Annotated in this window: 114 protein-coding genes and 2 other annotated features (2 of these 116 only partly in view); of the genes, 104 read left to right on the plus strand and 10 right to left on the minus strand. The window is 47.1% G+C overall.

Features of this window, described 5'->3' with window-relative positions; all coding sequences use genetic code 11:
* From feoB to Q4G98_RS03085, 81 genes are all read left to right on the plus strand, one after another.
* Window positions 1-1,321 carry the 3' portion of a ferrous iron transport protein B gene (gene feoB / locus Q4G98_RS02685; RefSeq protein ID WP_298563723.1) on the plus strand. The gene continues 689 nt to the left of window position 1, outside the view, so the window shows 1,321 of its 2,010 coding nt (coding positions 690-2,010); the start codon falls outside the window, past its left edge; its stop codon occupies window positions 1,319-1,321.
* A gap of 251 nt (window positions 1,322-1,572) precedes the next feature.
* Window positions 1,573-2,508: a M23 family metallopeptidase gene (locus Q4G98_RS02690; RefSeq protein ID WP_298563725.1), complete on the plus strand. Its 936-nt coding sequence runs from the start codon at window positions 1,573-1,575 to the stop codon at window positions 2,506-2,508.
* Window positions 2,509-2,523: 15 nt separating this feature from the next.
* Complete coding sequence (locus Q4G98_RS02695) at window positions 2,524-2,940, plus strand: polymer-forming cytoskeletal protein (RefSeq protein WP_177561879.1); 417 nt, start codon at window positions 2,524-2,526, stop codon at window positions 2,938-2,940.
* A 92-nt stretch (window positions 2,941-3,032) separates the two neighbouring features.
* Window positions 3,033-3,255: a binding site (T-box leader), on the plus strand.
* Between the two features lie 43 nt (window positions 3,256-3,298).
* Window positions 3,299-5,953 carry a valine--tRNA ligase gene (locus Q4G98_RS02700; RefSeq protein WP_177561877.1) on the plus strand — a complete coding sequence of 885 codons (2,655 nt, stop codon included), beginning with the start codon at window positions 3,299-3,301 and terminating at the stop codon, window positions 5,951-5,953.
* A gap of 60 nt (window positions 5,954-6,013) precedes the next feature.
* The gene (locus Q4G98_RS02705; RefSeq protein ID WP_298563729.1) at window positions 6,014-7,318 is read left to right on the plus strand and encodes a folylpolyglutamate synthase/dihydrofolate synthase family protein; all 1,305 of its coding nucleotides are present in this window, start codon (window positions 6,014-6,016) and stop codon (window positions 7,316-7,318) included.
* A complete protein-coding gene (locus Q4G98_RS02710; RefSeq protein ID WP_298563730.1) occupies window positions 7,318-8,604 on the plus strand; it encodes an O-antigen ligase in 1,287 nt (428 codons plus the stop codon). The genes Q4G98_RS02705 and Q4G98_RS02710 overlap by 1 nt, the downstream gene beginning before the upstream one ends.
* 91 nt (window positions 8,605-8,695) lie before the next feature.
* A complete protein-coding gene (locus Q4G98_RS02715; RefSeq protein WP_177561871.1) occupies window positions 8,696-9,061 on the plus strand; it encodes a DRTGG domain-containing protein in 366 nt (121 codons plus the stop codon).
* The gene (locus Q4G98_RS02720; RefSeq protein ID WP_177561869.1) at window positions 9,054-9,497 is read left to right on the plus strand and encodes an anti-sigma regulatory factor; all 444 of its coding nucleotides are present in this window, start codon (window positions 9,054-9,056) and stop codon (window positions 9,495-9,497) included. Before Q4G98_RS02715 ends, Q4G98_RS02720 begins: the two co-directional genes overlap by 8 nt.
* Before the next feature lie 13 nt (window positions 9,498-9,510).
* Window positions 9,511-10,890 carry a [Fe-Fe] hydrogenase large subunit C-terminal domain-containing protein gene (locus Q4G98_RS02725; protein WP_177561867.1) on the plus strand — a complete coding sequence of 460 codons (1,380 nt, stop codon included), beginning with the start codon at window positions 9,511-9,513 and terminating at the stop codon, window positions 10,888-10,890.
* A complete protein-coding gene (locus Q4G98_RS02730; protein WP_293719672.1) occupies window positions 10,877-11,221 on the plus strand; it encodes a serine kinase in 345 nt (114 codons plus the stop codon). Before Q4G98_RS02725 ends, Q4G98_RS02730 begins: the two co-directional genes overlap by 14 nt.
* Window positions 11,218-11,988, plus strand: coding sequence for a PHP domain-containing protein (locus Q4G98_RS02735; protein WP_177561863.1), 771 nt, complete (start codon window positions 11,218-11,220; stop codon window positions 11,986-11,988). Before Q4G98_RS02730 ends, Q4G98_RS02735 begins: the two co-directional genes overlap by 4 nt.
* Window positions 11,989-12,112: 124 nt before the next feature.
* Complete coding sequence (gene nuoE, locus Q4G98_RS02740) at window positions 12,113-12,610, plus strand: NADH-quinone oxidoreductase subunit NuoE (RefSeq protein ID WP_293546093.1); 498 nt, start codon at window positions 12,113-12,115, stop codon at window positions 12,608-12,610.
* Window positions 12,611-12,615: 5 nt separating this feature from the next.
* Entirely contained in the window at window positions 12,616-13,170 is a 555-nt protein-coding gene (locus Q4G98_RS02745; RefSeq protein WP_177561861.1) for an ATP-binding protein, read from the plus strand.
* 1 nt (window position 13,171) lies between these two features.
* Window positions 13,172-13,540: a ferredoxin gene (locus Q4G98_RS02750; RefSeq protein ID WP_177561859.1), complete on the plus strand. Its 369-nt coding sequence runs from the start codon at window positions 13,172-13,174 to the stop codon at window positions 13,538-13,540.
* Between the two features lie 26 nt (window positions 13,541-13,566).
* Window positions 13,567-15,357 carry an NADH-quinone oxidoreductase subunit NuoF gene (gene nuoF / locus Q4G98_RS02755; RefSeq protein ID WP_177561857.1) on the plus strand — a complete coding sequence of 597 codons (1,791 nt, stop codon included), beginning with the start codon at window positions 13,567-13,569 and terminating at the stop codon, window positions 15,355-15,357.
* Window positions 15,358-15,375: 18 nt separating this feature from the next.
* Complete coding sequence (locus Q4G98_RS02760; protein WP_298563740.1) at window positions 15,376-17,100, plus strand: NADH-dependent [FeFe] hydrogenase, group A6; 1,725 nt, start codon at window positions 15,376-15,378, stop codon at window positions 17,098-17,100.
* Window positions 17,101-17,712: 612 nt separating this feature from the next.
* Window positions 17,713-19,233: an acetyl-CoA hydrolase/transferase family protein gene (locus Q4G98_RS02765; protein ID WP_298563743.1), complete on the plus strand. Its 1,521-nt coding sequence runs from the start codon at window positions 17,713-17,715 to the stop codon at window positions 19,231-19,233.
* 216 nt (window positions 19,234-19,449) lie between these two features.
* Window positions 19,450-21,096: a methylmalonyl-CoA mutase gene (locus Q4G98_RS02770; RefSeq protein WP_177561851.1), complete on the plus strand. Its 1,647-nt coding sequence runs from the start codon at window positions 19,450-19,452 to the stop codon at window positions 21,094-21,096.
* 34 nt (window positions 21,097-21,130) lie between these two features.
* Entirely contained in the window at window positions 21,131-21,520 is a 390-nt protein-coding gene (locus Q4G98_RS02775) for a cobalamin B12-binding domain-containing protein (RefSeq protein WP_177561849.1), read from the plus strand.
* A gap of 87 nt (window positions 21,521-21,607) precedes the next feature.
* Window positions 21,608-22,546, plus strand: a complete 939-nt coding sequence (gene meaB / locus Q4G98_RS02780; RefSeq protein ID WP_177561847.1) for a methylmalonyl Co-A mutase-associated GTPase MeaB — start codon at window positions 21,608-21,610, stop codon at window positions 22,544-22,546.
* Window positions 22,547-22,581: 35 nt separating this feature from the next.
* Entirely contained in the window at window positions 22,582-22,998 is a 417-nt protein-coding gene (gene mce / locus Q4G98_RS02785; RefSeq protein ID WP_177561845.1) for a methylmalonyl-CoA epimerase, read from the plus strand.
* 173 nt (window positions 22,999-23,171) lie between these two features.
* Complete coding sequence (locus Q4G98_RS02790; protein ID WP_177561908.1) at window positions 23,172-24,671, plus strand: carboxyl transferase domain-containing protein; 1,500 nt, start codon at window positions 23,172-23,174, stop codon at window positions 24,669-24,671.
* Window positions 24,672-24,723: 52 nt separating this feature from the next.
* A complete protein-coding gene (locus Q4G98_RS02795; RefSeq protein ID WP_298563750.1) occupies window positions 24,724-25,071 on the plus strand; it encodes an OadG family protein in 348 nt (115 codons plus the stop codon).
* 57 nt (window positions 25,072-25,128) lie between these two features.
* Window positions 25,129-25,521 (plus strand): biotin/lipoyl-containing protein, encoded by a 393-nt coding sequence (locus tag Q4G98_RS02800; RefSeq protein WP_293720679.1) that lies wholly within the window; start codon window positions 25,129-25,131, stop codon window positions 25,519-25,521.
* Window positions 25,522-25,622: 101 nt separating this feature from the next.
* Window positions 25,623-26,753, plus strand: coding sequence for a sodium ion-translocating decarboxylase subunit beta (locus Q4G98_RS02805; protein WP_301961828.1), 1,131 nt, complete (start codon window positions 25,623-25,625; stop codon window positions 26,751-26,753).
* Window positions 26,754-27,208: 455 nt separating this feature from the next.
* Window positions 27,209-28,486: an SLC13 family permease gene (locus tag Q4G98_RS02810; protein WP_293663301.1), complete on the plus strand. Its 1,278-nt coding sequence runs from the start codon at window positions 27,209-27,211 to the stop codon at window positions 28,484-28,486.
* 396 nt (window positions 28,487-28,882) lie between these two features.
* Window positions 28,883-30,160, plus strand: coding sequence for an SLC13 family permease (locus Q4G98_RS02815; RefSeq protein ID WP_293663300.1), 1,278 nt, complete (start codon window positions 28,883-28,885; stop codon window positions 30,158-30,160).
* Window positions 30,161-30,368: 208 nt separating this feature from the next.
* Window positions 30,369-30,875 carry a hypothetical protein gene (locus Q4G98_RS02820; protein WP_298563585.1) on the plus strand — a complete coding sequence of 169 codons (507 nt, stop codon included), beginning with the start codon at window positions 30,369-30,371 and terminating at the stop codon, window positions 30,873-30,875.
* A 23-nt stretch (window positions 30,876-30,898) separates the two neighbouring features.
* Window positions 30,899-31,189, plus strand: a complete 291-nt coding sequence (locus tag Q4G98_RS02825; protein WP_293546120.1) for a hypothetical protein — start codon at window positions 30,899-30,901, stop codon at window positions 31,187-31,189.
* A gap of 15 nt (window positions 31,190-31,204) precedes the next feature.
* Window positions 31,205-31,669, plus strand: a complete 465-nt coding sequence (locus Q4G98_RS02830) for a SoxR reducing system RseC family protein (RefSeq protein ID WP_298563583.1) — start codon at window positions 31,205-31,207, stop codon at window positions 31,667-31,669.
* Window positions 31,666-32,232, plus strand: a complete 567-nt coding sequence (locus tag Q4G98_RS02835; protein WP_366916962.1) for a Maf family protein — start codon at window positions 31,666-31,668, stop codon at window positions 32,230-32,232. The genes Q4G98_RS02830 and Q4G98_RS02835 overlap by 4 nt, the downstream gene beginning before the upstream one ends.
* Window positions 32,229-32,918, plus strand: a complete 690-nt coding sequence (gene radC / locus Q4G98_RS02840) for a DNA repair protein RadC (protein ID WP_177561924.1) — start codon at window positions 32,229-32,231, stop codon at window positions 32,916-32,918. Before Q4G98_RS02835 ends, radC begins: the two co-directional genes overlap by 4 nt.
* Before the next feature lie 11 nt (window positions 32,919-32,929).
* Entirely contained in the window at window positions 32,930-33,961 is a 1,032-nt protein-coding gene (locus Q4G98_RS02845) for a rod shape-determining protein (RefSeq protein ID WP_177561926.1), read from the plus strand.
* A gap of 16 nt (window positions 33,962-33,977) precedes the next feature.
* Window positions 33,978-34,847, plus strand: a complete 870-nt coding sequence (gene mreC, locus Q4G98_RS02850) for a rod shape-determining protein MreC (RefSeq protein WP_177561928.1) — start codon at window positions 33,978-33,980, stop codon at window positions 34,845-34,847.
* On the plus strand, window positions 34,844-35,341 hold the full coding sequence (mreD, locus tag Q4G98_RS02855; RefSeq protein WP_177561930.1) for a rod shape-determining protein MreD: 498 nt from the start codon (window positions 34,844-34,846) through the stop codon (window positions 35,339-35,341). Before mreC ends, mreD begins: the two co-directional genes overlap by 4 nt.
* A 17-nt stretch (window positions 35,342-35,358) precedes the next feature.
* Complete coding sequence (gene mrdA, locus Q4G98_RS02860; protein WP_298563576.1) at window positions 35,359-37,170, plus strand: penicillin-binding protein 2; 1,812 nt, start codon at window positions 35,359-35,361, stop codon at window positions 37,168-37,170.
* Window positions 37,171-37,195: 25 nt separating this feature from the next.
* Window positions 37,196-38,302 carry a rod shape-determining protein RodA gene (gene rodA, locus Q4G98_RS02865; RefSeq protein WP_298563574.1) on the plus strand — a complete coding sequence of 369 codons (1,107 nt, stop codon included), beginning with the start codon at window positions 37,196-37,198 and terminating at the stop codon, window positions 38,300-38,302.
* A gap of 12 nt (window positions 38,303-38,314) precedes the next feature.
* Window positions 38,315-40,177, plus strand: a complete 1,863-nt coding sequence (locus tag Q4G98_RS02870; protein WP_298563572.1) for a TIGR03960 family B12-binding radical SAM protein — start codon at window positions 38,315-38,317, stop codon at window positions 40,175-40,177.
* Window positions 40,174-40,872 (plus strand): TIGR03936 family radical SAM-associated protein, encoded by a 699-nt coding sequence (locus Q4G98_RS02875; RefSeq protein WP_177561936.1) that lies wholly within the window; start codon window positions 40,174-40,176, stop codon window positions 40,870-40,872. Before Q4G98_RS02870 ends, Q4G98_RS02875 begins: the two co-directional genes overlap by 4 nt.
* A gap of 28 nt (window positions 40,873-40,900) precedes the next feature.
* Window positions 40,901-42,316, plus strand: a complete 1,416-nt coding sequence (locus Q4G98_RS02880; protein WP_298563569.1) for an Rne/Rng family ribonuclease — start codon at window positions 40,901-40,903, stop codon at window positions 42,314-42,316.
* A gap of 125 nt (window positions 42,317-42,441) precedes the next feature.
* Entirely contained in the window at window positions 42,442-42,753 is a 312-nt protein-coding gene (rplU, locus tag Q4G98_RS02885; RefSeq protein ID WP_021717270.1) for a 50S ribosomal protein L21, read from the plus strand.
* A 5-nt stretch (window positions 42,754-42,758) separates the two neighbouring features.
* Window positions 42,759-43,085 (plus strand): ribosomal-processing cysteine protease Prp, encoded by a 327-nt coding sequence (locus tag Q4G98_RS02890; protein WP_298563566.1) that lies wholly within the window; start codon window positions 42,759-42,761, stop codon window positions 43,083-43,085.
* 6 nt (window positions 43,086-43,091) lie between these two features.
* Window positions 43,092-43,385, plus strand: a complete 294-nt coding sequence (rpmA, locus tag Q4G98_RS02895; protein ID WP_021717272.1) for a 50S ribosomal protein L27 — start codon at window positions 43,092-43,094, stop codon at window positions 43,383-43,385.
* A gap of 521 nt (window positions 43,386-43,906) precedes the next feature.
* On the plus strand, window positions 43,907-44,632 hold the full coding sequence (locus Q4G98_RS02900; protein WP_298563564.1) for a LuxR family transcriptional regulator: 726 nt from the start codon (window positions 43,907-43,909) through the stop codon (window positions 44,630-44,632).
* A 22-nt stretch (window positions 44,633-44,654) separates the two neighbouring features.
* Entirely contained in the window at window positions 44,655-46,685 is a 2,031-nt protein-coding gene (locus tag Q4G98_RS02905) for an ATP-binding protein (RefSeq protein WP_298563562.1), read from the plus strand.
* Window positions 46,686-46,701: 16 nt separating this feature from the next.
* Window positions 46,702-47,622, plus strand: coding sequence for a response regulator (locus tag Q4G98_RS02910; RefSeq protein ID WP_298563560.1), 921 nt, complete (start codon window positions 46,702-46,704; stop codon window positions 47,620-47,622).
* A gap of 152 nt (window positions 47,623-47,774) precedes the next feature.
* Window positions 47,775-48,755, plus strand: a complete 981-nt coding sequence (hpdA, locus tag Q4G98_RS02915; RefSeq protein ID WP_298563558.1) for a 4-hydroxyphenylacetate decarboxylase activase — start codon at window positions 47,775-47,777, stop codon at window positions 48,753-48,755.
* Between the two features lie 275 nt (window positions 48,756-49,030).
* Complete coding sequence (hpdB, locus tag Q4G98_RS02920; protein WP_293663285.1) at window positions 49,031-51,745, plus strand: 4-hydroxyphenylacetate decarboxylase large subunit; 2,715 nt, start codon at window positions 49,031-49,033, stop codon at window positions 51,743-51,745.
* A 6-nt stretch (window positions 51,746-51,751) separates the two neighbouring features.
* Window positions 51,752-52,015 carry a 4-hydroxyphenylacetate decarboxylase small subunit gene (gene hpdC, locus Q4G98_RS02925; RefSeq protein ID WP_177561950.1) on the plus strand — a complete coding sequence of 88 codons (264 nt, stop codon included), beginning with the start codon at window positions 51,752-51,754 and terminating at the stop codon, window positions 52,013-52,015.
* 145 nt (window positions 52,016-52,160) lie between these two features.
* The gene (locus Q4G98_RS02930; RefSeq protein ID WP_177561952.1) at window positions 52,161-53,468 is read left to right on the plus strand and encodes a nitrate/nitrite transporter; all 1,308 of its coding nucleotides are present in this window, start codon (window positions 52,161-52,163) and stop codon (window positions 53,466-53,468) included.
* Between the two features lie 55 nt (window positions 53,469-53,523).
* Window positions 53,524-54,189 carry an SGNH/GDSL hydrolase family protein gene (locus Q4G98_RS02935; protein ID WP_177561954.1) on the plus strand — a complete coding sequence of 222 codons (666 nt, stop codon included), beginning with the start codon at window positions 53,524-53,526 and terminating at the stop codon, window positions 54,187-54,189.
* Window positions 54,182-54,733: a DUF4125 family protein gene (locus tag Q4G98_RS02940; protein WP_177561956.1), complete on the plus strand. Its 552-nt coding sequence runs from the start codon at window positions 54,182-54,184 to the stop codon at window positions 54,731-54,733. The genes Q4G98_RS02935 and Q4G98_RS02940 overlap by 8 nt, the downstream gene beginning before the upstream one ends.
* Before the next feature lie 5 nt (window positions 54,734-54,738).
* Complete coding sequence (locus Q4G98_RS02945; protein ID WP_177561958.1) at window positions 54,739-55,278, plus strand: DUF4125 family protein; 540 nt, start codon at window positions 54,739-54,741, stop codon at window positions 55,276-55,278.
* A gap of 84 nt (window positions 55,279-55,362) precedes the next feature.
* Window positions 55,363-55,965: a hypothetical protein gene (locus tag Q4G98_RS02950; protein ID WP_298563552.1), complete on the plus strand. Its 603-nt coding sequence runs from the start codon at window positions 55,363-55,365 to the stop codon at window positions 55,963-55,965.
* A gap of 350 nt (window positions 55,966-56,315) precedes the next feature.
* Window positions 56,316-56,870: a GDSL-type esterase/lipase family protein gene (locus tag Q4G98_RS02955; protein ID WP_177561961.1), complete on the plus strand. Its 555-nt coding sequence runs from the start codon at window positions 56,316-56,318 to the stop codon at window positions 56,868-56,870.
* A 122-nt stretch (window positions 56,871-56,992) separates the two neighbouring features.
* Window positions 56,993-58,264 (plus strand): GTPase ObgE, encoded by a 1,272-nt coding sequence (obgE, locus tag Q4G98_RS02960; RefSeq protein WP_293663248.1) that lies wholly within the window; start codon window positions 56,993-56,995, stop codon window positions 58,262-58,264.
* A gap of 25 nt (window positions 58,265-58,289) precedes the next feature.
* Window positions 58,290-59,423: a glutamate 5-kinase gene (gene proB, locus Q4G98_RS02965; protein ID WP_298563549.1), complete on the plus strand. Its 1,134-nt coding sequence runs from the start codon at window positions 58,290-58,292 to the stop codon at window positions 59,421-59,423.
* 12 nt (window positions 59,424-59,435) lie between these two features.
* On the plus strand, window positions 59,436-60,692 hold the full coding sequence (locus Q4G98_RS02970; protein ID WP_298563547.1) for a glutamate-5-semialdehyde dehydrogenase: 1,257 nt from the start codon (window positions 59,436-59,438) through the stop codon (window positions 60,690-60,692).
* Window positions 60,693-60,908: 216 nt separating this feature from the next.
* Window positions 60,909-61,985, plus strand: coding sequence for an efflux RND transporter periplasmic adaptor subunit (locus tag Q4G98_RS02975; protein ID WP_298563546.1), 1,077 nt, complete (start codon window positions 60,909-60,911; stop codon window positions 61,983-61,985).
* A gap of 22 nt (window positions 61,986-62,007) precedes the next feature.
* A complete protein-coding gene (locus tag Q4G98_RS02980; RefSeq protein WP_293663240.1) occupies window positions 62,008-62,703 on the plus strand; it encodes an ABC transporter ATP-binding protein in 696 nt (231 codons plus the stop codon).
* On the plus strand, window positions 62,696-63,910 hold the full coding sequence (locus Q4G98_RS02985) for an ABC transporter permease (protein ID WP_177561969.1): 1,215 nt from the start codon (window positions 62,696-62,698) through the stop codon (window positions 63,908-63,910). Before Q4G98_RS02980 ends, Q4G98_RS02985 begins: the two co-directional genes overlap by 8 nt.
* Entirely contained in the window at window positions 63,903-64,106 is a 204-nt protein-coding gene (locus Q4G98_RS02990; RefSeq protein WP_298563545.1) for a hypothetical protein, read from the plus strand. Before Q4G98_RS02985 ends, Q4G98_RS02990 begins: the two co-directional genes overlap by 8 nt.
* Before the next feature lie 133 nt (window positions 64,107-64,239).
* The gene (locus tag Q4G98_RS02995; RefSeq protein ID WP_177561973.1) at window positions 64,240-64,938 is read left to right on the plus strand and encodes a Bax inhibitor-1/YccA family protein; all 699 of its coding nucleotides are present in this window, start codon (window positions 64,240-64,242) and stop codon (window positions 64,936-64,938) included.
* 227 nt (window positions 64,939-65,165) lie between these two features.
* The gene (nadD, locus tag Q4G98_RS03000) at window positions 65,166-65,774 is read left to right on the plus strand and encodes a nicotinate-nucleotide adenylyltransferase (RefSeq protein WP_298563544.1); all 609 of its coding nucleotides are present in this window, start codon (window positions 65,166-65,168) and stop codon (window positions 65,772-65,774) included.
* A 23-nt stretch (window positions 65,775-65,797) separates the two neighbouring features.
* On the plus strand, window positions 65,798-66,385 hold the full coding sequence (gene yqeK / locus Q4G98_RS03005) for a bis(5'-nucleosyl)-tetraphosphatase (symmetrical) YqeK (RefSeq protein ID WP_298563543.1): 588 nt from the start codon (window positions 65,798-65,800) through the stop codon (window positions 66,383-66,385).
* 8 nt (window positions 66,386-66,393) lie between these two features.
* Window positions 66,394-67,386: an LCP family protein gene (locus Q4G98_RS03010; protein ID WP_177561977.1), complete on the plus strand. Its 993-nt coding sequence runs from the start codon at window positions 66,394-66,396 to the stop codon at window positions 67,384-67,386.
* Window positions 67,387-67,399: 13 nt separating this feature from the next.
* On the plus strand, window positions 67,400-67,762 hold the full coding sequence (gene rsfS / locus Q4G98_RS03015; RefSeq protein WP_293663000.1) for a ribosome silencing factor: 363 nt from the start codon (window positions 67,400-67,402) through the stop codon (window positions 67,760-67,762).
* A complete protein-coding gene (locus tag Q4G98_RS03020) occupies window positions 67,755-68,660 on the plus strand; it encodes a S1 RNA-binding domain-containing protein (protein ID WP_298563542.1) in 906 nt (301 codons plus the stop codon). Before rsfS ends, Q4G98_RS03020 begins: the two co-directional genes overlap by 8 nt.
* A gap of 151 nt (window positions 68,661-68,811) precedes the next feature.
* On the plus strand, window positions 68,812-71,649 hold the full coding sequence (locus Q4G98_RS03025; protein WP_298563540.1) for a hybrid sensor histidine kinase/response regulator: 2,838 nt from the start codon (window positions 68,812-68,814) through the stop codon (window positions 71,647-71,649).
* Between the two features lie 89 nt (window positions 71,650-71,738).
* Window positions 71,739-72,485, plus strand: coding sequence for a sulfite exporter TauE/SafE family protein (locus Q4G98_RS03030; protein ID WP_298563538.1), 747 nt, complete (start codon window positions 71,739-71,741; stop codon window positions 72,483-72,485).
* 399 nt (window positions 72,486-72,884) lie between these two features.
* On the plus strand, window positions 72,885-73,898 hold the full coding sequence (aroF, locus tag Q4G98_RS03035) for a 3-deoxy-7-phosphoheptulonate synthase (RefSeq protein ID WP_301961829.1): 1,014 nt from the start codon (window positions 72,885-72,887) through the stop codon (window positions 73,896-73,898).
* Between the two features lie 64 nt (window positions 73,899-73,962).
* Window positions 73,963-74,976 (plus strand): 3-deoxy-7-phosphoheptulonate synthase, encoded by a 1,014-nt coding sequence (gene aroF, locus Q4G98_RS03040; protein ID WP_177561989.1) that lies wholly within the window; start codon window positions 73,963-73,965, stop codon window positions 74,974-74,976.
* 108 nt (window positions 74,977-75,084) lie between these two features.
* On the plus strand, window positions 75,085-75,957 hold the full coding sequence (locus Q4G98_RS03045; RefSeq protein WP_298563531.1) for a prephenate dehydrogenase: 873 nt from the start codon (window positions 75,085-75,087) through the stop codon (window positions 75,955-75,957).
* Window positions 75,957-77,030 carry a 3-dehydroquinate synthase gene (gene aroB, locus Q4G98_RS03050; protein ID WP_298563529.1) on the plus strand — a complete coding sequence of 358 codons (1,074 nt, stop codon included), beginning with the start codon at window positions 75,957-75,959 and terminating at the stop codon, window positions 77,028-77,030. The genes Q4G98_RS03045 and aroB overlap by 1 nt, the downstream gene beginning before the upstream one ends.
* Entirely contained in the window at window positions 77,027-78,340 is a 1,314-nt protein-coding gene (gene aroA / locus Q4G98_RS03055; RefSeq protein ID WP_298563527.1) for a 3-phosphoshikimate 1-carboxyvinyltransferase, read from the plus strand. Before aroB ends, aroA begins: the two co-directional genes overlap by 4 nt.
* The gene (gene aroC, locus Q4G98_RS03060) at window positions 78,337-79,434 is read left to right on the plus strand and encodes a chorismate synthase (RefSeq protein WP_293663013.1); all 1,098 of its coding nucleotides are present in this window, start codon (window positions 78,337-78,339) and stop codon (window positions 79,432-79,434) included. Before aroA ends, aroC begins: the two co-directional genes overlap by 4 nt.
* Window positions 79,435-79,436: 2 nt before the next feature.
* Complete coding sequence (pheA, locus tag Q4G98_RS03065; protein ID WP_298563524.1) at window positions 79,437-80,561, plus strand: prephenate dehydratase; 1,125 nt, start codon at window positions 79,437-79,439, stop codon at window positions 80,559-80,561.
* A 12-nt stretch (window positions 80,562-80,573) separates the two neighbouring features.
* A complete protein-coding gene (locus tag Q4G98_RS03070; RefSeq protein ID WP_298563522.1) occupies window positions 80,574-81,395 on the plus strand; it encodes a shikimate dehydrogenase in 822 nt (273 codons plus the stop codon).
* Window positions 81,392-81,889 carry a shikimate kinase gene (locus tag Q4G98_RS03075; protein ID WP_177562001.1) on the plus strand — a complete coding sequence of 166 codons (498 nt, stop codon included), beginning with the start codon at window positions 81,392-81,394 and terminating at the stop codon, window positions 81,887-81,889. Before Q4G98_RS03070 ends, Q4G98_RS03075 begins: the two co-directional genes overlap by 4 nt.
* Window positions 81,889-82,320, plus strand: a complete 432-nt coding sequence (aroQ, locus tag Q4G98_RS03080; RefSeq protein WP_293719599.1) for a type II 3-dehydroquinate dehydratase — start codon at window positions 81,889-81,891, stop codon at window positions 82,318-82,320. The genes Q4G98_RS03075 and aroQ overlap by 1 nt, the downstream gene beginning before the upstream one ends.
* A 236-nt stretch (window positions 82,321-82,556) precedes the next feature.
* Window positions 82,557-82,883 carry a helix-turn-helix domain-containing protein gene (locus Q4G98_RS03085; protein WP_177560978.1) on the plus strand — a complete coding sequence of 109 codons (327 nt, stop codon included), beginning with the start codon at window positions 82,557-82,559 and terminating at the stop codon, window positions 82,881-82,883.
* 59 nt (window positions 82,884-82,942) lie between these two features.
* Here Q4G98_RS03085 and Q4G98_RS03090 read toward each other — a convergent pair whose 3' ends face one another.
* The 3 genes from Q4G98_RS03090 to Q4G98_RS03100 are packed head-to-tail and all read right to left on the minus strand — an operon-like array spanning window position 82,943 to window position 87,719.
* The gene (locus tag Q4G98_RS03090) at window positions 82,943-85,978 is read right to left on the minus strand and encodes an efflux RND transporter permease subunit (RefSeq protein ID WP_298563519.1); all 3,036 of its coding nucleotides are present in this window, start codon (window positions 85,976-85,978) and stop codon (window positions 82,943-82,945) included.
* Window positions 85,975-87,096, minus strand: coding sequence for an efflux RND transporter periplasmic adaptor subunit (locus tag Q4G98_RS03095; RefSeq protein WP_298563518.1), 1,122 nt, complete (start codon window positions 87,094-87,096; stop codon window positions 85,975-85,977). The genes Q4G98_RS03090 and Q4G98_RS03095 overlap by 4 nt, the downstream gene beginning before the upstream one ends.
* Before the next feature lie 17 nt (window positions 87,097-87,113).
* On the minus strand, window positions 87,114-87,719 hold the full coding sequence (locus tag Q4G98_RS03100) for a TetR/AcrR family transcriptional regulator (protein ID WP_177560975.1): 606 nt from the start codon (window positions 87,717-87,719) through the stop codon (window positions 87,114-87,116).
* Between the two features lie 160 nt (window positions 87,720-87,879).
* Between Q4G98_RS03100 and Q4G98_RS03105 the strand changes: the two genes are divergently transcribed.
* The 4 genes from Q4G98_RS03105 (at window position 87,880) to Q4G98_RS03120 (ending at window position 91,351) form a co-directional block, all read left to right on the plus strand.
* Complete coding sequence (locus tag Q4G98_RS03105) at window positions 87,880-89,067, plus strand: DNA recombination protein RmuC (RefSeq protein WP_298563516.1); 1,188 nt, start codon at window positions 87,880-87,882, stop codon at window positions 89,065-89,067.
* A complete protein-coding gene (locus Q4G98_RS03110) occupies window positions 89,054-89,275 on the plus strand; it encodes a hypothetical protein (RefSeq protein WP_298563514.1) in 222 nt (73 codons plus the stop codon). The genes Q4G98_RS03105 and Q4G98_RS03110 overlap by 14 nt, the downstream gene beginning before the upstream one ends.
* 348 nt (window positions 89,276-89,623) lie before the next feature.
* Window positions 89,624-91,198 (plus strand): phosphoglycerate dehydrogenase, encoded by a 1,575-nt coding sequence (serA, locus tag Q4G98_RS03115; protein WP_298563512.1) that lies wholly within the window; start codon window positions 89,624-89,626, stop codon window positions 91,196-91,198.
* Window positions 91,199-91,201: 3 nt separating this feature from the next.
* Window positions 91,202-91,351: a hypothetical protein gene (locus Q4G98_RS03120; RefSeq protein ID WP_177560971.1), complete on the plus strand. Its 150-nt coding sequence runs from the start codon at window positions 91,202-91,204 to the stop codon at window positions 91,349-91,351.
* 52 nt (window positions 91,352-91,403) lie between these two features.
* On the opposite strand, the gene Q4G98_RS03125 is transcribed toward Q4G98_RS03120, so the two are convergent.
* On the minus strand, window positions 91,404-91,976 hold the full coding sequence (locus Q4G98_RS03125; protein ID WP_298563510.1) for a xanthine phosphoribosyltransferase: 573 nt from the start codon (window positions 91,974-91,976) through the stop codon (window positions 91,404-91,406).
* Window positions 91,977-92,181: 205 nt separating this feature from the next.
* Window positions 92,182-92,401 (plus strand) — a binding site (T-box leader).
* Between the two features lie 53 nt (window positions 92,402-92,454).
* Here Q4G98_RS03125 and ilvN point away from each other — a divergent pair.
* From ilvN to ilvB, 6 genes are all read left to right on the plus strand, one after another.
* Window positions 92,455-92,994 (plus strand): acetolactate synthase small subunit, encoded by a 540-nt coding sequence (ilvN, locus tag Q4G98_RS03130; protein ID WP_177560969.1) that lies wholly within the window; start codon window positions 92,455-92,457, stop codon window positions 92,992-92,994.
* A 57-nt stretch (window positions 92,995-93,051) separates the two neighbouring features.
* Entirely contained in the window at window positions 93,052-94,044 is a 993-nt protein-coding gene (gene ilvC / locus Q4G98_RS03135) for a ketol-acid reductoisomerase (protein WP_177560968.1), read from the plus strand.
* A gap of 73 nt (window positions 94,045-94,117) precedes the next feature.
* Window positions 94,118-95,380 (plus strand): 3-isopropylmalate dehydratase large subunit, encoded by a 1,263-nt coding sequence (gene leuC / locus Q4G98_RS03140; protein WP_177560967.1) that lies wholly within the window; start codon window positions 94,118-94,120, stop codon window positions 95,378-95,380.
* A complete protein-coding gene (locus Q4G98_RS03145) occupies window positions 95,377-95,859 on the plus strand; it encodes a 3-isopropylmalate dehydratase small subunit (RefSeq protein WP_293663032.1) in 483 nt (160 codons plus the stop codon). The genes leuC and Q4G98_RS03145 overlap by 4 nt, the downstream gene beginning before the upstream one ends.
* Window positions 95,859-96,929 (plus strand): 3-isopropylmalate dehydrogenase, encoded by a 1,071-nt coding sequence (gene leuB, locus Q4G98_RS03150; RefSeq protein WP_293663034.1) that lies wholly within the window; start codon window positions 95,859-95,861, stop codon window positions 96,927-96,929. The genes Q4G98_RS03145 and leuB overlap by 1 nt, the downstream gene beginning before the upstream one ends.
* Before the next feature lie 32 nt (window positions 96,930-96,961).
* Entirely contained in the window at window positions 96,962-98,617 is a 1,656-nt protein-coding gene (gene ilvB / locus Q4G98_RS03155; RefSeq protein WP_298563506.1) for a biosynthetic-type acetolactate synthase large subunit, read from the plus strand.
* Window positions 98,618-98,681: 64 nt separating this feature from the next.
* Here the strand turns inward: ilvB and rsgA are convergent, their stop codons facing one another.
* Both rsgA and Q4G98_RS03165 read right to left on the minus strand, forming a co-directional pair.
* Window positions 98,682-99,761 carry a ribosome small subunit-dependent GTPase A gene (rsgA, locus tag Q4G98_RS03160; RefSeq protein ID WP_298563505.1) on the minus strand — a complete coding sequence of 360 codons (1,080 nt, stop codon included), beginning with the start codon at window positions 99,759-99,761 and terminating at the stop codon, window positions 98,682-98,684.
* A 160-nt stretch (window positions 99,762-99,921) separates the two neighbouring features.
* On the minus strand, window positions 99,922-100,425 hold the full coding sequence (locus Q4G98_RS03165; protein WP_298563503.1) for a GNAT family N-acetyltransferase: 504 nt from the start codon (window positions 100,423-100,425) through the stop codon (window positions 99,922-99,924).
* Window positions 100,426-100,635: 210 nt separating this feature from the next.
* Between Q4G98_RS03165 and Q4G98_RS03170 the strand changes: the two genes are divergently transcribed.
* Complete coding sequence (locus Q4G98_RS03170) at window positions 100,636-101,451, plus strand: methyltransferase domain-containing protein (RefSeq protein ID WP_298563501.1); 816 nt, start codon at window positions 100,636-100,638, stop codon at window positions 101,449-101,451.
* Between the two features lie 60 nt (window positions 101,452-101,511).
* Here the strand turns inward: Q4G98_RS03170 and Q4G98_RS03175 are convergent, their stop codons facing one another.
* The gene (locus tag Q4G98_RS03175; protein WP_301961830.1) at window positions 101,512-102,087 is read right to left on the minus strand and encodes a 4Fe-4S binding protein; all 576 of its coding nucleotides are present in this window, start codon (window positions 102,085-102,087) and stop codon (window positions 101,512-101,514) included.
* A complete protein-coding gene (locus Q4G98_RS03180; protein ID WP_293663075.1) occupies window positions 102,080-102,280 on the minus strand; it encodes a 4Fe-4S binding protein in 201 nt (66 codons plus the stop codon). Before Q4G98_RS03180 ends, Q4G98_RS03175 begins: the two co-directional genes overlap by 8 nt.
* Before the next feature lie 172 nt (window positions 102,281-102,452).
* Here Q4G98_RS03180 and Q4G98_RS03185 point away from each other — a divergent pair, with 172 nt between their 5' ends.
* The 6 genes from Q4G98_RS03185 to Q4G98_RS03210 all read left to right on the plus strand — a co-directional run bounded on the left by Q4G98_RS03185 (window position 102,453) and on the right by Q4G98_RS03210 (window position 111,130).
* Entirely contained in the window at window positions 102,453-103,283 is an 831-nt protein-coding gene (locus Q4G98_RS03185; protein WP_298563496.1) for an arylamine N-acetyltransferase, read from the plus strand.
* Window positions 103,284-103,355: 72 nt separating this feature from the next.
* Window positions 103,356-104,858, plus strand: a complete 1,503-nt coding sequence (locus Q4G98_RS03190; RefSeq protein WP_298563495.1) for a CCA tRNA nucleotidyltransferase — start codon at window positions 103,356-103,358, stop codon at window positions 104,856-104,858.
* Between the two features lie 16 nt (window positions 104,859-104,874).
* Window positions 104,875-105,672, plus strand: coding sequence for a C39 family peptidase (locus Q4G98_RS03195; RefSeq protein WP_301961831.1), 798 nt, complete (start codon window positions 104,875-104,877; stop codon window positions 105,670-105,672).
* A gap of 1,151 nt (window positions 105,673-106,823) precedes the next feature.
* Complete coding sequence (locus Q4G98_RS03200) at window positions 106,824-107,153, plus strand: helix-turn-helix domain-containing protein (protein ID WP_298563492.1); 330 nt, start codon at window positions 106,824-106,826, stop codon at window positions 107,151-107,153.
* Window positions 107,154-107,274: 121 nt separating this feature from the next.
* The gene (locus Q4G98_RS03205; protein ID WP_301961832.1) at window positions 107,275-108,210 is read left to right on the plus strand and encodes a glycosyltransferase family 8 protein; all 936 of its coding nucleotides are present in this window, start codon (window positions 107,275-107,277) and stop codon (window positions 108,208-108,210) included.
* Between the two features lie 31 nt (window positions 108,211-108,241).
* Window positions 108,242-111,130: an autotransporter outer membrane beta-barrel domain-containing protein gene (locus tag Q4G98_RS03210; RefSeq protein ID WP_301961833.1), complete on the plus strand. Its 2,889-nt coding sequence runs from the start codon at window positions 108,242-108,244 to the stop codon at window positions 111,128-111,130.
* Between the two features lie 534 nt (window positions 111,131-111,664).
* Here Q4G98_RS03210 and Q4G98_RS03215 read toward each other — a convergent pair.
* Window positions 111,665-112,066 carry a helix-turn-helix domain-containing protein gene (locus Q4G98_RS03215; protein WP_298563487.1) on the minus strand — a complete coding sequence of 134 codons (402 nt, stop codon included), beginning with the start codon at window positions 112,064-112,066 and terminating at the stop codon, window positions 111,665-111,667.
* Window positions 112,067-112,400: 334 nt separating this feature from the next.
* Here Q4G98_RS03215 and Q4G98_RS03220 point away from each other — a divergent pair, with 334 nt between their 5' ends.
* Window positions 112,401-112,715, plus strand: coding sequence for a hypothetical protein (locus tag Q4G98_RS03220; RefSeq protein ID WP_298563485.1), 315 nt, complete (start codon window positions 112,401-112,403; stop codon window positions 112,713-112,715).
* On the opposite strand, the gene Q4G98_RS03225 is transcribed toward Q4G98_RS03220, so the two are convergent.
* On the minus strand, window positions 112,702-113,277 hold the full coding sequence (locus Q4G98_RS03225; protein WP_298563484.1) for a DUF2441 domain-containing protein: 576 nt from the start codon (window positions 113,275-113,277) through the stop codon (window positions 112,702-112,704). The genes Q4G98_RS03220 and Q4G98_RS03225 overlap by 14 nt on opposite strands.
* A 327-nt stretch (window positions 113,278-113,604) precedes the next feature.
* Here Q4G98_RS03225 and Q4G98_RS03230 point away from each other — a divergent pair, with 327 nt between their 5' ends.
* The 5 genes from Q4G98_RS03230 to Q4G98_RS03250 all read left to right on the plus strand — a co-directional run.
* Window positions 113,605-113,883 carry a hypothetical protein gene (locus Q4G98_RS03230; RefSeq protein ID WP_298563483.1) on the plus strand — a complete coding sequence of 93 codons (279 nt, stop codon included), beginning with the start codon at window positions 113,605-113,607 and terminating at the stop codon, window positions 113,881-113,883.
* A 17-nt stretch (window positions 113,884-113,900) separates the two neighbouring features.
* Window positions 113,901-114,095 carry a hypothetical protein gene (locus tag Q4G98_RS03235; protein ID WP_298563482.1) on the plus strand — a complete coding sequence of 65 codons (195 nt, stop codon included), beginning with the start codon at window positions 113,901-113,903 and terminating at the stop codon, window positions 114,093-114,095.
* A gap of 198 nt (window positions 114,096-114,293) precedes the next feature.
* A complete protein-coding gene (locus tag Q4G98_RS03240) occupies window positions 114,294-114,785 on the plus strand; it encodes a phage regulatory CII family protein (RefSeq protein ID WP_298563480.1) in 492 nt (163 codons plus the stop codon).
* Window positions 114,782-114,913: a hypothetical protein gene (locus tag Q4G98_RS03245; protein ID WP_298563478.1), complete on the plus strand. Its 132-nt coding sequence runs from the start codon at window positions 114,782-114,784 to the stop codon at window positions 114,911-114,913. The genes Q4G98_RS03240 and Q4G98_RS03245 overlap by 4 nt, the downstream gene beginning before the upstream one ends.
* A protein-coding gene (locus tag Q4G98_RS03250) for a DNA-binding domain-containing protein (RefSeq protein ID WP_298563477.1) crosses the window boundary here: on the plus strand, window positions 114,891-115,343 show its 5' portion. The gene runs 1,431 nt beyond the window's last position; 453 of the gene's 1,884 nt are visible here — the first part of the coding sequence; its start codon is at window positions 114,891-114,893; the stop codon falls past the right edge of the window. Before Q4G98_RS03245 ends, Q4G98_RS03250 begins: the two co-directional genes overlap by 23 nt.

Consider the following 115,343-nt stretch of genomic DNA (forward strand, 5'->3'; position numbering starts at 1 on the left):
TTTTGAGCAGCAGGCTGATGACGACGCGGCAAGTATCATTGCTGCCGGACGGTATCAGAAGATCGATGCTATGCTGCGCAGCTGCTATAAAAGCGCGAATGTTGATTATTCAAAGACTGTTTCAGAAAAAATCGACCGGGTCGTAACTAATCGCATTTTGGGACTGCCGATCTTTTTGGGGATCATGTGGGCTGTCTATTATATTTGCATCCAGACCCTGGGTGATGAAACTATTGGCTGGATGGAAGGCCTGTTTGAAGGCATCAGCGAATATGTTGGAACTTTGCTGGAGGCGGCAGGTGCGTCCGAAGTCATGTCGGGTCTTGTGCTTGACGGCATTATCGGCGGTGTTGGTGCGGTACTTGGCTTTGTCCCGCAGATCTGTTTGCTGTTCTTGTTCCTGTCGTTTTTGGAAGACTGCGGCTATATGGCGCGCGTAGCTTTTATTATGGACCGTATTTTCAGGCAGTTCGGGTTGTCCGGCAAGTCATTCATTCCGATGCTGATCGGTACCGGCTGCAGTGTTCCCGGTATCATGGCTGCCCGTACTATTGAAAATGAGCGTGACCGCAAGCTGACGATCATGCTGACGCCTTTTATTCCCTGTAATGCCAAGCTGCCTGTATTTGCTTTATTTGCAGCGGCCTTTTTCCCCGAACAGTCCTGGGTCGGCCCTTCGATGTATCTCTGGGGTATAGTGATGGTAGTTGTTTCTGGTATTTTTTTGAAAAAGACTAAGGCCTTTGCTGGTGAACCGGCAAATTTTGTCATGGAATTACCTGCTTATCACTGGCCGCGTGTCAAAGATATTCTTATTCATACCTGGGAACGTGCCCGCGGCTTTATTGTTAAGGCCGGTACGATAATTTTCCTGGCCTCAGGCCTGGTATGGGTCCTGCAGTCGTTTGATTTTTCTTTTGAAATGGTAGAAGCGCAGGATAGTATGATGGCTGTGATCGGTCATTATCTGGCCCCGGTGTTTGCGCCGCTTGGTTTTGACAGCTGGCAGACAGCTTTTGCGGCTATTACTGGTTTCCTGGCTAAAGAGGTGGTTGTTTCCACTTTTGGTGTTTTGGCTGGTGTTGCTGAAGCAACTGAAGAAGATCCGACCTTGATCACTACTATTCAGAGCATGTTTACGCCTGCCAGCGCGTATGCCTTTATGATTTTCACTTTGCTGGCATCTCCGTGTTTTGCTGCTATTGGTGCTATCAGGCGCGAAATGGGCAGCTGGCACTGGACTTTCTTTGCCCTCCTATATCAAACAGGCCTGGCATATTGCATGGCATTGCTGATATACCAGATCGGCAGCAGGATGTAATAACTGTGCTGTAGTTTGATGTTTACTTTAAAAAACGCAGGCGATGCTGCCTGCGTTTTTTATTTTTTGCAGATATTTCACAATCGCCGCAGCCGCAGCAGGCATGGGGAGTTCGGGCCTAAGAGCGCTTTGTTTTTATACAAAAATCTTTGTAGTGGATTGTATTTTTACGTTTATTGTGGGAAAATATTAACTATTGATTGAGAAAAAGGTTTTGATACAGGGAATAGTTTTGTAAGGGGAGTAGGCTTGTGGAACCGATAAAACGACAAAAGAAAGAGACCGATCCAATATACACAGTCATGCTGATTCCGCACAAAGGGCGTGAACCCAGAAGTATTCATTTTCGCGTCAGTTTCTTAAAGAAACTGGGCGTTGTCTGCGGTATCGTTTGTCTGATTGGCGCCGGGGTTGTGCTGAAATCGTCGCACACTGTTTACAAAGCGCAGCAGAATGAACAGGAATTGCTGTCCTACAGAAGCGAAAAAGCTGTTCAGGAAGAGAAAATAGGTAAGCTGCTGCAGGAAAATGAAGCTATCGAAAAAGAAATGGCTGAGATTTCCAAGCTGGAAGAAGCAGTGCGGTGGGAGTTGGGAGAAAGCGGCGTCCAGCCGTCCCGTTCCGGTATCGACCGCAGCCAGTATCTGGGGCAGGGCGGACCGCAGTCGGCTAAGGTAGAGGCTGTTGATGTTTATGCTGCACAGAACAAAGTGCTGCAGGAAAAGGTCAAAGACAGAAAAGCGACCCTCAGTGATCTGCTGGGCAGATTACGCGAGCTGAATCAGCGTAAGGCGGCGATGCCGACGCTTTGGCCTACGAGTGGTGGTACGATCACTTCGTATTTTGGCGGCCGCAGCGATCCTTTTGGGAACAGGTCTTATGATTGGCATCCCGGTCTTGATATTGCCAACGATTATGGCGCTCCGGTCTATGCCAGCGCGTCCGGGACTATCGAAGAGGCCGGTTGGGTCTCAGGCTATGGCCGTTATGTAAGGATACAGCATGGCTATGGCTATGAAACTGCTTATGGGCATATGAGTGAGATCGCTGTCCGGTCAGGACAAAGCGTTACTAAAGGCGAAATCATCGGTTATGTTGGCAGTACTGGGTACAGTACTGGTCCGCATGTGCATTTTGAGGTACTGGTGAACGGACAGGTGACTGATCCGCTGGAATTAGTAAGATAATAAAAGGAGAAGGCCATGTTTGGAAAAAATAAAAAAGATGTAGTTGCAGTCAGTACTTTACCTTTGGAAGAGTTTGAATTTCTGCTCGGGAAGAATTCCATTTTATGCGGTAATTTGCAGACGAAGGGCGCGTCCCGTATCGATGGTAACTTTAAAGGGATTATCGTTTCGGAAAACGATGTCCTGATAGGTACGAGCGGCATGATAGAAGCAAATATTTTTGGGGAAAATGTTACGGTGGCCGGGCACGTCAACGGCAATATCGTGGCGCGCGGGACTTTAGAGATCCTGGCCTCCGGTGTTCTGAACGGAGATGTCAAAGCGGGTAATCTGGTGGTAGAGACCGGCGCCGTTCTGCGTGGCAATATTGGCGGTATTGAAGGCATCGAGAATCCGGAGCTGCCGCAGGCCCCTGTTACTGAAGAAAAATAAAATGCTGCCCCTGATATCTGCTGTAGATTTAGAAGAAATACTTGACACTGTAAGCTGCAATTGATAATATTGTAGTTGTCTAAATTTATATTTTAATGACGATGAACGGAAGTAGTAAAAGTACGGAGTTTACAGAGAGGATATGCCCGGCTGCAACATATCCAGCTTTATGGCTTTGAAGTCGTCCGCGAGTCGGTGAACTGAACAGAAGTAGGTTCATCCGTAGGCGCACGTTACGCGTTTCAAGTGTCCGGATCGGTTTTTGGCTTTAGATCTGGGAAAATAGGTGGTACCGCGGAATTTTTCGTCCTGTTCTTAATATGGAACAGGACGTTATTTATTTTTAGGAGGCTGTAAAATGGCAGAAGAACACAATATACCAAAGGTTTATGATCCGGCGTCAGTCGAGAAAAAATGGTATAAATATTGGGAAGAGCATCGTTATTTCCATGCTGAAGTAGAAGCTGACAAAAAGCCGTTCAGCATCGTGATCCCGCCGCCGAATATTACCGGTCAGCTGCATATGGGCCATGCGCTGGATAATACGCTGCAGGATATTTTGATCCGCTGGCATAGAATGATGGGCGATAATACTTTGTGGATGCCCGGTTATGACCATGCTGGTCTGGCTACGCAGATCAAGGTAGAGGAAGTTTTGAAAAAAGAAGAAGGCAAGACCAGGTATGATCTGGGCCGTGAGGAATTTATCAAACGCGTCTGGGAATGGAAGGACAAGTACGGCGACCGTATCATTGAGCAGCTGAAAAGCCTGGGTGTTTCCTGTGATTGGGAGCGCAAACGCTTTACGATGGACGAAGGCTGTTCACAGGCAGTGCGCGAGGTTTTTGTTTCTTTGTATGAAAAAGGACTGATCTACCAGGGCAGCCGTATCACTAACTGGTGTGTCAACTGCAATACCGCTTTAAGTGATATTGAGGTGGAACATGAAGATGATGCCGGCAATCTGTGGTATGTCCGTTATCCTGTTGTGGGTGAAGCTGATACCTATCTGACTATTGCCACTACCCGTCCTGAGACGATGCTGGGCGATACTGCCGTCGCGGTAAATCCTGAAGATCCGCGTTATGGGCATCTGGTCGGCAAAATGCTGCAGCTGCCGCTGACTGACCGTCAGATCCCTATCATTGCTGACAGCTATGTTGACCTGGAATTTGGTACCGGTGCTGTTAAGATCACGCCTGCTCATGACCCTAACGATTTTGAAATGGGGATGCGCCATAATCTGGAGAGCATCGTCGTTATCGGCATGGATGGGAATATGACTGAAGAAGCCGGGAAGTTTGCAGGACAGGAGCGGTATGAATGCCGCCGCAATCTGGTCAGCGAGCTGCAGGAAAAAGGCTATTTGGTAAAGATCGAAGAGCATAATCATGCTGTTGGGCATTGCCAGCGCTGCCGCAGCGTCATAGAGCCGTTGGTTTCCAAACAGTGGTTTGTGAAGATGGAGCCTTTGGTAAAGGCTGCTGTGGATTGCGTTGAGGATGGCAGGACGCAGTTTGTGCCTGAGCGTTTTACGAAAACCTATACCGGTTGGATGGAAAATATCCGTGATTGGTGTATTTCCCGCCAGATCTGGTGGGGACATCGGATCCCTGTATGGTATTGTGATGATTGCGGCGAGGTTATTGCGTCGCGTGTCGATATCGATAAATGTCCGAAATGCGGCGGCGCCGTGCATCAGGATGAAGATGCGCTGGACACGTGGTTCAGTTCGGCTTTATGGCCGTTTTCCACGATGGGCTGGCCTGAAAAAACGCCGCTGCTGAAGCAGTTTTATCCCACCAGTGTTTTGGTGACCGGTTATGACATCATCTTCTTCTGGGTAGCGCGGATGCTGATCATGGGCATGGAATTTATGAAGGATATTCCTTTTGATAAGGTCTTTATTCATGGTCTGGTGCGTGACAGTCAGGGACGTAAGATGAGTAAATCGCTGGGCAATGGTATCGATCCGCTGGAAGTTATCGAAAAGTATGGTGCTGACACTTTGCGCTTTATGCTGATCACAGGCAATACACCCGGTAATGATATGCGTTTTTACTGGGAACGTGTGGAAGCGACACGTAATTTCGCCAATAAGATCTGGAATGCGTCGCGCTTTGCGCTGATGAATATGGAAGGCTATGATGCCGGTGCCAAACAGGCTCCCTATACGCTTGCTGATCAGTGGATACTTTCACGGCTGCAGCATACGGCTAAGGATGTTACCGAACTTTTGGGACGGTTTGAACTGGGCGAAGCAGGCCGCCTTATTTATGATTTTATCTGGAGCGAGGTTTGTGACTGGTATATTGAACTGGCGAAACCGCGTCTTTATAATAAAGAGGACGCAGAGGCCAGAGCTACGGCGCAGCATGTGCTGGCAGAGGTGCTGACTTCGGCCATGAAATTACTGCATCCGTATATGCCGTTTATTACCGAAGAGATCTATCAGTGCCTGCCGCATGAAGGCGACAGCATCATGATCGCGCCCTGGCCTGTTGCTGACGAGTCTTTGATCGATGATAAGGCGGAAGCAGGGATGACGGCCATTATGGAAAGCATCAAGGCTATCCGGAATATGCGGGCAGAGGTCAACGCGGCGCCCGGTAAAAAGGTGCCGGCGATTTTGCTGGTAAATGCCGAGCTGCGCGAGGTCGTAGAGGCTAATAAGAGTTATATCAGGCTGATGGGCAGTATCGATGAGCTCACGATCGCTGATATTGGTGCTGATAAGCCTGAAAACGCCATGGCTGCCGTTATTGTCGGTATCGAGGTATATTTACCTCTGGCCGGGTTGATCGATGTAGAAAAAGAGACTCAGCGTCTTAATAAAGAACTGGAAAATATGGATAAGGAAATCAAACGTGTTACCGGGAAGCTGAATAATGCAGGCTTTTTAGCGAAGGCTCCGGCTGACGTAGTTGAAAAGGAAAAAGCTAAAGCAGAGGAACTGAGCGGCAAAATGGAAGCTGTAAAAGAACGTCTGGCTTATTTGGCGACTTTAAAGTAACAGCCGAAGCGGCGCGGATACTCCGCGCCGCTTTTTGTGTGTTGATCATTGGAGGTTAATATGAATTATCAGGAAAGTCTGGCCTATCTGGACAGCTTGGGCAAATTTGGTATTCGTTTGGGTATGGAGCGTATTGAAGGATTACTGCGGGAGTTAGGCAATCCGGAACAGCAGATAAAAACGATCCATGTAACAGGAACAAATGGCAAAGGGTCCGTCAGCAGTATGATCACTAATATTTTACTGGCGGCCAATTTAAAAACAGGTAAGTTCACTTCGCCGCATTTGGTCAAATATAACGAACGGATCACTATTAACGGGCAGGACATCGACGATGACAGCTTTGCAGATTTGCTGACTATTGTTAAAACGGCGGCAGACAGCGTAGTAGCAAAGGGAGTTTGTGAGCAGCCAACACAGTTTGAGGTTTTGACTGCTGCTGCTTTTTTATATTTTGCTTTGGAAAATGTTGATTACGCAGTAATTGAAGTGGGGATGGGCGGACTTTGGGATTCGACAAATGTTATCACTCCGATAGTTTCGGTTATTACCAACGTCAGCCTGGACCATACTGACCGCTGCGGAAAAACTGTGGAGCGTATCGCGATGCAGAAAGCCGGCATTATTAAGGAAAACGTGCCGGTAGTGACTGCGGCAGAAGGTGACGACGCGCTGGGACCGATCAAAGCCGTTACGATGTTCAAGCAGGCCAAGCTGTATATTTATGGCCGTGCTTTTTGGGGTACGGAAGTGGAAAGCTCGATGGAGGGACAGACTTTTACCCTGCATGCCGGCGAGTATTACAGCTCTGATTACAGCATCAGACTGCCGGGAGAACATCAAATCGCGAATACGTCCGTAGCTATAGTAGCGGCTAAACTGGTCTCCAAGCAGGATGACAGGATCAACGAGCTGGCTTTGCATATAGGCGTTGCCAACACTGTCTGGCCGGGAAGATTGGAGCGGATCGCTCAAGCGCCTGATGTGATTTTAGACGGCGCGCATAATCCGGCCGGAGCGGAGGCCCTGAGAAAGGCCCTGGATAAGTATTATCCTGAGGCCAAAAGGATCTTTGTTTTGGGAATGATGGGTGACAAAGATATGACAGGAGTTATAAGCAGACTGATCAGACCTATGGACATCGTCTATACAGTAAAAGCTGACGACGGAGCCAGGGCTGCTGCTGCTGAAGAGCTGGCAGGACTTGTGGGAGTGCAGGCTTTAGCTATGAGCAGGCTGGCGGATGCGTATGAAGCGGCCGTAAGCAGGGCTGATTCCGACAGCGTCGTGTGTATCTGTGGTTCTCTTTATTTAGTAGGTAATTTTAAGAATCTGCTCCTGAACGTGAAAGCAGGGTGTCATTGATGGCTGCTGCGGCTGAAAAATATGCCCATCTGGAAAAATATGTGTATTGGCTGTTATTGTTTACGATAGCGGTCATTCCTTTGCAGCAGGAGGTGACGGCGGCGCTGGTTGCGGTTACAGGTGTCTGTGGCCTGGCTGTTGCGTTTTTGCGGCGTCATGTTCCGAGGCAGCCTGTTTTGCCGCGGGCAGTGCAGCTTTTGCTGTGGCTGCTGTTACTGCTTGGCTATTGGTCGCTGCACAATTCGGCTGATGAGGCGTTGTCTACCTACAATTTTATTTATGTTGTGGGACAGTATACTGTGCTGGTGTGGCTGCTGCTGCACTATGGTTCGGGACCCGACCGGGACGGTGCGTCGGTGCTGGATTGGCGGCAGTGGCAGAGCTGGCCCCGGCCTCTGCAGATACTAAGCGTTTTTTTAGGGATGTCGCTGTTGGTTTCCGGTTATGGTATTGTGCAGCATTTTACCGGCGTTGTGCCGACTGAGGCCTGGGTCGATAATGACGCTTTTCCTGAATTGAAAACACGGGTTATTTCTACTTTGGTCAATCCTAATATTTTAGGCGGATATTTGGTACTGGTCATTTCTGTGGCGACAGGGCTGCTGAGCACCAGCCGGGAAAAATCGTGGCGGCTGGTGCTGGGCGTCTGCGTTTTGGCAGCTGGTCTGTGTTTGCTTTATACATATTCCAGAGGTAATTGGGTCGCTTTAGCTGCGGCGCTGGTGTTGTTTTGCCTATGCTTCTGCCGGCGGGCGTTGTTACCGCTGTTGGGCGTCGGTATGCTGGGGATCTGGTTTGCCGGCGGCGCTGTCTGGCACAGGCTGATTTCTATTTTTGGTACCGAGGATACTTCTGTTGCTTTAAGGTTTGCCTATCTTGAAAGTACTTTATTTATTATCGAAGAACACCCGTGGGGCGTTGGCTGGTACGGATATCAGTTTATTTATCCGGAATATGATTTTTATCTTAATAATCCCAATGTGATCATGTACCATTGCCATAATTTGTTGCTGAATATCACAGCAGAGCTTGGCTGGCAGGGATTGATAGTATTTTTGCTTTTGTGGGGCTGCGTTATCTGGAAAGCTGTTGAACTGGCGCGCTCTGGCAAACGTGAGTGGCTGCAGGGGTTCGGCCGGGGATATTTGATGGCGGCAGCAGGTATTTTGGTAGGCGGGCTTACCGATCACGTTTATTTTAATATGCAGATGGGCCTGTTGTTTTGGCTCTTTGCAATTTTAATAATGGTATGTTCAGAATTTAACAAAAAATTAACAGAAACATAACCATAAGGAGAAGAATTAGATTTAGCTTTACAGGAAAAACTTGGCAAGTTAAAATAAAATCAGAGAAATATGGAATCGTAGGGGGAGCAGTATGGATTTAAGGGATGTGCAAAAACTTTTGGATGCTAAAATCTGCGCGGGCGGAGAATATCTGGACCGGCAGGTTGAAACCTGCTGCGGGTCGGATCTTATGAGCGATGTTTTAGCCTTTACAAAATGTAAAACTTTGCTTTGTACGGGGCTTTCTAATATGCAGGTGATACGAACTGCTGATATGACCGATTTGTGCGGTGTTATTCTGGTGCGGGGAAAACTGCCGGGAGAAGATATGCTGCGCGAAGCGGCAAAAAATAAACTCCCGATCATGTCGACCGACTATACGTTGTTTGAGGCCTGCGGCATTCTTTACAGCAACGGCTTAAGAGGCTGTTCAAGAAAGGCGGAGAGCAATGAGTGATTCTAAATCGGTAAAAATACATTATGATGTTGCCGGTGATGATTTTGACAGAGCAGGGGAAGCTTCCGCCGGTTTGAAGCGGCTGCTGCAGAAAATAGGCGTTCCTGCTGATATTATCAGGCGTATTGCCATTGGAACCTATGAAGCGGAAATGAATGTGATCATTCATGCCGGCGGCGGGCAGGTAGATGCTGAGATTTTCCCGGAAGAAACTGTTGTCTGCATTGCGGATCAGGGGCCTGGGATTCCTGACATCAAACTGGCGATGCAGGAAGGTTGGTCCACAGCTCCCGATCATGTAAGGCAAATGGGCTTTGGCGCCGGGATGGGCCTGCCGAATATGATAAAATGTTCGGATGATTTTGATATCCAGTCAACAGTTGGTTCCGGTACTAATATCAAGATGAAATTCAGACATATCAGTGAAGACTTATAAGAGAGGTGATACGATGGCTGGGGGATATTTTCATTCCATACGCTTTTTGCGGCCGCAATGCCAGGGCTGCGTAACGTGCGTTAAAGCTTGTCCGACTGAAGCCATTCGTGTCCGCAACGGTAAAGCCGAACTTATTGAAGCGCGTTGTATTGATTGCGGTGAGTGCTTACGGCGTTGTGGTTATCATGCTATTGTAGCAGAGACGGATAAACTGGAAGAAATTGAACAGTTCAAATATAATATTGCATTGCCTCCGCCGTCTTTATACGCGCAGTTTCCGCCGGAAATAAGTGCGGCGGCAATTTGGGAGGGCTTGCATCGGCTGGGGTTTGATGAAATTTTTGATGTAGCAGTAGCTTCAGAATATATTTCTTTGGAAATTGCTGCTTACCTGAAAAATTATAACGGCGGCAGAAAACCTTTGATTTCCTGCACCTGTCCGGCAGTCTTAAGACTGATCCAGGTCAAATTTCCGGAACTCATCAAACAAGTCGTGCCTGTACTGCCGCCGACAGAGGCTGCTGCTATTTATGTAAAAAATGAAGTCATGCAGCGTACCGGTTTGCAGGCAGAAGAAATAGGCGTCTGGTTTATTGCTCCGTGTCCTTCCAAAAATGCTAATATCAGACAATCCGTTGATGTCCTGCATACGCAGATCAACGGCAGCTTAAGCATTTCGGAGATTTACGGAAAATTGCTGAAAATCATGGGCGGCGAAATTCAGCCGGAGCAAAAAGTTACCGCCGGCTCTTCTTATGGCCTGGGCTGGGGCAGCTATGGCGGGGAACTGGCAGCTGCCGGGATCGAGAACGGTCTGGCGGTGAACGGCATCAATGATGTCTATGACGTGCTGGAACAGATTTCACTGAATAAGATGCGCGATGTTGATTATGTAGAATGCTCTGCCTGCAGCGGTGGCTGTATTGGCGGCCCGCTGACTGCTGAAAATAAATTCGTGGCTGAGAAAAATCTGAAATTAAGACTGAGCGCGATGCGCCTGAACGAACCGGAGGAACGTCTGGCAACTATGGCTCAGAGTATGGTCTGCAAGGATTTCCCCCAATCGGCTTCTTATGTAAAAAAATTGATTCCGCGTCCGATGATGCAGCTGGATGACGATATTTTGGAAGCTATGAAGAAATTTGAAAAGATGGAAGAGGTCCTCAGAGCTTTGCCGGGTCTTGACTGTGGCGCCTGTGGGGCGCCAAGCTGTCAATGTCTGGCGGAAGATATCGTGCAGGGCAAAGCTAATGAAATCGATTGCATTTTTAAACTGAGAAGCAGTGTAAAGCGTTTAGCGCATGGAATGCTGGAGCTGGCAAAACAGATACCCATTGCCAGTGAGCCGGATGAAGAGCTGCGGGAGGATGGTGAAAGCGATGCAAGTACGTGAAGTTATGGAAAGCCTGGGGTTGAAGCTGGTGACTAAGGAAGTTCCTGTAGAGGCGGACGTTGTTGGCGGCTATGCTTCTGATCTTTTGAGCAATGTTATGGGACAGGCAGCACCGGGTATGGTCTGGGTGACAATGCAGGGACATCAGAATATAGCGGCAGTTGCGTCTTTGATCGGACTGTCTGCAGTTATAGTGGCTGGCGATGCGCCCATAGAAGAGGATACTTTGAAAAAAGCAGAGCAAAATGATGTTGTGATCTTGGCTACGCCTTTGCCTGCTTACGATGTTATTGGTAAGCTTTACGAGCTTGGTATCAGGAATGTGCAATGAAAACCCTTATCGGAGATTTTCATATCCATACCCTGCTTTCACCCTGTGCCGAGATTGAAATGACGCCGCATCATATAGTGATGCAGGCTGCTGAATATGGCGTGCAGCTGCTGGCGGTCACCGATCATAATGCATCCGCTAATGCTGTGGCCGCAGTTCAGGCCGGGGAACGGTATGGTGTTAAGGTTTTTCCGGGCATGGAGGTTGAATGCAGGGAAGAAGCGCATATAGTGGCGCTGTTTGATAATCTGAAGCAGCTGCGGCGCTGGCAGAAAATAGTTGATTTTTCGATGCGTGGTCTTAAGAATATTCCTGAACGTTTTGGGGCGCAGTTTGTCGTTGATGATGACGATAATTTTGTTGCGGAAGAAGAGCGGATGCTTTTAGGACCGTTGCAGCTTTCCGCTCAGGAAGTAGTGCGGAAAGTAAATGAGATCGGCGGGCTGTGCCTGGCTGCCCACATAGACCGGCCTGCATACAGTTTGCTGATGCAGCTGGGCTTTATTCCTCCTGATATGGGCTTGTTTGGCGTAGAGATAAGCCGCAACAGTTTAGCTGAACTGACGCAGCTTAAGCTGAAAAGACTAGCTAGTGATTTGCCCTATGTTACTAATTCTGACGCGCACAGGATGCTTGAATTTTTAGAAGGGCCTAAAAACCGGATCACGATCGAAGAGGCAACTGTGGCAGAATTAAAACTGGCCCTTGCGGGAAAAGCTGGCCGCAGTTGGCTTCCAGGTTATTTTATTAGTGATCTTAAATATTAGTTACACTAAAAACATAAAGTGTACACTATTTGGTGCTAAATTTGATAAATAGTGTTGATTATATATGTTTTTTTTGCTATAGTAGTATTCGTACATTAAAGTTTAGGGAAATGGAGAGTGTACTATGAATATGGTTGACAAAAGATGCAGTTGCTGCGGCGGAGAAAATCCTGAGAAGGTGCAGATCGATGCTATTCTGGCGAAATATCAGGGAAAAAAAGGATCTTTGATCCCGATTTTGCAGGAAGTACAGGCTCTGTACAATTATTTGCCTAAGGACGCTTTAGAGTACATTGCTTCAAGTACGGGAACGCCTATTGCGCAAATTTACGGTGTTGTTACTTTTTATTCCCAGTTCCATCTTAATCCGCGCGGACGCAATATTATCCGTGTTTGTCAGGGGACTGCCTGCCATGTGCGCGGCGGTAAAGTTATTTTGCAGACTATTGAAAAAGAACTTGGCATCAAGGCCGGACATACTACGGAAGATCTGCGCTTTACCCTGGAAACTGTTGCCTGTATCGGCGCCTGTGGTTTGGCTCCGGTTATGCAGGTCAACGAAGATACTCACGGACGTCTGACTCCGGATAAGCTGGCACCTATTTTGGCTAAATATCAATAATAATCATGCGTGAATTGTCTTTACATATTCTTGATTTAGCGCAGAATTCCATAGAAGCCGGAGCCCGTAACGTAATAATTGAAATAAATGAAAATGAAAATGGTTTTTTTGTTTTTCGTATCAGTGATGATGGACATGGCATGAGCGAAGAATTGCTGCAGAAGATCCGTGATCCTTTTGTGACCACACGTACTACGCGTAAAGTGGGTATGGGTATACCGTTCATGGACATGGTCACGAAACAATGCGGAGGGCATTTGCGGATCCAATCACGTAAAGGTGAAGGCACAGTCGTAGAAGCTGCTTTTGCGAAGGATAATATCGACCGGCCGCCTTTAGGCGATATCGTGTCAAGTATCAAAGTGCTGCTGGTAGGCACTCCGGAGCTGGAATTGCAGTTCATCTATAAAATAGGTGCCGCCGGATTTGAAGTTGATACAAAAACTATCAGGTCGTTCCTTGGAGATGAAGCAGATTTCACAAGACCTGAGGTTTATACGTGGCTTGAGGAATATTTAAAACAGGAAATATCGCGGTTGCGGTGTGAGCAGGAGGTATAAAATGAAAACGTTGGAAGATTTGAAGGCTTTGCGCGAAAAATTGAAAGCGGATATGAAAGTGCGCCAAAACGACGGTACCAAAATAATCATTGGGATGGGCACCTGTGGTATTGCAGCTGGTGCGCGCGAGGTGATGACTGCTATTTTGAATGAACTTGCAGTGCGTAAACTCACTGATGTTCAGGTACAACAGACAGGCTGCATCGGTATGTGTGAAAAAGAAGTCCTGGTAGATGTTGTTCGCCCGGGCGAGCCGCGGATTACTTATGGCAAAGTAAAACCTGAGGACGTGAAAAAGATCATTGCAGAACATGTTGTCAATGGCCGTATTGTCGAAGAGATGGTCGTAGGCAAAATTATGCAGGACTGATTTGATAAGATTTGGAGGGAAAGCATATGCAGCACATTAGAGCACACGTCCTTATTTGCGGAGGTACAGGATGTAAATCTGCCGGTTCCAAGGAAGTACAGCTTGCTTTTAGCCGTGCTATTGAAGCCAAAGGTCTGAGCGATGAAGTAATGGTAGTGGAAACGGGCTGTCATGGATTTTGTGAACATGGCCCGCTGGTTATAGTGTACCCTGAAGGCACATTTTACTGCCGGGTCAAGGCTGAGGATGCGGAAGAAATCGTTGAAAGCCATTTGTTTAAAGGACGCATTGTTGAACGGCTGCTTTACCATGAGCCGCTGACTCATGAAAGTATACCTAATTATTCGGAAATCAATTTTTATAAAAAACAGCACCGGCTGGTTTTAGCAAACTGCGGCGCTATCAACCCTGAACAAATCGAAGAATATATTGCTGTCGGCGGTTATGAAGCTTTGGCTAAAGCCGTAACTACTATGAGTCCGGAAGATGTTATTGAAGAAATCAAAAAGTCCGGACTGCGTGGCCGCGGCGGCGGTGGTTTTCCTACAGGAATGAAATGGCAGTTTGCCAAAGCGTCTGTCAGTGATAAAAAATATGTTATCTGTAACGCTGATGAAGGCGATCCGGGAGCGTTTATGGATAGAAGCGTTTTGGAAGGCGATCCGCATAAGATTTTGGAAGGTATGGCTATCTGCGGTTATGCTATAGGCGCTGATGAAGGCTATATTTATGTACGTGCTGAATATCCGCTGGCTATCAAACGTCTGCGCATAGCGATTGAACAGGCTGAAGCGATGGGCTTGCTGGGCGATAACATTTTTGGTTCCGGCTTCAGCTTTAAACTGCATATTAAAGAAGGCGCCGGCGCTTTCGTCTGTGGTGAGGAAACTGCGTTGATGGCTTCAATAGAAGGCAAACGCGGCATGCCGCGTCCGCGCCCGCCGTTCCCGGCCGTTGCCGGGCTTTGGGGAAAGCCTACCAACATCAATAACGTAGAAACTTTTGGTAATGTAACTTCTATTATTACTAACGGAGCTGACTGGTATGCCGGCTTCGGTACTGAAAAGTCCAAGGGCACCAAAGTATTTGCTCTGACAGGCAAAATAAATAATACCGGTCTGGCTGAAGTTCCTATGGGTATTACGATGCGCGAGATCATTTATGATATCGGCGGCGGGATTACCGGGGGCAAGAAATTTAAAGCGGTGCAGATCGGCGGACCGTCCGGCGGCTGCCTGCCGGAATCGATGCTTGATCTTTCGATTGACTATGATTCTTTGACAGCTGCTGGTGCCATGATGGGGTCCGGCGGTCTGGTAGTTATGGATGAAGATACCTGTATGGTTGACGTAGCGAAATTTTTCCTCAATTTTACTCAGTCGGAATCCTGCGGTAAATGTACTCCCTGCCGCGAAGGTACTAAACGTATGCTGGAAATCCTGACTCGTATCACTGAAGGTCAGGGCAGGGAAGGCGATATAGAGCTTTTGGAAGAGCTGGCCAGAAATATTAAAGAGACGGCTTTATGCGGGCTTGGCCAAACTGCGCCTAATCCTGTGTTGAGCACTTTGAAATATTTCCGACACGAATATGAAGCGCATATCAAAGAGAAGCGCTGTCCTGCCGGTGCCTGTGAGAAACTTGCCAATTACGAGATCACAGATGCATGCAGAGGCTGCGGTTTATGCGCACGCCAGTGCCCAGTTAATGCGATTTCCGGGGAAATTAAAAAGAAACATGTTATTGACGTAACTAAATGTATAAAATGCGGTGCCTGCATGGCGGCTTGTCCGTTCAAGGCCATTACTAAGGGTTAAGGGAGGATTATAATAGATATGGAAATGATTACCTTAACGATCAATGGGCAGACTGTACAGGCCCCTAAAAATGCTACGATTCTTGAAGCGGCACGTTCTGCCGGCATTCATATCCCTACGCTTTGCCATCATCCGGAACTTGCCCCGGAAGGCGCCTGCAGACTGTGTGTCGTAGAAGCGACCGGCGCTCGTACGCTTGTTGCTTCCTGCGTTTATCCGGTTGCGGAAGGCATGGTTGTGAAAACCAATACTGATAAAGTTCGTGCGGCCAGAAGGATGGTTGTGGAGCTGCTGCTGGCCAATCATCCGAAAGACTGCCTGGCCTGTCAGAAGAGCGGCGACTGTGAACTGCAGAAAATAGCTGCCGATCTGGGCCTGCGCAAGATCAGGTTTGAGGGCGGTGCCAGGAAGGCGCATACTATTGATGCCAGCAATCCCTGTCTGGTGCGTGATCAGGAAAAATGTATTTTGTGCGGACGCTGCATACGTGTTTGCCGTGATGTGCAGGGCATGAGCGTTTACAGCTTTGCTGAACGTGGATTTGATACTATCGTCTCGACTGCATTTGAGCAGGATCTCGGCAAAGTAGAGTGTTCTTACTGCGGACAATGCGCGAGTGTTTGTCCGACTGGTGCCATAGTGGAAAAAGACGATACTGAAAAAGTCTGGTCTGCTATCAATGATCCTGATAAGATCGTCATCGTGCAAACTGCACCGGCGGTGCGCGTAGCTTTAGGCGAAGAACTGGATATGGAACCTGGTTCTATCGTTACTGGAAAAATGGTTGCGGCCTTGCGTAATCTTGGCTTCGACAAGATATTTGATACTAATTTCTCGGCCGATCTGACGATTATGGAAGAAGGGCATGAATTCCTTCACCGCCTGACTAATGGCGGCGTCTTGCCGATGATCACTTCCTGCAGTCCGGGCTGGGTCAATATGATCGAGCTTAAATATCCTGACTTATTGCCGCATCTTTCTTCTGCAAAATCTCCTCAGCAGATGTTTGGCGCTATTGCCAAGACTTATTATGCTGAAAAAGCAGGTATCGATCCGGCGAAGATCGTCAGTGTTTCGGTAATGCCCTGTACAGCTAAAAAGGCGGAAGCTGCACGTCCTGAAATGAACGCTTCCGGCTATCGTGATATCGATATTGTGATCACTACCAGAGAACTGGGGCGGATGATCCGCGAAGCCGGACTTGATTTTAAACACTTACCGGAAGACAGCTATGATTCTCCTTTGGGGACAGGCACCGGCGCCGCTGTTATATTTGGCACTACCGGCGGGGTAATGGAAGCCGCTCTGCGTACGGTTGCTGATGTTCTGACAGGTGAGGATCTAAAGGCTGTTGATTATAATGATGTGCGGGGAATGGAACAGACCCGTGAAGCGGAACTTACTATTGCAGGAAACACTGTAAAAATAGCTGTTGTCCATACTCTGGCTTCGGCGCGTAAGATGCTGGAGCGGATCAGAGCTGGAGAGGCAGATTACCAGTTTATTGAGGTAATGGCCTGCCCTGGCGGCTGCATTGGCGGCGGCGGGCAGCCGATCCCTGTTAATGCGGAAATCAGAAAAGCACGCAGGGAAGGGTTGTTTGATTGTGATAGTGCTAATGAGTTACGAAAATCACATGAAAACCCGGAAATTAAAGAGCTTTATGATACTTGGTTAGGTAAACCTCTCGGAGAAAAAGCTCATAGTCTACTGCATACGCACTATTGCCAACAAGTGCGCTGAAAGTGCTAATTTGATACCACAAAACACCCCTTGAGTAGTCTATCTCAAGGGGTGTTTCTTTGTAAATTGTAAAGAAAATGCTTGCCATGTTACAGTTTTACTGGTATCATATGAGATATAGCATTTAAATCCAAAATTGTTAAAAAAGTAAAAAAAGTAGCAATTTTGTCTAAAATTTACTGCTTTTTTTGTGGTATAATGTATTTGGACACAAAAAGTTCAAAAAGAAATCACAATTGAAGTTTTTTTTTGAAGGATTTTTTGTGAGGGCGTCGAAGTAAATTAAAGCAGAACTAAATATCAGGATATGTTTTAGCAGTTGGTAGACAGGAGAACATGGATGTTCGACTGAAAGCTTTGCCTGCTTGACAGTTTGCGATTCAGAGCGTAGCCACTTTGGATGGAAGTAAGCTGGCACTTGGCTATGTTTTGTTTTCGTAAATCAAAACTTCTGAGTGCTCCTTTTTTATGGGTAAAATCTTATTCGGTAAAGAGTAGTTTATGGTTTTATATTTGTTTTTTTACCGACTAAGTGTATTTTTTACTAGTGAGGTTAATAGACCTCATTGGCATTAGCCACAATTTGTTTTATTTACAAGGAGGAAGGTAAACATGATCGACATTAAAGATCGCGTATGCGAAGCAGTAGCCGGCAAAATTATGAGCGCCGAAGCAGCTGCAGAATTTGTAAAGGATGGCGACAACGTAGGTACCAGTGGTTTTACCCCGTCTGGTTATCCTAAAGCTGTGCCGCTTGCTCTGGCAGAAAAAGGCAAAAAAACTCCTTTCAAAATCAATGTTTGGACCGGCGCTTCTGTAGGCCCTGAAATGGATACCGCAATGACTGAAGCTGGTATCGTTGACCGTCGTATGCCTTATCAAACTAATAACGACATGCGTAAAGCAATCAATAACGGTTCTGTAAAATACACTGACATGCATCTGAGCCATGTTGCACAAATGACTCGTTATGGTTTTATGGAAAACCGCAGATGCGTTGACGTTGCTATTGTCGAAGCTTGCAAAATCATTGACCTTGGCAATGGTCAGGTTGGTTTGATTCCTACAACTTCCATGGGTAACTCCTCTTCTTATGTTCAATGTGCACCGAAAGTTATCGTTGAAGTAAATACTTCCCAACCGGTAGAACTTGAAGGCATGCATGACTCCTATGTTCCTTTGGATCCTCCGAATCGTAAAGCTATTCCCATCGAAAAACCGGAAGATATTATCGGCACTCCGTATATCCCCTGCGAATTAGACAGAATCGTTGCTGTCGTTCCCTGTGATATCACTGATAAAGTTCGTCCTTTGGGCGCTATTGATGAAGATGCTCAAAAAATGGGCAAAAATCTGGTTGAATTCTTTAAAGCAGAAGTTGCCGCTGGCCGTCTGCCGAAAAACCTGCTGCCGTTGCAATCCGGCGTAGGCTCTGTTGCTAACGCAGTTATCAATGGCTTAGTTAACTCTGATTTTGAAGATCTGACTGTATATACCGAAGTTGTTCAGGACGGCATGTTTGATCTGATCGACGCCGGCAAACTGCGTGTTTGCTCCGGTACTGCTTTGAGCCCGTCTCCTGACTGCCTCAAAAAATTCTATGATAACGTAGAAAAATATAAAAAATACATCATCCTGCGTCCGCAGGAAGTTGCCAACAGCCCTGAAATCGCACGTCGCATCGGCGTTATTGCCATGAACACTGCAATCGAAGTAGATATCTATGGCAACATCAACTCCACTCATATCTGCGGCACTAAGATCATGAATGGTATCGGCGGTTCCGGCGACTATGCCCGTAACGGCTTCCTGACCGTATTCTTCACTACTTCTCTTGCAAAAGGCGGCGCTATCAGCTCCGTAGTTCCTTTCTGCTCTCATGTTGACCATACTGAACATGATGTTGACGTTATCGTTTCCGAACGCGGTGTAGCTGACCTTCGTGGTTTGTCTCCGAAAGAACGCGCTTTGGTTATCATTGACAAAGTTGCTAATCCGAAATACCAACCGCTCCTGCTTGATTATTTCAAGAGAGCCTGCGAAGCTTGCGGCAACAGCCAAACTCCGCATCTTATGGATGAAGCTTTCGCCTTCCATGATCGTTTCGTAAAAACCGGCACCATGGAAAAATAATTCTTAGTCAATGTTCTTGACTGAGATTGTTACCAGAAATATTTTGCCGGCAGGTAGCTAGTTCTGCCGGCAAACTTTACAGTTTATCTGTATCCAATCTGTTGACGAGGCCTTTGGGCTTTGCCATATACACCGTCTATGACGGACACTCTCACCATAATTCGGTCAGTCCAAACCGGATTGTGCAAAAACAATATTCTTAAGGAGGATTTGAGAATGGCAAATGAAACTCTGAAAGCTGGATTTGACAAGTACATGGCTGGCGTAGAAGCTAAACTTGCTAAAAATCCCGAACGTGCAAACCTTGAGCCTAACAGGCTCTACACCCCTCTCGACATCGAAGGCTTCGACTATGAGAAGGACCTTGGCTTCCCTGGTGAATATCCTTTCACTCGTGGTGTACAACCCACTATGTATCGTGGCCGTTTCTGGACCATGCGTATGTATGCTGGTTTCTCCACTGCAGAAGAATCCAACAAACGTTATCGTTACCTCTTGGCTAACGGTGGCAGCGGCTTGTCCTGCGCATTCGACCTTCCGACCCAAATCGGTTATGATTCCACCGATCCGATGGCTGAAGGCGAAGTTGGTAAAGTTGGCGTAGCTATCGACTCCTTGGCTGATATGGAAATCCTGTTCGACGGTATCTCCCTTGACCAAGTTTCCACTTCTATGACCATCAATGCTCCTGCATCCGTACTGCTTTGCATGTACATCGCAGTTGCTGAGAAACAAGGCGTTTCCGCTGACAAACTGCGCGGCACTATTCAAAATGATATTTTGAAAGAGTATGCTGCTCGCGGCACTTACATTTTCCCGCCGAAACCCTCCATGCGTTTGATCACCAATATTTTCGAATATTGCTCTAAAAACGTACCGTTGTGGAACACTATCTCCATTTCCGGTTATCATATCCGTGAAGCTGGTTCCACCGCTTCTCAGGAAATCGCTTTCACCATCGCTGATGGTATCGCTTATGTTGAAGCAGCTATCAAAGCTGGCATGGACGTTGACGCTTTTGCTGGTCGTTTGTCCTTCTTCTGGAATGCTCATAACAACGTACTCGAAGAAGTTGCTAAATTCCGCGCTTCCCGTCGTGTATGGGCTAAAGTAATGAAAGAAAGATTCAACGCTCAAAAACCGAAATCCATGATGCTTCGCGTACACACTCAAACTGCAGGTTCCATGCTGACTGCACAACAACCGAACAACAACATCGTTCGTGTTGCTCTGCAAACTGCTGCTGCTGTAATGGGTGGTACTCAATCCCTGCACACTAACTCCAAAGACGAAGCTTTGGCATTGCCGACTACTGAGTCTGTAACCATCGCTCTCCGTACTCAACAAATCGTTGCTTACGAATCCGGCTTGGCTGACACCGTTGATCCGTTGGGCGGTTCCTACTATGTTGAAGCTTTGACTAACAAAATCGAAGCTGAAGCTTGGGAATACATCAAAAAGATCGACGAAATCGGTGGCGCTCCTGAAGCTATCGCTAAAGGTTATATCCAAAAAGAAATCCAAGACTCCGCTTACAAATGGCAAATGGACATTGAAAAAGGCGACCGTATTATTGTTGGCGTAAACAAATTCCAACAAGAAGAAGAACCGCCGAAAAACTTGCTGCGTGTTGACGGCTCCGTTGGCAAATTGCAAGCTGATAAGATTGCTGCCCTTAAAGCTCGTCGTGACAATGCTAAAGTTGAAGAAACCTTGGCTGCTCTGGAAAAAGGCTGCGCTGACGAATCTGTCAACCTGATGCCTTTGATCCTTGACGCTGTACGTGCTTATGCAACTGAAGGCGAAATCTGCGGCGTAATGAGAAAAGTATTCGGCGAATATCAATCTCATACTGCTCTGTAATTTAGAGCCAACAATAATAGGGAGGTAAGAAATAATGTCTAATATTAGAGTTTTAGTAGCAAAACCGGGTCTGGACGGCCATGACCGCGGTGCTAAAGTTGTAGCTCGTGCTCTGCGCGACGCTGGTTTTGAAGTTATTTACACCGGTATCCGTTTGACTCCGGAACAAATCGCTGAAGCTGCTCTGCAGGACGACGTTAAAGTTGTTGCTTTGAGCTTGCTTTCCGGCGCTCACAATACCCTTTTCCCGAAAGTAGTTGAACTGCTGAAAGAAAAAGGTTTGACCGACGTTCTGGTTATCGGCGGCGGCGTTATTCCTGACGCTGACATTCCTGGTCTGAAAGCTGCAGGCGTTGCCGAAGTATTCACTCCTGGCACCCCTACTGGCAACATTGTTGACTTCATCAACGCTAACGTAAAATAATTAAGGTTCTCAAAAATTTTGCAGGCCGGGCTTGTCCCGGCTTGCATCATACAATTTTTATTGGACCTCAACAAGGCGGTGTGATCATTGAATATTGTTGAAGGCGTATTAAATAATTCTCGTTTGGCATTGTCCAAAGCTATAACTGCTGTAGAAAACGAGTATGATAATGCTGTTGAAATAATGACAGCTATTTATCCCCACACCGGTAATGCTTATGTCGTCGGAATCACCGGACCTCCGGGCGCCGGCAAAAGTACTTTGACCGATAAACTTGCTAAAGAATACCGTAAACGCGGTAAAACAGTTGGTATTATTGCAATTGATCCTACCAGCCCGTTTTCTGGCGGCGCTATTTTAGGTGACCGCATCAGAATGCTGGATCTTACTGCAGATGAAGGTATCTTCGTTCGTTCTATGGCTACACGCGGAAGTTTAGGCGGATTGTCACAAAAAGCGGGCGATGCTGTTAAATTGATGGATGCATATGGTTTTGATGTTATCATCGTTGAAACTGTTGGCGTCGGTCAGTCTGAAGTAGATATTGTTAAAACTGCTGATACCACAATGGTTGTCGTTATTCCTGGTATGGGTGATGATATCCAGGCTATCAAAGCAGGCATACTTGAGATCGGTGACCTTTTCACGATCAATAAAGCTGACCGTGAAGGTACAGATAAGCTGAACATTGAAATAGAAATGATGTTGGAATTAAACCCCGAGCATGTTGGCTGGCGTCCTCCTATCAATCGGACTGTCGCCAGTAAGGGTGAAGGTATAGAGGCCGTTGTTGACTCTATTGAAGAGCACAGGGCATATTTGATTGAATCTGGTGAATTGAGTAAAATCCGTAAAGCCCGTATTAAAAACGAGGTTACGGCAATGCTTAATGACAGAGTCAATCGTTACATCGACAAAAATGTGGTAGCAACTTCTGAATTTGATGTTTTGGTTGAAAAACTGCAAGTTCGTGAAATTGAGCCGTATTCCGTTGTCGCTGACATTGTTGGTAAAGTTTTAAGATAAAACAGCCAAAAATTACTTTTTAGGAGGAATTAGAAATGTTTAAAACAATTTGTGTTGACCATGTAGGCATTGCTTGCAAAGATTTGGACGTATCCAAAAAATTCTACACTGAAGTTCTTGGTTTAACTTGCACTGGTGAAGAAGCAGTTCCTGAACAAGGCGTAAAAACTGTATTCATTCCCTGCGGCGAAACTTTGCTTGAGCTCCTCGTTGATATCACTGAAAATAACGATGGCCCTATCGGCAAATACATCGCTAAAAACGGCCAAGGTATTCAACATATCGCTGTTCGCGTTGACGACATCCAAGCTGCTATCGATGGCTGCATCGAAAAAGGCGCTGCTATGATCGACAAAGCTCCTCGCGGTGGTGCTGGCGGAATGGATATTGCTTTCGTTCATCCTAAATCCGTAGGCATTTTGCTTGAGCTCTGCGCTCCGGCAAAAAAATAATTCCGTAAAATACGGAATTAAAGAAATCTTTGTAAAAGATTTTATTTTTAAGTTGTTACATACTGCACGGATGCGGATCAAGGTGTCTGCATCCGCGTAGATGTATATAAAATAAGGTTCTCCCAATAATGATGGAGGTGTAAGATTTGTCTACTCAAGCAAAAATTGAGAAAATGCTCAAAAAGTCCGAAGTAATTCTGGCTGCAGGCGGCGAAAAACGTGTTGCTAAACAACACGAATCCGGTAAAATGACTGCACGCGAAAGAATTGCTGCACTCCTCGACGAAGGGTCCTTTGTTGAATTGGATCGTTTCGTAAAACATCGTTGCACAAACTTCGGCCAAGAGAAGAAAGAACTTCCTGGCGAAGGTGTAACCACCGGTTACGGCACTATTGACGGCCGTCTGGTTTATGTATTTGCACAGGACTTCACTGTAGAAGGTGGTTCCCTGGGCGAAATGCATGCTGCTAAAATCGTAAAAGTACAACGTCTGTCCCTGAAAATGGGTGCTCCGCTTGTTGGCCTCAACGATTCCGGCGGTGCTCGTATCCAAGAAGCAATCGATGCTTTGGCTGGTTACGGCAAAATCTTCTTTGAAAACACTATTGCATCCGGCGTAGTTCCTCAGATCTCCGCTATCATGGGTCCTTCCGCTGGCGGCGCTGTATACAGCCCGGCACTGACTGACTTCATCTACATGGTAAAGAACACTTCTAAAATGTTCATTACCGGCCCTGCAGTAGTAAAATCTGTTACCGGTGAAGACGTAACCCAAGAACAACTGGGTGGCGCTATGACCCACAACAGCACTTCCGGCGTTGCACATTTTGCTGCAGAAAACGACGAAGACTGCCTGCAACAGATCCGCTACCTTCTGAGCTTCCTGCCTTCCAACAACATGGAATGTGCACCTATCGTAGAAACCGGTGACGATCCGATGCGTATCGATGAGTCTCTGAATACATTGCTTCCGGATAACTCCAACCAGGCATATGATATGAAAGACGTTATCAAATCCATCGTAGACAACGGTGAATTCTATGAATCCCAACAATATTGGGCAACCAATATCATCACTTGCTTTGCACGTATGGATGGTCAAACCGTAGGTATCATTGCAAACCAACCGAAAGTAATGGCTGGCTGCCTGGATATCAACGCATCTGACAAATCCTCCCGTTTCATTCGCTTCTGCGATGCTTTCAACATTCCTTTGCTGAACTTGGTAGACGTACCTGGCTTCCTGCCTGGCTGTAACCAAGAATACGGCGGCATTATCCGTCACGGCGCAAAAATGCTGTATGCATATTCCGAAGCAACTGTACCTAAAATTACTGTAGTAACCCGTAAAGCATACGGCGGTTCCTACTTGGCAATGTGCTCTCAAGATCTGGGCGCAGACCAGGTAATTGCATGGCCGACTGCAGAAATCGCAGTAATGGGACCTGCAGGTGCAGCTAACATCATTTTCAAAAACGATCCTGATGTAAAAGCAAAAACGGAAGAGTACATCGATAACTTTGCAACTCCGTACCAGGCAGCAATGCGCGGCATGGTAGACATGGTAATCGAACCGAAGAACACCCGTCCCACCATCATCAACGCTTTGCAAATGCTGCAATCCAAACGTGAAACCCGCCCGGCAAAACGCCATGGCAATATTCCTTTGTAATTTGCAGCTTGGAGCATAGTGCTTAATTAATTAAGAAGAATGAGGTGAAATAATGGGTCCTGTAACTACTAATCCCTGGCTGATTGCTTTGATCAATATGACCATAGTATTTGGCGTATTGGCATCTTTGGGTGTTTTGATGAAAATCATCTACATGGTAGATCCTACTCGTCAAAAAAAAACAGCTAATCCAGTAGCAGCGCCGGCACCGGCAGCAGCACCAGCTGCTGTAGCAGCGCCTGTACAGGATGACAGCGAGATCATTGCTGTTATCGCTGCAGCTGTAGCGGCTCTCGGCCATTCTGCCGAGGAGATCGCCTGCGTACGCCGTCTGCCTGAAGCAGGCTGGACACAGAATGCTCGTATTGAGGCAATCAGTGTTCGCAAAGAATGTTTTTAATTTTTTGTTATTGACCAATCTATTTTAATTATGAGATTTTAAGGAGGATTCATATCCATGAAAAAGTATACTATTACCGTTAACGGCACTGCATATGAAGTAGAAGTTGAAGATATGGGCGGTGCTGTAGCATCCGCACCGAAAGCTGCTGCACCGAAAGCTGCACCGGCACCTGCCGCTGCTCCGGCACCGAAAGCTGCTGCTGCTCCGGCACCGGCTGCAAAACCTGTAGCTGCAGGCGCAGCAACTATCAGCGCTCCGATGCCTGGTAAAGTTCTCGAAGTAAAAGTTAAAGTTGGCGACGCTGTTAAAGCCGGCGACGTAATCATGGTTCTCGAAGCAATGAAAATGCAGAACGAGATCATGGCTCCGGCTGATGGCACTATCTCTGATGTTCGCGTATCCGCAGGCCAGACTGTTGGTACCGGCGACGTTATGATCGTAATGTAATTTATTTAAACATTACGGGGCACAATTAACTTTTGTATCGAAAGAGAGCGGTAATATATTTTTGAAAAGCTCTCAAATAATTGAACATTGGGAGGATATAAATGGAAGCATTTGTAGTTGCTTTACAATCCGTATGGAACGACAGCGGTTTCTCCGCTTTCACCATGGGCAATGGCATCATGATGCTTGTTGGCATCATTCTGCTGTATCTTGCTATTGGTAAAGGCTTCGAACCTTTGCTGCTTTCGCCGATCGCATTCGGCTGTCTGCTGGCAAACGTTCCTAAAACCGGTTTTGAGGATCAACCGGGTGTTATGCAGGTAATTCTTTATGGTATTCACCATGAAATTTTCCCGCCTTTGATTTTCTTAGGCGTAGGCGCGATGACAGACTTTGGTCCGTTGATCGCTAACCCGAAAACCTTGCTTCTGGGTGCAGCTGCTCAGGCAGGCGTATTCATTTCCTTGCTGGGCGCTATGATGCTTGGTTTTACTATTCAGGAAGCATCTGCTATTGGCATCATCGGTGGTGCTGACGGCCCGACTGCTATCTATCTGGCAGCCAAAATGGCTCCTAACCTGTTAGGCGCGATCGCAGTAGCAGCATATTCATATATGTCATTGGTTCCTTTGATCCAACCGCCTATCATGAAACTTTGCACTACTGAAGCAGACCGTAAAATCGTTATGGAACAATTGCGTCCTGTTTCCCATTTTGAAAAAATCGTATTCCCGATTGCTACAACTATCGTTATCAGCTTGTTGCTCCCGCCTGTAACTGCTTTGATCGGCATGTTGATGCTGGGCAACCTGTTCAAAGAAGCTGGCTGTCTGGACCGTCTTTCTGACACCGCACAGAATGCTTTGATGAACATTGTAACCATCATGCTGGCAACTGGTACTGGTTTGACTATGAAGGCAGATTCTTTCCTGAATTATCAAACTATTTTGATCATCTGCCTTGGCCTGGTTGCATTTGCAGCCGGTACTTTTGCTGGCGTTGTCTTTGGTAAAATCTTGTGTATTGTTGACGGCGGTAAAACTAATCCGCTTATCGGTTCCGCTGGTGTATCCGCAGTTCCGATGGCAGCACGTGTATCTCAGATAGTTGGTCAGAAAGCTAATCCTGCTAACTTCCTGCTCATGCACGCCATGGGTCCGAACGTAGCCGGTGTTATTGGTACCGCAGTTGCTGCAGGCGCAATGCTTGCAATGATCGGTCCTGTAAAATAATTGTCATTATGGATAATAGAAATAGGTGCACATTGAGTGTGCACCTATTTTTTTTGGAAAAACGCATGAGTGATCATTATTGAGTAACTCAAAGACGTGTGAAGAAAATTGATGGTCATTGATAAAACAGGATGTAAAAGCAATAAAGCAGGTTGCCTTAGAGCATTCAAAAATATTTTTGTTTTTGATCATACTTCCTGAGTGGAAACAAAAATATAAGTGTGTTAAAAATAGTATTAATGTACTATAATAATATACGTCGATGTCAAAAAAAGTGTAAATTAAGTGAAACTTACACTTTCAAAATTGGACGCAGAGTGGTATAATGAAGCATAAGGTGTTGCAAGAAAATTCATAGAAAGCAACGCCTAAGTTCTTTAAAAAACATTCTTTGTTTTGATATACGCGCCCCGAACGCGCTGTATATAAAATTATTTTTAAAAGGAGGAATTATAATGTCCCCAGCAGTAAAATGTCTCATTCTTCTGGCTGTTGTTGCATTGTTATTTGTAACCGAACTCATTCCGCTTGCAGTAACAGCTATGGGCGGCGCAATCGCGTGCGGCCTGTTAGGTTTCATCCCTGCTAAATCAGTATTCTCTGGTTTGTCAAACTCCACAGTAGTACTTTTCGCAGGTATGTTTGTTGTCGGTGCAGCTATGTTCTATACTGGCCTTGCACAAAAAATCGGTAATACTGTAGTTCATTTCTGCGGTACTAGCGAAAACAGTTTGATGTTTGGTTTAATGTTTGTTGGTGCTGCTTTGTCTTCCGTATTATCCAACACTGGTACTGCAGCTTGCCTGCTGCCGGTTGCTTTGGGCATCTGCTCTGCAGCAAAGATCCCTGCTTCCCGTCAATTGATGCCTTTGGCATTCGCCTGCGGCCTCGGCGGTATCATCACTATGGTTGGTACTCCTCCGAATATCATCGCTAACGGCGCTTTAGAAGCAGCTGGTATTGCTAACAAATTTGGTTTCTTCGAATTTGCCTGGATCGGTATTCCTGTAACCTTGGCTGGTATCATCTACATGATGTTCCTGGGCAAATATCTGCTTCCGAAAGCTGAATTGGATGCTGATCAGGAAATCGAGCAGGAAGTTGAAGCTAATGAAACTTCTTCTTCCAAACAAATCGTTTCCGGCATTATTTTGTTGCTCGTAGTTTTAACTATGGCTATCGGTATCAAAGGCGTAACTTTGGAAATGGCTGCTATCATCGGTGCGATTGTTTGCGTACTGACTGGCTGCTTAACTGAGAAACAGGCTTATGCATCTATCGACTGGGTAACCATCTTCCTGTTTGCAGGTATGATGCCTGTATCCACTGCAATGGATAAAACCGGCGCAGGTAAATTGATTGCTGAATGGACTGTTGGTCTGATGGGCGGTTCTCCGTCTCCGTTAGTAGTTACCGCAGTATTGTTCATTCTGTCTTGCGGCCTGACCCAATTTATGTCCAACACTGCATCTGCAGCTCTGCTGTGCCCGATCGGTGTTGCTATCTCCAAACAATTGGGCGCTGACCCGAAAGCAGTATTGATGGCGATTGCAGTTGCAGCATCCTGCGCATTTGCATCTCCGGTAGGTACTCCTCCGAACACTTTGGTGCTTGGTCCTGGCGGTTACAAATTCATGGACTATGTTAAAGCAGGTACCGGTCTCGTTATCGTATCCTTTATCGTATCCCTGGTTGTAATTCCTATCGTATGGCCTTTCTTCCCTGGCAAATAATTTGTTGGGCGAATAAGAAAACGTTAATATTGCAAAAGCAATAAATTAAACAGGCGTGATAATTATCACGCCTGTTTTTTTATGTTTTAGCTATGAATAAAAAACTGCTGAAAAAGCCTCTAAATGGTATAAATATACATAATGAAGACAGTTAACAAAATTTGGAGTTTTTTGTTATAGGGAAAATGTGAAAAAATCTTGAAAAAAATTGGCTTATCTGTTACACTTGTTACTGTAAGCTGTTAATTAAATTTTGTTAATGATTTTGTAATTAAAGATAAGTTTGTCGATAATATACAAAAAATAGCAAAATTAATCATTTTAGCTTACATATATAATAGGAAGTAATTTGTTGCTATCCTAAAACATTTTTAAATTTTTTGAAGGAGGATTCTCATGTCTCAAGCAGTAAAATGTCTTATTATGTTGGCTGTTATTGCGTTATTATTTGTAACCGAACTCATCCCGCTTGCAGTAACGGCTATGGGTGGCGCAATCGCGTGCGGCCTGTTAGGTTTTATCCCTGCTAAATCAGTATTCTCTGGTTTGTCTAACTCCACAGTAGTACTTTTTGCAGGTATGTTCGTAGTTGGCGCGTCTATGTTTTATACTGGTCTGGCTCAGAAAATTGGTACTTCGATCGTTAAAATTTCTGGCACTGGTGAAAACAGCCTGATGTTTGGTATTATGCTTGTTGGTGCTGCTTTGTCTGCTGTGTTATCCAACACTGGTACTGCAGCTTGCCTGTTGCCGGTTGTACTTGGTATCTGCTCTGCAGCAAAGATTCCTGCTTCCCGTCAGTTGATGCCTTTGGCATTCGCCTGCGGCCTCGGCGGTATCATCACTATGGTTGGTACTCCTCCGAACATCATTGCTAACGGCGCTTTACAGGCAGCTGGTATGAAAGAACAGTTTGGTTTCTTCGAATATGCCTGGATCGGTATTCCTGTAACTTTAGCTGGTATGGTTTACATGATGTTCCTGGGCAAATATCTGCTCCCGAACAAACAAATCGATGCTGATCAGGAAATCGAACAGGAAGTTGAAGCTAACGAAACTTCTGCTTCTAAGCAAATTGTTTCCGCTATTATCTTGCTGTGCGTAGTTTTAACTATGGCTATCGGCATTCCTGGTGTATCTTTGGAAATGGCAGCTATTATGGGCGCTATTATTGCCGTACTGACTGGCTGCTTAACTGAGAAACAGGCTTATGCATCTATTGACTGGGTAACCATCTTCCTGTTCGCAGGTATGATGCCTGTATCCACTGCAATGGACAAAACCGGCGCCGGTAAAATGATCGCTGAATGGACTGTTAGCTTGATGGGCGGTTCTCCGTCTCCGTTAGTAGTTACCGCGATCCTCTTTATCCTGTCCTGTGGCTTGACCCAATTTATGTCCAACACTGCGTCCGCAGCTTTGCTGTGCCCGATCGGTATTGCTATCTCCCAGCAATTGGGTGCTGACCCGAAAGCAGTATTGATGGCAATTGCAGTTGCAGCATCCTGCGCATTTGCATCTCCGGTAGGTACTCCTCCGAATACTTTGGTGCTTGGTCCTGGCGGTTACAAATTCATGGACTATGTTAAAGCAGGTACCGGTCTCGTTATCGTATCCTTTATCGTATCTCTGGTTGTAATTCCTATCGTATGGCCTTTCTTCCCAGGCAATTAATTCTTGGCGGAGAAATAGAAAATTTTATAGTATGAAGTATATTAAAACAGGCGTGGTCTTCACGCCTGTTTTTTAATATCCGGTTTGTGAATTTTTTTAGATGAAAGCCCTTAGAGTGTATCCTTTAGAGCAAAAATTTGTTATAATAAGAAATGGTCTAAAGGTGCAGTCAGTACTTGGATAATAGATGATGAAGGGATTGTTTTGTTTGAACGAAATATACAGAGAAGAATCTCAGGTCAGCGATCGCAGGATGCAGATATCTTACGGCGGTCTGGCTGTTATTACTATCTTGTGGATTTATGAAGGCTATCGTTATATGAATACAGGCTATTTTAGCCCTTTAGGATGGGGCTTTAATATTTTATTTCTGATGATGTGGATCTGGCGTGTTGTTTTCAAGTATACGTATATTTTGCGTGAAGGTGAAATGGAGATCATCAGCCACGGCGTGGGGATCAAACGCAGTTTTAAAGTGGATCTGACAAAAACAGAAAGTTATACGAATAAATACATCAAAAGCTTTTTCAGAAAAACTAAGATCCGTCACTATATCCACAGGTATTCTTCGGTCGATCCTAATGAGCAGCGTTTATTAGTGTTTACTGAAGGTAAAGATAATAAGAAACTGGCAGGCATTATTTTTAAGTGCAGTGAAAAATTTTTGCGTGAGCTGCGGAGACAGATGCCTGATAAATTTTTAAACTTAAACTGAGTTAGCAGGAAAGGATGAACGCAATGGAAGCATTGGTAAATGTAGACAGTTCTTTGATTTGTGCACGCATCATTCAAGTTTTTGTCGGCGCTTTTTTTTATATTTTCGTGATTGCCAAGGCAGTTGGCTCGGAAAACAAAGCCAAATGGTTTAAAAGAAGAATGTCGTATACTTTTTTTAACCGCCGGGGAATTTTTGGGGAATATATTAATTTTGGTTATCCTGTCACCTGGCAGGGGGCTGCTATTTTTCTTGCTATTTATGGCGTTATTTTTGGATTTGGCTATTGGTATGTTTTCGTACATGCTTATTGATTAAGGAGAGTATTTATGGCGCAAATGAGAGCTGAGCTTGTAGGCCTGGTGCTTGAGAAGCATGGCGAAAGAGCAAAAATAAAGCTTGATAAAGATAAAAGCAAAGGGGATAAAGTACCCAAATATTTAGAGACCTGGTGTCCGATCAATGCCAAAGTAGGAGATGTGGTCGGCATTGAATATCAGGAAATGAACAAGCGTAAAATGCAGATGGTTCTATATGGATTTCCGGTTTTGGCAGTAATTGCCGGAGCTGTTTTTGGTAACAGTATCGCGATTTTTTTTGGTATGGATAAAACCATGCCCATGATGTTAGGCGTTGTTATCTGGCTGTTGATCGCCGTTAATTATGCGCGCATTTTTAAACGTGATGCAGTTCGTGAAGGGGTGCAGCCGGTGGTCGTAGAAATAGAAGCGCCTGATCCGATAGTTTTTGATGACAGTAAGGATGAAAGTGAAAAGAAACAGGAGATGAACTGATGCGGGTAAGGTTAGCGTCCGGTTCTCCCCGGCGGTTAGAATTATTGCACCAGCTGGGGACTGAGGTCGATGTCTGTACCAGTAATTTTGCTGAAGTCGGTGGCGATAACGCTGAAAAAGTTGTAGCTGCTAATGCTTTGGGCAAGGGCCGTGTAGTTGCTGGAAAGCTGGGTACTGAAATCCCGGTGATCGCTGCTGATACGGTGGTTGTTCTGGAGCAGGAAATACTGGGTAAACCAGCTGATCGCAGCGAAGCAGCAGCTATGCTGCGCAAATTGTCCGGCAGAATGCACCGCGTTTTAACAGGCGTTGCAGTTTTTTATAATGACCGGGAACTGGTCGAAGTAGCAGAGACTAAAGTTTGGTTCAGAAGCCTGTCTCAGGCTGAGATCCTTGCTTATACGGCTACAGGTGAACCTTTGGACAAGGCTGGCGCCTATGGTATTCAGGGGCGCGGGGCTATTCTAGTTGAAAAAATAGAAGGCTGTTATAATAACGTCGTGGGGTTGCCGCTCACCCGCTTGTATCAAATGATGGCACAAATTGGAGTGAGAGGCTTTTGAGCCAGTGTATAAAAGAGTTATCTTTGGAGGACAGGCCCCGTGAAAAATTGGTGCAGCGGGGAGCTGCAGGGTTAAGTAATTCTGAGCTTTTAGCTATCTTGATCCGTACTGGCACACAAAAGCGTTCTGCTTTAAGAATAGCAGAAGAGCTGACTGCTTCTGGTGGCCTGTATCAAAATATAGCCTGCGCGCACAGCGTGGCAGAGCTGGCTAAGGTAAATGGATTAGGTACTGCGAAAGCTGCAACGATCCTGGCTGCTTTGGAATTAGGCAAGCGTATTGCAGCAGCGAAAAGACAGACTAAGCCGAAAATAGAATCGCCGCAAAAAGGTGCGGAGATACTTCTGCCAAGATTGCGGTATGAACGGCATGAAAAATTTCTGGTGTTATTGTTAGACAGTAAAAATCAGGTTATAAGGACAGAGCAGATTTCAGAGGGCTCTGTTAACAGCTCAGTTGTGCATCCCCGGGAAGTGTTTGCTCCGGCATTGCTTTACCACGCTGCCGCTATTTTGGTAGCACATAACCATCCTTCCGGAGATCCTAAACCCAGTCAGGAAGATAAAGAGCTTACTCGCAGCCTGGCAGAGACAGGCATAATTATGGGAATTCCGCTGATTGACCACCTGGTTATTGGCGATGGAATATTTTTTAGTTTTAGAGAGCAAGGTTATTTAGATAAATGAGGTGTTGAAGAATGTTTGGTATTTTTAAAAGTTTTGCTCATGATATGGGGATCGATTTGGGGACCGCTAACACTTTGGTACATGCCAAAGGCAAGGGGATCATTATCAGGGAACCTTCTGTAGTTGCAGTTGACAAAGAGAATAAAGAAGTATTGGCCATTGGTGCCGAAGCTAAGCAGATGATCGGCCGTACTCCGGGGCATATCGTGGCTATTCGTCCCATGAAGGACGGCGTTATTGCTGATTTTGATATTACGCAGTCAATGCTTAAATATTTTATTAAAAAAGCTATTGGCAAACATTCTTTAATACGTCCACGCATTGTTGTCGGTGTGCCTTCAGGAGTCACGGAGGTTGAAAAACGCGCGGTCATCGATGCTACGGTACAGGCTGGCGCCAGAGAAGCATATCTGATCGAAGAACCAATGGCAGCTGCTATTGGCGCGGGGCTGCCGGTGCAGGAGGCAACGGGCAGCATGGTCGTTGATATTGGCGGCGGGACCTGCGAGGTAGCGGTAATTTCTTTAGGCGGCATCGTTATCAGCCGTTCTATTCGTACTGGTGGCGACGCTATGGATGATGCCATTGTGCGATATATCAGAAAAACATTCAGCCTGCTGATTGGCGAGCGTACGGCCGAAGAAATAAAAATCACTATTGGCACGGCGATGGAGCTTGAAGAAGCAACGGAAATGGAAATTCGCGGGCGCGATCTGGTGACCGGGTTGCCTAAAAACCTTCTGATCAATGCAAATCAGGTTTGCGAGGCTTTAAGCGAACCCGTGGCGAATATTGTCGACGCTGTACGTAATACTCTGGAGAGAACTCCGCCGGAGCTGGCGGCCGATATTATGGATCGTGGTATCGTTATGACCGGAGGTTCTTCTTTGCTGAGAAATCTTGACCGTTTGTTGAGTAAAGAAACGGGTATGCCGGTTTATGTTTCCGATGATGCTTTATCCTGTGTCGCTTTAGGCACTGGCATTGCGGTTGAAAATGTAGATGTTTATAAAAAAGGCTTTATGGCGTCTAATAATAAATAAAGGCTGAAAGATTATTGTGAGTAAGAAAAAAATGAGCCTGCTTCTGAGCGTAATAGCATTAGTGGCACTGATGGCTTTAGCTGTTGATGGAAGAGTACGTTTCCCGGTGCTGAACAGAATGGTAATTGCCGTGCTGAGTCCTGTCAACAGCGGCGTTCAGACAATCACAGGCGCGGCTTCTTCTTTGGGAAATAAGCTGAAAGCTGTTACGACAATGGAAGCAGAAAATGAGCAATTAAAAAAAGAGAATGCTGAATTGCGCCGGGCTAATATAGCTATGGCTGAGTTCTATGCCGAAAATCAGCGCCTGAAGAAGCTTTTGCAGTATAAAGAGCAGTCGCCTGAACAGAAACTGCTGCCGGCAAAAGTTGTCGGACGGAACATGGGCGATCTGCAGGATGTGGTAATAATTGACCGCGGATCTGCAGATGGCGTAGACAAAGAGATGGCTGTAGTTACAGGCGATGGCATCGTCGGTTTGGTAGAAGAAGTTTATCCCGATGTCGCTAAGGTCATGCTCATTACCAGCAGCCGCTGTAAGATAGGGGCCAGGATTTTGCGGGCTGATTCCAGGGCTGTAGGCGTTATCTGCGGAAAAAGTATGGAAAATCTGCCTTTATCAATGGAGCATTTGCCAAGGGAAGCGGATGTAAGAAAAGGTGATGTCGTTATTACCAGCGGGTTCAGCGGCAGGCATCCGGCCGGGCTGGTAATAGGAACAGTAAGAGAGACCAGTCCTGAGGCGGCGGGACTTTTGCTGAACGCCGATGTCGATCCTGCTGTTGACAGCAGTAAGGTTGAGGAAGTCTTTGTTGTGACCGGTTATAATAATCCGGCGGCAATAAGTAAACTAAATAGTAATACCGAAGGGGGACAGGCACAATGAGGAAACTGATTTGGCCCGTCCTGTTTCTGTTCTGTTTGTCTTTACAGATGAGCCTGCCGCAAACTCAGTGGTTCAAATTTGATTTGCCGCTGCTGCTTATTTACTGCTACGCTATGCTGAGAGGCGCGGTAGCCGGCGGTATAGCCGGGTTTATTACAGGCCTGCTGCAGGATATTCTGACCGGCGGTGTTTTTGGTTTTCATATCCTGACCAGAACTGCTGTAGGCTATTATGCAGGCTATACTAAAGAAAAGGTTTTTAAAGACAGTATGTTTTATAATATCATTGCTGTGGGCGCTATAACCCTGGCTTTACGCTGCTGCTATTTTATTCTGCAGATTATCATGGCTAAAGGCTTTAGCGTTTTACTGTTTGAACTGGCTCTGGAGGAAGCGCTTGCTTATTGCCTGGGAAATATTATTTTTGTGATCCCGCTGTATCTGCTGACTGAAAAAATGCAGAAATGGATAGAGCTGGATGATGGATTGCATTAAACAAAGGAGGTCAAATCGTGCTGAACAAAAAATACGCGCGCCGCTTGGAAGTCATGCTGGCAGCAGCAGTATGCATATTTTTGATTTTGCTCGGCAGAATGGCCTATTTGCAGCTTTATAAAGGCGACTATTATGGCAGTCAGGCAGACGGTAACAGATTGCGCAGAACAAAAATCACGGCGCCGCGGGGACTGTTTTTTGATTACAAAGGGCAGGAGCTGGTCAATAACCTGCCAGGTTATGCCGTGGCCTTGCAGCGTCAGGGGCAGATGGACAACGAAAAAGTGATCGGGATACTGGCAGAAATATTGAATATGCCGGAAGAACAGATCAGAAAACGTATCGCTGCCAACCAAAACAGTTATGAGCCTGTTCGGTTAAAAAGCAACGTTTCACCTGAGATCGTGACCAAGATAGAAGAACGCAGGCTGGAATTACCGGGAGTTTTACTGGAATTGCAGCCGATCCGCAATTATTTGTATAAAGAACTGGCTGTCCATGCCCTGGGCTATGTGGGCGAGGCCAGTGAATATGATATTACCGAAGGTGCCTACAAAGGAATGCCAGGTGGTAGTATTGTTGGTAAATTTGGTATTGAAAAAACTTTTGACAAAATGATCCGCGGGATAGACGGCAGCTTTGATGAGGAGGTAGACGTTGCCGGTAATGTCGTCAAGCAGCTGGGGCAGCGTGATCCGGTTCCTGGTAAAAGTTTGCAGCTGACCATCGATAAAGATCTGCAGATGGTCATGGAAAAAGCTGTTGACGAACAGCTGGCCTATCTGCGGTCAAGCGGTATCGCCCCGAATGCCCGGGCGGCGGCAATTGTAGCGATCGATCCGCGCAGCGGAGCTGTAAGAGCTATGGTAAGCAGGCCGGCGTTTGACCCAAATCTTTTTGTCAACGGGATATCGGAAAAAGACTGGCAGGTCATCAATAATGACCCGAATTATCCTATGGGCAATAAAGTTATATCCGGTGAGTATCCTCCGGGATCTACATTCAAGATCATCACCGGCACGGCAGCGCTGGAGCTTGGCAAGGTAACACCGGAAGAACTGATTTTTGACTCCGGTCAGCACTGGCTGGTGCCGATGGGCAATGCTGGCGGTGAAGCTTTGGGCTGGATCAATTTTCAGCAGGCTTTAAGTATGTCGGATAACGTATACTTTTATGAAATGGGTAACAGGCTGGGTATCGATAATCTGGTTGAATTTGCGCGCAAATTCGGCATGGGCAAAAAGACAGGCATCGAACTGGAAGGTGAGGCATCAGGTCTGCTGCCGACACCGGAAAATAAACGTAAGATTTTTACAGGCGAGGATTGGACACTGGGCGATACTTTTAACGCTTCTATCGGTCAGGGCATAGACCTGGCAACTCCGCTGCAGATTGCTGTGATGATGAGCTGTGTCGCCGGCGGTGGTATTTATCACCAGCCTTATCTGGTAGATAAAGTGCTTAACAATGACGGCAGTGTTTTTGAAGTGCGTAAGCATCAGGAGCCATATGCTTTGGGGGTATCGCAAAAAACGCTGGAACTGATCAGGCAGGGTCTGATGGGTGTAACGCAGCCGGGAGGAACGGCTTCTTACTTTGCCAATCTGCCGAAAGCAATGGCTGCTAAAACAGGTACGGCAGAAAATCCGCATGGCCGGGATCATGGCCTGTTTGTTGCTTATGGACCTGTGGATGCGCCGGAACTGGTTGTTGCCGCAGTTGTTGAGCAGGGCAGCTTTGGTTCCACTTCGGCAGGGCCGATCGTCTATAAAGTGTTTGAAGAATGGTTTAGAGAAGAAGGTTTGATTCCGCCGCAGGCGGTAAAATAAGCAGAACCTGCAGAAAGGACAGCAAATGCAGCAAAACAGATATTTTCGCAATTTAGACTGGTGGCTGGTCATCGCTATTTTAGGCCTGGTCGGCATAGGTATCTGCCTGATCGCCAGTGCCACTCACTCTTTTGCCGTAGCTACAGGCAAAGCCTGGCATGTTGAACGTCAAAGCCTGTTTTTAATGATTGATCTGGTGCTGGTTATCTTTTCGCTGCGCTTCGACTATCGGCTGCTCAAAGATATTGCAACCCCGCTATACATCTTTAATATCGTGCTGCTTTTGGCGGTAATGTTTTTGGGGCACAGCCAACTGGGGGCTCAAAGATGGATCCAGATCGGACCGCTGAGTATCCAGCCATCTGAATTTTCCAAAGCGATAATGATAGTGTGCCTGGCAGCGTTTTTAAATAAAAGACTGGAAACACTGGATAGTTTTACTGATTATTTGCCCGCTATGGCCTATGTATTTTTTCCTTTCGTGCTGGTCATGAAGCAGCCGGATCTTGGCACATCACTGGTTTTTATGGCCATTTTGCTGGGGATGCTGCTCATCAGCGGCTTTAAGGTCAAATGGCTGATGTATATGGGCGGAGCACTTATTGCTTTGATGCCTGCCCTGTGGCATATTTTAAAAGAATATCAAAAAAACCGGATTAGGGTCTTTTTAAATCCGGAACTCGACCCTTTTGGTGCCGGTTATCATGTTATCCAATCTAAAATAGCCATTGGTTCAGGACTGCTGGCAGGTAAAGGCTGGTTTTTGGGTACTCAGAGTCAGCTCAACTTTCTGCCCGAAAATCATACGGATTTTATTTTTGCCGTTGCCGGTGAAGAATTTGGGTTCATTGGTATTCTTATTATTTTGTTATTATATCTGATCGTTATTTGGCGCGGGCTGACTATTGCCCTGAATGCTGAAGACGACTTTGGTACCTTGCTGGCGGTAGGGATAACTTTTATGTTTATGTTCCATGTGCTGGTAAATATTGGTATGACCGCGGGAATTATGCCTGTTACAGGTGTGCCGCTGCCGTTTATGAGTTATGGGGTAAGCTCGCTGACTACGAATATGCTGTTGGCCGGTTTGCTGCTGAACATCAATATGCGGCGTCAACAGCTGCAATTTTAGAGGAGGAACGGCATGGGAAAAGAATTAAGGATTGATATACTCAGCAGTGTGCAGAAACCTGCCCGTTATACAGGCGGAGAATTTAACAGTATTGTCAAAAGCCCGGAGGAAACCGAAGTAAGTATTGCTTTGGCATTTCCTGATATTTATGAAGTGGGTATGAGTTATCTGGGCTTTAAAATCTTATATCATATTTTAAACAGCGAAAACGGCGTCGCTGCAGAACGGGTCTATGCTCCCTGGGTGGATATGGAAGCGCAGATGCGTGCCAATGCTATTCCGCTGCGAACTTTGGAAACAGAAAAAGTACTGCGGGATTTTGATTTTGTGGGCTTTACTCTGCAATATGAGCTTTCTTATACCAACATTCTCAATATGCTCGATTTGGGGCAGATCCCTGTGCAAACCAGGGAACGGACGGAAAAAGATCCGTTCGTCATCGTTGGGGGGCCCTGCGTCTATAATCCCGAACCTCTGGCCGATTTTTTTGATCTTGCGATTGTTGGTGAAGGCGAAGAAGTGATCGTTGAACTGATGGATGCTTATAAAAAATGGCAGCGGGAAGGCAAGCCTGGCGGCCGACTGGGGTTTCTCGAACTTGCAGTGCAGATCAAGGGCATTTATGTACCGTCGTTCTATGACGTTACATATAACGAAGATGGCACGGTAGCGGCAGTTGTTCCTAACCGCAGCTGCGCTCCTGCGGCCGTTGAAAAACGGGTGATCAGTGATATGGGCACTGTCGATTATCCGACGTCGCCGATCGTGCCCTTTGGGGAAATCGTCCATGACAGGATCATGCTGGAAGTTTTTCGCGGCTGCAGCCGTGGCTGCCGTTTCTGCCATGCGGGGATGGTCTATCGTCCGGTACGTGAACGCAGGCCCGAGCTTTTAAAAGAACTGGCGCGTCAGCTGGTGGATAATACAGGTTATAACGAAATTTCGCTGGTATCTTTAAGCACGGCCGATTATTCCTGCCTGGGGCCGATGATACACGAGATGATCGAAGAATTTAAAGACGAAAAGGTCAGCGTATCGCTGCCTTCTCTGCGGATCGATAGTTTTTCTGTTGATCTGGCTAAAGAAGTGCAGGCTGTGCGTAAAAGCGGTCTGACTTTTGCACCGGAAGCCGGCAGCCAGAGGATGCGCGACGTGATCAATAAAGGCGTCACAGAAGCAGATCTGATGAATGCAGTAGGGGCGGCTTTTGCTTCTGGCTGGTCGTCAGTAAAATTATATTTTATGATAGGCTTGCCCGGTGAAACTGACGAGGACGTGCTGGCGATCGCCAAACTGGCTAAAGCAGTACAATATAAATACCAGGAAGTTACCGGACGCCGCGGCGCAAAAGTAACAGTGAGCGCTTCTTCCTTTGTGCCGAAACCGTATACACCCTTTCAATGGGTGCCGCAGGATGATATAGCCGAACTGCGGCGGAAGCAATTTTTACTGAAGGATGCGCTTAAGGTAAAAAATATCACCTTCCAATATCATGATTCAGTGACCAGCGTAATGGAAGCTGTTTTCGCAAGAGGAGACCGCCGTTTAGGCAAGGCCCTGTATCTGGCCTGGCAGCGCGGTGCGAAGTTTGACGGCTGGAGCGAGCATTTTTCTTATGACCGCTGGCTGGAAGCGTTGCAGGACGCAGGTCTGACCAAAGAGTTCTATATAGGACGTGAACGTGGAGCTGCGGAACTATTCCCCTGGGAACATATCCAGCCTGCCGTAGCGCGTAGTTTTCTGCGTCGGGAATATGAAAAAGCCCTGGCGGAAGAATTGACCCATGATTGCCGTCATGGTACCTGCACCGGCTGTGGCGTTTGCCAGAAGCTGGGCGTAAAAATAATCGACTGGAAAGAGCAGGGTTTAGTATGAAATTAAGGATGCAGATAACTAAGGAGAAAGAAATACGTTTTATTTCCCATTTAGAATATGTGCGGACTATAGAGAGAGCTATACGGCGCGCTAAATTACCTGCTGCCTATTCCGAAGGCTTCAATCCGCACTTAAAGTTTTCGCTGGCGTCGGCGCTTGGCGTCGGGGTCGTCAGCATGGCTGAATTTGTGGAGATCGAGCTGGCTGAACCGATGGAAGCAGCTGAGGCAGTGCGGAAAATGACGGCGGCTTTGCCACGGGGGATACGTATCCTGGCGGCCGACGTTACGGCTAATAACGCGCCGGCGTTGATGGCTTCTGCTGGCGGCGCAGAGTATATTGTGACACTGCCTTATGACGGCGGGTATGTTGAGGCCGTAGCGGCTTTTAATGCGGCAACCAGTGTTATTTATGCAAAGGCTGCTCCCAAGCTTAAAAACAAAATCAAAGAAATTGATGTAAAATTTTATATCCCTGAAATAGCTGCAAGTCAGGAAAATGGTTTGCTGACTTTGAAATTTTCCTGCCGTATTACACCTAACGGCAGCATGAAAGCAGCAGATCTGTTAAATACCCTGAATCAGCATTTCGGGATGCAGCTGCCAGTCGAAAAAGCAGATATTACCAGACTGGACCTGTATCGTACAGCTGCTGACGGCACGAGAATGCCGATGCTGGAACATACGCAGGGCTGACCAATAATTTTGAAAGGAGGGCTTCTGGATGGAAACAAAGATCATCATCAGTGCTACGGCAGAAGAAACGCGCATGGGCCTTACTGAAAATGGACAGCTGATGGAATATTTAGTAGAGCGCAGCAGTGAAAAACATCTTGTCGGCAATATTTTTAAAGGCCGTGTGAATAACGTGGTACCTGGTATCCAGGCGGCTTTTATCGATATTGGTTTGCAGCAGAACGCCTTCCTTTATTTAGGAGACAGCAATGATATTACTGAAGGCAAGTCTGTATTAGTCCAGATAACCAAAGATGCCCGGGGCAGTAAGGGGCCTTCAGCTACACGTGAGCTGACTTTGCCGGGGCGTTACGTAGTGCTTTTACCGCTGGCCGATTATATTGGCGTGTCACATAAAATAGAAGATAAAGAAGAACGCGGACGTTTAAAAAATATTGTCGAAGCGGCAAAACCTGCGGGGATGGGAATCGTTATCCGCACGGCGGCTATTGGTGCCAGCGAGGAAGCTCTGGTCGAAGACATCAGGCATTTATGCGCCAACTGGCGTGTTATTGAAGCACGGGCCAAAGTAGAAAAAGCGCCGGCGACTTTGTACCGCGAATTGGATTTATCCGTGCGGATCGTCCGCGACTACCTGACTAATGATGTTTCGCAAATCATTCTGGATGACAAAGCTGTGTATGGCCGCGTGTGCGAATTACTGAAAAATATGCCGGGCGGGACAACAGGACGTGTGCTGCTGCATGAAAAGCAGGAAGATGTTTTTGCACATTACGGGCTGCGTGAAGAAATAGAGACTATTTCTGACAGACGGATAGACTTAGGCTGCGGCGGTTATCTGGTCATTGATTATACAGAAGCGATGACTGTCATTGATGTGAACAGCGGCCGCTACAGCGGGCGTGAAAATTTGGAAGAAACTATCATGCAGATCAACCGTGAGGCTGCCGTCGAGATAGCCAGGCAGCTGAGACTGCGAGATATTGGCGGTATCATAGTAGTGGATTTCATTGATATGCATACCGAAGCGCATCAGCAGGAAATTCTGCAGGTATTGCAGCAGGCTCTGGCGAACGATAAGATGAAACCGCGTGTGCAGGACATTACAGTGCTTAATTTAGTTGAGATCACAAGGAAAAAATCGCGCCAGAACCTTTCAACGGTGCTGTATGCCCCCTGTCCTATCTGCCAGGGAGGCGGCAGGGTGCAGTCGCGAGAAACGATTGCGCTGGAAATAAAAAGGCGGTTGCGGACGCTTCTGGCCAAGCCCTGCGCATCGCGCAGTATTCTTATTTCTGCGAATCCCTGGATGGTAGAATGGCTGCGTGCCAAGGATCTGCGGCAGTGGGAACGGGAACTGGCCTGCAAGATCGCAGTCGAAGCGGATACAGGACTGCATATAGAAACCTTTTCAATTTTAGATAATACCGGTGTTGACAAATAACGCCGCTTGTAATAAAATATTCAAGTATAGACTGATTAAGTCTGTCCCCAACCGCGCAGAGAGGTTCCGTAAACTCTTTCAGAGTACCGAATTTGGCGAGTCTATCATAAGGGAGGTGCAAATAGATGTACGCAATCATTAAAACCGGCGGCAAACAATACCGCGTTAGCGAAGGCGACGTTCTGAACATTGAAAAACTGGACGTTGAAGCTGGCAGTGAAGTTGTTTTTGACGAAGTTTTGACTGTTGTTGCTGACAGCGATGTTAAAATCGGCAAGCCCGTTGTTGACGGCGCTAAAGTAACTGCTAAAGTTGTTGAACATGGTAAAGCTGAAAAGATTTTTGTTTTCAAATATAAAGCAAAATCCAACTACCGCAAACGCCAGGGTCATCGTCAACCGTTCACCAAAGTTGAAATTTCTAAAATCGAAGCTTAACAGCGATGATTACAGTAGATTTATTCAAGAACGAACAGGGGCTGATTACAGGCTATAAGGTCAGCGGTCACGCAGGCTTTGCAGCAGCAGGCGAAGATGTAGTCTGCGGAGCGGTCTCTGTTTTGACGCAAACGCCGATCCTTGGATTGGAACAGCATTTGAAATGTCAGCCGTCCTATCACGTAGCTGAGGCAGACGGCATTTTAGAAGTAAATCTGAATAATACTCCGAATGAATTGACTCAGGCGATTCTGGCAACTATGGAATGTGGGTTGCTGGGAATAGCCGAGCAGTATCCGAAGTACGTTCGCATTCATACACACAGGAGGTGAATCGCAATGTTTAAACTGATCCTGCAATTGCATGCTCATAAAAAAGGTACCGGCAGCTCTCACAATGGCCGTGACTCCAACGCTCAACGTTTGGGCACCAAAGCTCACGAAAGCCAATTGGTAACTGCTGGCAGTATTATCGTACGTCAACGTGGTACCAGATTCCATCCCGGCAACAATGTTGGCATGGGTAAAGATTACACCATCTATGCTACTATCGAAGGCCGCGTCAAATTTGAACGCAAAGGCCGTGACAAACGTCAAATCAGCGTTTATCCGGTAGAAGAAGCAGCAATGTAATTAAAGCTTAAAGCACTCACTTCGGTGAGTGCTTTTTTTATAAATAACTGCAGTGATAAGATTTTACAGCACTTATGCAGCCTGTCCGTTTACCGGACAGGTTTTATTTTTTTATAAAATATAAAAATTTATAAATCAGGCTCAAATATTACAACTTTAGGAGTAATTTTATACATCTCTGGTTGTAATATAGCTTGTTGTTTGTTTATATAATCATCCCTAAGGAGTAAAATAAATAACATAATTCTAACTTTGGCAGTCTATTTGCGGATAGCCACTTCTATTAAAATATAAGTGTGGGCTGGGGAATGTTCAGCTGATAACAACATTTGATAATTTAAAAGAAATACAGTAAAAATTATGCAAATATCTGTAAGTAATGCAAAAGGAAGAAGTATGTAATATTAAAATTAAAATTTCTTTAAGATTATATTTGTTTTGTTGTAAAAATATACTAAAACCGATATAATCATTTTGCACTGAACTGTAGTTATTTTGATGTTGTACTTAAGGAGATGAAAATGATGCGCAACACTTTTTCTTCACAAGAGTGGCTGAAATTTATTGGTAAGGAAAAATTACAAACCTTTCAGGATTCTTTCGCTCGCGTAGATAATATTAGTTTATGTTTTTTTGATTTAGAAGGTGTTCCTTTAACAGTGTGGTCAAATTCAAGTCTTCTTTGTCATCAGATCATTCAAAATAACAAAAAGCGTTGTCAGCAGGAAAAAGAAAAATCTATGTGTTTCTTAAAAAAGACACAGCAGATCAAATTATTTACCTGCTACTTGGGTTTAACATATTTTATGTGCCCTGTTTATTACAACAATAAAATGGTTGCGATTGCCTATGGCGGCGGTATTGCTACTGAGGTACACACAGTTCCGCAGGAGATCATAGACCGTTATAATATACCTTTGATGCCTCAGCGTAAGTTGCAGAGGATCGGCGAGTTGCTGGTACAGACAATGGCACTGGTCAATTTTGATTTGAGCGTGATAGAAAATATTGGTTCGGAAAAAGCCGAGTCGGAGCTGAATGTTTTTAACGGCATTTTAAGTAAACGAGAAGCGGAAGTGGCAATGCTGATTTGCCAGGGTCTGAGTAATAAGCAAATTGCAGAGCAGCTATTTGTCAGCGAAAAAACGATTAAGACTCATGTCAGTAATATTTTGAGCAAGCTGGATATCAAAGATCGCATGCAGCTGATTCTTGAATATTGCAGAATTGTGCCTAATGCCAAATAAAAGCAGCTGGGGCAGGTGAAAAATGAGTATAAAGAAAAAACTGAGTATTTTTGTTTTGGGGTTATTATTGATACCCATGCTGTTATTACTGCTCTCAACGCAGCATTTTTTCGATCAGCAGATTCAGGAAAACGAGCGTAATTATTTACAGGTTGCGATGAAAACTGTTCGCAATGACATGGAGAACCGGATGGAAGAGATGCGCAAAGCCGGCTGGCTTTGCGTAGGAAATTCCAATCTTTATAAAGCCATCTATGACAAGGATAAAAACAAGCTCGATCTGGCGCTGCATAATTTAGAGCGTAATTATAGCTATCTTGACTATATAGCTATTGTTGACAGGGAAAACAGTATTTTGGTCAGCAGTTCTCCTTATTTATTATATCCTGACGGCAGTAAGATCAAAGTCCTGGCTGCCAGCAGTATGCTGTTTGGTCAAACGCATGTATCGGAAGAAGTCGTCAGTCTGGGAGAGCTGTTTACCAGGGATTCACTTGAGTATAATCAATTTTCGATAAAAATCCTCAATCAGCCTGCAGGTGCGGAAGAGTACCTGCGTAAAGCGTTAATGGGAATAGTTATAGTGCCGATCAGGGACAGGACTGCAAATAACGAGATTATCGGTGCTGTCATTTTGGGTGACTTGCTTAATAATGATAATTATTTTGCCGAACGTTACAGCAGAAATCTGGATAATTCTTTTTTAGCTTTTTCTATTGATGGTATCAGAATAGCTTCTAACATCCAGACCAATACTAAAAATAACTTTATTGGCAGCAGGGCCCCGCATGGTATCGGGAAATATCTGGCAGATGATAAACAGTATTTTGGCAAGGTGAAGGTCGATGACGAAGTACATGTTTTTTTAGACCAGAAAATATTTAACAGTGCGGAGGAACCGATCGCTATTGTTGGTATCGGTATTCCAGAAGAAAAATTTTCGGGTATTGTCAGCAATAATTATAAATATGTGCTGGGATTATTTTTCCTGTGCCTGCTGGCCATGCTGATCTTGGGCCAGCTGCTGGCTGAAAAAATAAGCTGTCCGATCGTACACGTTACTGATCTTACCCGTGACTATTACGAAAAGAATTTTGGCAATAAAGCTGTCTTAAACGGCAGAAAGGATGATGAAGGCGCTATATTGCAGGAAATGTTTGAAAAGTTTACGGCACAGCTGGAGCTGAGAAAACAGGAGAGCAGGTTATATTTGGAACAATTGGAATGCGAGCATGAACATCAGAAAAAATTAGCTGCAGAGCTGCAGAAAAATAATGAACAGCTGGAGTTAAATGTTGCTGAAAGGACTAAGTATTTACAGGAAGCTCTTAATGAACTGAAGAAAGTAGATGTTGCCAAATCACAGTTCATGGCAAATATCAGCCATGAACTGCGGACACCGCTCAATGCTATTATCGGGTCTGCCGATATTTTAAAAGATGATATTTTGGGTGCGTTGAATAAGAAACAGGAAAAATATGTTGCCAACATTTACAGCAGCAGTACTCATCTGTTGCAGCTGATCAATGATATTCTTGATATTTCCAAGATCGCCAGCGGAAAAATGACGCTTAATTACAGTGAATTTTATCTGAAGGAAATTGTTTTACAGACAGTAGAAAACGTAAAAAGCTATGTTGTCGATAAACAGTTAAAGGTAAATTTAACCTTTGAACCAGATGATTTTATGATTGAAGCAGATGCGGCCAAACTCAAACAGATCTTATATAATCTGCTTTCGAATGCTGTAAAGTTTACCCGGCAGGGCGGCGAGATAAAAATATATGTTTACCGGCGCGAAGATGCGGCAGAGTTTATTGTGCGTGATAATGGCATCGGGATCGCTGAACAGGATCAGGCAAGAGTTTTTGTGGAATTTGAACAGGTTGACAGCTCTTATACCCGTGAATATGAAGGTACGGGCTTAGGCTTGCCGCTGGTCAAAAAGATGGTAGAGATGCATGGCGGCTATGTTTATTTAAAAAGTGCTTTAGGGCAGGGCACGGAAGTTATTTTTTTGATACCTTTACAGCCGAAGATACAAAAACAGTAAAGAAAGAGGTGTACAGATGAAAACTGTTTTAATAGTGGACGATAATCTTAAAAATCTGGATTTATTCAAAGATTTTGTTGAAAGCTGGGGATATATGACTATTACTGCCCAGCAGGGGAAAGACGCGATCTGTTTTGCTGAACAATATTTGCCGGATATAATTCTTTTGGATGTTATGCTGCCAGGCATGAGCGGGTACGAGGTATGCCGCGAGTTAAAAGAGAATCCTAAAACGCAGCATATTCCGGTGGTGATGATCACTGTGCTTAATGATATTGCGGACAGGATTCATGGCTATAAAATAGGCGCGGACCAATTTTTGGTCAAACCGGTAGATTATAATGAACTGCACGCTATTTTGGGCAGCCTGTTTGGCAAGAAAAGTATGTACGATGAGATGGAAAGCAGATGGACTGTGATTGAAAGTCTCAATATTTTGCTGAAACAAATCTTACCTCCGGAGTCTGTTATAATGGCTGACCGTAAATTTCATTATTGCAGGAAGCTCTGTGATTATCTTAATCTATCAAAGAATGAGACTGAACAGGGACTGCTGCTGGTAAGGATACAGGATATCATAGCAACCCTGTGTAAACAGAAAGGTTCGACGCCGGAGGAAGAAATGGATTTTTTAGAGCCATTGAAAATGGAAAAATGGGCAAAATACCTGTTATTGTATATTCGTAATTATCTGAGTGGTGTCGACGAAAACCTGCAAAGAAAAATCAGGGAATGTCATTTGGAAAAGCTGGCAGGGATCAGTTTTGTTTTAGACCGCTATGGCAGTATTTTAGTAAGTGAAAATGGCGACGATAACAAGGCACTGTTAAAACTGCGGCAGGAGAGCAGTCAGTATGCCTATCCGGATGATGTGGTAAGATTGTTGGAACAGATCGTTAATGATGAATTATTTATGAAAAGTTTGAAATACAAGTAATTGGTATGAGGCCATAGGACTAAGGTCGTAGTCCTATGGCTTTTTTTTATGCAAGAATACAGCCTAAGGCTCACGAAGCCAAGTGCTAAATATTGTACAATCGAAACAGAAAGCAATGATACGCAAAGTTTCTGACAGAGAGGAAGATTTTTATGGCAAGATCATTATCCCCTATTGGTGTTAAACAGGATTTAGTTGGGCGTATTTTTGACATCCAGTCTTATTCTGTACATGACGGGCCCGGCTGCCGTACGCTGGTATTTTTATCAGGGTGCCCGCTGCGCTGCGAATGGTGTGCAAATCCGGAAGGTTTGGAAAACCGTGTACGTACATTATTCAGAGTTATGAAGTGCATCAACAGGTCCCAGGGCTGCAAACGTTGTATTTCCAAATGCCCGCATCAGGCGATTGCTCTTAGTGATGAAAAAGAAATACCATTGGCTATCGACTGGGAAAAATGCAAACACTGTGAAAGTCACGAATGTGTGGATGCCTGTTTGCAGGAAGCCTTTGTTCCTGCTTCGAGGGATATGAAAGTCTCCGAATTGATGAAAATTTTTGACCGCGACCGGCATTACTGGTCAGGTAAGGGCGGCGCTACGTTCAGCGGCGGCGATCCCATGTATCAGAAAGATTTTTTGCAGGCGGTTTTGAAAGAATGTCGTAATGCTTATATTCATACAGCGATTGAAACCAGCGGCTTTTTCCCGCAGGAAACTTATTTGGAAACCATGAAATATGTTGACTTTGCCTTTAATGATCTGAAGCATATGGATTCGGCGAAGCATCAAGAGAAAACAGGGGTTCCCAATGAACTTATTTTGTCTAATATTGCAGCTTTAGCACAATCAGACTGGCCGGGACGGCTGGTTTTAAGATCGCCTGTTATTGAAGGCTTTAATGACAGTAAAGAGAATATGGCGGCTATTGCAGAATTTATGCACAGTGTAGGCTTAACTGAATTTAATCTGCTGCCTTTCCACCGTCTGGGTGATTCCAAATGGAAATCCTGTGGGATGGTTTATCCCTATAGCATGTACGAAGCAACGCCACCTGAAAAATTAGAAGCTTTACAGAAGGTACTGCTTGATTTAGGTATCAAAGCTTATGTTGGTTCAGACACCCCATTTTAAAATTCCTCTATAGAACAGAAGCAGCGCACTGGTTTTGCTTGGACCGGTGTGCTGCTTCTGTTTTTTAGCTGTAGGACAACTAGTTCCAGAGGCTTAGGCAGCGTTCTATTTTTCAGACTTCCGCTCCTACTGGCGGCTCAATACTTAAGATTTTTCGCATAGTACACTTAAGGCAACCTAAGGGTACAGCAAGTGTAAATGTTGAATGGATGACTGCTTCTAAAAAATTACTGTAACCCTTATCGTGAATTCTATGTGAAAAAGGAGGATTTATTATGGCAAGAAAACTCGTTGATGTATTGGAAGAGCAAGGTATGTCCTTGAATCTTCAGGCCGGCGGTGAAGCACCGAAAGAGATGGTTGACCGTGAAGTAAAAGAAGGGGCTACAGAAAGAGCTGCTAAATTGAAAGATATTTATCTGCAGACTTTGTCTTCTGTAACCTGCGAATTCCCCTATTGGTATAACCGCGTATTCCAGGCTAATGAGGGTGACATCATGGAAGTACGCCGCGGCAGAGCTTTGAAAGCAGGCTTCGAGCATTTAACTCCCAGTATTTATCCTGGTGAATTACTTGTTGGTGCCAAAACTCAATATTATCGCGGTTCTTTCCCGATGCCGTGGCTGTCTGAAGGCTTCTTCATGGCCAAGGAAGATGAATTATACCAGGCTGCTTTGGCTTCCGGTTCTGCCAGTGCTGACCAGGTCAGTGCTTATGGCGCCGGCGGCGGCAACGTAACTGAAAGTTTTGGTAATGTTGTTTCTATAGCTGGTAAATATGGTATCCGTAAAGATGAGGTCCGTGTTTTAACTAAACTTGCCCGCGAGTGGGTCGGTAAATCTGTTGACGATGTCGGCCATCGCTATGAGCAAATGGTTCCCGAATATCCGATCAAAGAAGCTGTTATGCGCAGCCTGATCTGTATGTTTGACTCCGGTTATACCCTGCCGCAGGGCCGTGAAGTAATCAACTACTTCTATCCTTTGCAATATGGTTACGACGGATTGATCAAAATGTGCGAAGAAGGCATTGCTGAGACGGCTGGCCGTCCTGATGGTGATGGCATTATCGGTATGAGCAGGCTGTATTTCTATGAAGCCGTTAAACTGGTTCTTGAAGGTATCCAAACCTGGCATCTGCATTATGCTGAAGAGGCAAAACGTCTGGCTGCTACTGAAAAGAACGCCAAACAAAAGAAAGAATATGAAGAAATCGCCGAGATCATGGAACATATCGCTCATAAACAACCGCGTACCTTCCGTGAAGCTCTGCAGATGATCTACATGGTCCATATGGCCTCCGTCAATGAAGATGCTATTTCCGGCATGTCTCCCGGACGTATCGGACAGGTTCTTTGGCCATGGTTCGAGCAGGATATGGAAGCTGGACGTATCACCGAAGCTGAAGTACTGGAACTTTTGGAATGCTACCGCGTAAAAATGACCTGTATCGACTGCTTCGCTTCGATGGGCGTTGTTGGCGGCGTACTTTCCGGCAATACTTTCAACAATGTCTGCATCGGCGGCTTGACCCGTGACGGTCAATCAGCTGCTAACAGACTGGAAATGCTGCTTTTGGAAGCTGGTATGACCTGCCAGACCACGCAGCCGACTCTGTCTGTATTGTATGATGACAAACTGCCTGAAGAATTCCTGCTGAAAGCTGTAGAGTGCGAAAAGAGCGGCACCGGCTACCCGGCCTGGATGAACAACCGCGGCGGTATCGAGTTCATTATGAAGAACTACGGCCCGGAAGGCATGAATCTGGAAGATGCACGCGCGTTCTCTATCGGCGGCTGTCTGGAAACGTCTCCCGGCATTTGGAAAGAATTGGAACTGAACGGCAAGAAATACTGGATTCCGGGCGGCGCAGGCCAACCGACTTCCGTAGGTGTACATTTTATTTCCAACCCGAAAGTTCTGGAAATGGTACTTACTAACGGTTATGACAGACGTATTGATTTGCAGGTTTTGCCGCCTCATAACAAAACCTTCAAAACTTATGAAGAATTGTATGAACAATTCCTTAAATACTATGACATCGTCATTGATTGTCTGGTAACTACCAATAATATCCAGCATGACGTATGGCGTAAACACAATATGTCGCTGGTCAACTCCTTCCTGAAACCTGACTGCCTGGCAAAAGGCCAGCATATCGGCAATATGGGTTATCGCTACAATGCTACATATAACATTGAAGATACCGGTACGATCAATATGGTCAACTCCCTGTACAACATCAAGAAATTGGTATTTGAAGATAAGAAATACACTCTGGAAGAACTTACAGATGCGCTTATCAACAACTTCGGTTTCAAAAATGCTGATGAAATCGGCAGCTTCTCGCTTGAAGCTCAGGAAAAACGCGATGATGATGACGGACGTTACGATCAGATCCATGCAGATTGCCTGAGATCCTTCAAATATGGCAACGATATTCCTGAAGTCGACAGCATTTTGGCTGAGTTTGAAGACTGGTACTGCGGCTGCGGCGATAAATATGAATCTCTGTATGCCAAACCGTTCTATGTCTGCCAGATGTCCGTATCCACTCATGCACCGCAAGGCGCTGCCACTCTGGCTTCTGCCGACGGTCGTCTTTCCGGCACTACCTTTGCTGACGCTTCCATGTCCGCATACCCCGGTACCGACCGCAATGGCGCCTATGCCTTGTTCGAATCCGCTACTTGCTGGGATCACAGCAGATCTCAAAACTCGCAGATGAACCTGAAACTGCATCCGAATGCAGTCAAAGGCATCGAGGGTTCCAAGAAATTGTTGGATCTGACCCGTTCTTACATGAGAAAAGGCGGTTTCCATATCCAATTCAATATCGTCGATTCCAAAGTTTTGAAAGATGCTCAAAAACATCCTAACAACTATCGTGACCTCTTAGTTCGTGTAGCCGGCTTTACTCAATACTGGGTAGAAATCGGCAAGCCGATCCAGGACGAAGTTGTTGCAAGAACCGAATACGAAGGAGTGTGAGTCACAATGGCTAAAAATAATCATGCTGATTGCCGTAATTTTACCCCCATTGACGTTGCGAAAGGTATCTGCCACGCCAATAATGACAGTATTATCCTTATTGACAGTGAAACCTGCCCGATGTTCGATCCTATCGCTAAATGCAAATGCTGCAAATGCTTTGTAGAAGCTGATGAAAACAACATTGGTATCTGCGACGGCTTTAAGAAAAAAGACTGGACCTATGGCGATCTGAAAGCTGTATATTGCGAACAGTTTACAAGAAAATAAGTTTATTACAATACTTCCTCCTTAACTAAATTAAGTTGGCGGATGCAGGAGCCTGCATCCGCCTCTTTTCAAAATGGGGCTGAAATTTGTAATTACTATTAACTCATAATCTTTTACAGATTTGTGAGATGAAGGGATGGTTTGTATGGATGCGAAAAGAACCTCTTACTTTGTAGTTGTTGCTGCGTGGTTAGCAGTATTTTGCCTGTTTGGTTACCGCTCTACTTTTGCGATCCTGGCCGGGCCGATGTCACAGACGATGGGCTGGACCGGTGCGCAGGTATCGTTAGGCTATTCGCTGATGATGAGCATGTATGCTGTTACAGCTTTTTTCAGCGGGATGATTTTGGATAAATGGGGCACTAAGCCTGTTTATACTATTGCCGCAGTTTTTTGTATGCTGGGCTTTTACCTGACCGCTAAAGTTGAATCTTTGTATGCTTATTATGCAGCCTATGCCATTTTTGCCGGTATCGGTACCGGTATGCTGTGGGTATCGTCAACTATTTCCATTCGTAAATGGTTTGTCGGCAAATATTATGCCAAAATGTGGGGCATTGCTTTTGCCGGTGCTCCGATGGCGCAGATCCTGCTCAGTCTGGGCGTAAAACCGATGCTGGTACAGAATGCAGGTCAATGGCGTGACGCTATGACGATTCTGGGCTGGGTCTCTCTGGTAGCGCTGCTGCTTGCCGCTCTGTTGGCGAAAAAGAATCCGGAACAGTACGGACTGCATGCTTTTGGTGAAGTTCCACCAGCCAAAGGTACGGCTGCTCAGCAGGAATATCCCTGGAAGATTGGCGAAGCGTTCAGTACTTTCCCTATTTGGGGTTCGATCTTTGCTTTCCTGACCAGTATGGTTGCAGAATTTTTGATCTGGACGCAGGTCGTTACCTATTGGACCAAAGATTTGAAGATGACCTTGGATAACGCGACTAACCTTTATATCATCATCGGTATCGCCGGCATCTTCACGATGCCGCTGTTGGGTATCGTATCCGATAAATTAGTTGTAGCGATGAAAAATGAAATCAAAGCCAGAAAAACCATGCTTATCTTTGGACCGGCGGTAGGTGCTGTGGCATGTCTGTTGCTGATGACCATGGGGCCGCAGTCCACTACTTTAGGCGCTTTGATCTGCATATTGTTTGCTGTTTACTGGGCCATCGAGCCGGGCGGCGTCGTTGGTTATGCGGGCGCTATCTATGGCCGCGTCAGCCTTGGTAAATTGTGGGGGCTTGCTACCCTGATCGTTATGGGTATCGGTCCGGCGCTGGGCAGCTTTATGGGTGGTTATCTGGCCGACACAACCGGTAATTTTATTGCCTCCATTAAGTTTGCGCTGTGTTCCTTTGTTATTTCAGCGATTATTGCCTTTATTTTGCCGCTGAAAATAAAGGTCCCTGATCGTAAAGATGTAGTTTTAGAAGAAAACGAAGATTATACAGAATAAATATGATTTTAAACAACTAGCGTGATTATAAAATATTTATTTAGGGGCTGAAAATATGAAAGTATTGGTAATTGGTGACAGCTACGGTTTACCGCGCTATGCCAAAGACAGTTTTAATGTAGAACTGGATTATGCGGGAACATATCCTGAACAGCTGCGCAGAATGCTTACTGCTCATTTTGCAGAAGACATCTGCCTGGTAAACCGCTGCCGCCATGCCAATACCAGTTTAAGCCTTATAAAAGGCGAGGCCAATGAAATAGAATTTTTACGTCCCGACTATACAATACTGCAATTGGGGCTGGTCGATTTATGGCCGGCCGAAGGACGAAGAATCTGGCCGCTTTATTCGGAACAGTACGGTCGTGACCCCTGGGTTACGCCTGATGAATATAAAAATAATCTGCAGCTTTTTATAAAATTTGCCAATAGCAGGGGCAGCAAAGTGATCCTTGTAAATAGTCCACCTGTAAGTAAGCCGCATCTGCTTAAACATACAGGGTTAGAAAAAAAGATCGCGCAGTATAATAATCTGCTGGCAAGGTTAGCGCCGGGTGCCAAAGGAATCCTGCTGGACTGGCATGAAAGTGTAAAGTGCTTGGCAGAGAGAAACGTATTTGGCAGCGACGGCATCCATCCGACCAGGGAAGCGTCAAAGCTGCTGGCCAGGCTGCTTTTGCAGCAGATAATATCATTTGAGGAGGAGGCTGGAAATGGATAGAGAAGAACTTTTACAAACTATTATCGCTAAAGAAGCGGCAATGTTTGTTGCCGTAAAAGCCAGTGAACCTGCCGATTGTCAGGAAATGCTGAAAACCTTTCATCTGATGCGGGAAATGAGTCATTCGGTCCTGGCAGACGACACGCTTGCTTCATATCTGCAGGATCTGGAAACGGCAGCGGCGACGGGGCGCAATTTAATGACAGAAAAATATGCCCGTATGGAAAATCTGATCCCGGCGCTCAATGAAAATGAACTGATCTGCAAAATAGTGGATATTGAAAGGGAATGGCTGTATGAGGTACACCAAAAATATCCGCTGACAGTAGCTGTCGACGGCGGCTTCACCACCTATGCTGTTTGTGAATTGGAGACATATTCTGATGAAACTTTAAATTTATACTATCGTGATATCTTTTTGGCAGTCACACAAAAGCGTAATCTGGTCGAAGAACGTTACCAGTATCTATACTGCAGATTAGGATTTAAAGATTTGGAGGAAGTTGAAACTCTGGCTCAAAAACGTGCGGCGGCAAAGGAGTGAAGAAAATGCAGAGAGATGAAATTATGCAGCGGATCATTGACCTGGAAACCGAGATGTTTACCGCAGTCAACGCGGAAGAAGCAGTACCTGCCAATACCATACCGGCTTTTAAGGAAATGCGCCGTATGACATATTCTGTTTTATCAGATAAAACAGTTGCCTTATGGCTGCAGGATCTGGAAACAGCAAAAAAAGACGGGCGTAATATTATGACGGAAAAATACGCTCTGATTGGCGGACAGATACCGACACTGCAGGAAAATCCGCAGATTGTAAAAATAGTGGATGTAGAAGAAAAATGGATGAATGAACTGGCTTTCAAATATCCGCATGCTGTCAAAAGAGAGCGTGCCAATGCAGAGCTTTTCAGAAAATATGCGTTGTGTGAATTGCAGACCTGGTCTCCGGTCACGATCAATGCCTATTTTGAGGATGTGAAAAAGGCTATGGAAGAAGGTCGTAATCTGGCGGAAGAGCGTTATGATAACCTGTACCAGAATATTGGGAAAGGGCGCCTGCGTGATGTGGAAGAATCATTAAAATAAAGTTTTTCAGGAAGGTTTTTTGTTGATACAAAAAACCTTCCTTTCTGTTATAATGATAAACAGAACAGTTAAGAATGGAGTGGTATGATGCTGCGTAAAATTTTATTAGTGATGAGTATGATGTTTATCCTGTCGGCAGGAGCTGCGGCTGCTGCAGATAAAACATATGAAGTGCCGGAAGGAAACTGTACGATCAGCCTGCCGGATAACTATGCTGTGACAGTTGTGGAACGTCCGACTGATCCGAATGATGAACTGGGTGTTCAGGTCGCTCAGCTTTCTGTCAGCGATCCTGCGGATAAATCGCTGGCTATGCATGTTATGGTGGAAAGCAGCAAGCTGACTAAAGAATTGCCGGACCTTGATTATAAACCGGGCGGAGTGATGAAGGACTATTTTGCTGAAAACCTGCAAAACAGCGGCTGGCAGGAACCTGTGGTAACAGGTGAACAGCAGAATGAAAACATGTATTTTATTAAATTTAGCAGTTATATAGCCGATAGCGTGGGACAGAAATATGACGGACAGATCTATGCTACGCTGAAGAACGGAAAATTGATCTATCTGATGCTGATGAGTAAAGAACGTGCTTTGAAGCCTGATGAGAAAGCACTGTTAGAGGATACAGTAGCTAAATTGTATTTTAATGAACAAAGTGTGCCAGTTGTATCGGAAGATAATAAATAAAAGACAAAAGCTTCCTGGTTCCACCACGGAAGCTTTTGTCTTTTATTGTTTTACACGCAAAAAACGGCTGCGACTCGCACCACCGTAGTCGCAACCGCTTTTTGAGGTTGAAAGGATGAAAATAATTGAGAGAGAAGGGAGGAGGTAATTGCATTTAATGCTTTTGCCTTGTCTATATAATACCTCACGACAACAGGATTTGCATCTTACAATGGTTACATAATCTGTTTAATATAATTACATAATTATATTAAAGTTAAAAGTTTTTCATACTGAAACTCAAAAAATTATTTTGCTTTTTGGAAGCAGGCTTGATAAAATGCCATTAAGAGCTGACAGGTGGTGAAGAAATGCAGACAGTGGCGTGTTTTGGCGATTCTCTGATTTATGGTTTTCCTTTCGGTCCGCGTGTTTCGTGGATCGCGGAAGCGGAAAAGCTGACGGGGCATAAATTTTTAAATTATGGCGTTTGCGGCGATTGTACAGACGATATTTTAACCCGTCTGCAAACGGCGTTTTTACCGGAACAGACTACGCATATTTTATTTTGGGGCGGTGCGAACGATATCATTCAAATGCGGCCGCAGAAATTTATTGTGGAAGACCTGCAGAAAACAGTGTGTTATTGTCAGAATAAAAATTTAAAACCGGGTATAGTCTTGCCGCTGGTAACTGCCGAAAGCGGATTAAACAAATATCTTTTACCGCTGCGTGAGGCTATAAGCACAAATTTTGCAGAGTCGGTATGGCTGCTTGATCTGCAGCCAGCTGTGGGGTTGACTGCGGCAGCCAGGAAGAACGCCTATCTGGACGGCGTGCATCCGACTGCAGACGTTTACAGAGCAATGGGAAGATATGCCGCGCCGCTGCTTAAAAGCTGGCTGGAAAAAGATAATAGTAAATAAAGAAACTTTGCTTTCACGTGCCTTTTTGTATTATAATAAAGAAATAGATAAGTAGGCGGGCGTTAAGTTTAACGCAGTATTTATGCTGAATATTTAATTTATTGAAGATAGAGGAGAAAATCATGTTTATTGATCGAGCGAGAATATATGTTGAGGCCGGTGCCGGCGGTGATGGCCGCAGCAGTTTCAGACGTGAAAAATTTGTTGAAAAAGGCGGCCCGAACGGTGGTAATGGCGGTCGTGGCGGCGATGTGATTTTAAAAGCTGATAAAAATCTCAATACTTTGATCGACTTTCGCTACAAAAGAAAGTTTGTTGCCAAACGTGGCGGGCACGGCGGTAATTCCAACTGCACCGGTCCACGGGCCGATGATGTTATCGTAAAGGTTCCAATGGGTACTTTAGTGCGCGATGATGCTACCGGCGTGCGTCTGGCTGATCTGACTGAGGACGGTCAGGAATATGTTATTGCCAGAGGCGGCCGCGGTGGTAAAGGCAATGCCTGTTATGTTACAAGTACCAACAGGGCTCCGACTTTTGCTGAAAAAGGCGAACCGGGAGAATTGCGCTGGGTCAAGCTGGAACTGAAGCTGCTGGCTGACGTTGGTCTGGTTGGTTATCCTAGTGTTGGTAAATCCAGTATCATTGCCCAGGTTTCGGCTGCAAGGCCTGAAATCGCCGCTTATCACTTTACGACGCTGACCCCGGTTTTAGGTGTGGTGCGTATCGACGCTGAACGCAGCTTTGTTTTAGCCGATATTCCCGGACTGATCGAAGGCGCGCATGAAGGCGTAGGTTTGGGGCACGATTTCCTGCGCCATGTGGAGCGTACTAAAGTGCTGCTGCATGTTTTGGACGTTTCCGGTACCGACGGCCGTGATCCCATCGAAGATTTTGAAAAAATCAATTTCGAGCTGTCGCAATACAGTGAACGTTTGGGGCGGCGCAAACAGCTGGTAGTTGCCAATAAAATGGACTTGCCGGAAGGGCAGGAAAATTTCCAGCGTGTTAAAGAATATGTAGAAGCCAAAGGCTATGAGATCGTAAAAGCTTCGGCCGCTACCGGTGAAGGCCTGCAGGAACTGATGTATAAGGCTTATGAGATGCTGCAGAACTTTGAACCTGAGCCGGATGAAGAAGAACATATCATGATAGATGAAATCGACCCGGACAGCTTTGAGATCACAGCCTGTGCAGATGCGGATTTTGAAGTAAAAGGTAAAAATATCGAGCGCCTTGTAGCCATGACAAATTTTGATAATGACGAAGCATTGTACCGCTTCCAGCTGATCTGGAAAAGTCTGGGTATCGATGCGGCTTTAAAAGAAAAAGGTATTCAGGAAGGTCAGACAGTACGTATCCGCGATATGGTGTTTGAGTTTAAAGAATACTAAGATTTTAACGAGGGGACTGAGCTGGATGACTTTTGACCGCTCTGCGCTGAAAGAAGCCAAACGTATCGTAGTGAAGGTTGGTACCAGTACCATAACCTACGCTAACGGTAAACGTAATTTTGAACAGATCGACCGATTGGCCCGTGAACTTGCCGACTTACAGAATCAGGGCAAAGAAATGATCCTGGTGACGTCCGGCGCTGTTGCCGTAGGCGTGGATCGTCTGGGCCTGCCCGAAAAACCCAGGACTATCCCCGGTAAGCAGGCTGCTGCTGCCGTAGGACAGGGGATTTTGATGCATACTTATGAAAAACTTTTTGCCGAATACGGGCAGATCGTGGCACAGGTACTGCTGACAAAAACAGAATCTTTGGACCGGCACCGTTACACCAATTCACGCAATACGTTTATGGAGCTGCTAAAAAACAGAGTTATTCCCATCGTCAATGAAAATGACGTTGTCGCTTTAGATGAATTGAAGATCGGTGATAATGATAATATGTCGGCACTGGTAGCCGGTATCGTCGATGCCGATCTGGTCGTGATCCTTTCCGACGTAGACGGATTGTATACAGCAAACCCACAGACGCATCCCGATGCAAAACTGGTGAGTATCGTCAGCGATATTACCCCGGAGATTGAGGCCAGTGCCGGTGGTGTTGGCAGCAGCTTAGGGACTGGCGGTATGTTTACCAAGTTGCAGGCGGCTAAAGCCGCCACCAGTTCGGGTATCCATCTGGCAATTGCCCGCGGCGACGAAAAATATGCTATTGCCCGCATTTTGCAGGGTGAGAATATTGGCACGGTCTTTGTTTCCAAAGAGAACCGTCTGCAGTTCCGTAAACGCTGGCTGGCCTTTGGGGCCCGCATCATGGGTAAACTTGTTATTGATGAAGGCTGCGCCAAAGCCGTGCGCAAAGCAGGCGGCTGCAGCATTTTGCCGGCAGGCATCACGGCGGTTGAAGGGCAGTTTGAAGCCGGTAATACCGTCAGCGTTGTCGACCTGGCCGGGCATGAACTGGCACGTGGTTTGAGTCACTATTCTTCAGCGGAACTGGAGCAGATCAAAGGTGCAAAAACCTCGGAAATAGAAGACAGAATAGGTCATAAAAATTACGACGAGGTCATCCATCGTGATGATCTGGTTATTTTGGGCTAGGAGGAGACCGGCATGGCAACTTATGAAATGGTGCGTACTAAGGCCGAAGCTGCACATCGTGCGGCTGCTGAACTGGCAGTAACTTCTACCGTGATCAAAAATAAAGCGCTGCTGGCTATGGCCGCCGCGCTTGAAGCTGGAGTGACGGAAATTTTGGCGGCTAATGCCAAAGATATGGAAGCCGGCCGCGTTAATAATATGAAAGCATCGATGCTGGACAGACTGGCGCTTTCACAGGAGCGTATTGATGCTATGGCCGAAGGACTGCGTCAGGTAGCGCAGCTGGAAGATCCTGTTGGCAATGTTTTGGATGGACGCAGAATGCCGAATGGTCTGACTGTGACGAAAGTACGTGTTCCTCTTGGTGTTATCGGTATTATTTATGAAGCCCGCCCGAATGTTACAGCCGATGCCATCGGCTTATGTGTAAAATCAGGCAATGCGGTTATTTTGAAAGGCGGCAGCGAAGCCCTGCATTCAAATATTGCTATTGCCGGTATCTTGACGCAAGCAGCAGAGGTAGCCGGCATACCGGCAGGGGCCATACAGTTTATCGACAGCAGTGACCGTCAGGCTGTAACTGATCTGATCAAAATGAACGGACTGGTCGACGTAGTCATTCCCCGCGGCGGGGCCGGACTTATTCAGGCTGTGGTGCAGAATGCCACGGTACCTGTAATCGAAACAGGTATTGGCGTCTGCCATACCTATGTAGATGCCGGAGCCGACTATGATATGGCGCGCGCGATCGCTATCAATGCCAAGGTGCAGCGTCCGGCAGTATGTAATGCGATGGAAACATTGCTGGTGCACGAGGACGCCGCTGCTGAATTTTTGCCGCAGATGCTGGCCGAATATTTTGCTGCCGGCGTAACGGTCATCGGCTGCGAGAAAACGCAGTCTTTTGATAAGCGTATCCAGGCAGCAACGGAAGCAGACTGGGCCACGGAGTACGGTGATCTGCGTTTATCGGTAAAAATAGTCAGCGGTCTGGACGAGGCGCTTGCGCATATTGCCAGATATGGTACTAAACATTCTGAATGTATCGTTACCAGCGACTATGGACATGCCCGCATCTTTCAGCAGCGTGTCGATGCTGCCGCAGTTTACGTTAACGCTTCAACACGTTTTACAGACGGTTTTGAATTTGGTTTTGGCGCTGAAATTGGTATCAGTACGCAAAAACTCCATGCCCGCGGGCCGATGGCTTTGCCTGAGCTAACCAGCAGCAAATATCTTATCAGCGGCGACGGACAAATACGGGGTTGATTTTAAAGTGAAAGCAGTCTGCGCTTGACGCAGGCTGCTTTTCTGTTTTTAAAAATCACTTTTTTGTCATACTTTTTGACTGATTTGTCATTAAAAAAACACAGAATTCATCTATCATAGGTTTTGACCAAAAGAATAGAATAAGCTATAATTTTAAACATGGTACGAGCTGATAAGGATAAGGATTGTTAATTTTGCGAAAGTAAAGAGGGATGTATGATGTTAGCATGGATAAAACGCAATAAATATGTACTGGGATTTTTGACGGTCCTGATAGCGATCGGCTATTTTGGCTACGGTTATTATAAAAGCAGCACTGAAGTCAAAGAAACGGTGCGCACGGCGACTGTTGAATACGGACACTTGGCCGACAGCATTTCAGCTACAGGCAGTTTGAGCGCCGTCGATAATGTGGATATCAGCTCCAAGATCACCGGACGTATCGTCGAAGTCTGCGTCGAAGAGAACGATCATGTTAACGCCGGGCAGGTGCTGGTACGCCTGGACGATACCTCACTGGCGGCCACACAGACTCAGATGCGGGCCAAAATGGAAAATGCTCTGGCAACCTATAACCGTTACAGTGCCCTGCTTGCCCAGGGTGCTATTTCCAGATCTGACTATGATCTGGCCGAAGCTGATTATACTGTCGCTAAAGCCAACTACGATCAGGCTACTTCCAATGTCAACGATACAGTCATCACTACGCCGATCTCCGGTTATGTTATCGGCAAGCCTACCCCTGTAGGACAGACGATCAGCTCCGGTATTTCCGAACCTCAGGTCATCATGTCCATTGCCAACCTTGATAATATGCAGATCGAAACGCTGGTCGACGAATCTGATATTGGCCAGGTCAGAGTAGGGCAGAAAGTAAACTTTACTGTTGATTCCTACCCTGACAGAACCTTTGAAGGTATCGTCAGACTGGTATCCCGTAAAGCAGTTACCGAAAATAATGTTATTTACTATACAGTATATGTAGATGTGGCAAACCCGGAAGGCAAGCTGCTGCCGACGATGACGGCCCGCGCCAATATTATCGTCAACGAAGCTGAAGGCGTGCTGATGGTGCCGGTCAACTGCCTGCGTACAGAAGGCAGCCGCCGTTATGTGCAGGTATATAATGAAGCAACTAAAGAGATCCGCGACGTAAATGTTGAAGTGGGAATGAGCGGTGATGACAAGATCGAGGTCAGCAGCTCTGAACTCAAGGCCGGCGATAAGCTTTTGATCAAAGCCGCCAAAGCGACACAAACCAATAATAACCGCATGGGCCCGCCGATGCGCTGATAAAATGAGAGGAGCTGCGCATATGACTGCTGTGATCAGACTTGAAGATATTATGAAAACATATGTTATGGGCGATGCCGTAGTCCATGCGCTCGATCATGTCAACGTCGAGATCGGCACCGGTGAATTTACTTCTATTATGGGGCCGTCCGGCAGCGGCAAATCAACAATGATGAATATTCTTGGCTGCCTGGATCGTCCGACTTCCGGTAAGTATTATTTAGACGGTAAAGAAGTGGCCGGCTACAGCGACGACGAACTGGCACGGACACGCAACGCAAAAATAGGTTTTGTTTTTCAAAACTTTAACCTGCTGCCCAAATTATCGGCGCAGCTGAACGTAGCCCTGCCCTTAGTTTATGCCGGTGTTGGCGAAGAAGAACGCTTGGAACGGGCTAAAACAGCACTGGAAGCAGTTGGTCTGGGCGACAGGATCGACCATAACCCCACAGAAATGTCCGGCGGTCAGCGACAGCGCGTAGCTATTGCCCGCGCCCTTATCAACGACCCGGCCATTATTATGGCAGACGAACCGACAGGAAATCTGGATACCAAGTCCAGTTATGAAATCATGGACATCTTTAAAAAAATGAATGATGACGGCAAAACGGTAGTCATGGTTACTCATGAGCCAGACATTGCCGAGCAGACCAAGCGTATTCTGACTATGCGTGACGGTAAGCTGGTCAGCGACGAATGGAGGACTGACCATGTTTAACGAATCCATCAAAATGGCGATCGACGGGATGATCTCTAATAAACTGCGTACTTTGCTGACGCTTTTGGGTATCATCATCGGCGTTGGTGCCGTTATAGCTATGGTCAGTCTGGGCTTTGGCGTGAAAGAACAGGTCAAAAGCAATATTTCCAGTCTGGGCAGTAATCTGCTCATCGTCATGTCAGGCGGCCGTACCGCCAGCGGCGCACGTCTCGCAGCTGGTCAGGGCGCGCGTCTGACGGCGGAAGATGCTTACGCTATCGAAAAACAGATCGAAGGCATTGCCTATGTTGCACCGGCTGTTTCCTCCTCCTATCAGTTAGTAGTAGGCAATCAAAACTGGACTGCCAGTGTGGAAGGAACAACGCCTAATGTGCTGGATATCCGCAGTTATAAACTGGCCGAAGGCCGGAATATGACGGAACGTGATCTCAGCAGTCGGGCCAGAGTCTGCGTTATCGGTCAGACCATTGTTGATAATCTGTTCCCCGAAGGCGATGCTGTCGGGAAAACCCTGCGGATCAATAAAGCTCCGTTTCAGGTCATCGGTGTCCTGGAAGCCAAAGGCCAGTCGGCCAGCGGTCAGGATCAGGACGACGTAGTCTATATTCCGCTGACAACGGCGCAAAACAGAATGATGGGCATTACCCATATCAGCAGGATCACGATCCAGGCCGAAAACGAAAACGTTATCGATCAGGTGCAGGCTGAAGTGGAACAGCTGCTGCGGCAGCGACATAAAATCAAAGCCGGCGACGATGACGACTTTACTGTACGGAACCTGGCGGCCCTGATGGAAACAATGATGGAAACTGCCAATACCATCACCCTGCTGCTGGGCTGCATTGCGGCCATCAGCCTACTGGTCGGCGGCATCGGCATCATGAATATCATGCTGGTTTCTGTTACTGAGCGGACAAGGGAAATAGGCATCCGCAAAGCGCTGGGCGCTACTTATAACAATATCCTGCTGCAGTTCCTGATCGAAGCCATGGTCATTGGCGTGGTCGGCGGTACGCTGGGCGTGATTTTAGGCATTGGTTCATCCTATGCCATCAGTTACTTCGCCGGCTGGCAAACCGTCATTTCCATACCCACGATTATCATTGCGGTGGTATTTTCCGTAGGCATTGGCCTCTTCTTCGGCATCTACCCGGCGCGCAAAGCAGCACTTTTAGACCCCATCGAGGCATTGCGCTATGAATAAAAATTATTGTGGTGAGCATGAAGTAAAACAAAATGCAGCTAAAAAAGCAACCTGGCACGAAAAAATGCAGGCCTTCTCAGACTATCTGGGAAGGCCTAAGACTGTTTTTGATTTAAAAGACCGTAGCAAAGCGTTGTTGCTCCTGGCAGCAATCATTATCGGCGTACAGTATCTGCTGAAAGTGCTTTTAAAATAATTTGCATATTTCGTGGCTAAAATATACTTTGGAAAATTTTGCTGGAAAAGTATGTTTTTTTGAAAGTAACTAAATTTGGCAGGATGATGTATTTTTAGTATCATATACTTGATATTTTAAGGAGGTCATAGATATGGAAAATGAATCATATGTAGAATCAGTTAAACGTGCAAGTATTGTGCAAAGCTTTTTTGCCCAGATTTATGGATGGATGTTTTTTGGACTTTTAACAACAGGGATAGTTGCTTATTATACGGCACATTCACCATTTCTGTTAAATTTGATTTTTAGCAGCAAAATAACTTTTTATGTGTTTTTATTTGCACCGATCGTTTTAGTTATGATAATCAGCAGTAAAATCAATTCTTTGAGTGCAAGTATGGCCAGCTTTCTGTTTTTTGTTTACTCGGCTGTCACTGGCATTACGCTTTCGGCAATTTTTCTTGTTTATACGCAGGAATCCATTGCCACGACTTTTGGGATAACTGCTGGTACTTTTGGCGCCACCGCTCTTTTTGGTTATGTTACCAAAAAAGATTTAAGTAAAATGGGCAGTATCCTGTTTATGCTTTTGATCGGCCTGATTATTGCTTCGGTCGTCAATATGTTTTTGAAAAATGACACTATGATGTGGGTGCTTACCTATGTGGGAATCATTATTTTTGTCGGTCTTACTGCTTATGATATGCAGAAGCTTAAAAAAATTGCCTATAGTATCGATGAGGATGAAAGCAGTATTGCTAAATTTGCGGTGCTGGGTGCGCTTACGTTATATCTTGATTTTATTAACCTGTTTTTACGGCTGTTGCAGATTTTTGGTAAGAAGCGTTAAAGTGGCTTGTGTGTAAGTTGCTCTGTGGTTTTAGTATAAAGAATAGTTTATGTGGAATTCCCAAAATGTCTGTTTCTTAAGAAACAGACATTTTGATTTTATATTGGGAAAGTAAGTGCAAAATAGAAATTCTAAGAAGTTTTCATTATTTAAATATTTACATATAGTTGTGCAAGCTTGCCTGTTTTTGGTATAATATAGTGATAATAAGGAAGGTGGGTAAACGAGTGAAGAGCAAAAAGCTTGGCATCATGGGCGGAACTTTTGATCCTGTTCATCTGGGGCATCTGCAGACGGCCAAGTTTATTTATGAGCATTTGGGCTTGGAAAGAATAATTTTTGTTCCCGCGTTTATTGCACCGCATAAGGTGGGGCTGGAGTTTGCTCCGGCTGCCGACCGTTATCGAATGACGGAGCTGGCAACAGAGCCTTATCCTTATTTTGAAGTTACTGATATCGAATTGCAGCGCAGCGGTGTTTCATATACTTATGACACAGTGATGGAACTGAAAGACCGCTATCCGGAATATGAGCTGTATTTTATTATTGGCGCCGATGCCGTACCGATGCTGAATACCTGGCACCGCATCAGGGAGCTGCTGGCAGAGGTCACTTTTATCGCTGCTGACAGGCCTGGTTATGGGCAGACGATCGACAAGGTGTGCGAGTTTTTTGGCGAACCTGCTAAAAATAAAATTATACTTTTGGCTACGCCTGAAGTGGATATTTCTTCGACGGGTATTCGTGAACGCGTCAGACAGGGACTTTCCATTAAAGGGCTGGTGCCTGAACGTGTAGCAGATTATATTTTGGAGGAACACCTCTACCGGTCTTAAAGGTAGGGAAAGGAGTTGTTATCATGCTGGATATCACAGAAATGAAAAAACTTCTTAAAGCATCTTTGCCGCATAAGCGGTTTAAACATTCTTTGGCTGTTTATGATACTGCTCTGGAATTGGCAGAGTTTTATGGATTAGATAAGGAAAAGGTTGGCGTGGGTGCGTTGTTGCATGATTGTGGGCGCGAAATACCTACACGTGATCTTTTGATGCACACGATTACTTTAGGGCTGCCGATGGACGATGTCGAAAGGAACCAGCCGATTTTGCTGCACGCCAAACTGGGCGTGTATTATGCCCGGCAAAAATATGGAGTTACTGATCCGGAGATTTTGGATGCGATCAGGTATCATACTACTGGCGCTGCCGGAATGAGCCAGACGGCGATGGTTGTTTATCTGGCGGATCTGTTGGAACCGACCCGCGATTTTGCCGGTATCGATGAAATGCGTCAGCTGGCAAAGGTCGATCTGGAGCAGGCGATGATGAAGGCTTACGCACAGACGATACGTTATCTGCTGGAATACGATCTTTTGGTACATCCTAATTGTATTGACGGCTATAACGAATTGGCGGCTAAGTTTAAAAGGCTTAAATTGAATTTGTAGGAGATGCCATGTCTGTGGAAGAAAATAGAGAAATCAGGCCGGTTCGCAGGAAGCGCAAATTGCGCTGGGGCCGGCTGGTATTTGTACTGCTGGTTTTAGCGGCGCTTTTGACAGGTGCTTTTTGGGGTACGGTCTGGGTCTACGATACTTTTATCAATCCGCCGAAGGTGGATGTTGTGGGCGCCAGCGATAAGATAACCCAGAATGAAATTTTGAACAAGCGTATCAACATTCTGCTTTTGGGCATTGATGATGGCGATAGTGATGCCGCGCCGGACGAGCCCAAGCGGACTGACGCCATGATGCTGGCCAGTTTTGACCCCGGTGAAAACAAGGTAGCGCTGCTGTCGCTGCCGCGTGACACTAAGGTGCAGATCCCCGGTCGTCCCGGCTGGGATAAGCTTAATGCTGCCTATGCCTACGGCGGGGTAATGATGGCCAAGCAAACAGTGGCCAATCTGCTGCAGGTGCCGATCCATTACTATGTATTAGTGGACTGGCGCGCTTTTATCGATGTCATTGATTTGATCGGCGGCGTCGATCTGTATGTGGAAAAGGATATGTATTATGAAGATCCTTATGCCGATCTGGTGATCGATATCAAGCATGGTTATCAGCATCTGGACGGTAAACGGGCCGGAGAGTATGTACGGTTCCGCAAAGACGAGCTGGGTGATATTGGCCGCGTGCAGCGTCAGCAGAAGTTTATGAAGGCGGCGGCGGCACAGATTTTTAATATCGATACTGTGACCAAGATTCCGGCACTGTTTTCGACTGTTGACAGGCATGTGGAGACTGATATGAATACCTTGACGATGATCAAGGCGGCCAACAGCTTTAAGCTGTTTGGCGATGAAAAGGTCAAGTCGGGTATGCTGTATGGTAATTTTGACGATACCGAAGGTATCAGCTATTGGGCTACCTCACGCGAGGAAGTTCAAAAATCTTTGGACGAAGTTGGCATTCCCTATATGAAAGATGATGAAGATGAGCAGGAATAAAGGAGGCGAAAAGATGGGTTTAACCACTAAAGAAATTGCAAACAGGATCGCGGCGGCAGCCAGCGATAAAAAGGCGAAGGATATTTTGCTGCTGAATATGGAGAATATTTCTCCTGTAACTGATTATTTTATTATTGCCAGCGCTGGAAATAATATTTTAGTTAAAGCTATTGCTGACAATATCGAAGATAAATTGGCGGAGGCAGGCGTTTTTGTGACGCACAAAGAAGGCTATGCTGAGGGCCGCTGGATTTTGATGGATTACGGCAATTGTGTAGCGCATATTTTCATTGATGAAGAGCGCGAGTTCTATAATCTGGAACAACTGTGGGCCGATGCTCCGTCGGAAGAATTTGTGGAGATCAAAAATGACTGATGTAAAGGATGGGGCAAAGCAGCTTAAATACCGTGCCGGCGACGTTGTTACCTTAAAGGTAGCACGACTGGGCGAAATGGGTGCTTTTCTTGATGCAGGGACCGGCGATACTTCTGACGATATCCTGCTGCATAAGCTGCAGCAGACGGAAGCGGTAAATGTCGGTGATGCGGTAAAAGTTTATTTGTATAAAGATCCGCATGGTCGGTTGACGGCCAGTCAGAAGCTGCCGAAAATGCGCGAAGGCCAGATCGGTTACGTGAAGGTTTTGAGCGTGACCAGGGACGGCGGCTTTGTGGATATCGGCGCTGAACGCGGCGTATTTTTGCCGTACAGTGAAATGCGCGGCCATGTATCGCCGGGACAGCTGGTCTGGATCAAGCTGTACCGTGATAAGACAGGGCGCCCTGCCGTAAGTATGCGGGTAGAGGAAGAGATGCTGAAGGCGTCCCGGCCTGCTACTGGCGTCAAGGTTGGCGACAGCGTGACCGGAACTATCTATAATATCCTGCCGGAAGGCTTCTTTATTTTTACCAATCAGCGCTTTTTAGCGTTTTTGCACCGCAGCGAGGTTCCTGGCGGACGGTTGGATTTTGGTCAGGAGATCACGGCGCGCATTACTTATATTCGCGAGGATGGCAGAATAAATCTTTCTTTGCGGCAGCAAAAAGAAAATGCGATGATTGCCGATGCGGAAGATATTTTAAGTTTTTTGCATAAGCGTAACGGTAAGATGCCTTACTGCGATACAACACCGATGGAGATCATCAAGGAGAAATTCGGTATCAGCAAAGCGGCTTTCAAACGTGCTTTAGGCCATTTGATGAAGGAAGGCCTGATCGTGCAGGAAGAAGGCTGGACGCTGCTGACTGAAAAAGGAAAAAACAGCAATGGCTGAAAATAATCCCGGCTTATGCCGGGATTATTTTTTTGAACTGGTTTTTTGAAAATCTAAAATGTTTTTAAAATATTAAGTATTGGAAATAAAATAATAGTAAGGTATAATTAAAACAGTAAAGAAATATTTCAATAAATAATGGGGTATAGTTATGAGTGGCATAAATTATACGGAGGACCTCTTTAATAGCTTTAGCTGGATGAAAGAAATTTTGCTGACCAGTAATATAGGCTTGTGGGTTTTGGAAATAGATAAACACAGCGATAAGTCATTTTTGTATGCTGATACAAGAATGCTGGAGCTGCTTGGTTTAAAGGCAAGCCTGTCACCTGAGGATAATTATGCCCATTTTGCGCGGAGGATCATCGAAGAGGATATTGGTATTGTTCAGAGATATATCAGGCAGATAATAGAAAGCCAGCGTCTGGTGGAGGTGCAGTATCGCTGGGAGCATCCTGAATGGGGCGTTATTTTTATCAGATGCAGCGGGACGCTGTATAAAGAAGACGAAAATTATTATTATATTCGCGGTTATCATCAAAACGCCAGCGATATAGAATTTCTGCGTCAAAAAAATATTTTGCAGGGTAAACAGCTGACCGAGGTCAAAAGGCAGCGTGAGTATTATAATGAGCTGTTTCAATCTGTTTTGTGTGGCATTACCCAATATACAGTAAATTCTGATGGCAAAATGGTTTTTAAGAGCGCTAATAGAGAGGCCATCAGAATTTTAGGTTATACGGAAAAAGAATTCTGGCAGAAGAAAAACTGGCAGATGCAGGAGCTTGTAGCGCCAGAGGACCGCAATGGGGTAATGTCTGCGCTGCAGGAGGTCCTGGCCTTTGGGAAAAAGCAATCATATGAATACCGCTCGCTGCGCAAGGATGGTGATACCTGCTGGATCATTGGCAGTGCGGAATATGTGAGAAATATTGATGATGAATTGGTTATTCAGAGCGTTTTTATAGACGTCGACAGCAAAAAGAAGACCGAATTGCTCAATTTGGAGCTTATTGAGCAGGAAAGGGGTTCTCAGGAACTTTTACGGCAGATTTTAGAAGGAACGAAGATCTTCTATTTTTATTACTATCCGCAGAAAAAACTGGAGGTTATTCCTTTACGGACCAGTAGTTATTTTAACTGTGCTGCAGAATATTATAATATGCCGGAAAGTTTTGCTGAGGATTTTATTGCACCAGAAACGCAAAAAGAGTTTTATGAAATGTATGCGGCTATCGATAACGGCGCTAAAACGTCTGCTGCCGTGCTGTGCGATAAAAGCGGTCAGTATTGGATGCGTGTCACGCTGACGGTGATGTCTTATGATGAGACGGGGAAACCAAAGTTTGTTATTGGTATTATCGAGGATATCAATGAGCAAAAAGATATGGAGCTTGAAAAAATCGAGCTGCAGTCTATTTATAATTTTACGGTGGAGCAGGATTATGATGCTGTTTGTATTTGCGATTTGCCAAATAGTGCTTATGTGATGCGGTTTGCCAGCCATTTTAATGGACAGCCCCTGCCGTTACAGGGGTGCATTACTGAGCAGCTGCCCGTATTTATTGAACGTTTTGTGCATGAGGAAGATCGGCAAAAATTGCTTGCCGGCGGCTTGGAGCAGTTTTTAACCCGGCTGGAGCAAGAGGATGCAGTGATGTTTTATTTTCGTTCTTCTGTGCAGACTGGCGCCAGGCATAAAGAAGTTAAAATATCTTATTTTGACGGCATCAAAGATAAGATTCTGGTTACGATGCGCGATATTCATGAACGTACCATGCAGGAAGAAGCTAATAAACAGATAATCAGCGACGCCTATCAGCTGGCGTTGCAGGCCAATCAGGCTAAAAGTGAATTTTTTTCGAAGATGTCGCATGATATTAGAACGCCGATGAATGCGATCATGGGGCTGGCCGCTTTAGCAGAGCATTGCGCCGATAAAAAGCAGGTGGATGATTATCTGAAGAAGATCGTTGTTTCGGGAAAACATATGCTGGAGCTGCTGAATGAGGTTCTGGACATGTCGAAAATCGAAAGCGGTAAAACGGAATTAACTCTGGAGTCTTTCGCGTTGAAGGAAAAAGTGGAAGCAGCAGTGGATATTATCAAACCTTCGGTTGAGGAAAAACGGCACCAACTGGTTGTGGAAATGGCGTCGTTAGAGAACATAGTCGTGCTGGGCGACGCATTGAGGATTCAGCAGATATTGTTGAACCTGCTTTCTAATGCCGTCAAATATACGCCTGATGGCGGAGTGATCAAGCTGACTGTTTTAGTTAAACCATTACCGCATGATTTGGCCGTTTTTGATTTTATTGTAGAAGATAACGGCATTGGGATGGAAAAAAGTTTTATCGAGCGTATTTTTGAACCGTTTATCAGGGCAGAAGATTCACGAGTCAGTAAAATACAGGGAACCGGTCTGGGGATGACGATCAGTTTGAATCTGGCAAAGCTGATGAACGGATCGATAGATGTTGAAAGCTGTATAGGCAAGGGCAGCAAGATCACTGCTTCTGTTTGCCTGAAGATGCAGCAGCGGAATGATATTACAGTTGCTGGGGAACAGTCTGTTGGTGATTTGGAAAATATTGCTGATATTGATTACAGCGGTAAACGGGTGCTGGTAGTTGAGGATAATGCGATCAATCTGGAAATTGCTTTGGAGTTTTTGAAGCTGGTGGGATTGACTTGTGAGGCTGCTGCTGATGGGGTGGAAGCTTTGGAAAAATTCCTGGCGTCACCTGAAGGATATTATGATTTGATTTTTATGGATATCCAGATGCCGGTAATGAATGGTTACGAAGCGGCCAAAGCGATCAGAGCTGCCGCCCGTAATGATGCCGCTCGGATACCGATCATTGCCATTACGGCCAATGCTTTTTCAGAAGATGTGAAAATGGCGCTGGCTGCGGGTATGAACGCTCATATAGCGAAACCGTTTGAACTAAAGCTGTTGAAAAAAACCATACGGCAATGGCTGAAATAAGTTGACCGAAAAGAAGCTCCGTTTTGTAGGGGCTTCTTTTTTATGTTATAATGCAGATAGTTATTTCAAACAGAGAGCGGAGAGAAATCATGGATTATTTTGTATTAACAGTGGCTTCGTTGATTTTGTTTGCCGCTACTTTTTTCAGCACGGTAACGGGTTTTGGTTTTGCGCTGATTGCCGCGCCGGTACTGACACTTGTGATGGGGCCGAAAGAGACGGTCGTGTTCGTTATTGTGGCCGGCGTTATTGTGCGTGTGATCATGATGTGGCGTACCTGGGGCCAGTTTGATTGGTCGACGGTACTGATAACGGCTGGCGGAAGCCTGCTGGGCATTATTCCCGGCGCGTATTTGCTGAAGGTGGCCGATGCCAATCATTTAAAGATTTTACTGGGTGTCGCGCTTTTGCTGGTGACGCTTTTAATGGAACTGAATTTTGTGCCTGAGGTCAGGAATAAAAAGCTGGGCCGTGTCTCGGCCGGCTTTTTAAGCGGCTTTTTCAGTGCTACGACCAGTATCAGCGGGCCGCCGATAGCTTTGTATTTTTTGAGTGAGAATATGGAGAAAAATCTGCTGCGTGCCAATATGATCTGGATTTTTGCTATTGGCAGCTTCTGTACTTTGGGCAGTTTTTTTGTGGCGGGCACTTTTCAGGGCGGCAATTTGCTTGCTTTGTCGCTGTATGTGCTGCCGGCGGTGCTTTTAGGCTGGTGGCTGGGAGAAAAAATGTTTTTTCGGATCAACCAGCATTTATTCAAACGCATTGCGCTGCTGGTGGTGTTGATAGGCGGAGTGATGACGCTGGGCAGTGGTATCAATGGCGTGCTGCATTGAATTTGTTGTAACATTGTTTACAATAGTTGATGTATAAAAATTAATTTTTTTGAATTTTATACTTTCGCTTGACACTGTTTTTATACGGGGCTAAAATAACAGCAATTAAGTTTTACACAAGAAATTTAAATTGGGTGGGTAAAATCGTGGAATCTGTTTTGAAAACTAATTTGGTAAATGAATATGCTTTTGACTTTAGCCGGGGCTATTTTTATTTTAGCGCTGGTTATTTTACTTGCTCAAAACTGCATAATTCTATTACCGTAAACAGATGCCGATACTGTAGCTGAGATATGCTGCTGTAAACTAAGAAGATGAATTTTTAATCAGGCTCTCTTACGAGGCCTGATTTTTTTATTATCTTGTGTAAATAAAAATGAAGTTAAGGAGTGGAGATAAATGATCATAGTAATGAAACCGGGGGTTCCCGCAGCAGAAGAATTAAAAGTAAAAAATTTGATGGAGGGCAAAGGCTTCCAGATCCATGAAAGCCGCGGCGCTAATTTTACCCTGTTTGGTGTGGTAGGCGATACAGCAGCCTTTGATATGAACCAGCTGCGGGTGTATGACTGCATCGACAAGGTCATGCGCGTACAGGAGCCTTACAAACGTGCCAACAGGATGTTTCATCCGGAAGACAGCATTGTCGATGTCTGCGGTGTGCAGGTGGGTGGTAAAAAGATCACAGTGATGGCGGGGCCCTGTTCAGTAGAGACACGGGAACAAATCATCGGCGTAGCCAGGGATGTCAAGCAGATGGGCGCAGCGATCCTGCGCGGAGGCGCGTTTAAGCCGCGTACTTCGCCGTACTCTTTCCAGGGGCTGCAGGAGAGCGGGCTGGATCTGCTAAAAGAGGCCCAAGCTGCTACCGGCCTGCCGATCATCACCGAGATCATGTCAGCTGATAAGATCGAACGCTTTGTTGAGGATGTGGACGTGATCCAGGTCGGCGCCCGCAACATGCAGAATTTTGAGCTTTTGAAGGAGCTGGGCAAGACCAGCAAACCGATTTTGCTGAAACGCGGTTTGTCGGCAACGATAGAAGAATGGCTGATGTCGGCCGAATATATTATGGCTGGCGGTAATGATAATGTGATTTTATGTGAGCGCGGGATCCGTACCTTTGAAAATTATACCCGTAATACTTTGGATCTGAGCGCGATCCCGGCTGTAAAAAAACTCAGTCATTTACCGGTCGTCGTTGACCCCAGTCATGCGGCCGGCATGTGGTGGATGGTCGAACCGCTGGCCAAGGCGGCTGTGGCTGTAGGGGCCGACGGACTGATCATCGAAGTGCATAACGATCCTGAACATGCCTTGTGCGACGGGGCCCAATCTTTGAAGCCGGAACGCTTTGGCAGACTGATGCAGGATCTGCAGATCATTGCAGGAGCTGTTGGGCGTGAGATTTAATAGGTTATAATTAAAATTAAGCATATAAATCAAAAGGAGAGAACAAAAAAGGAGAGAACAAAAAATGATTATTGTAATGAAACCAGGCGCACCGCTGCAGGAATGTGAGAAAATCAAAAACGGGCTGATCGATAACGGCTTCCAGATCAACGAGATCGTCGGCGTCAATATGACGATCCTGGGCGTTATCGGCGATACCAGTACTCTGGATATCAATCTGCTGCGCGTCAATGACTGGGTAGAAAAGGTCATGCGTGTGCAGGAACCGTTCAAACGCGCTAACAGGATGTTCCATCCTGAAGACAGTGTTATCGATGTGAACGGGATCAAGATCGGCGGTAAAAAAATCGTTGTTATGGCTGGCCCCTGTTCTGTGGAAACAGAAGAACAGATCATTTCCGTGGCTAAATCCGTTAAACTCGGTGGGGCGGCACTGCTGCGCGGAGGCGCTTTCAAGCCGCGTACTTCTCCCTATTCCTTCCAGGGCCTGAAAGAAAAAGGTCTGGAGCTTTTAAAGATCGCCAAACAGGAAACCGGACTGCCGATCGTTACCGAGATCATGTCGGCTGATAAGATCGAACGCTTTGTTGAGGATGTGGATGTGATCCAGGTCGGCGCACGCAATATGCAGAATTTTGAGCTGCTGAAGGAGCTGGGCAAGACCAATAAACCGATCTTACTGAAACGCGGTTTATCAGCAACGATAGAAGAATGGATCATGTCGGCGGAATATATCATGGCCGGCGGTAATGATAACGTTATTTTGTGCGAGCGCGGTATCCGCACCTTTGAAACTTATACCCGCAATACTTTAGACCTTAGCGCGATCCCGGCTGTAAAAAAACTCAGCCACCTGCCGATCGTCATTGATCCGAGCCATGCTTCCGGCATGTGGTGGATGGTTGAACCGATGGCCAAAGCTGCCATTGCCGCCGGTGCTGACGGGCTGATCATCGAAGTACATAACGATCCCGAGCATGCCTTGTGCGACGGGGCCCAGTCCCTGAAGCCGGAACGCTTTGCCCATCTGATGGGCGAGCTGAAGGGCATTGCGCAAATAATCGGCAGAGAGATGTAGGATATAGTATAATAATGTTAAAAACGGCTGTTTGTTTGCTGAAAAGCAACGGGCCGTTTCAATTATCGTAGGATTGCAGCATGGAGAAAGTTTAACGAGGTGAAGGCAGTGGAAAGTGGTTTTAGAAGCACGGATTGGCAGCAGCTTACTTTTGCTGTGGTCGGTATGGGTCTCATCGGCGGGTCTTATGCCAAAGCGCTGCGGCGTTTGGGCGTCAAAAAGATCATCGGTGTCGATACCGACGGCGAGGTGCTGCGGCAGGCGCAGGAGCAGGCTCTTATCGACGAAGCTGTTTTGAAGGCCGGCGCTGAACTGAAAGCGGCAGATGTGGTGATTTGCTCGGTTTATCCGGCGGCTACACTGGGGTTTGTAAAAAGCGCAGTGCCTTTTTTGAAAAGCGATGTTTTGATAACTGATGCCACAGGTATCAAGGGCAGCTTGCCAGAGGACGTGCAGCGACTTCTTACCGGTAGGATGGAATTTATTGCGGGGCATCCGATGGCCGGCCGTCAGGGCAGCGGTTTGGGTATGTCCCAGGCTGAGATTTTTGACGGCGCCAATTATATCGTGGTGCCAGCAGCTTTTAACAGCAGTGAGGCGATTGCCTGGTTAAGCAGCTTCGCATATGCGATCGGCTGCGGGCAGGTAGTGCGGGTAGATGCCGCCGAGCATGACCGCATCATTGCCTATACCAGCAATTTGCCGCATGCTTTAGCGGTAGCGCTGATCAACAGTGCTTCTTATAATGAAAACACGAAATATTTTATTGCCGGCAGCTTTCGCGACGGTACCCGCGTCGCGGATATCAATCCGTATTTGTGGAGCGATCTGTTTTTAGCGAACCGGGAAAACGTTCTGCAGGAGTTGGCGGCATTTCGTCAGCAGCTGGAACGCTGGAGCGAGGCTTTGACGGCCAATGATGCCACGGCTCTGCAGGAAATGATGCGGGAAGCGGCGGCGAAAAGAAAGGATTTATACTGATGCGTACGATCACAGTGGCGTTGGGTGAAAAAACATATAAGATCGAGATCGCGGCCGGACTGCTGGACCAGATCGGCCCGAAGGCCAGAGCACTTTCCGCTGCTGCCAAAGCGGCTGTCATTAGCGACAGTAATGTGGACCCTTTATATGGCGAGCGGTTGGAACGTACTTTGGCTGACAGCGGTTTTGAGGTGACCAGGATCGTTTTTGAGGCTGGGGAACAAAGCAAGAATCTGGCTACGCTGGGTTACGTTTATGATGAACTGGCACGGGCCGGGCTGACGCGCAGCGACCTGCTCCTGACTTTGGGGGGCGGGGTGCCCGGCGATCTGGGCGGCCTGGCGGCGGCGACTTTTCTGCGCGGCATTGATTTTATCCAGGTGCCGACGTCGCTGCTGGCGCAGATCGACAGCAGTGTCGGCGGGAAGGTAGCGATCGACCTCCCGGCAGGTAAAAATCTGGTTGGCAGTTTTTATCAGCCGAAAGCAGTGTTTATCGATCCGGAGCTGCTGCAAAGTTTACCGCTGCGCTTTTTGCATGACGGGCTGGCGGAAGCGATCAAATACGGCTGCATCTGCGATGCCGCACTGTTTGAGCAGATCGCTGCCATTGACAGTGACGCGGAGCTGCTGGAGCAGGCGGACAGTATTATCGAGACCTGCTGTAATATCAAAGCGAGAATCGTTGAAAAGGATGAATTTGACACAGGGGAAAGGATGCTGCTGAATTTTGGGCATACTATCGGACATGCCATTGAACAATGCTGCGGCTTTACTACTTATACTCATGGTGAAGGCGTTGGTATCGGTATGGTGCAGCTGACGCGGCAAACAGAAAAGCTGGGGCTGACAGCCGCTGGTACTGCTGCGCAGATAAGCAGCGTCTTACAGAAGTTCGGCTTGCCGGTAACGGCGTCGTTCAATGCCCGGGGAATTTTGCAGGTGATGGCTTTGGATAAGAAAAAAAGCGGCAGAAAAATCACTTTGGTAATCATTGAAAAAACAGGCGTTGGCCGCCTGCATAAAATAGACTGGCAGGAATTGCCTGCCTATATTGGACAGGAGAACGTATGACGACATTGAAGATCACACCGGCGAAGCTTGGCGGCAGCGTTTGCGCGCCTTCGTCTAAAAGCATGGGGCACAGGGAAATCATCTGTGCCGGGTTGTCGGACGGTACCAGTATTGTTGATAATATCAGTATGTCTGCCGATATGGAGGCTACTTTACGCTGCCTGGAAGCGTTGGGGATCAGCTTTCAGCAAGTTCCTTCGTCCAGAGCGGGCCGCACGGCTTTTGCCATCAGTGGCAGCGGCAGGGTGCGGGCTGCACGCAGTGCTGTTGACTGTGGCGAATCAGGCTCGACGCTGCGTTTTATGATACCGCTGGGAGCCTTATGCGGTGCGCCGCTGACCTTTACCGGGCACGGTAAGCTGGTAACACGTCCCTTGCAGGCTTATTATGATATTTTTGACAGGCAGGGCCTGCGCTATACAACTGCTGCGAAAGGGGATTTGCCTTTGACGGTCAACGGGGTGCTGCAAAGCGGCGCTTATGAGCTGCCTGGCAATGTCAGCTCGCAGTTTATCAGCGGGCTGCTGTTTGCACTGCCGCTGCTGGAGGGTGATTCTGTTTTGGAAATTACTTCAGGGCTGGAATCGCAGAGCTATGTTGATCTGACTTTGTCGTGTCTGGCCAAGTACGGTATTATTATCGAACACGAAAATTATTATAAATATCATATTCGCGGCGGCCAGAGGTATCGCGGCGGACGCAGCATGGTGGAAGGCGACTGGTCCCAGGCGGCGTTCTGGCTTGTGGCCGGGACGCTGGGCCGACAGATTACCTGTACTGGCCTGCATACTGCTTCATTGCAGGGCGACAGGGTGGTTGCCGGCATCATCAGCCGCATGGGAGGAAAAATAACCTCCGATGCCGAAGGTAATTATACTGCGCTGCCTGCGCCGACTAAGGGCGTCGTTATCGACGCTGCCGACTGTCCCGATATTATTCCTGTTTTAACGGTGCTGGCGGCTGTCAGTGAAGGTACAACGGAAATAATCAATGCCGGGCGGCTGCGCATCAAGGAATGTGACCGTCTGGCAGCAATGACCAGTGAATTGAATAAGCTGGGAGCGGCTGTTACCGAACTGCCTGACGGACTGCTTATCAAGGGGCGGCCGGAAGGACTGCGGGGCGGCTGTGTTGACGCCTGGAACGATCACCGCATCGCCATGAGTTTGGCGGTAGCGAGCTTGGTCTGCCGGGAGGCGGTCGTTATCAGCGGCAGCGAATGTGTTCAAAAATCATATCCTGAATTTTGGCAGGATTTTGCAGCGCTGGGCGGAAATATTGAAACTGTGGGAATGGGTGAAAGCGTATGAGTGGTGTTTATGGCAGAAAAATAAAAATGACGATTTTTGGCGAATCTCATGGGTCCTCTATTGGTCTTGTCATTGACGGTTTACCGCCGGGCCTGGAGCTGGATCTTGCTTTCATCAAACGCGAAATGGAGCGCCGTGCTCCGGGTCGGAACCTGCTTTCGACCCAGCGTCAGGAAAAAGATGCCTTTACGATCCAAAGCGGCGTTTTTGAAGGCCGCACAACGGGGACGCCTTTGTGCGCGCTGATCCCCAACAGTGACAGTCATTCTACGGATTACAGTATTTTAAAAGATAATATGCGGCCTGGGCATGCTGATTATTCCGGCAGGATCAAGTATAAAGGCTTTAATGATTACCGCGGCGGCGGCCATTTTTCCGGCCGTCTGACTGCGCCGTTGGTGTTTATGGGCGCTGTTGCCAAACTGGCATTGGCACGGTATGGCATTGTGGTAGGGGCGCATATCAATAATGTGGGTGAGATTTGTGACAGGAAGTTTGACCCATTGGGCGAAACTGCCGAATTATTGACGAGCCTGCGGCAGAAAGATTTTGCCGTGCTGGACGATGTGCGGGGAGCAGAAATGCAGGCGCTGATCATGGAAGCGCGCGAGCGGCAGGATTCTGTTGGCGGCAGTGTGGAGTGCATGGCGCTCAATCTGCCGGCCGGTTTGGGCGAACCTTTTTTTGATTCGCTGGAAAGCCGTCTTGCGCATGTGTTGTTTTCCATTCCGGCTGTCAAGGGACTGGAGTTTGGGCTGGGCTTTGGTTTTTGCCGCAGTACCGGTTCACAAGCTAACGATCCGCTGTATTATGACGGCGATTCGGTGCTGACGGAGACTAATAACAACGGCGGTATTTTAGGTGGTATCACCAACGGAATGCCGGTAGTATTCAAAGTCGGGTTCAAACCGACGCCATCGATCGCTTTGCCGCAGAAAACGATCAATGTGGCTGAGCATACAAACACGGTGCTGGAAATCAAAGGCCGTCACGATCCCTGCATCGTGCAGCGGGCTGTACCTGTTGTGGAGGGTGTTACGGCCTGGACTGTCTTGGATATGCTGTTGACTGCTGATATTAACGGTGAGGTGTAAGCATGGAAAATTTGGATTTAGAGGCGATCCGCAGCCGTATCGATAAGATCGACGCCCAGCTGATAGCGGCTTTGGAAGAACGGCTGGAGGCCGTGCTGGAAGTGGCGGCGTATAAAAAGCAGCATGGACTGCCGGTGCTGGATGCAGCGAGGGAAGCGAAGGTTCTGGAAAAGGCCTGCGCGCGTTTGCAGCATCAGGAGTATGCGCCGGCAGCGGCGGCGATGATGAAGACGATCATGGAGCAAAGCAAGGCTTTGGAGCATGTGCTGCTGGCCGAGTCAAGAGTTTTGCCGCAGGATCAGGTCATGGAGGTAGGCTGCTTTGGTATGCCTGGTTCTTACAGCCATCAGGCACTGGAAAAATATTTTGCAGGGCAGCATATCAACAGGCATCATTATGCACTGTTTGAAGATGTCGTACAGGCTGTTAAAAATGGTGAGATCAAATACGGCGTTTTGCCGATCGAAAATTCTTCGACAGGCGGCATTACCGAAGTCTATGATCTGCTTCGGCACCATGACTGTTCCATCGTTGGCGAGCAATGCGTAAAGATCGAGCATAACCTGCTGGGTATCCAGGGTGCTAAGCTGGAAGATATTACGACTGTATATTCGCATCCGCAGGGCTTCGCGCAAAGTAAAGAGTTTTTCCACCAGTACCCGCAGATGGAGCTGGTGCCATATTTCAGCACCTCTAAAAGTGCCGAAGCAGTGAGGGAAAAGCAGGACAGGCATTTGGCGTCTGTGGCCGGCAAGCAGGCCGCAGAGATGTATGGATTGCAGATCCTGGCTGCCAATATCAACTATAATTCCAATAATTATACCCGGTTTATCGTGATCGCCAGAGAGGCGGAACAGGCTCCCAATGCCAATAAGATCACAGTTGTAGTTGCTGTGAAGCATGAGCCGGGCTCACTCTACAGGACTTTAGGACATTTTTATCACAGTGGTTTGAATATGATGAATTTGGAATCACGCCCGATCGAGGGTAAATCATGGGAATATTTCTTCCATATCGATCTGGTGGGCAATCTGCGTGAAGAAAGAGTTCGTCAGGCTTTAGAGCAGCTTTCTGACAGCTGTGCATATTGTAAGATTTTAGGCAATTATCCTGCCGACGGCAGATAGGAGGCTGGTATCATGGTTCATTTTGGCTTGATTGGAGCGCGTTTGGGGCACAGCCTGTCACCGCAGATACATCAGATGATCTTTAAGGAACTGGGTATTGAAGGAACTTATGACCTGCTGGAGATAGCTCCTGAAGAATTATATACGAGCGTGCATGAGCTGCGTGGTAAATACAGTGGGGTCAATGTCACTATTCCGCACAAGATCAATGTTATGGCGGCTTTGACTACCTTAAGTATGGAAGCGCAGGAGATTGGCGCTGTCAATACGATCCATTTTTATAATGGCGCTATCCGCGGCTATAATACTGATTATGCAGGTTTTGGACGTCTGCTGGAAAACAATGGCATTGAAGTGCAGGGAAAAAGCGCGGCTGTGCTGGGTACGGGCGGTGTTTCCAGGGCGGTACTGCAATATCTGATCGATCACGGAGTATCCAAAATATTTTTGGTTTCCCGCAACACGCAGCACATCGCCCCATATATGAAAACTCTCTGCAGCAGTGTACCGACACAATTCGTTAATTATGTGCATTTAGAGCGGTATACAGGCGATTTACTGATCAACTGTACGCCTGTGGGCATGTATCCCAAATCTGATGCTGCTCCGGTCGGTTTGGAAACGATCGAGCATTTTGAGACTGCTGTGGATCTGATCTATAATCCTGCGAAAACGCTGTTTTTACAGCAGGCGGAACAAATGGGCAAGAAGGCTGTGAACGGGATGTTTATGCTGGTAGCGCAGGCTGTAGCGGCAGAAGAGATCTGGCTGCAGAGGGAGATTTCCAATGATGTTATTATCAGGATCGCTGCTGCTATGGAAAAACAGCTATGAAAAATATTATTTTGATCGGTATGCCGGGTTGTGGTAAATCAACTTTGGGAAAACTGCTGGCACAACAACTGCAGCGTCCCTTTTATGATGCCGACAGTGTGTTGGAAGAGCGCGAAGGCAGAAGCATCAAAGAACTGTTCGCAGTCAGCGAAGAGTGCTTTCGCGATGCAGAAACGCGGACAGTAAAGTATCTTTCGGGATTGGACGGCTGTGTGATCGCAGCTGGCGGCGGCGTGGTCAAACGCGCCGAGAATATAGAGATATTTAAAACCAGCGGGATGATCGTGTTCCTGGACCGTCTGCCTGAAAAAATCGTGCAGGACGTGGATACGGCAAGCAGGCCTCTGTTAGCGGCAGGGCGGCAGAGGATTTTTGATTTATATGCTGAAAGGATCGAGCTGTATCGCAGATACCACGATCACAGCGTCGATAACAACGGTGAGCGGGAGGCGGCACTGCAGGCATTGCTGGAGCTGGTAAGGAGAGAAAGCTGATGAAAAAAATTCTGGTTTTGAATGGCCCGAATATCAATATGCTGGGCATACGTGAAAAAAATATTTATGGCAAACAGGATTATGCCGCCCTATGCGAATATATCAGGCAGGAAGCGGCGGCGCTGAATGTGGAAGTAGAGCTGGTCCAAAGTAATTTTGAAGGTGAATTGGTAACGCTGATCCAGCAGGCCTATGGCAAATTTGACGGTATTGTTATCAATCCGGCGGCGCTTACGCATTACAGCGTGGCATTGCTGGACGCTATCAAGGCGGTTGCGCTGCCTGCCGTCGAGGTGCATTTAAGCAATATCCACGCCCGGGAAGAGTTTCGGCATAAGTCGGTAACGGCGGCCGGCTGCCTGGGTCAGATCTGCGGATTGGGGTTTCAGGGCTATGCTTTGGCGTTAAGGGCGCTGGTGGAAAGAATTTAGGCTGTAAAAACAAAAACAGAGAAAATATGTAAAGCACAACATCGTTGTGCTTTATTTTTTGTTAAGTTGGATATACTTTCGTATATAAACATCAAAAATAGCTAATAAATAGCGTTTAAGAACTTTACAAAATTAAATTTTATGTTATATAATTTATGCATAGCAAATTTTGCATACCTGATAGTGAAATTTATATGCTAATACGAATATGAAAAAATATACGGGGAGGCTTATTCATGATGATTGATTACTGTTCCATTGGCAAGAGAATAAAATTGACGAGGATCAAACAAGGCGTTCTGCAAAAAGATCTGGCAGAGAAAATCGGTATTTCCAAACCGCATATGAGTAATATTGAAACTGCTCATACTAAAATCGGTCTGGAAACCCTGGTCGCTATCGCCAATGCGCTGAATACTTCCGTCGATGAGTTTTTGAGTGATACTGTCAGCAACAGTCAGGTTATTTTTAACGATGATTTGAAGACAGTGCTTGAAAAAGCAGATATGGAAGAATTGAAGGTTATTTGCAAACTGGCACGTGTCATTTTGAAAAAGGATTAAGCTGTTGCAATAAAAAAGAAGACTGCGAGTTATATGACTCGCAGTCTTCTTTTTTTGATTTATTCAGGTTTGATTTTAAAAACAGCCGCATAGATGACCGGTAAAACGATCAGGGTCAGCAGCGTCGCTGCGGAAAGTCCGCAGGCAATGGCTACGGCCATGGAATTCCAGAAGGGACTGGCAAACATTGGTATCAGCCCCAGGATCGTTGTCAGCGCCGCCAGGATAATGGGGCGGAAACGCACGATTGCCGATTCAAGGACAGCTTCCCAGGGTGATTTGCCGGCCTGCAGATGCAGGTCGATCTGATCTATCAGAACGACAGAATTACGAATGATGATGCCTGTCAGGGCCAGGATGCCAAGCTCGGCCATAAAACCCAGCGGCGCGTTGAAGATGATCAGTCCCAGCATGACGCCTGTTATACCAAGCGGTGCCGTACAGAGGATGATGAACAGCTTGCGGATGTCCTTCAGCTGCAGCATCAAAAGTATCATCATGAGCAGCAGCATTACGGGTACCGGTTCTAAAAGATAGCCCAGGGTTTTGGCGCTGTCCTCCAGACTGCCGCCGATCTCGATCGTAACTCCCGGGGGCAGGTTTTGCCGCAGCTCGGCCAGGTCATTATAAACCTGCTGCGTAATGTCGTTGCCGGTTACACCTTCGCCGATACCGCCGCAGACGGTTATTGTCGGCAGCAGGTTACGGCGCCAGAGCATACTGTTTTCTGATTCGTAACTGAGGCGTGCTACCTGCGACAACGGTACAGCGCCTGCAGAGGTAGGGATCGTTAAGGTTTCCAGTTCGGTGACGGTAGCCCGGTCGATGGGCTGCAGGCGAAAGACCATGTCGATAGCCTGGTCACCTTCCAGATACTGCGCTACTGTATAGCCGGAAATTTCGGCCTGCAGGGCAGTGGCAACTTCCTTCCGGCTCAGCCCCATTTGCCGCAGCTTATCATTATCAATAGTCAGCCTGGCAGCGCCGGCCTGTTCCATCCAGTCGAAGCGGGTCATAGTTACGGCGGGATTTTGGGCCATAACTGTACGTACCCGTTGAGCGTAGTCTTTGACGATATTATCGTCAGGCCCCGTTACGCGCAGCATGACCGGGTAAGCTGCCGGCGGCCCTAACGGGATCGAACGCGAATAACTGACGACGTCGGGCAGGTTGCCTGCTACCAGTTCGCGTATCTGCGGTTCCAGGCGTTTACGGGCGTCGATGTCTTTAGCGACTACTACCAGCTGTGCATAATTGTCGCGCGGCTGGACAGGGTCCATGACCAGGACGAAGCGCGGCGCGCTTTTGCCTACATAAGAGCCGATGCTTGCGACGTCGGGATTATCCTTCAGCATATTGGTAAGTTTGACGGCGGCTGCATCTGTAGCTTTGATGCTGCTGCCTTCAGGCAGGTTAAGTTCCACTAAAAGTTCGGGACGTACGGAAGCCGGGAAAAATTCCTGCTTGATCAGGGGGATCAGCAGCAGCGAACCGATAAAAACAGCAAGCGTAGTCAGAAGCACTATTTTCTGATGCAGCATCGACCAGGAAAGCAGATTGCGGAATTTTTGATAAAAAGCAGTGTTGTAAACATCATTTTCATTGATAAGCTGCTTGGGTTTGATCCAGGCATGACCCAGGACAGGCGCCACAGTAGCGGAAATGACCCAGGAAAGCAGCAGCGCTGTTGAGATAACTGGAAAAAGTGAAGAAGCAAATTCAGCAGCGCTGGATTTGGCAAAGAAGATCGGCATAAAGCCGGTGCAGGTGATCAGCGTGCCTGTCAACAGCGGCATGGCGCAGGTTTCAAAGGCGTAGCTGGCGGCTTTGGTGCGTTCCCAGCCTTCCGACATTTTTACTTCCATCAGTTCGACAACAACGATAGCGTCGTCGACCAGCATGCCCAAAGCGATGATCAGTGCTCCCAAGGAAACCTTCTGCAGGTCGATGTTCATGGCATACATACCGATAAAGGTACCTAAAAGTACCAGCGGGATACAGACCGAAATAACATAGCCGCAGCGCCGGCCAAGACTGAGCAGGCTGACTGCCAGAACGATCAGGATAGCTTCCAGCAGGCTGTCAGTAAATTCATCGATCGCATTTTTTACTACCTGCGGCTGGTTGGCGACCTGGCCAAGCTCAAAGCCGAGCGGCAGTTCCTTCTGGATCTGCTGGACAGCACGGGCAAGATTTTCGCCCAGTTTGATATTGTTGCCGCCATCCTGCATGGAGATGGCGATACCGACGGCAGGCTGTCCGTTGAAGTACATTTTTGGTTCTGCCGGTTCGGCGTAGCCGCGTTTGATTTCGGCAATATCGCCCAGACGGAAGGTGCGGCCATTGGCCTGGATAGGAATATTGCTGATATTGTCCAGCGTATCAGGAGAACCGGTCAGACGCAGATAGGTGTTAGTAGTGTCGCTTTCTGCCATGCCGGCAGGTGTGACCGCCGTCTCCGCCTGAATGGTGGAAGCCAGCGTGCTGACAGGGATGCCAAGCTGTGCCAGTTTGGCATTGGACATCTGGATATAGATTTTTTCCGGTTGTACGCCTACCAGTTCTACTTTTTTGACATCGGGGATCTGGAAAAATTTATCTTTGATGCTTTCGGCGACGACGCGCATTTCCTCATAAGAAAAGCTGTCCGAGGTGACTGCATAGATATTGCCGTATACATCGTCGAAACGGTCGTTAAAAAACGGCCCTAAAGCGCCGTCAGGCAGGTCGCTTTTACCGTCGTTGACGATATTGCGTAATTCCAGCCAGCGCTGCTTGATTTCTTTGACCGGAACGGTATCCTGCAGATAGACGTTGATAACTGCCGTACCCGGACGGGAATAGCTGGTTATCCGGTCAATATTAGGTACCGTCTGCAGCTGCTTTTCGATCTTATCAGTCAGGTGCTCTTCTACTTCTTTAGCAGTTGCCCCCGGCCAGGCTGCTGAAACGACCATTTGCTTGATCGTAAAGCTGGGGTCCTCGCTGCGGCCTAAAGAATTATAGGAATAGATGCCCATTACCAGACAGAGAAACATAAAAAAGTAAATTATTTGCTTATGTTTGATCGACCAGGCGGCCCAGTTGTTTTTCATTGGCTGCCACCAGCTTCCAGACGGACGCTTTGGTTTTCGGCCAGTTTATTGACGCCGCCGACAACGACGATGTCGCCCTGCTGCAGCCCGGCAGCGATCCTGACGTTGTTGCCTTCGTAGCCGCCGATGGAGACGTCACGGGTATGCACTTTGTCATCAGTTACGAGCCAGACCTGCGGTTTGCCGCCGGTTTGGTAAATGGCGGCGGCCGGCAGCAGGATACTGCTGTCCGTACCGTTTTGCAGGTGGACTTTAGCGGTCATGCCCAGCTTGACTGCTGCGGGCAGATTAGGTACTGCGACACGAACCTTATAAGTGCGGGTAACATTGTCAGCCATTGGCGCTATTTCGCGGATATAACCGTCGGCCGAGACATTTTCCAAAGCCCAGAAATCGATGGTAGCTGTTTGGTTGGGATGGATCTTATCCAGATGATTTTCCGGAACATAGATCTGCACTTCCTGTTCGCCGCTTTGGACGACGGTCACTACGGGAGTGCCGGCCGCTACCACCTGACCGACTTCGCCGCTGACATTGGCGACGACGCCGTCATGGTCGGCGATGAGCTGCGTATAGGATAACTGATTACTGTTGGCGACCAGCTGTGCCTGTGCCTGACGTAGACTGGAAGCAGCTGCTTCCATCTGCGTGTTATATTGTTCCATCATGGCCTTGCTGACGCCGCCGCTGTTGTATAAAGTAGTGTAACGAACGGCATTGTCCCGGGCCAGCTTATAATTGGCTTCGGCTGCTGTGACAGCGGCCTGGCTGGCTTCAAAGCTCTGTTCAATATCTTTAGGATCGACACGCATCAAAATATCGCCCGTTTTTACGGTATCTCCCAAATTGACGCTGCGGCTGATGATCTTGCCGGCAACCTGAAAGGCCAGGTTGCTTTCGTAACGGCCGCGCACTTCGCCGGGATAAGTAGATGTATTATCGACGGTTTCTTTGCCGACAGTTACGGTACGTACATAAGGCACGTCTTTAACTATATCAGGCCTGGCCAGAATATTGCTGACTATGTGATACAGCAGCAATAAGACTGCAGCGGCGGCCAGAAGGTACAGATATTGCTTTTTGATCGGCAGCTTGTTGAAAGTTTCTTTAATCGACATATCGGTATCCTCCTGAACTAATTGGTGATGGAAGACAAATAGGTGTTTAAAGCTTCTTCCAGATAAGTGTTTTCAGTGCCGGCTTTAAAATGCCCCAGATCGCGGATCTGGTCATGCGTCAGGAAAAAAAAGACGATGATGCTTTCCAGGGTAAAGGCTACGTGGGTAGGCTGCACATCTTTATGGATACTGCCGTCAGCAATAGCCTCGGTAACAAGATCGGACATAAATTTATGGATCTTATATAAACGGTTTTTGATAAAGCTGTCACAGGTAAAGGTGGGCGTTAAAAGCTCGCGGTAAATAAGATGGATGCGGTGCGGGTGCAGCTTCTGCACCTCTGAAATGGCGGCAATATATTCGCGCAGCCTGGCCAGCGGCGCTATTTCCTTGCTGCTGACACGGGCGATCAGGTTCAAAAATAAATTTGACTGTTCGTTGAGGACTTCCTGATAAAGATTTTTTTTACCGCCGAAATAGTAAGAGATCAAAGCGCTGTTGACGCCTGATTTTTTGGCTATTTCTTTAATGGAAACGCCGTTAAAGTGATTAGCGGCAAATAAATCGGTTGCGGCTTCGAGAATTTTTTCGGCCGAAGAGGCTGATGCTTCAACTGGATTCATAGAGAACACTCCTTTGAGTATTAATTAAACAATTAATTATTAATAATTATATCACCAACCAGACAGGAACGTAAATATGTAAAAATGAGAAAAGACCGTGTAGAATACTTGCTAATCTGCTATAATAAATTAATAAACATCAAAGAAAGCGAGTTTTACTATGACAGTGGAAATGACCTTATTGCTGCTGGTGCTTTTAGTGCAGGCAGTGATTTTCATAATGCTGTGGCGGCTGCTGCAAACGCGCCGGCGGGAAGAGCACGAACTGGCTGGTGAAGTAAGCCGGCAGCTGGAAAGTCTGGAACGGCGTTTTTATGAAAATGTACGCGACCTGCGCAGTGAGCAGAACACTCTGGCTCGTGCGGCCCGCATGGAAAGCCAGGCAGCTTCTGACCGTCTGGGCGAGCAGCTGGATAAAAAGCTGGACAAGCTGACGGAAAGTACCGCGGCTAATTTAGAGCAGATCCGCGTGACTGTGGACGAAAAACTGCAGTCGACTTTGGAACGGCGTCTGGGCGAATCTTTTCAGCAGGTCAGCCTGCGTCTGGAACAGGTGCATCGCGGCTTGGGCGAAATGCAGACACTGGCCGGCGGCGTCGGCGATCTGAAGCGTATTCTTTCCAATGTGAAGAACCGCGGTATCTGGGGCGAAATGCAGCTGGGCATCCTGCTGCGTGACCTGCTGGCGCCGGAACAGTTTGCTGAAAACGTCGCCGTGAAGCAGGGCAGCGCCGAACGGGTGGAGTTTGCCCTGAAGCTGCCGGGCAGCAAAGACGACACGGTATGGCTGCCGATCGATGCCAAATTCCCGCAGGAGGATTTTCAGCGTTTGCTGGAGGCTCGTGAACAGGCGGATACAGCTGCCGCCGATGCTGCCCTGAAGCAGCTGGAACGCCGCCTGAAAAGCGAAGCGAAGGATATTCAAAGTAAATATCTGTGTCCGCCGCAGACGACTGATTTTGCGATTATGTATCTGCCTATCGAGGGTCTGTTTGCCGAAGCGGTAAATCTTCCGGGATTGTTGGACGAGCTGCAGCGTACTTACCGTGTGTGCGTGGCCGGACCGACGACTTTGGCTGCGTTGCTCAACAGCCTGCAAATGGGCTTTAAAACGCTGGCTATTGAAAAACGTACCGGCGAAGTCTGGCGGACGATCGCCGCAGTGAAGCAGGATTTTGTGACTTTCAGCCTGTTGCTTGATAAAACCAAAAAGAAGCTGCAGGAGGCCAGCGGCCACATCGATGCCGCAGCCAGACGCAGCCGTGTGATCAATAAACGCCTTGACGGCAGCAAAGCCGAAGATGATACTCTGGACTGGCAGGAGGATGCCTTGCATGAACGGGAATAATAATGAGCAGGAACGGCCGCTTTATAAAGAGCAGCCCTGGTGGGTACAGGTCATCGTAATGATGTACGCCATGTTCTGGTTGACAATGATCTTTGCAGCGGGGCTCAACAGTCTGCATCTTGGCAGAATAGATATTGACAGCGTCAGCATGGCCTTTGCTTTGACGGTTGGCTTGTACCCTTTGATCAAAATGCTGGAAAAACTGTAAGATGTATTACACAAAAACATTTTTGTGCGGCTTGACAAGCCAAAAGGGTCGGACTATAATTGATACAAGCTTGAAAATTACATAGTTCATTTATCCGACGATGGAGAAAAGTAAGTCAGCAGGCGGCAGAGAGAAGCGGCGGTCAGTGCAAGCCGTAACGTCTAAAAACCGAATTCCGCTCCGGAGGAGGCAGGGGTAGCAACCTGTCCGGGTCCGACCGATATATCGGCAATGAGGCCGCATCATGCGGCGAAAAAAGGTGGCACCACGTGAGTAGAACTCTCGTCCTTGATTGTAATTGATCAAGCCGGGAGTTTTTTATTTTACAGGTGAATGGAGCGATGGACAATGAAAATTATTGTAACTGAAAAAATTTCCGACAAAGGTGTGGCTCTGCTGCAGGCGGTGCCGGATTTTGATGTAGACGTACGTTTTGATATCGAAAGGGAAGAGCTGTTGAAGATCATCCCTGAATATGATGCGATCGTCGTCCGCAGCGTTACGAAGATCAATGAAGAATTTTATAAACACGCGACCAATTTAAAGGTAGTGGGCCGTGCCGGCAACGGTGTCGACAATATCGAGATGGAGGGTGCTACGAAGCGCGGCATTATCGTCGTTAACACGCCGGAATCCAATATCGTATCGGCAGCCGAGCATACTATCGGCCTGCTGCTGAGCTCTTCCCGCAACGTGGTCAAGGCTCATAAAATGATCGAATCCAGAGTCTGGGACCGCAGTGGCCTGAAAGGCAGCGAGCTTTTGGGCAAAACTCTGGGCATCATCGGGCTGGGACGTATCGGCGGACTTGTCGCTACCAGGCTGCAGGCTTTCGGTATGAAGATCATTGCTTATGATCCCTATATTGCCGATGCCCGTTTCCGCAGATACAGCGCTGAAAAATGTGAAACTTTGGACGAACTGCTGGAGCAGGCTGATTTTATTACGATCCATACGCCGAAAACAGAAGAAACTTTTAATATGATCACCGCCCAAGAGTTTGCCAAATGCAAACGCGGTGTGCGCGTTGTCAACTGTGCCCGCGGCGGACTGATCAACGAAAATGATCTGGCAGCGGCGATCAAGGAAGGCATCGTTGCCAGCGCCGGTATCGATGTGCTGGTAGATGAGCCGAAACCGATCTCACCGCTGATCGATTTGCCGGAATGTGTTTTAACGCCGCATCTGGGCGCCGATACTACCGAGGCGCAGGATAATGTTGGTATTGCCATTGCCGAAGAGGTCATTGCGGCCCTGCATGGCGAAATGGTGCCGAATGCAGTCAATCTGCCAACCTTGCAGCCGACAGAGCTGGAAGAGATGCAGGGTTACCTGACTTTGGGCGAATACCTGGGCAAGCTGTATTATCAGCTGGAAAAAGCAGCCGTTGAAAAGGTGGAGATCATCTATACCGGCGAGGTTGCCAATATGGAAACAGGCATGCTGACCCGTGCTGTTTTAAAAGGCGTTTTTGAACCTGTCCTCAAGGAACGCGTTAATTATGTCAACGCAGCGCTGACGGCTGAAAGCCGCGGGGTTGATGTTATAGAGAGCAAACACGCAGGCAAACACAATCTTTTAGAGGTCAAGATCTATACTAAAGGGAATGTCTTTACCGTAGCCGGTACTGTCTTTGGCGAAAAAGAGATCCGCGTCATCGAGATCGACGGCTATCAGTTCGACCTGACTCCGGCTCCGTTCATGCTGGTGGCCCGCAATCAGGATAAACCAGGCATGATCGGCCAGATCGGCACGCTTTTAGGTGCCAGCAAGGTCAATATCGCTACCATGCAGGTCAGCCGTAATCTTAAAGACGGCAATGCCATGATGTTCATGACTGTGGACAGCGAGGTAGGTAAAGAAACTCTGAAACTGCTGCAGGGGCTTGACGGTATCCTGCAGGTCAATCTTGTGAAGCTGTAAGGTATGAGCTTTAACAGAGAAATCGGTATCATTGTTTTAATGGGGTACGTCGTCTTTAAAGACCTGAACGATGATATCAATCTGCTTGCTTATATTGTGATGATGCTTGCTGCTTGTCATATGTTTATTAAATACAGACATCGTAATGATTAAAAAAATACCCGTTACTCATTGAGTAACGGGTATTTGCATATCAGCAGATAAATCATTCTGCAAAAATCACTTTGCCGTCCTTAAAGGCTTGGACACGGGCCAGCGATTCGACGCGGAAGCCGGCGTCGATCAAACGCTGACGCCCCGGCTGGAAGGATTTTTCGATCACGATGCCGATGCCGACTACTTCGCTGCCGGCCTGCTGGACGATGTTGGCCAGACCGAGAGCCGCTTCACCGTTAGCTAAAAAGTCGTCGATGATGAGGACCTTTTCACCGGCTGGTAAAAACTTTTTCAGTACAGTCACGTCGCTGGTGACTTTTTTGGTAAACGAATAGACTTTGGTACTGTAAGCCTCGCTGCTCATCAGCACCGATTTCTGTTTGCGGGCGAAGACTACCGGTACATGCAGGCACAACCCTGTTGGCAAAGCGCAGGCGATACCTGAGGATTCGATGGTAAAGATTTTTGTAATGCCGCAGCCGGCAAAACGGCGGTGAAATTCTTTGCCGATCTCCATCATCAGCTCCGGGTCGATCTGATGGTTTAAAAAAGAATCTACCTTTAAAATAGCGTCATTTAAGACCAGGCCTTCGGACATGATTTTTTCTTTGAGCAGTTTCATGGATAGCACCTCGAACTTTTTACTTTCTTATAATATTATAGGATATGATATTATTGAGATTTAGTCCAGTGATTTTGTAAAGAAAAAACAAAATTCAGAAAAATCACAAAAGAATGATACAAAAAAATCTTGACAAGCATAGAAAATGCTGGCATAATGTAAAACATAGCACGAACAAATTAGTTTTTGTTTGTACAACTTGATAATAAAGGCAGTGAACGGGAATAAAGTTGCTGATAATACCGGGCAGAGAGAAACGGCGGTTGGTGCAAGCCGTAACGGTACAGTAATGAGACTCACCCGGGAGCCGCGTCTCTGAATTTACAGTAGGAGGCGACGCCGGCGCAGCGTTAGGCGTTTGGAGCTATGGCTCTGAGACAATGAGGTCAAATTAGGGTGGTACCGCGGTGAAAGTCGCCCCTGTCTGCTAAGCAGGTGGGGGCGTTTTTTTATACCAATTTTCATGGGAGGTGGCAAAATGGAGCAGATCCTATCTATCGTAGTGCGCAATCAGCCCGGTGTTTTGATGCGGGTCGCAGGTATGTTTTCGCGGCGCGGGTTCAATATCGACAGTCTGGCTGTCGGCATTACGCAAAATCCTGAATTTTCGCGGATGACTGTTACCATGCAGGCTGACGACGCAACGATCAAGCAGGTCTGCAAGCAGTTGGCCAAGCTGGTCGAGGTAGAGGCTGTGAAAGTCCTGCCGCCTAAAGCAAGTGCCAAGCGCAGTATGGTCATGGTCAAGGTGCACGCCGGTGAGAAGCGGCTGGAGCTGCTGCGGCTGGCAGATGTTTTCAGGGCCCATGCCGTTGACGTTACCGGCGAATCGTTGATTTTTCTGGCGACCGGTATCGACGATAAGCTGAATGCTTTTGTCGATGTGATGCGTCCTTACGGTATTCTGGAAATGGTGCAGACCGGTCTTGTAGCACTGGAACGCGGCGATGCGGCAATGGATGTCGGCAAATCGCGTTATGCCTGGCCGCAAAGCAGCTGCAAGCATTCCGCTATCTGATACAGTCAGTTCTCAAATTTAAATAAAACTGGTAAATTAAAAGGAGATGTAGAGACAATGGTAAAAATGTATTATGACAAAGACGCAAACTGGGAAATGCTGAATGGTAAGACTATCGCTATTATTGGTTATGGTTCTCAAGGCCATGCACATGCCCTTAACTTAAAAGAAAGCGGCGCTAAAGTTATCGTAGGTCTGTATGAAGGCTCCAAATCCTGGGCTAAGGCAGAAGCTGCCGGCCTCACTGTTATGACTGCCGCCGACGCTGCCAAAGCTGCCGACGTAGTAATGATGCTCATTCCTGACGAGAAACAGGCTGCTACCTACAAAAAAGATATTGCCCCGAATTTGAAAGCCGGCGCAGCGCTTGCTTTTGCGCATGGTTTCAACATCCATTTTGGTCAGATCGTGCCTCCTGCTGACGTCGATGTCTTCATGGTCGCTCCTAAAGGCCCCGGACATCTCGTTCGCCGTGTATTTACCGAAGGCGCAGGCGTGCCCTGCCTCGTTGCCGTACATCAGGATGCCAGCGGCAAAGCCTATGACATCGCGCTTGCTTATGCTAAAGGCATTGGCGGCACCCGTGCCGGCGTACTCGATACTACCTTTCGTGAAGAGACTGAAACCGACCTCTTCGGCGAACAGGCCGTACTTTGCGGCGGTATCACCGCTCTGATCACTGCCGGTTTTGAAACCCTGGTCGAAGCAGGCTACAAACCGGAAAGCGCATTCTTTGAATGTATGCATGAAATGAAGCTTATCGTTGACCTGATGTATGAAGGCGGTATGGCTAAAATGCGTCATTCCATCTCCGACACTGCCGAATACGGCGACTATGTGACCGGTAAACGCATCATTACCGATGAAACCAAAGCCGCTATGAAACAGGTTCTGGCCGAGATCCAGGACGGCACCTTCGCTAAAAACTGGATCCTTGAAAATCAGGCCAACCGCCCTGCTTTCAATGCTATGCGCCGTAAAGGTGCCGAGCATCCGATCGAAGAGGTGGGTAAAAACCTGCGCGGCATGATGAGCTGGATGAAAAAATAATCAGTACACACATTAGGCAGAGCGGGGCTGCGGCCCCGCGGTCTGCTTCGTATAAACTAGGAGGGTTATAGTTATGGGTATGACAATGACGGAAAAAATCCTGGCCAGACATGCCGGCCGCGACGCAGTGCAGGCAGGCGAGCTGCTGGTTGCCCAGGTAGATTTGGTTTTAGCTAACGACATCACCGGCCCGCCGGCGATCGATGAATTTGAAAAAATCGGCCGCCCGGTCTTTGATAAGGATAAGATCGCGTTAGTACCGGACCATTTTTCTCCGTGCAAGGATATCAAATCGGCCATGATGTGCAAACGTCTGCGCGACTTTGCACGCCAGCATGAGATCACCAATTATTTTGAAGTAGGACGCATGGGTATCGAGCACGCGCTTTTGCCCGACAGCGGCCTTGTTGCCCCCGGTGAGATCATTATCGGCGCCGATTCTCATACTTGTACTTATGGCGCTCTGAATGCGCTCAGTACCGGCATGGGCCAAACCGATATCGGTGCGGCCATGGCCAGCGGCACGAGCTGGTTCAAGGTCCCGGCTACGATCAAGGTAGAACTGACCGGCAAGCTGCCGAAGTATGTCAAAGGCAAGGATATCATCCTGACGCTGATCGGCATGATCGGCGTTGACGGTGCCCGTTATCAGTCGCTGGAATTCTGCGGGGATGGCGTGGCTGAGCTGGAAATGGCTGACCGCTTCACTATCTGTAATATGGCGATCGAAGCCGGCGGCAAAAACGGCATTTTCCCGGTAGACGAAAAAACCATCGCTTACCTCAAAGGGCGCGTCAGCCGTCCGTGGGAAGCGGTAACTGCCGACGCTGATGCAGTGTATGACCGTGTTATCACTATTAAATTAGACGAGCTGGTGCCGGTAGTTTCCTATCCGCATCTGCCGGAAAATACGCATCCGGCTGCCGAGTCCGGCCATATCAAGATCGATCAGGTCGTTGTCGGCTCCTGCACTAACGGCCGTCTGGAAGACTTGCAGCAGGCTGCCGAGATCATGCGGGGCCGCAAGGTACATCCGCATGTGCGTGCGATCATCATTCCTGCTACGCAGGAGATCTATAAAGAAGCGATGCGCTTAGGCTATATCGATACCTTTATCGACGCCGGCGCTGCTGTTTCCACACCTACCTGCGGCCCGTGCCTGGGCGGCTATATGGGTATTCTGGCGGCAGGCGAACGCGCTGTTTCGACTACCAACCGCAATTTCCGCGGCCGTATGGGCCATGTCGACAGCGAGGTCTATCTGGCCAGCCCCTATGTGGCGGCAGCCAGCGCGATCACAGGCTATATCACCAGCCCCGAGGAGGTAATGAAATGAGTAAAGTATGGCGTTACGGCGACCACGTCGATACCGACGTTATCATCCCCGCCCGTTATTTGAATATTGCCGATTTTGAAGAATTGGCCGAGCATGCCATGGAAGACATCGACACCACCTTTGCACCCAACGTACAGCCCGGAGACTACATCGTAGCCGGCAAGAATTTTGGCTGCGGCTCCTCGCGCGAGCATGCGCCGATGGTCATCAAGGTCAAAGGTGTAAAATGTATCATTGCCGACAGCTTTGCCCGTATTTTTTACCGCAATGCGATCAATATCGGCCTGCCGGTGCTGGAAATCGGTAAGGATGTGGAAAAAATCGAAGCCGGTGATGAAATAGAGGTGGATATGGCTAAAGGCGAGATCAAGATTGTTAATAAAGGCCTCACGATCCAGACCCGCCCGCTGCCTGAATTTATCCAGAAGATCGCCGACTGCGGCGGCCTTATCAACTATGTCAAAGGAGAACAGCAATAATGAAGATTACTTTACTGCCGGGCGACGGCATTGGCGTAGAGATCGTTGACGCCGCTGTGGAAGTCCTTGATGCCGCCGCTAAAAAATTCGGTATGACCATAGAATATGACAGACAACTGATCGGCGGCGCCGCTATCGATGCTACTGGCGTACCGCTGCCGGAGGCGACTATCGCTTCGGCTAAAACTGCCGACGCCGTACTTTTAGGCGCTGTCGGCGGCCCTAAATGGGATAATGTAGCTCCCGAGATCCGTCCTGAAAAAGGGCTGTTGGGTATCCGCAAAGCGTTGGGTCTGTACTGCAACCTGCGCCCGATCAAGGTTTCCCGCTTTGTGGCGCATCTGTCGCCGCTCAAAAACGAACGCGTCGAAGGCACAGACCTTTTGATCGTCCGCGAGCTGACAGGCGGTATTTATTTCGGTGCTAAAAACGAAGCAGCACCTAACGCCGACGGCGTGGAAACTGCTTCCGACGTAGAGATCTATACTCGTCCCGAAGTAGAGCGCATTGCCAAATTTGCTTTTGAAGCTGCTAAAAAGCGCCGCGGCAAGGTAACTTCTGTCGATAAAGCCAATGTGCTGGCTTCTTCGCGGATGTGGCGCCGTATCGTCGGCGAAATGCAGGCTAAGGATTACAGCGACATTGAGCTGAACAATTTTTATGTAGATAACTGCGCTATGCAGCTGGTACTCAATCCGGGCCAGTTCGACGTAGTGCTGACCAATAATATTTTCGGCGATATCCTTTCGGATGAAGCTTCCGTGATCGCCGGCAGTATCGGTATGCTGCCTTCAGCCAGCCTGGGCGACAGCACCGGTATGTACGAGCCGATCCACGGCAGCGCTCCCGACATTGCCGGACAGGGCATTGCCAATCCTCTGGGAACGATCTATTCCGTAGCCATGATGCTGCGGTATTCCTTAAATCAGGATGCTGCTGCCGACGCTATCGAAGCGGCGATCGACCGTGTGCTGGAAAAAGGCTATCGTACGCCCGACCTTTGCGGCGCAGGACTGACTAAGGTTTCGACCTCGCAGATGGGTCAGCTGATCGCTGCCGAATTGGCCTGATGGATTTTTGAAGAGTGGAAGGAAGTGAGTTTATGCAGATGACCGGCGCAGAAGTAATGGTCAAATGTTTGGCAGAGCAAGGTGTTACTACAGTTTTTGGCTATCCCGGCGGGGCGATCCTGCCTTTTTACGACGCTTTGCGCGAATCGACGACGATCAGGCATATCCTGACAGCACACGAACAGGGCGCTGCCCATGCTGCTGACGGTTATGCCCGCGCAGGCGGTCAGGTCGGCGTTTGTGTGGCCACTTCCGGCCCCGGCGCGACCAATCTGGTCACGGGGCTTGCCAATGCTTTTTTAGATTCGATCCCCGTTGTGGCGATCACCGGACAGGTGCCGGTAGCGATGATCGGCCGCGACGCTTTTCAGGAAGTAGATATCACCGGCATCACGATGCCGATCACCAAGCATAATTTTCTGGTCAAACGGCCCGAACATCTGGCGCAGACACTGCGGCTGGCGTTTCAGCTGGCAAAAACAGGCCGCCCCGGCCCGGTGCTGGTAGACGTGCCCCGTGATGTGCAGACAGCTTTGATCGAGTACGAAGCTCAGGAGCTGGAGCCGTTGCCGAAGGAATTGCCGGAGCAGCAGCAGATCGATGCCGCCGTAGCGGCGATCAACGCTTCCCGGCGGCCCGTCATGCTGGTGGGCGGCGGCGTTATCAATGCCGATGCGGAATACGACGCCATGCACCTGTGTGAAAAGCTGCGGATCCCGGTCGTCAGTACCCTGATGGGACTTGGCGCGATCAGTGCTTACCGCAGCCTGTTTTTGGGTATGACCGGTCTGCACGGACATGAACGCGCCAATAATGCCGTTAAAGAGGCCGATCTGATCCTGGCTGTCGGCAGCCGCTTCAACGACCGTGTTACCGGCGAGCGCAGCAGCTACAGCGCCAATAAAACAGTTATCCATCTGGATATCGACCCGGCGGAGCTGGATAAAAATATTTATTCCAGTATCGGTATTTCCGGCCATATGAACACAACTTTGCAAATGCTGGAGGCAGGCAGCGTCAAGCATGATCTTGATGCCTGGTGGCAGCTGATCGAAAGCTGGCCCAGTATGGACGAAGATTTTGGCGGCGAAGCTGCGCCGCAGTTTTTTAAGGCGCTCAATCCCGTTATCAAAGATAAGGATTATATCATCACTACTGACGTTGGTCAGCACCAGATGTGGGCGGCCCAGCATCTCAAGATCCAGTTTGCCCGCCAGTGGTTATCCTCCGGCGGTCTGGGAACAATGGGCTTCGGTTTACCGGCGGCCATGGGCGCTCAGCTGGCCCGGCCCAAGAGCCGCGTGATCAGCATCAGCGGCGACGGTGGTTTTAAAATGACCGGCTCGGAGCTGTTTACCATTGCCAGCTACAAGCTGCCAGTAACGGCTATTGTTTTTAATAACAGCGGTCTGGGTATGATCCGGCAGCTGCAAACCGTTCAGTTCGACAAACGCTTTACTTCCTGCGAAATGCCTGGTTATGTTGATTTTGTCAAATACGGCGAAGCCTTCGGCGTAGCCGGCGAGCATGTCGATACGCCCGAAGCATTGGCAGCGGCAGTGGAAAAAGCTATGGAGCTGGACGCGCCTTATATCATCGAAGTGGCGCTGGACCCCAAAAACATGGTGCAGCCAATGGTTACGCCCGGTCTGGGTATCGGTGACTTTGTCAAATTTAAAGAACAGTAATAGTAAAGCAGCGTGTACTTTAAAGTACACGCTGCTTTTGTTTACAGCTGTATCATTGATGCCGTCAGCGCCTGCGTTTATCTTTATTATGCAGGAACCTGCGGGCATTTTTCATCCCGCCGACGTCTTTGAACATCGTATTGAGCTTGGTCATTTCAAGCTGTCTGGCGTCCAGTCCTGCATAGCTTAGTTCTTTTTGCAGCTTCTGGTAGCTGGCCAGCCTGTCGGCGGCAAGGCTGCCGTTTTGTATGGCCTGCTGCACAGCGCAGCCCGTTTCGTGGGTGTGTGTGCAATCCCGAAAGCGGCACTGCTGTGCCAGTTCGTCGATATCGGCAAAGCCTTTGGCCAGATCAGCAGTTTCCAGACCCAGTTCCCGCATACCCGGCGTATCAATGACTACGCCGCCATCGGCAAGAACGATCAGCTCCCGTCTGGTGGTTGTATGGCGGCCCTTGTCGTCGTTTCTCAGGCCGCTGGTGGCAAAAGCAGTACCTGCCAAACGGTTGATAAGCGTCGATTTACCTACGCCGGAAGAACCTATGAAAGCGGCGGTGCTGCCGCAGTGCAGATAAGGCAGGATCTGGTCATGACCGTCTTCTGCCAGTGAAGAAGTGACGAGAATTTTAGTGCCGATGGCGACAGACTCTGCCTCACTTACTTTGGCCGCTACGTCAGCGCACAGATCGGCTTTAGTCAAAACGACTACCGGCAGCGCGCCGCTGCTCCAGGCGATCGCTAAATACCGTTCCAGACGGCGCAGGTTAAAGTCGCTGTTCAGCGACATACAGATAAATACCGTATCGATATTGCTGGCGACGACCTGTTCTGTGCTCGCAGTGCCGGCCGCTTTGCGGACAAAGACGCTTGTGCGTGTCAGCACCTGTTGAATGACTGCCTGGCCTGTTGTATTATCGCTGCGGTCAAGCAGGACGAAATCGCCCACAGCAGGAAAAGCCGCAGGTGTGGCGGCGTTAAAGCGCAGCTTGCCTGCAACTCCGGCCAGTACTTCGCCGGCTTCTGTCACGACCCGGTAAAGATCCTTAAACTGGGCCGCAACACGGCCAACCGGGAAACTGCCATAACTGGCCGCTTCTTCAGCAAATTTATCGGTAAATCCTAATGTTTGTAAATTTATTTTAGACAATTTTTTATCCTCCTAAAGGTGTTTATAAGCCTTATGGGAGGTTCGGCAAAAAATTAGTTTACGCAAACCTCCCGGTCTGCTGCAATCTCCGATTTACCATATTTAAACATAAAACATTCCTCTTTTCTGTCAGATTTATCCTTAAGGCCGGTGCTGCAAATTACAGACCGAACTCTTTGGCATATTGAAGGGGGCCGCACAGCGGCGGAGCTTCGGGGCGCAGTTTGAGCGCCATGAAATTGGCGGCGGGGATACCTGCCGGAACTTCCAGACCCAACTGCACGGCGGGCTGATAACCAAAACGGGGATAATACGTATCGCTGCCCAGGACGGAAATATAGCCGTAACCAAGTTCTTTGGCGATACGGTGACCTTCACGGATCAAAGCGCTGCCGATACCGTGTTGCTGATAATCAGGCAGCACTGCCAGCACCAGGAGCGTTTGGTCGCCGGCGCTGGCTTTGGTGAACATGATATAGCCGACGATTTTTGCGTCTGCGACTGCTACCAGTGCAAGTTCGGGTATAAAGGTATCGCTGCTGCGCAGTGCCACTACCAGATCCTGTTCTGTACCGTCGCTGTGCTCAGCTGTGGCAAAAGCCGTTTGTATGAGTGTATAAACAGCGTCCAGGTCGCTGTCTGTTTCCTGCCTGATCAATAACATTAGCCTGCTCCTTTGTCTGTGCTGGTATACTGCTATCATCGTATGCCATGCAGGGGGCATTTGTCAATATCGGCGGTGAGTTTAAGCAAAGATATACCGGCAATCCAAATGGTTAAGCTCAACCGAAAGTTGAGTTGGTGCCAACCTTCAAAAAACACGTTATTGAGTTTGCCGAGAAGTTTGTTATACTTGAAGCAAGAGGTGAGAAACATGTTATTAGCAGAAAATTTGACCAGACTGCGCAAACAGCACCGGATGACGCAGGAACAACTGGCGGCGCAGGTTGGCGTTACTTTTCAGGCGGTGTCTAAGTGGGAAACAGGGCAAACGCTGCCTGATGTAGCGCTGCTGCCCGTGCTGGCGGGTATTTTTGAAGTCAGTATCGACGCGCTGCTGGGTTATCTGATCTCGCAGAATAAAATCAGTGAATACGAAAGCAGATATCGTGAGCAGGAATATTATTGGGGCACCGCCCCCTCGGAGATGTGTTATGAAGTAATGAAGCTGAAGCCTCCTGTTCGTTCCTGGACGTTGCTCGATATTGGCTGTGGGGAAGGTAAAGACGCCGTCTTTTTTGCCCGCAACGGGTATGTGGTTTCGGCTTTTGATATTGCTGATGAGGGTTTGCATAAAGCAAAGCAGCTGGCGGCAGCCAGTAATGTGGAAATAAATTTTTTTAAGGCTAATCTGTTGGATTACCGACTGCAAAGTGATTTTGATATCATTTTTTCCAGTGGCGTTTTTCATTATATCAAACCGGAGCTGAGGGATGAACTGCTGAAAAATTATCGCGATCATACTAAGAATGAAGGAATCTGTGCCCTGAACGTATTTGTGCAGAAACCTTTCATTGCGCCGCCGCCTGACGGTGAACCATCTGACACTGTCTGGCGCAGCGGCGAGCTGTGCGGTTATTTCAGCGACTGGTATTTTCACCGCAGCGAGCAGGTCGTCTTTGACTGTAACAGCAGTGGCATTCCACATCAGCATTGCATGGATGTGCTGATCGCCCGGAAGTTGGGTTAAAATGGCAGAAATAAAAAGTACACGTTGTTAAACGTGTACTTTTTGTTTCTTATATTCTTATTATTTGTGGTGCTTCCAGCGGCAGATGAGCTGCGTTACTGTGCCCATAGGGCAATAAACGCACCAGGAGCGTGGTTTGAACAGCAGCAGCGTGATCACACCCAGAACACTGGAGGTCATCATGATGCTGTAAAACCCGAAAGCAAACTGCGCTACCCACGGCTCGGCTGCACCGCTGTAAGCCCAGTGCCAGGGTACGTCAAAACTCCACAGCAGGCGGACTGTCTGATGAAGCTGGAGAGCATTGGTAAAGACCAGATATGTAGAAAACAGCATACTGACAAACATCGCCATAAAAAACAGTAAAAAGCCGTAACGGAAAGTATGTGAGCGCAGCCAGGCAGGAATATCGCGTTTGGGCGAAAGCTTCCAGCTGTTGCCAATAAGCTCGAACAGCTGACCACGGCCGCAGTATTTATTACAGTATGATTTGGTGCCAAAGGAGGAAGCCATGATAAGCGGAATAAAAAAGCACAGCAGTCCCAGCCAGGCGAAAAGAATATTAAAAAAGCCCAGCGCCAGATACAGCGCTGTCAGCAGCCAAAGATAATCATACCAGTTATTGCGTTTAGACATCGGCAGTCACCACCCTGATTACCGAAGCCGGGCATTCGCGGGCGCACAGACCGCAGCCGATACAGCGGTCAGGATTTACAACGGCGCTGATACCGTCGGGAACGCTGATCGCCTGCCTCGGACAGACCTTGACACAGGTACCACAGGCTACACAATATTCTTTATCAACTTGCGCGTAACGCTTATTGCCCATTTCATCGCCTCACTGATAAGATTAATTCTAACTTTATTTTAACCTATTTATGCGCTTTTAGCCATATTTTCTTCAATGCAGCTCAGCTGCGGCAAAGGAAATTTTTCTGCCGTTGGGCGCAATTTTGCGGTACAATAAAAGAAAGAGAATAATTGCAGATGGAGTGATGGGAATGAAAAAGCAAACCGCATTTATGAACCATTGGCAATTATGTCAATATCTGCGCAAGCTGCACCTGCCGCAAAACGTACCGGCACCAGACCTGGCAACGCTGAAGCTGCTGCAGGACGCGCATTTGAAATATGTGCCCTATGAGAATCTGGATATTTTGAGTGGTAAACTGACTTCGCTGGAGCATGACGAGATGTTTGCCAAAATCATTATGAAGAACCGCGGCGGTATCTGCTTCGAGCTGAACGGTCTGTATAACTGGCTGCTGGAATCTTTGGGTTATCAAGTCACCAGCTATGCGGCCCGTTTTATCGACCGGCTGGAAGAATATCAGATCCGTCGGCACCGGGTAATGTGCGTAGCGCTGGACGGCAGAAGATACCTGACTGACGTGGGTGTCAACAGCGAAAGCCCGCGCTGCCCGCTGGAACTGACTGTTGAGAAAGTGCAGAGCGACGGTATCAGCGATTATAAATTCAGCCGCGATCCCTTTTTTGGCTGGCTGCTGTGGCAGAAAGAACGGCGCAAACCCTGGAAAAGACTGTTTGGCTTCACGGAAGAACCGCAGCTGGACATGGATTTTATTCCCGCCTGTATTTATACCGACCTGCACCCAGATTCACCGATCAATAAAGGCAAGGCGATCTCGGTGTTTCGTGAGGACTGCAATATCACGATCCGGGGCAATCTTTTAAAATTTTATCTGGGCGGGCGCGTCAAGTACCGTTATGCCATCAATACTAAAGACGACTTGAAGGGCGTGCTGTGGGAATACTTTGGTATTGCCGTCGATTATTCGCTGCCTCATGGCGGTATCGACCAGAGTGAGTAAATTTTTATGTGTGAAATATTGCTGAAATTTGAAATTTTATGATAGAATAAATTAATTAAAAAAAGTGAGATTATGACTGCTGAAAACAGGCAATTTATTTTGCCGCCCATCATCAACAGAATATTGACGCTGCTGGCAGAGCAGGGCCATGAGGCCTATGTAGTTGGCGGTGCTGTACGTGATCTGCTGCTGGGAAAGGTCCCCGGCGACTTTGATGTTGCGACTTCCGCCCGCCCCGAACAGGTCATCGGACTGCTGGAACCGGCTGGATTCACGGTCATCGGCGAGTTGGGACAGAACTTTGGCGTCGTCGTTGTGCATCAGTACGGCCAGACAGTCGAAGTTGCCACCTTCCGGGGCGAAGCCTACGGTGTAGATGCCCATAAGCCGGAGCAGGTCTGGTACTGTAACGACCTGCGAAGTGATCTGGCTCGGCGCGATTTTACAGTCAATGCCATGGCGCTGGATCTATCTGGCAATGTTTATGATTATCACGGCGGACGGCTCGACCTGCAGCAGCAAATACTGCGTACTGTCGGTGTTGCAGAGCGCCGTTATCAGGAAGATGCGCTGCGCATGTACCGGGCTTGCCGCTTTGTGGGGCAGCTGGGGTTTGATTATGTGCAGCAGCAGGGTGCAGGGCCGGCATTTGGCGCGGCCAATACTCCCTATTACCTGCCGCACAGCTACAGCTTTCCTGTCAGCCGCAGCGCCGGACTGTCGTTGGAGCGGGTACGGACGGAGCTGGACAAGCTGCTGCTAGGCAAATGGGCCGGCAAAGGCCTGATGCTGCTGTTGGCGACCGGGTTGGCTGCTGGACGCTGCCGTGTGCGTGAACAGGGGGCTTATCGGGAAATCGATGTTTTACCGGAGCTGGAGCATTTGGCAGGATTACCGCAGAACCCGCGTTTTCACTGTTACAATGTGTGGGAGCATACTCTGGCGGCTATCGATAACAGCCCGCGCCAGCTGGCGATCCGCTGGGCTCTGCTGCTGCACGATGTAGCTAAAGGCCTGCCCGGTATCCGCAAGCTGAATAAAGAAGGACAGCCCAGTGACCACGGTCACGAAGCTGAAAGCGCCGTGATGGCAGAAGTCATCTTAAACAGGCTGCGTTACCCGGCTCCTTTTGTCAAAAGAGTAGTCTGGCTGGTGGCAAGGCATATGCGCTTTGCGCCCATGCTGGTTACCGGCGAACGGACCCTGCTGCGCTGGCTGCGCAGCGAGGCTGCCAGCGGGATCTTTAAAGATAATCACGAAATGACAGTTGCTTTTGAGCAGCTGGTAGCAGTATTTTTAGCAGATATGGGCGCGACTCACGCCGGTAAGAATACCGAACTGATGGCGGAAGGGCGTGCTTTAGGGGAAGCGGTGCTGGAACTGGCCCGCAGCAAGATGCCTGTCCATACTAAAGATCTGGCAGTCAGCGGCCATGACGTGCTTGCGCTTTTAGAAGATAAAAGCAGGATCAGAGCCGCCATGCAATATTTATTACAGAGAGTGCAAAGCACCAATCTGCCTAACGAAAAGACCGCTTTAGAGGATGCGGTCAGGGGCTGGCAGAAACGTCACTGAGAAAGAAGGGAAACTAATGCCACAAAAGAAACTGTTTACTGCACTGCTGATTGCAACAGCAGCTTTACTGCTGTTGGGTATGAGCAACGAAAATCAGATACCGTATCCGCAGGGGTATGATACCAAAAGCGCCGGGGCTTCGTCTTATAACGGACTGGCCAATGTGCCGAAATCACCTTATTTTCAGCAGCTTGATTTTTATAATATGCAGCCTACTGATTCGCTGGTGCTGCTGCCCAGGTTCCGTACCTATCAGCAGACGACCGAATATACCTGCGGCCCTGCTGCAGCACTGATGGTGGTCGAGCATTTCCTGGGACGCAGCGAGGAAGACGAGCTGGCCATCGGAAAGATCATGGGCACCAAAGCTTACACCGGTACCAATACTAAAGGCATGGTCAAATATTTTAAGAAAAAAGGCTGGCAGGTAACTTCGTCGGCTGATAAAGATAAAACGCCGCAGAATACGCAGGAATTTAAAAACTTTGTGCTTGATCATCTCAGGCGTAATGTCCCCATCATGGTCGAAAACGTAGACTGGGGCGGACACTGGCGCATCATTATCGGTTACGATACCATGGGTACGGACGACATCACCAGCAGCGACGTGCTGATCATGGCCGATCCTTATGATACAGCCGATCATCTGCAGGACGGCTATGTCGTTGTGCCGGCTGAAAAATTCTTCTATATGTGGTTCGACTCGCATCTGTTTGCCGCAGGCGACCGCAAACAGCAGTGGCTGGCGGCCGAACCGCCGGCGGGCTATGAGCCGCTGGTAGATATGAAAACGCCGGCTCAGGCCGCACAATAAAAAAGTATAAATAAAAACAAACCGCAGACTTGCTTATGCAAGTCTGCGGTTTGTTTTTTATGTCCTTTTTTCGTTTTTTGTTTATGTCGCTTTCTTGAAAGAAAGTCTAAAAGTTTTTTCGTTTTTGACTTGTACCTTTCTTGGGTAAGAAAGGTACCCAAAGAACTTTCAGCGCTGTTAAGATTTGGATTGCGCTTCACTCACTGTACGCGCTCCGGGCAACTCGGCATCACAGGGAAAGATTGAAAGGCTATGCTGCGCATAGCCTGCCTAAATAATTAGAGGATAACACAGAAATACTTTCCTATTCGGTCAGTATTTCTGCGGGCTTTCGGCAGTCCTGTTCTATGCGCTGCATATAACAGTGCCTCAATGCCTCAGACATACCATGCGCCTGCTTGCAGCTGCGTTTCGCTCATCTGCCAAATCTTCCCAATGCGCTGTAAAACCCTCTGTATCGTACGTTTTACTGCTTTAGCCAATAATCACTGATTTCGTTTAGTAGATTGATTTCATTAATAGTTCGATACCGTTATTATGAAATTCAGCAATAATTTGTACGATGCAGGGTTTTGAGCGCACATTGTGATCAAGTCCGTTGTGTGCGCAGCGAGCTGTAAGCGCTGGAGGGACTGTTTGAGGCATTGCTTCTTGCCTGCTAAAGATTTTCTTTGTTCGGCAATGCCGAGTTGCCCGGAAGCCGGACAGCGAGCAAAGCAAAACAGGACTTGCCACAGTGCGCAAGCTTCTTTGCGCAGCTTGCTTCTGGAAGAAAGCTGCATGACAAAAAAGAAAACACTAAATAAAGCAATCTAACATAAGAAAAAAATAAAAACCTAAATTAAAAAGCAAAAATTGAAATTTTAAGAAAAAGAAAATTTAAAAGCAAAATAACCAGTGTCCGGCAAGCCGTGACACCCTACGGCTCACTTCTCTCCTGGCGGCTGGCAAACCGTAAGGGCAAAAGACAGCCAAGCTGCGTCGAATATATCCGTTGGTATGTCTTGTGGGGGGGTACAAGTGTGCTATAATAGGTGCGAATATTATTTTAACAAATGTTTTTAAAGTTTTAATAAATAAAATCAGACTTTTGGCAAAGTAAGGTAAAGGCAGAACAATATTTTTGGCAAGGCAGGAGTGGAGGTGGGAAGGTGTACGACGAAAAATGCCTGCAAAATATCGGCAGCAATATCCGCTTCCTGCGTGCTGCCTGTCAGCTCAGTCAGCAGGAGCTGGCCAAGCGTATCGGTATCAGCCAGACCCACTTGAGCAATATTGAGCGTAGTCATGTAAGAGTAAATCTGAAGCTGCTGCTGCGTATAGCCAATACTGTTGGCTGCACGCTGGAAACACTTGTAGATACCAGGTCAGCTTTGGACTGGAGGCAGGAACAGGCTGAAAATGGCGTGCCAAAGCAGGAGGCCTATACGCTGGAGGAAGTGCGGCAGCTTTTGCAGCTGCTGCGCTTGTCGAAACAATAAAAGGCTATAACCGCAGCAATTGCTGTGAGGATATATTTTTCATTTTTAAAGCGAAGGAGGCGGTCGATGCTGGCTGAAAAGCAAAAATAAATCAAAAATGCTGTTAGATCAGGGAGAGGAGGTGAGAAGAAAAGTGCCTGAAAAGATCAACATTGGTTTTGGCATCGATAAAAATTTTGGCAAATTTGCCGGTATCACCATTACGTCGCTGGCACACAATAATATCGGGCATGAGCTGGTTGTGCATATTATCTATGACGAACTGCTGCCGGAGGATCTGGAAAAATTACTGCAGACCGAAGCTCTGTACCGTAATCTGACGCTGCGCTTTTATCAAATCAAAAGTACGGAAGGCATGACTTTCGTCGTGCCGCCGGGGCATATCACGCAGGCTATGTATTACCGGTATCTGTTTGCCGATATGCTGCCGCGGGAGATAACTAAAATCATCTATCTGGATGCCGATATTATCTGTAAAGGGGATATTCTGCCGCTGTGGCAGACAGATTTGCAGGGCCGGGTTTTGGGTGCTGTACGCGATTATGGCGAGGATCGCAGCTGTGAACGTATCGGACTGAAAAGCGGACGCTATTTCAATTCCGGCGTATTGCTGATGGATCTGGAAAAATGGCGGCAGCAGAAGCTGACACAGCAGCTGTTTCAGTGGCTGGAAGCCGTTGGCGATACCAAAATCCTCTGGGGCGACCAGGACGCGCTCAATGGCGTTATTGACGGCGAGTTTACCGAACTGCCGCAGATTTTTAACGGTATCGTTATCAATAATACGACACTGAATGAAGATTTGGATATGGTGATCGTGCATTATATAGACTACGTAAAACCCTGGCACATCTATTATGTTGACAGTAATGCTAAAGCTCTGTACTGGGAATATGTAAAAAAATCATTGTGGAGCGCTTTGAAGCCAGTAGATGGTCAGACTGTGGAAACTATCATGATGACGGCCAGGCTTTTATATAGAAATGGCAAATACAGCGAGTCGGTTTCCTACTATGAAGCTTTATTAAAATATTTTTTAAAAGATAAATACCGCTAAAAATGATGAAAATGAGAAAGAAGGCTGCAAAATGCACAGTAAAAAAAGATTGGCAAAACAGGTTTTACATACGGTAATGGCGATGTCCATAGTCTATTCCAGCGGGTTGAGTATTTTAGTACCTAAAGCAGGAGCAACGGAACTTTTTGGTGTAATAACAGGTTCTGATACTGAGTTTTCGATACAGGGATTAGCGGGTGAAAAATATATAGATGACAGTGGTATTGCGCCAACTGCTGGCAGTTCTGTCAATTTACAAGGCGTTATTTCAGATGCAAATATCAGTAATGATATCGTATATAATGCTGTGGGCGGCACTGGCGGTGACGGCCCACTAAAGTATAAAGATGCCTATGAGAACATTATTGGCGGTGGTGCCGGCGGTGATGTCAATTTGGGGATCACGATCAAAGAAGGATTGCAGGAGGTCACTGTCAATAATATTACGGTTAAGGGAACTGGCGGCATTGCCGGTTCCAGCTATAAATTAGGTTCTGTTGCCGGTGCTGTTGCAGCATATGGCATCCAGGTGAAGGATGATATAAAAATCAATGCAGCTGCTATTACTGTTGAGGGGAAAGGTGCTGACAGTGTTGCAGACAGGTCTGAAGATGGTGGATTGAGTGGCGGCAATGCCGCTGCTACAGGTGTCAAAAGCAGCGGCGGGACGGTCATTTTAAGCAGCGACTTGAAAGTTTTGGCCCAAAGCGGCAAGGCGTTGGGAGCTGGTTATGCTGCTGTTGATATTGGACGGAGCGGTAAAGCCATTTCTGTAGGTATAGAGCATATTGACGGAGATATGAATCTTACGGTCGCAGATGTAACTATTACTTCTGAAGGCGGCACAGCTGGGAAAGGTCATACTAATTACACTAATGGTGGAGACGGAAGCATTGGCGGTGCAGCCGAAGCATATGGCTTTACAGCCGTCGCCGGAACTCTGGAAGCAACAGCCAAAGATATAACCATTAGCGCTGTGGCCGGCAGCGGCGGTGATGGTGGTAATAGTGATTTTGTTGATGCTGGCAGTGACAATATAAGTTCTGGCGGTAATGCCGGTAACGGAGCAGGCGCATTGGCCTATGGAATAAAAAATGCAGGCGCAGCTGTAACAGTTACTGCACAAAAAATAGATGTCACGGCCCAAGGCGGTAATGGTGGCAATGGCGGTCAGATTCTCAGCGATAAACATATTAATAATGGCGGCGACGGCGGTGATGGAGCAGATGCTTCTGCTTACGGCGCTAAAGCTGCAGGTGGCATCACAAATATCAATGCTGATACTTTTAAAGTTACGGCTACAGCGGGTACTGGCGGAAACGGCAGCGCCGGCACTAAAGGCGGTAATGATGGCAATAAAGGTTCGGATGGTAAGCTTGCCGAAGCCTATGGCGTTTATGCTGAAGGCGGCGCCACAGTGAACCTTTCGGGCAAGGACACAGATACCATCAGCATGAACATTACGGCTTCAGGAGGCGCAGACAGTAACGTCGTCAGCCATGCGATCCATGCCGCTGACAGTACGGTAAACTTCTTGAGCAATGCCACTATCACAGGTGCGGCCAGTGAGACCTGGCTGGAAAATGCGGCATTGGGCTTCAGCGGCAGCAGCGCAGGCCGCACTGTAACCTCGGACGGAGCTTTGAAGCTGAACGGCAGCAATACCTTCCGGTTCAGTACCGACCTGAAAAATAATACTGCCGATAAATTTACTTTTAGTGAATTGGCAGCCGGCAGCAGCACGGAGAAACAGTATATCACTGTCGGTTACGACAAATCCTTCTCCGGCAGTGACCTGAGCGCCATCACCGGCACATCCGTGGTTTTATCATTTGGCGAGCTTAACGGGTACGATCTGAGCAGTTTTGAAGGTAAAGCAAGTACGATGGACTCGCCGCTGAAGCGTTTTACAGTGACGCCGACAGTAGAAGCCGACGGCAATGATGTAAAAATAACGCAGCTGGATTTTGGTGGCAGCCCAGATGGCAATGACGCTTCGGAAACCTCGATGACCAGCGCCGATACACATCTGGCTCTGCGAAATATCTGGCGCGCCGAAGGCAATAACCTGATGAAACGCATGGGTGACCTGCGCAGTGACCCTGAAGCAGCGCAAGGCGGCGTTTGGGCCCGTTACTACAGGGGCGAAATGAGCGCCGACAGCGCTTATGACCGCAACTTCAGCCAGGATTATACAGCCTTCCAGGGTGGCATCGACAAGGTGCAGGACTATAAGGGCGGCAAGCTGTACACAGGTATCGCCATTAACCGCATCGACAGTAATGCTGCTTACTTTGCCGGCAGCGGCGATCTGAGCAGCACCGGCGTAGGCGTATATGCCAGCTGGCTGGGCAGCAAAGGCCATTATCTGGACGTTATAGCCCGCGGCAGCAAGCTTGCTAACGACTTCAAGCTGGTAGACCTGAGCGGTAATGCCGCTAAGGCCGACTACGATACCTGGGCTTACGGCATTAGTGCCGAATATGGCTACAGACAGAACCTGAGTGCTGGCTGGTTCGTAGAACCGCAGGCAGAACTGAGCCTGGGACATATCAACAGCGTTGATTATATGGTCAGCAATGGTGTCAATGTCAGACAGGACAGTGTCAACAGCGCCGTGACCCGCGTCGGTATTTTGGGTGGTAAAGAGTTTAGCATTGGCGGGCGTCCCAGCAACGCCTATCTTAAAGCGTCGCTGCTGCACGATTTTGGCGGCAACGGTGGTGCGGCTGGGTATTATGGCACTGATAGTCTGGCCCTGCAGACAGGTGACTTGACTGGGACCTGGTACGAAATTGGTCTGGGCGCAAATCTGGGCCTTGCCAAAAACAGTAACCTGTATTTTGACGCATTAAAGACCTTTAACGGTAATATCCGTACCGATTGGCAGATCAATGCCGGGTTACGCTTCACGTTCTAAGTGAATGATAATTGAATAAATGTTCAAGACAGACAGAGGATTTTTATAAGACGACAGAATATATAAGACAAACTGGAAAAAACTGGAAAAGGCTGGAAATCCCCGGAAGTCTAGTGATGATGCTGGATTCGGGGATTTTTTATTGGGAAATTTTAAAGAGGGATGCGACAGTTGAAATTAGACGAATGAGGGGGCCGTGGACACGGGTAGGATTTTAGAGGTTGTTTGAAGAAGTTTTTGAAAGAGCATTCAAAGCCGCTTTAATACTTGTTTAATCCAGGTTTGAAAATAAGGGCGTTTTTTGAGTGTGTTTTTTTGGAGAGGACGCATTGCGGCAATACTGAATATTCTGAAAATAACTTCTAGCGCCACTAATAGCGCCATTCTTAACAAAAACGCATTGCGGCAATGAATATACAGAAAATACATAATTACAACGTTGATACGGAATAATTATACAACGATAGGAAAATAAAAAATCCGGCATAGACTGGCACTATACCGGAAAGAAAACATATACACAGCATGAACTATTTAACCAGCGTCAGATGTAGATTCTGGGCTAATTTCATGCTGTTTTTTTTCATATTCTTCAAGATAGTCTTTAAAAGCATATTTAAATTGGCGGCGTACCCATGATCTCATATCTGGATCAGGGTCATCAAGCATATGCTTTAATATTAAGGTCATATATTCTAAATCTGGATCAGAAATCGAGATTATATTATCGTTTTCTTCGCCAATACCTAATAACAGGTAATCTGTGGAAACATTAAAAAGTTTTGCGAATTTAAGAATTGCATCAAAGGAAGGTTTAATCTTCCCATTTCGGTAATAGCTTATATTACCAGCAGATATGCCAGTAAGTTTTTCTATTTCTTTATGGGATAGTTTACTTTCGACAATTAACTTTGCAAGTCGTTCATGAAATTGCATGACAAATCTCCTTGATGTAAAAATAAGGTTGACTTCAACTTAAAATTAGTTTAAAATAATTTTGAAAACAAGTTTACTTTTGACGCTGCAAAAACATTGTTGGGGAACAAGAGGCAGGGCAGCAAAAGAAACTTTGGTTTTTAGAAAGGAAGGAGGAATGATGGTACATTATTTGAATAATGGTAGTTTGCATCCAATATGTCAAAGGTGTTTTATTTTAGGAAAGTGTGAACACAATGACGCTTTGTCATTAGTGACCAGGGAAATTGTGAGTTGTCCGGCTATATTTGGTAATTTGGGATTTATATTTGGAGATCCGTTTAAGGAGGTTAATATGAAAGTTGAAGATGCGTTGATTCAGCTAGAAGAAATCATATTGGAGCATCGTAAACAATTCCGTACTGATGTTTTAAAAGTCGTGAATGATATAGAGCTTCAAGATTCTATTGCATTCAGTAATGAGGATATCAATGATATTGCAGATGCGCTGATTATGGTTGCTCATTTGAAAGCAGTTGGTGCTATAGGAAGAAAACAGTGCATAACATGTAGATTTCCACGTAAATCTTTTGAGGAAGAATTGCAGGAAGTATTTGAAAAAAACAAATATACACACGTAGGCTATTCTGATAAAGCTATGTGTGAATAGTTGAAGATAGGATACTTTCAACAGTTACGAACCCTTCAAACAAGCATTCTATGTCGGCACGATCTTTGTCAGTGTCAAACCCAGACCAGTATTTAAAGGCTTTTTCACGAAAGAGGTTAAAATTACCAGTATGGCGTGATAAGAAATTTTGGTTTGCATAATGCAACTTACCAGAACAATTTAAGCGTAAAATTCGGTATTGTTGGCCTTGCGTGATAAGTTTATTTAACCAGAAATTTAATGCTTCTGGAAACTTCTGAGTATCAGGAATAAGCCAAAGACAACGCTGCCTTGATGGAAGTTGTGGAAAATGTTTTTGCCGAACTTCTTCAAAGACAGTTTCACGCACAAATTGAATATATTCGCCTAAGACATTGGTGAGGAGTATGATTTTATCCGGATCAGATATATTATCGGATTCATAGAACTGGCAGGTGTCATAATATCCCAAAAATGGATTTTTTGTATCACCTATAAAAATTGTTTCTCCAATATTCCATTGTCGTAAATCTGGACGAAGGATTTGAATATGGTAAAATTTTTGATCTTGGATATATTCCATCGTGTTAAAACCTTTCGTTAGGAGGTAGTCAAAATAGATAAAAACGATTTGAAAAAAGAAATATTGCAACGGGTATCAGAAACTATAGAAAATAATGAAAATTTCGTGTTTGCTTCAGACAAAATTCGGATAACTGCTATTCCATTTAGTTCTGATAAAAAGTATGTCCAGGAAACTTTGTATTTGATTTACAAAATATTATATAATGCTTCAAAAGTTACTGGAATGTCAATTCAGACGATGGTAAATATGTTGTTGGATCTGGATATCATTATGCAAAATGAAGAAAAAAAGTTAGAACTTAACTAAATTCTGGGTGGTGGTTTAGTGAAAAAAAGAAAAAGGTATGCTGTGGATCGGCGTCGCAAGGCTTTAAAAAATTGCAATAATGAAGATGAAATAAAAGCTTTGCGCGAAGATGTACAGTCAGTGCAGCGTGTGCTGCAGAAGATGAATGAAAATTTGGAGGTTTACGAAGTAGTAGTGGAAACCTGCGAAATGTATGATTTTTATAAAAATTTAGCAATGTGCATTGTAATAATTGTAATTGTATACAATATATGCAATTTGCTAAAAGATATAGCGATAGCAATATGTTATTCGTAATGGAAGGAGGGCTGCACATGACGGCTATGGAGATCAGAGCTGCACTATTGAGCAAAGGTATTTTGCTTATTGATATTGCCAAGAAGTGCAATGCAAGTAAAAGTATGGTTTCCAATGTAGTAGCCGGGCGCAGAAAGAGCGAACGCATACAGATGGAGATTGCGGCGACGCTCGGTAAAGGTATGGAAATATGGGAGGTGAAGGCCAGTTGAAAAAGCATTATTTTTGAAAAGGGATGCGGACACTGTTCAAGGATCAGAAAGGTTGACCGCCAAGAAGAACCAAGAATAGGCCACATCCTTAATTGATAAACATTCGACAGGAAAACTGGTTTTCCTTTTTATTCTTTTAAAAAGATAGTAACTTTTTTATTGTGATTATATTTTAAACCAGATAAAGGCGGTGAGGCAATGGCCGGCAAAAAAAGAAAACTTGACCAAAGTAAGGCTAGTATGCCGAACTTGTTTGACATGATTGAGGAAATATCACAAGAAACTTTAGCCTTGCCTGACTATCAGACAAGCACTAAACCAATGAGCGCAAGGGTGCGCGAGGTTGTGAGTGAGGCTCTGAAAGGCATGGACTGTAAACGCTGGGTAGTAGCAGGTCAGTTATCGGAACGGTGCGGAATGGAGATCACAGAATCCATGTTAAACGCATGGACTGCGGAATCGAAAGAAAATCACCGTTTTCCGCTGGAAATTGTGCCTGCTTTTTGTGAAGTGACAGGCGATTATACGCTAATGGAAATGATGGCTGCTGCCTGCGGATGCAGGCTGGTAACATCGGAAGAAATATATTTGCTGAAACTGGGAAAGATCAATCAGGCGAAACGTAACCTGCAAAAACAGGAGCAGGAAGTGCGCAGAAGCTATGAACGGATGAAAGGAGGCCGACCATGAACAAGGTATTGTGCGTTGGTAAACGAATGGGCAACAGCCCTATGACTATAAAATATGCGGGTTCGGAAAATGTAAAACAAAGCCAGCAGCTGGCAGGTGATACAAATGTTAGCCGGACAAGTAAGTGAACAATGGATCAGCACCCAGCAGTTAGCGGTAGTTATGGGGCTGCCGGAAAGAACTATCCGCTGGCGGGTAAATGAACAGCATTATTCATCTATTCGTGAGGTCGAAGGTGTGCGTGGTGGTATTTGCGGCGTGGTTTATCAAATAGGCGTATCCTGCTTACCTGCCGAGATCCAGGCCATGATCAAAGCAAAAGGCGAAACACTGCAGTCTGCAGACGAAGAATATCATAAGGTATCAGAAGCAGAGCGGGCTGTGGCGCTGGAGCGCCTGGCTGTGCTGAAAGACTGGCAGCAAACCTGCAGGGAATGGGCCGGTGTCAGCAAGGCAGATGTCTTACCAATGTTTTTGAAACGTCACGGCATCAGCAGGGCAACGCTGTATAAGTGGGATAAGGATTATCGGGATAATGGCGTTACCGGACTTTTGCCA

It is taken from the genome of uncultured Phascolarctobacterium sp., assembly GCF_958349595.1.
Classification (GTDB): Bacteria; Bacillota; Negativicutes; order Acidaminococcales; family Acidaminococcaceae; genus Phascolarctobacterium.

Coding starts and splice junctions, on each gene's coding strand:
- Q4G98_RS02695 (WP_177561879.1), top strand. CDS start 2,524: ATGTTTGGAAAAAATAAAAAAGATGTAGTTGCAGTCAGTACTTTACCT.
- Q4G98_RS02700 (WP_177561877.1), top strand. CDS start 3,299: ATGGCAGAAGAACACAATATACCAAAGGTTTATGATCCGGCGTCAGTC.
- Q4G98_RS02705 (WP_298563729.1), top strand. CDS start 6,014: ATGAATTATCAGGAAAGTCTGGCCTATCTGGACAGCTTGGGCAAATTT.
- Q4G98_RS02710 (WP_298563730.1), top strand. CDS start 7,318: ATGGCTGCTGCGGCTGAAAAATATGCCCATCTGGAAAAATATGTGTAT.
- Q4G98_RS02715 (WP_177561871.1), top strand. CDS start 8,696: ATGGATTTAAGGGATGTGCAAAAACTTTTGGATGCTAAAATCTGCGCG.
- Q4G98_RS02720 (WP_177561869.1), top strand. CDS start 9,054: ATGAGTGATTCTAAATCGGTAAAAATACATTATGATGTTGCCGGTGAT.
- Q4G98_RS02725 (WP_177561867.1), top strand. CDS start 9,511: ATGGCTGGGGGATATTTTCATTCCATACGCTTTTTGCGGCCGCAATGC.
- Q4G98_RS02730 (WP_293719672.1), top strand. CDS start 10,877: ATGCAAGTACGTGAAGTTATGGAAAGCCTGGGGTTGAAGCTGGTGACT.
- Q4G98_RS02735 (WP_177561863.1), top strand. CDS start 11,218: ATGAAAACCCTTATCGGAGATTTTCATATCCATACCCTGCTTTCACCC.
- nuoE (WP_293546093.1), top strand. CDS start 12,113: ATGAATATGGTTGACAAAAGATGCAGTTGCTGCGGCGGAGAAAATCCT.
- Q4G98_RS02745 (WP_177561861.1), top strand. CDS start 12,616: ATGCGTGAATTGTCTTTACATATTCTTGATTTAGCGCAGAATTCCATA.
- Q4G98_RS02750 (WP_177561859.1), top strand. CDS start 13,172: ATGAAAACGTTGGAAGATTTGAAGGCTTTGCGCGAAAAATTGAAAGCG.
- nuoF (WP_177561857.1), top strand. CDS start 13,567: ATGCAGCACATTAGAGCACACGTCCTTATTTGCGGAGGTACAGGATGT.
- Q4G98_RS02760 (WP_298563740.1), top strand. CDS start 15,376: ATGGAAATGATTACCTTAACGATCAATGGGCAGACTGTACAGGCCCCT.
- Q4G98_RS02765 (WP_298563743.1), top strand. CDS start 17,713: ATGATCGACATTAAAGATCGCGTATGCGAAGCAGTAGCCGGCAAAATT.
- Q4G98_RS02770 (WP_177561851.1), top strand. CDS start 19,450: ATGGCAAATGAAACTCTGAAAGCTGGATTTGACAAGTACATGGCTGGC.
- Q4G98_RS02775 (WP_177561849.1), top strand. CDS start 21,131: ATGTCTAATATTAGAGTTTTAGTAGCAAAACCGGGTCTGGACGGCCAT.
- mce (WP_177561845.1), top strand. CDS start 22,582: ATGTTTAAAACAATTTGTGTTGACCATGTAGGCATTGCTTGCAAAGAT.
- Q4G98_RS02790 (WP_177561908.1), top strand. CDS start 23,172: ATGCTCAAAAAGTCCGAAGTAATTCTGGCTGCAGGCGGCGAAAAACGT.
- Q4G98_RS02795 (WP_298563750.1), top strand. CDS start 24,724: ATGGGTCCTGTAACTACTAATCCCTGGCTGATTGCTTTGATCAATATG.
- Q4G98_RS02800 (WP_293720679.1), top strand. CDS start 25,129: ATGAAAAAGTATACTATTACCGTTAACGGCACTGCATATGAAGTAGAA.
- Q4G98_RS02805 (WP_301961828.1), top strand. CDS start 25,623: ATGGAAGCATTTGTAGTTGCTTTACAATCCGTATGGAACGACAGCGGT.
- Q4G98_RS02810 (WP_293663301.1), top strand. CDS start 27,209: ATGTCCCCAGCAGTAAAATGTCTCATTCTTCTGGCTGTTGTTGCATTG.
- Q4G98_RS02815 (WP_293663300.1), top strand. CDS start 28,883: ATGTCTCAAGCAGTAAAATGTCTTATTATGTTGGCTGTTATTGCGTTA.
- Q4G98_RS02825 (WP_293546120.1), top strand. CDS start 30,899: ATGGAAGCATTGGTAAATGTAGACAGTTCTTTGATTTGTGCACGCATC.
- Q4G98_RS02830 (WP_298563583.1), top strand. CDS start 31,205: ATGGCGCAAATGAGAGCTGAGCTTGTAGGCCTGGTGCTTGAGAAGCAT.
- Q4G98_RS02845 (WP_177561926.1), top strand. CDS start 32,930: ATGTTTGGTATTTTTAAAAGTTTTGCTCATGATATGGGGATCGATTTG.
- mreD (WP_177561930.1), top strand. CDS start 34,844: ATGAGGAAACTGATTTGGCCCGTCCTGTTTCTGTTCTGTTTGTCTTTA.
- rodA (WP_298563574.1), top strand. CDS start 37,196: ATGCAGCAAAACAGATATTTTCGCAATTTAGACTGGTGGCTGGTCATC.
- Q4G98_RS02870 (WP_298563572.1), top strand. CDS start 38,315: ATGGGAAAAGAATTAAGGATTGATATACTCAGCAGTGTGCAGAAACCT.
- Q4G98_RS02875 (WP_177561936.1), top strand. CDS start 40,174: ATGAAATTAAGGATGCAGATAACTAAGGAGAAAGAAATACGTTTTATT.
- Q4G98_RS02880 (WP_298563569.1), top strand. CDS start 40,901: ATGGAAACAAAGATCATCATCAGTGCTACGGCAGAAGAAACGCGCATG.
- rplU (WP_021717270.1), top strand. CDS start 42,442: ATGTACGCAATCATTAAAACCGGCGGCAAACAATACCGCGTTAGCGAA.
- Q4G98_RS02890 (WP_298563566.1), top strand. CDS start 42,759: ATGATTACAGTAGATTTATTCAAGAACGAACAGGGGCTGATTACAGGC.
- rpmA (WP_021717272.1), top strand. CDS start 43,092: ATGTTTAAACTGATCCTGCAATTGCATGCTCATAAAAAAGGTACCGGC.
- Q4G98_RS02900 (WP_298563564.1), top strand. CDS start 43,907: ATGATGCGCAACACTTTTTCTTCACAAGAGTGGCTGAAATTTATTGGT.
- Q4G98_RS02905 (WP_298563562.1), top strand. CDS start 44,655: ATGAGTATAAAGAAAAAACTGAGTATTTTTGTTTTGGGGTTATTATTG.
- Q4G98_RS02910 (WP_298563560.1), top strand. CDS start 46,702: ATGAAAACTGTTTTAATAGTGGACGATAATCTTAAAAATCTGGATTTA.
- hpdA (WP_298563558.1), top strand. CDS start 47,775: ATGGCAAGATCATTATCCCCTATTGGTGTTAAACAGGATTTAGTTGGG.
- hpdB (WP_293663285.1), top strand. CDS start 49,031: ATGGCAAGAAAACTCGTTGATGTATTGGAAGAGCAAGGTATGTCCTTG.
- hpdC (WP_177561950.1), top strand. CDS start 51,752: ATGGCTAAAAATAATCATGCTGATTGCCGTAATTTTACCCCCATTGAC.
- Q4G98_RS02930 (WP_177561952.1), top strand. CDS start 52,161: ATGGATGCGAAAAGAACCTCTTACTTTGTAGTTGTTGCTGCGTGGTTA.
- Q4G98_RS02935 (WP_177561954.1), top strand. CDS start 53,524: ATGAAAGTATTGGTAATTGGTGACAGCTACGGTTTACCGCGCTATGCC.
- Q4G98_RS02940 (WP_177561956.1), top strand. CDS start 54,182: ATGGATAGAGAAGAACTTTTACAAACTATTATCGCTAAAGAAGCGGCA.
- Q4G98_RS02945 (WP_177561958.1), top strand. CDS start 54,739: ATGCAGAGAGATGAAATTATGCAGCGGATCATTGACCTGGAAACCGAG.
- Q4G98_RS02950 (WP_298563552.1), top strand. CDS start 55,363: ATGATGCTGCGTAAAATTTTATTAGTGATGAGTATGATGTTTATCCTG.
- Q4G98_RS02955 (WP_177561961.1), top strand. CDS start 56,316: ATGCAGACAGTGGCGTGTTTTGGCGATTCTCTGATTTATGGTTTTCCT.
- obgE (WP_293663248.1), top strand. CDS start 56,993: ATGTTTATTGATCGAGCGAGAATATATGTTGAGGCCGGTGCCGGCGGT.
- proB (WP_298563549.1), top strand. CDS start 58,290: ATGACTTTTGACCGCTCTGCGCTGAAAGAAGCCAAACGTATCGTAGTG.
- Q4G98_RS02970 (WP_298563547.1), top strand. CDS start 59,436: ATGGCAACTTATGAAATGGTGCGTACTAAGGCCGAAGCTGCACATCGT.
- Q4G98_RS02975 (WP_298563546.1), top strand. CDS start 60,909: ATGATGTTAGCATGGATAAAACGCAATAAATATGTACTGGGATTTTTG.
- Q4G98_RS02980 (WP_293663240.1), top strand. CDS start 62,008: ATGACTGCTGTGATCAGACTTGAAGATATTATGAAAACATATGTTATG.
- Q4G98_RS02985 (WP_177561969.1), top strand. CDS start 62,696: ATGTTTAACGAATCCATCAAAATGGCGATCGACGGGATGATCTCTAAT.
- Q4G98_RS02990 (WP_298563545.1), top strand. CDS start 63,903: ATGAATAAAAATTATTGTGGTGAGCATGAAGTAAAACAAAATGCAGCT.
- Q4G98_RS02995 (WP_177561973.1), top strand. CDS start 64,240: ATGGAAAATGAATCATATGTAGAATCAGTTAAACGTGCAAGTATTGTG.
- yqeK (WP_298563543.1), top strand. CDS start 65,798: ATGCTGGATATCACAGAAATGAAAAAACTTCTTAAAGCATCTTTGCCG.
- Q4G98_RS03010 (WP_177561977.1), top strand. CDS start 66,394: ATGTCTGTGGAAGAAAATAGAGAAATCAGGCCGGTTCGCAGGAAGCGC.
- rsfS (WP_293663000.1), top strand. CDS start 67,400: ATGGGTTTAACCACTAAAGAAATTGCAAACAGGATCGCGGCGGCAGCC.
- Q4G98_RS03020 (WP_298563542.1), top strand. CDS start 67,755: ATGACTGATGTAAAGGATGGGGCAAAGCAGCTTAAATACCGTGCCGGC.
- Q4G98_RS03025 (WP_298563540.1), top strand. CDS start 68,812: ATGAGTGGCATAAATTATACGGAGGACCTCTTTAATAGCTTTAGCTGG.
- Q4G98_RS03030 (WP_298563538.1), top strand. CDS start 71,739: ATGGATTATTTTGTATTAACAGTGGCTTCGTTGATTTTGTTTGCCGCT.
- aroF (WP_301961829.1), top strand. CDS start 72,885: ATGATCATAGTAATGAAACCGGGGGTTCCCGCAGCAGAAGAATTAAAA.
- aroF (WP_177561989.1), top strand. CDS start 73,963: ATGATTATTGTAATGAAACCAGGCGCACCGCTGCAGGAATGTGAGAAA.
- aroB (WP_298563529.1), top strand. CDS start 75,957: ATGCGTACGATCACAGTGGCGTTGGGTGAAAAAACATATAAGATCGAG.
- aroA (WP_298563527.1), top strand. CDS start 77,027: ATGACGACATTGAAGATCACACCGGCGAAGCTTGGCGGCAGCGTTTGC.
- aroC (WP_293663013.1), top strand. CDS start 78,337: ATGAGTGGTGTTTATGGCAGAAAAATAAAAATGACGATTTTTGGCGAA.
- pheA (WP_298563524.1), top strand. CDS start 79,437: ATGGAAAATTTGGATTTAGAGGCGATCCGCAGCCGTATCGATAAGATC.
- Q4G98_RS03070 (WP_298563522.1), top strand. CDS start 80,574: ATGGTTCATTTTGGCTTGATTGGAGCGCGTTTGGGGCACAGCCTGTCA.
- Q4G98_RS03075 (WP_177562001.1), top strand. CDS start 81,392: ATGAAAAATATTATTTTGATCGGTATGCCGGGTTGTGGTAAATCAACT.
- aroQ (WP_293719599.1), top strand. CDS start 81,889: ATGAAAAAAATTCTGGTTTTGAATGGCCCGAATATCAATATGCTGGGC.
- Q4G98_RS03085 (WP_177560978.1), top strand. CDS start 82,557: ATGATGATTGATTACTGTTCCATTGGCAAGAGAATAAAATTGACGAGG.
- Q4G98_RS03090 (WP_298563519.1), bottom strand. CDS start 85,978: ATGAAAAACAACTGGGCCGCCTGGTCGATCAAACATAAGCAAATAATT.
- Q4G98_RS03095 (WP_298563518.1), bottom strand. CDS start 87,096: ATGTCGATTAAAGAAACTTTCAACAAGCTGCCGATCAAAAAGCAATAT.
- Q4G98_RS03100 (WP_177560975.1), bottom strand. CDS start 87,719: ATGAATCCAGTTGAAGCATCAGCCTCTTCGGCCGAAAAAATTCTCGAA.
- Q4G98_RS03105 (WP_298563516.1), top strand. CDS start 87,880: ATGACAGTGGAAATGACCTTATTGCTGCTGGTGCTTTTAGTGCAGGCA.
- Q4G98_RS03110 (WP_298563514.1), top strand. CDS start 89,054: ATGAACGGGAATAATAATGAGCAGGAACGGCCGCTTTATAAAGAGCAG.
- serA (WP_298563512.1), top strand. CDS start 89,624: ATGAAAATTATTGTAACTGAAAAAATTTCCGACAAAGGTGTGGCTCTG.
- Q4G98_RS03120 (WP_177560971.1), top strand. CDS start 91,202: ATGAGCTTTAACAGAGAAATCGGTATCATTGTTTTAATGGGGTACGTC.
- Q4G98_RS03125 (WP_298563510.1), bottom strand. CDS start 91,976: ATGAAACTGCTCAAAGAAAAAATCATGTCCGAAGGCCTGGTCTTAAAT.
- ilvN (WP_177560969.1), top strand. CDS start 92,455: ATGGAGCAGATCCTATCTATCGTAGTGCGCAATCAGCCCGGTGTTTTG.
- ilvC (WP_177560968.1), top strand. CDS start 93,052: ATGGTAAAAATGTATTATGACAAAGACGCAAACTGGGAAATGCTGAAT.
- leuC (WP_177560967.1), top strand. CDS start 94,118: ATGGGTATGACAATGACGGAAAAAATCCTGGCCAGACATGCCGGCCGC.
- Q4G98_RS03145 (WP_293663032.1), top strand. CDS start 95,377: ATGAGTAAAGTATGGCGTTACGGCGACCACGTCGATACCGACGTTATC.
- leuB (WP_293663034.1), top strand. CDS start 95,859: ATGAAGATTACTTTACTGCCGGGCGACGGCATTGGCGTAGAGATCGTT.
- ilvB (WP_298563506.1), top strand. CDS start 96,962: ATGCAGATGACCGGCGCAGAAGTAATGGTCAAATGTTTGGCAGAGCAA.
- Q4G98_RS03165 (WP_298563503.1), bottom strand. CDS start 100,425: ATGTTATTGATCAGGCAGGAAACAGACAGCGACCTGGACGCTGTTTAT.
- Q4G98_RS03170 (WP_298563501.1), top strand. CDS start 100,636: ATGTTATTAGCAGAAAATTTGACCAGACTGCGCAAACAGCACCGGATG.
- Q4G98_RS03175 (WP_301961830.1), bottom strand. CDS start 102,087: ATGTCTAAACGCAATAACTGGTATGATTATCTTTGGCTGCTGACAGCG.
- Q4G98_RS03180 (WP_293663075.1), bottom strand. CDS start 102,280: ATGGGCAATAAGCGTTACGCGCAAGTTGATAAAGAATATTGTGTAGCC.
- Q4G98_RS03185 (WP_298563496.1), top strand. CDS start 102,453: ATGAAAAAGCAAACCGCATTTATGAACCATTGGCAATTATGTCAATAT.
- Q4G98_RS03190 (WP_298563495.1), top strand. CDS start 103,356: ATGACTGCTGAAAACAGGCAATTTATTTTGCCGCCCATCATCAACAGA.
- Q4G98_RS03195 (WP_301961831.1), top strand. CDS start 104,875: ATGCCACAAAAGAAACTGTTTACTGCACTGCTGATTGCAACAGCAGCT.
- Q4G98_RS03210 (WP_301961833.1), top strand. CDS start 108,242: ATGCACAGTAAAAAAAGATTGGCAAAACAGGTTTTACATACGGTAATG.
- Q4G98_RS03215 (WP_298563487.1), bottom strand. CDS start 112,066: ATGCAATTTCATGAACGACTTGCAAAGTTAATTGTCGAAAGTAAACTA.
- Q4G98_RS03220 (WP_298563485.1), top strand. CDS start 112,401: ATGAAAGTTGAAGATGCGTTGATTCAGCTAGAAGAAATCATATTGGAG.
- Q4G98_RS03225 (WP_298563484.1), bottom strand. CDS start 113,277: ATGGAATATATCCAAGATCAAAAATTTTACCATATTCAAATCCTTCGT.
- Q4G98_RS03235 (WP_298563482.1), top strand. CDS start 113,901: ATGACGGCTATGGAGATCAGAGCTGCACTATTGAGCAAAGGTATTTTG.
- Q4G98_RS03240 (WP_298563480.1), top strand. CDS start 114,294: ATGGCCGGCAAAAAAAGAAAACTTGACCAAAGTAAGGCTAGTATGCCG.
- Q4G98_RS03245 (WP_298563478.1), top strand. CDS start 114,782: ATGAACAAGGTATTGTGCGTTGGTAAACGAATGGGCAACAGCCCTATG.